This is a genomic window from Proteus columbae (assembly GCF_009914335.1).
GTDB lineage: Bacteria > Pseudomonadota > Gammaproteobacteria > Enterobacterales > Enterobacteriaceae > Proteus.
Genome location: NZ_CP043925.1, coordinates 115,343 through 230,685 on the forward strand (window position 1 = coordinate 115,343; position 115,343 = coordinate 230,685).

Genomic DNA, 115,343 nt, shown 5'->3' on the forward strand with positions numbered 1-115,343 from the left:
AAAGCGTTAGTCACAGTTGGCGTATTGTCGCAAGATGAACAAGCTCAACTTGAGCAAGCTTTAAATGAATTATCAGAAGAAGTAACAGCAAACCCGCAGTCTATTTTGCAGAGTGATGCAGAAGATATTCATAGCTGGGTTGAAAGTAAGCTTATTGCCAAAGTGGGTGATTTAGGTAAAAAATTACACACAGGTCGTAGCCGTAATGATCAGGTCGCAACAGACTTAAAATTATGGTGTAAAGAAGAAGTTATTCATCTACGCCAAGCCATTGTTGAGCTACAAAAAGCCTTAGTTATCACCGCAGAACAAAATCAAAATGCGGTGATGCCAGGTTACACCCATTTACAGCGTGCTCAGCCTGTGACTTTTGCACATTGGTGTTTAGCATACAATGAAATGCTAGCCAGAGATGAAAGCCGTTTAGCTGATGCGTTGAAGCGTTTAGATATCAGCCCATTAGGATGTGGCGCGCTGGCAGGTACGGCTTATGATATCGATCGTGAACAATTAGCTGGATGGCTGGGTTTTGCGAGTGCAACCAACAATAGTTTAGACAGTGTCTCCGATCGTGATCATGTCTTAGAGCTATTATCTTCTGCGGCCATTGGTATGGTGCATTTATCGCGTTTTGCAGAAGATCTTATTTTCTTTAATAGTGGTGAAGCGGGTTTTATTGAATTATCAGACAAGGTAACTTCTGGCTCATCATTAATGCCACAAAAGAAAAACCCAGATGCACTTGAGCTTATCCGCGGAAAATGTGGACGAGTGCAAGGTGCATTAACGGGCATGATGATGACCTTAAAAGGTCTGCCTCTCGCTTACAATAAAGATATGCAAGAAGATAAAGAAGGGCTGTTTGACGCTATCGATACATGGTCTGATTGTTTGCACATGGCAACGCTTGTTCTTGATGGGATCCAAATCCGTCGCCCTCGTTGTGAAGAAGCCGCGAAGCAAGGTTATGCTAATGCCACTGAATTGGCCGATTATCTTGTTGCGAAAGGTGTGCCATTTCGTGAAGCTCACCATATTGTAGGTGAAGTGGTGGTTTGCGCCATTGAGCAAGGTAAAGCAATTGAAGAACTCCCTCTTTCTGAATTACAGATGTTTAATAGTAAAATTATGATTGATGTGTACGATATTTTATCGCTTCAATCTTGTTTAGATAAACGTCTTGCAAAAGGAGGCGTTTCTCAAAAACAGGTCGCTTATGCGATAGTAAAAGCCAAAGAAGTCTTAAATATGGATAAATAAGCAAAGCGTTTATCTAAGACAACTTACTGTTATTCAAAAAGAACAGGGTGGATTTCACTCTGTTCTTTTATTTTAAATTGCCGATAATATCTATACTCATCTTGAATGCTTTAGAGGATGAAGGAATACGTTTTGTTTAAGTCGTTTATTTAGAAAATATCGAAAAAGAGAGACAGAATAACATTCGACTGATAGAAAAATTTATCAGTTACTATATTATCTATAGACATTAACTATCAGCAATAAATGTGGGATCTGCAATGAATATCCGTGACTTGGAATATCTGGTGGCTCTAGCTGAGCATAAACATTTTCGTCGTGCGGCAGATTCTTGCCATGTGAGTCAGCCAACATTAAGTGGTCAAATTCGTAAACTTGAAGATGAACTCGGTGTAATGTTGCTTGAAAGAACTAGCCGTAAAGTTCTGTTTACGCAACAAGGTTTGTTGCTGGTGGATCAAGCGAAAACCGTTTTACGTGAAGTCAAAGTGCTACAAGAAATGGCTTCATTGCAAGGCGAAAGTATGGCGGGACCTTTACATATTGGGCTGATCCCTACTGTTGGTCCTTATTTATTGCCCCATATCATTCCCGAATTACATAAAAACTACCCTAAGTTAGAGATGTATCTTCATGAAGCACAAACTCATAGCTTATTAGCTCAATTAGATAGCGGAAAACTCGATTGTGCTATTTTAGCAATGGTAAAAGAGAGTGCACCGTTTATTGAAGTTCCTCTATTTGAAGAGCCAATGAAGTTAGCAATTTATGAAGGGCACCCATGGAATGAACGTGGATCTGTGCCGATGGGCGACTTAGCGGGTCAGCGTTTATTGATGTTAGAAGATGGGCACTGTTTACGCGATCAAGCGTTAGGGTTCTGCTTCCAAGCTGGTGCAAAAGAAGATACTCATTTTAGAGCAACGAGTTTAGAGACATTGCGTAATATGGTCGCTGCCGGTAGTGGAATAACCTTATTACCTGATTTATCGGTACCTCAAGAACAAAAACGTGATGGGGTTTGTTATCTAGAATGTACTGATCCCAATCCATCACGTTCTATTATTTTAGTTTATCGTCCCGGATCGCCTTTGCGTAATCGTTATGAACAGTTAGCAGAGACAATCCGTGAACATATGACCGCATTTTATGCAGAAAAACAGAGTGCATTAAAATAAGCGGTTTAAACCATTAAGTGCGGCAACACGATAGGCTTCTGCCATTGTTGGATAGTTGAAGGTAGTATTAACGAAATACTCGATAGTATTGCCTTCACCTTTTTGCTCCATAATCGCTTGACCGATATGAATAATTTCAGCGGCACGCTCACCGAAGCAGTGAATACCTAAAATTTGCTTGGTTTCACGGTGGAAGAGAATTTTCAAACTCCCTACATTCATACCTGCAATTTGTGCTCTTGCCAGATGTTTAAATTGAGAACGTCCCACCTCATAAGGAATTTTCATTGCAGTGAGTTGTTGCTCTGTTTTACCAACAGAACTAATTTCAGGAATGGTATAGATCCCAGTTGGAATATCTTCGATTAAATGTGTTTCTGATTTTCCAGTGGTAATTGCCAAAGCCGCAATTCGACCTTGATCATAGGCGGCAGAAGCTAGACTTGGATAACCAATTACATCACCGACCGCATAAATGTGTTCACAACTGGTTTGGTAATGAGCATTAACAGAAACTTGTCCACGACTATCTGTTTTAATACCCACGTTTTCTAAGCCCAGTGTGTCAGTATTTCCTGTTCGACCATTCGCATAAAGTAGGCAATCTGCTTTGACTTTTTTACCTGATTTTAGATGAACAATAACACCATCATCGACACCTTCAATGCTTTCATATTCTTCATTATGACGAATAACAATACCGTTATTCCAGAAGTGATAAGAAAGTGCATCAGACATCTCTTGATCAAGGAAAGACAATAGGTGATCACGAGTATTAATTAAGTCTACTTTTACTCTTAATCCTCTGAAAATAGAGGCATATTCACAACCAATGACACCAGCACCATAAATAATGACATGGTGAGGCTCATGCTCTAAATCGAGAATAGTGTCACTGTTATAAATACGAGAATGAGAGAAATCGACATCTGGCGGGCAATAAGGACGTGAGCCTGTTGCAATAATAAAACTATCAGCTGAAAGAATATCGCAAGTACCATCAGGATAACGCACGCTGATCCTGTGCTCGTCAATAAATGCAGCTTCACCCGAATACATCGTACAATTATTACGCTCGTAAAAGCCTTGACGCATTTTAGTCTGCTGACTAATTACGGTACTGGCTTGACGAAGTATTTGAGAGAAAGAGGAGTTAATAAGGCGAGATTGGTCACTGTAAAGCGGGTTTTGATTAAATTCTATGATACGACTTACTGCGTGGCGTAGGGCTTTTGAAGGAATGGTTCCCCAGTGAGTACAGCCCCCACCGACTTTGTTATAACGTTCTATAACTGCGACGCGCTTTCCTTGTTTAACAAGCCCCATGGCCGCGCCTTCACCACCAGGACCTGAACCGATCACAATAGCATCGAAATGAGAATGTTGCATAGGAAAAGACCTGTTTTATACAAACCGACAACGCTATATTAACATTAGAATGAATAATAGCCCAACTGACATTAAGGGCATTAGTCACACTTTGTTGAGTTTTTATGAGAATGTGTCTTGAGAGATGATTGTACACACTGCTTTTTTAACAAAGTTTGATATATTGGGTATAAACCAAATTAGGATTATCAGGATTTCTGTGAGTAATAATATTGGCATCAGAGCTAAACAAAAAGAAAAAACCCGTCGCTCTTTAATTGAAGCTGCTTTTAGCCAACTCAGTGCCGAGCGTAGCTTTACAAGTCTAAGTTTACGAGAAGTGGCTAGAGAAGCTGGTATTGCACCCACCTCATTTTATCGTCATTTTAAAGATGTGGATGAACTTGGGCTAACCATGGTTGATGAAAGTGGATTGATGTTACGTCAATTAATGCGCCAAGCACGTCAACGCATTGCGAAAGGTGGCAGTGTTATTAGAACATCAGTAGCAACTTTTATGGAATTCATTGGTAATAATCCTAATGCGTTTCGATTATTACTTCGTGAACGTTCTGGGACTTCAGCTGAGTTTCGTGCGGCTGTCGCACGAGAGATCCAACATTTTATTGCAGAACTGGCAGACTATCTTGAGCAAGAAAGCCATATGCCACGTTATTTTACAGAAATGCAATCTGAAGCAATGGTCACTATTGTATTTAGTGCAGGCGCAGAAGCACTGGATATCGATATTGAAAAGCGTCAACAATTAGAAGAAAGATTAGTTATACAACTGCGAATGATTGCTAAAGGTGCCTATTATTGGTATCGACGTGAGCAAGAAACGCAAATACCTCTACAAGATAACCCAGAGATAAAGAAAAAAACGCATCAGAAAGGAGACAAATGATGGAACAAAATCGCTGTGAAAAAAGCACGCTATTACTTGCCACAGTCATTGGTGTCGCTTTACATGGTACTTATTCAAGCCTTTTTAACCCGTTTATTGAGACGTGGTCAGTTTTCCCACTCGTTAGTTTAATTTTGGCAGTTTACTGTTTATATCAGCGCTACTTAAATCAACCCATGACCGATGGTATGCCTAAGCTGATTTTTTCATTCTTTTTATTAGGTTTATTCGGTTATAACGCTTACACCAGAACCGTTAACCCTGAATGGGGTTCAAATTTCTTCTCTTCAGTTTGTATCGTTATCGTTGCATTGTGGATTTATCGTCAATTCAAACAGCGTCAACGCTTACGTATACAGGCAGAAGAAGCTGAAAAAGCATCACGAGCAGAACAGTACTAGCCTGTACACCTCTCTTTGTTGTAAACACAGCGAAATTTTGACACCAGCAAGTTATCTTGCTGGTGTTTTTGTTTTTATTGGCGTTATTGAAAGATTTTCTATTCTAACGTGAGAAATAAGTTGTTATCTTTTTTCTAATAATACGCCACATTCCATATGGTGGGTGTAGGGGAATTGATCAAATAATGCTAACTTAATGATTTTATGTGTTTTAATTAGAGTTTCTAGATTTTCGCACAGTGTTTCTGGATTACAAGAAATGTATAAAATGCTAGGGTAAGTTTTAACCAATTCTACAGTTTTCTCATCTAAACCACTGCGAGGAGGGTCAACAAAAATGGTTTCACATTGGTAATCTTTTAAATTAATCCCTTCTAAGCGTTTAAATTCTCTTACACCATTCATTGCTTGCGTAAAATCTTCTGCGGACATGCGAATAATTTTCACATTATCAATGTGATTCATTGCAATATTGTATTGGGCTGCATGAACAGACGGTTTTGCAATTTCTGTTGCCAGTACTCGCTCAAAATTACGCGCAAGCGCTAATGAAAAGTTACCGTTGCCACAATACAGTTCAAGCAGATCGCCTTTTGCATTTTCTGTTGCCTTTAATGCCCATTCCAACATCTTAATATTGACCTGTGCATTAGGTTGCGTGAAGCTATTTTCAACTTGGCGATAAATCATCTCTTTACCTGCCACTGGTAACACTTCATCAATAAAATCATTATCGAGCATAATTTTTGTTTTATAAGCTCGACCAATTAATTGAACATCAAAGCCTTGAGCAATTAATGATTGGCGTAATGCTATTGCTTCTTGCTGCCAAGTTTCATCAATTTTCTTGTGATAAAGCAGGGAAACAATAATTTTATTACTCAACGTAGAAAGATAATCAATCTGAAACAGTTTCTTTCTGAGTGTTGGTTTATCTTTTATTTCTGCCAACAAGGCAACCATCATTTTATTAATAAGCTGGCTGGCAACTGGAAATTGGTCAACACGAATACGCTGCTTAGTCTCTTGGTCAAACATAATATGATAGAGAGAATCTTCTTCATGCCAGATACGGAATTCCGCACGCATACGATAATGCTGTTCTGGTGATGAAAAAACCTCTGCTTCAGGCGCATTAAAAGGAGCCATCATTGTTTGTAGACGTTGTGTTTTTTCATTCAGTTGAGACTGATATGTTTGCGTTGGTAATGAATTCTGCATGGTATCTCGCCTTTTTTTGGCAGTAATAAAGTTAAGCGAGCGAAATTGTAGAGATCCTCATGAAGATGTCCAGTATTCTTCATGTTCAATTTCTGGACTCAGTGGATTTGAAATCGTAGCATAGTTATTCGGTCTCCTAATAGGAGTTAAAAGGGAATCTGGTGCAAAGCCAGAACTGACGCGCAGCGGTAATAGGATCAAGGATAATAAAAGACACTGCAAAGCACTTATATAAGTGCAGTGGGAAGTCATTATCTTAAAGACATAAATTTGTTTCTTTAACCTAAAGTCCGAAGACCTGCCGAAGACCTGTCGCATCTTAAATTAAATACGCGTTTTATTTAATTTTGGCGGCATCCTGCTACTTATTCTGTTGGATGCAGATTTTCATGAATAATAAAAAAGTTTTTTTCATTTCTAGTGTGGCTTTGAGTGTTATGGCGGGCAGTTTTGGTGCGTTTGCAAATAACAGTGATACGTTAAGCGTGACAGCAAACCGCTTTCAAGAGCCTAACTCTTCTATTTTAGCGCCGATAACAGTTGTTGAACGTGAACAAATCGAACGTTGGCAGAGTAATAGTGTTATTGATGTATTACGCAGAATGCCTGGGATTGATGTGGGGCAAAACGGCGGAATAGGGCAGATGAGCTCTATTTATGTACGTGGAGCTGAATCTCGTCATGTTCTTATTTTAGTGGATGGTGTGCGTTTAAATCAGGCGAATGTGTCTGGTAGTTCTGATATCAGCCAAATTCCTCTTTCTCTTGTTCAACGTATTGAATATATAAGAGGGCCTCGTTCTTCTGTTTATGGTTCTGATGCGATTGGTGGCGTGATTAATATCCTCACAGAAAGAAAAACGGAAGGAGGAACACTTAATGCCACAATGGGTTCTCATGGTTATCAAGAATATGATGGCTCGATAAAACAAAAAGTCGGTGATAAAACCACATTAACAGCTGCTGGCAGTTATCTCTATACCAAAGGTTATGATGTCGAAGCGAATGGAAATACTGGTGGACATCCACAACCTGATCGTGATGGTTTTATGAACAAGTCATTATGGCTAGGGGTTAATCACGATATTAACGATGATGTTTCTTTATATGCACGCGCTTATGGTTTTGATAATCGCACGGCTTATGATGCTTATTATGACAGTTATAACGATATGTTAACGGATACAAGAGCATTATTTAGTCGTACTTATGATGGTGGTGTGAAATTTAATCGTGATAACTACTCTTCTTCTTTAAATACCAGCTATAACTACACCAAAGATTATGACTATGATCCTCGTTATGGTCGCTATGGTAAAGGAAGCCGTTTTACTAACTCTGAACAATATAATGTGCAGTGGGGAAATCACCTTTTATTAGGGAATGGCAGTATCGGTGGTGGTGTCGATTGGCAACGTCAATCTATTAAAGCTGGTTCTAGTGGATTTCCTAATAAAGAACACTTCGACAATACAGGTTTGTACCTAACTGGACAGCAAAAGTTAGGCGATATTATTGCTGAAGCATCAGTACGCTCGGACAAACACTCTGAATATGGCTGGCATACGACTTGGCAAACTAACCTAGGTTGGGAATTTGTTGAGGGTTATCGTGTGATTGGTGGTTATGGTACGGCATTTAAAGCACCGACACTGATGCAACTTTATAGTGAGTGGGGAAGTAATCCAGACTTACAACCTGAAAAGAGTAAACAGTGGGAAGGGGGTTTTGAAGGATTAACGGGGCCTTTAGCGTGGCGATTAACTGCGTATCGTAATGATGTAAATTCTTTGATCCAAGGCGAATCGAGTTATCCATACCGTAACTACAATGTTGGTAAGGCCTTAATTAAAGGTGTGGAATTTACGGGTGAAATGGATACGTGGATTTTTCATCACACCTTTAATCTTCAATATATAGATGCAAGAAATAAAGAAACGCATCAACGTCTTGATCGTCGCGCTCGTCAACAACTGAAATATCAGCTTGATTGGCAAGTCGAGAAACTCGATATGGGGGTGACTTACCAATATATCGGTCAACGGACAGATAAAGATTATGGGACTTATGAGAATGTTTCTTTAGGTGGTGTGAGTATTTGGGATTTAACTGCTTCATATCCTATTACATCACATCTCTCAATTCGTGGTAGAATAGCCAACCTGTTTGATAAAGATTATGAGACAGCTTATGGCTATCGCACGCCAGGACGTGAATACTTCCTCACAGGAAGCTACAACTTCTGATGCACAACTTACCGCTAACCCTACTGTATTGGTTTTTGATTCAGGGGTTGGCGGTTTATCTGTTTATCGTGAGATCCGTGAAAAATTACCGGATGCTCACTATATCTATGTTTTCGATAATGAAGCTTTCCCTTATGGTGAGAAATCACAAGACTTCATTATTGACCGTGTTGTTCGAATAGTTAGCGCGGTTGCTGAAAAACATGATCTCGCGACCATTGTTATTGCTTGTAATACAGCAAGCACAGTGAGCCTCCCTGCTTTACGTGCCAAGTTTACTGATATTCCTATTGTGGGCGTTGTACCTGCTATTAAACCGGCAGCTAAATTAACATGTAATGGCGTGGTTGGATTATTAGCAACAAGAGCAACAGTTAAACGTCCTTATACCCATGAACTTATTGAACGCTTTGCGACTGATTGCAAAGTTCACTCTTTAGGTTCGGCTGAGCTGGTGGAATTGGCTGAGAGAAAACTTCATGGTGAAGCCGTTTCTTTAGACGAGCTACGTAAAATCCTTACACCTTGGCTAAAAATGAAAGAGCCACCGGATACTGTGGTATTAGGTTGTACTCATTTCCCTTTATTAGCTGATGAACTTCTTTCTGTTTTACCTGATGGTACCCGAATTATCGATTCTGGCGCTGCAATTGCACGAAGAACTGCGTGGTTGGTCGTAAATCAAGCGAAAATAAAGGGCTCAAATGAAATTAACTTCGCTTATTGCTTAAAAGAAGATGAGAATAGTGAATTATTAAAACCTGTTTTAGCGGGTTTTGGCTTTGAATCGCTCAGAAAACTGGCGCTTTAAGTGCAATTTGATTGAAAATTCAACGGTCAGTAAAAAAACTCAAAAAAAGTGTTGCCAGCTTCACAAAACTCCCTATAATGCGCCCTCGTTGTCACGGCAAACCACGCTAAGTGAGTTAGCCGAGAGAACGAAGAAAAAAGTGAAAAGCCTTGAAAATAAACGCTTGACACTGAATGAGGAAGATGTAGAATGCACCTCCTCGCAACAGCGCAGAAGACCGGAAACGGCAGCGAATGTTGCACTGCTCTTTAACAAATTATCAGACAATCTGTGTGGGCACTCGCAGAGACGATATCTTCTAAAATATTAGATGTATCAAGTCTTGAAGAGTGAACAACAAAAGTAAATTCATTTATGAATAGCTAAGTTTTCGATTTCTTTGAGCATCAAACACTTTTAATTGAAGAGTTTGATCATGGCTCAGATTGAACGCTGGCGGCAGGCCTAACACATGCAAGTCGAGCGGTAACAGGAGAAAGCTTGCTTTCTTGCTGACGAGCGGCGGACGGGTGAGTAATGTATGGGGATCTGCCCGATAGAGGGGGATAACTACTGGAAACGGTAGCTAATACCGCATGACGTCTACGGACCAAAGCAGGGGCTCTTCGGACCTTGCGCTATCGGATGAACCCATATGGGATTAGCTAGTAGGTGAGGTAATGGCTCACCTAGGCGACGATCTCTAGCTGGTCTGAGAGGATGATCAGCCACACTGGGACTGAGACACGGCCCAGACTCCTACGGGAGGCAGCAGTGGGGAATATTGCACAATGGGCGCAAGCCTGATGCAGCCATGCCGCGTGTATGAAGAAGGCCTTAGGGTTGTAAAGTACTTTCAGTTGGGAGGAAGGCGTTGATGCTAATATCATCAGCGATTGACGTTACCAACAGAAGAAGCACCGGCTAACTCCGTGCCAGCAGCCGCGGTAATACGGAGGGTGCAAGCGTTAATCGGAATTACTGGGCGTAAAGCGCACGCAGGCGGTTGATTAAGTTAGATGTGAAATCCCCGGGCTTAACCTGGGAATGGCATCTAAGACTGGTCAGCTAGAGTCTTGTAGAGGGGGGTAGAATTCCATGTGTAGCGGTGAAATGCGTAGAGATGTGGAGGAATACCGGTGGCGAAGGCGGCCCCCTGGACAAAGACTGACGCTCAGGTGCGAAAGCGTGGGGAGCAAACAGGATTAGATACCCTGGTAGTCCACGCTGTAAACGATGTCGATTTGGAGGTTGTTCCCTTGAGGAGTGGCTTCCGGAGCTAACGCGTTAAATCGACCGCCTGGGGAGTACGGCCGCAAGGTTAAAACTCAAATGAATTGACGGGGGCCCGCACAAGCGGTGGAGCATGTGGTTTAATTCGATGCAACGCGAAGAACCTTACCTACTCTTGACATCCAGCGAATCCTTTAGAGATAGAGGAGTGCCTTCGGGAACGCTGAGACAGGTGCTGCATGGCTGTCGTCAGCTCGTGTTGTGAAATGTTGGGTTAAGTCCCGCAACGAGCGCAACCCTTATCCTTTGTTGCCAGCGCGTGATGGCGGGAACTCAAAGGAGACTGCCGGTGATAAACCGGAGGAAGGTGGGGATGACGTCAAGTCATCATGGCCCTTACGAGTAGGGCTACACACGTGCTACAATGGCAGATACAAAGAGAAGCGACCTCGCGAGAGCAAGCGGAACTCATAAAGTCTGTCGTAGTCCGGATTGGAGTCTGCAACTCGACTCCATGAAGTCGGAATCGCTAGTAATCGTAGATCAGAATGCTACGGTGAATACGTTCCCGGGCCTTGTACACACCGCCCGTCACACCATGGGAGTGGGTTGCAAAAGAAGTAGGTAGCTTAACCTTCGGGAGGGCGCTTACCACTTTGTGATTCATGACTGGGGTGAAGTCGTAACAAGGTAACCGTAGGGGAACCTGCGGTTGGATCACCTCCTTACCTAAGAGATACGTGTTATGTGCAGTGCTCACACAGATTGTCTGATGAAGAACGAGCAAAAGCGCGTCTGCGAAGCTGACTGAAGTCCCCTTCGTCTAGAGGCCTAGGACACCGCCCTTTCACGGCGGTAACAGGGGTTCGAATCCCCTAGGGGACGCCAATTGCGCGGTATGAGTGAAAGGCGTACCACACTATAGTCTGATGAGAATCAGAGAATAGTTAAGATAATTCGCATGAGTTATTTTACCTATTATGCTCTTTAACAATCTGGAACAAGCTGAAAAATTGAAAACAAATCAATATATCACCGAGGTATATTGATGAGTCTCTCAAAATCTCAGACCTTGAATGTGTGATACTCCAAGGCGAGTGTCATGAGCGAGCAACAGCAATTCTAGGCGGACAGCGCGCAGTAAGCGCAGCATACATAAGTATGTGAGCATTACGAGCACTGCCCAACAACGAATTGATGCTTGTGTAGCCATGACCTTTAAAGTCGTCTTCGAGAGAAACACCTTCGGGTTGTGAGGTTAAGCGAATAAGCGTACACGGTGGATGCCTAGGCAATCAGAGGCGATGAAGGACGTGCTAATCTGCGATAAGCGTCGGTAAGGTGATATGAACCGTTATACCCGACGATTTCCGAATGGGGAAACCCAATATCCAATGGATATTATCATTAACTGAATACATAGGTTAATGAAGCGAACCGGGAGAACTGAAACATCTCAGTACCCCGAGGAAAAGAAATCAACCGAGATTCCCCTAGTAGCGGCGAGCGAACGGGGAACAGCCCAGAGTCTTAATCAATAGCAGCATCAGGAGAACGGTCTGGAAAGTCCGGCAGTAAAGGGTGATAGCCCCGTATCTGAAGATGCTGTTATTGTGAACTCGACGAGTAGGGCGGGACACGTGTTATCCTGTCTGAATATGGGGGGACCATCCTCCAAGGCTAAATACTCCTGATTGACCGATAGTGAACCAGTACCGTGAGGGAAAGGCGAAAAGAACCCCGGCGAGGGGAGTGAAAAAGAACCTGAAACCGTGTACGTACAAGCAGTAGGAGCCTCTTCGTGAGGTGACTGCGTACCTTTTGTATAATGGGTCAGCGACTTATATTCTGTAGCAAGGTTAACCGAATAGGGGAGCCGTAGGGAAACCGAGTCTTAACTGGGCGAATGAGTTGCAGGGTATAGACCCGAAACCCGGTGATCTATCCATGGGCAGGTTGAAGGTTGGGTAACACTAACTGGAGGACCGAACCGACTAATGTTGAAAAATTAGCGGATGACTTGTGGATGGGGGTGAAAGGCCAATCAAACCGGGAGATAGCTGGTTCTCCCCGAAAGCTATTTAGGTAGCGCCTCGTGAACTCATCTTCGGGGGTAGAGCACTGTTTCGACTAGGGGGTCATCCCGACTTACCAACTCGATGCAAACTACGAATACCGAAGAATGTTATCACGGGAGACACACGGCGGGTGCTAACGTTCGTCGTGAAGAGGGAAACAACCCAGACCGCCAGCTAAGGTCCCAAAGTCATAGTTAAGTGGGAAACGAAGTGGGAAGGCTCAGACAGCCAGGATGTTGGCTTAGAAGCAGCCATCATTTAAAGAAAGCGTAATAGCTCACTGGTCGAGTCGGCCTGCGCGGAAGATGTAACGGGGCTAAACTATGCACCGAAGCTGCGGCAGCGATATGTAAATATTGTTGGGTAGGGGAGCGTTCTGTAAGCCTGTGAAGGTGTGCTGTGAGGCATGCTGGAGGTATCAGAAGTGCGAATGCTGACATAAGTAACGATAATGCGGGTGAAAAACCCGCACGCCGGAAGACCAAGGGTTCCTGTCCAACGTTAATCGGGGCAGGGTGAGTCGACCCCTAAGGCGAGGCTGAAAAGCGTAGTCGATGGGAAACGGGTTAATATTCCCGTACTGGTGGTAACTGCGATGGGGGAACGGAGAAGGCTAGGTTGTCCGGGCGACGGTCGTCCCGGTTCAAGCATGTAGGCAGAGTGATTAGGCAAATCCGGTCACTTAATGCTGAGGTGTGATGACGAGCCACTAAGGTGGTGAAGCAATTGATGCCCTGCTTCCAGGAAAAGCCTCTAAGCTTCAGGTTACCAACAATCGTACCCCAAACCGACACAGGTGGTCAGGTAGAGAATACTCAGGCGCTTGAGAGAACTCGGGTGAAGGAACTAGGCAAAATGGTGCCGTAACTTCGGGAGAAGGCACGCTGGCGGTAAGTGAAGTCCCTTGCGGACGGAGCCGAAGCCAGTCGAAGATACCAGCTGGCTGCAACTGTTTATTAAAAACACAGCACTGTGCAAACACGAAAGTGGACGTATACGGTGTGACGCCTGCCCGGTGCTGGAAGGTTAATTGATGGGGTTATCCGTAAGGAGAAGCTCTTGATCGAAGCCCCAGTAAACGGCGGCCGTAACTATAACGGTCCTAAGGTAGCGAAATTCCTTGTCGGGTAAGTTCCGACCTGCACGAATGGCGTAATGATGGCCAGGCTGTCTCCACCCGAGACTCAGTGAAATTGAACTCGCTGTGAAGATGCAGTGTACCCGCGGCAAGACGGAAAGACCCCGTGAACCTTTACTATAGCTTGACACTGAACATTGAGCCTTGATGTGTAGGATAGGTGGGAGACTTAGAAGTGTGGACGCCAGTCTGCATGGAGTCAACCTTGAAATACCACCCTTTAACGTTTGATGTTCTAACCTAGGCCCATAATCTGGGTCGGGGACCGTGTCTGGTGGGTAGTTTGACTGGGGCGGTCTCCTCCTAAAGAGTAACGGAGGAGCACGAAGGTTGGCTAAGCATGGTCGGACATCATGCGGTTAGTGCAAAGGCATAAGCCAGCTTGACTGTGAGAGTGACGGCTCGAGCAGGTACGAAAGTAGGTCTTAGTGATCCGGTGGTTCTGAATGGAAGGGCCATCGCTCAACGGATAAAAGGTACTCCGGGGATAACAGGCTGATACCGCCCAAGAGTTCATATCGACGGCGGTGTTTGGCACCTCGATGTCGGCTCATCACATCCTGGGGCTGAAGTAGGTCCCAAGGGTATGGCTGTTCGCCATTTAAAGTGGTACGCGAGCTGGGTTTAGAACGTCGTGAGACAGTTCGGTCCCTATCTGCCGTGGGCGTTGGAAGATTGAGAGGGGTTGCTCCTAGTACGAGAGGACCGGAGTGAACGCACCACTGGTGTTCGGGTTGTCATGCCAATGGCATTGCCCGGTAGCTAAGTGCGGAAGAGATAACCGCTGAAAGCATCTAAGCGGGAAACTTGCCTCGAGATGAGTCTTCCCTGTCACCTAGAGTGACCTAAAGGAACGTTTAAGACTAAGACGTTGATAGGCTGGGTGTGTAAGCGTAGCGATACGTTGAGCTAACCAGTACTAATGAACCGTGAGGCTTAACCTGACAACACCGAAGGTGTTTTGTCTGAGAGACGAACATCGATGAAGTAAGCTTGTTTAAGATTGAGATTGCTGGTTACTGAGAAAGAAACAACAGTAACGGGTAATGATACCGAATTTGCTTGGCGGCCATAGCGCAGCGGACCCACCTGAATCCATGCCGAACTCAGAAGTGAAACGTTGTAGCGCCGATGGTAGTGTGGGGTCTCCCCATGTGAGAGTAGGGAACTGCCAGGCATCAAATTTAGGCTGTGTCAGCCGGTGACAATAAGCCACTAGTGCTGATATGGCTCAGTTGGTAGAGCACACCCTTGGTAAGGGTGAGGTCCCCAGTTCGAATCTGGGTATCAGCACCATAAAAAATTATTATAACTGCATAAACAGACGGTTATAAATACAGAATTTGCTTGGCGGCCATAGCGCAACGGTCCCACCTGATCCCATGCCGAACTCAGAAGTGAAACGTTGTAGCGCCGATGGTAGTGTGGGGTCTCCCCATGTGAGAGTAGGGAACTGCCAGGCATTAAATAAGACGAGAAAGCCAACCCAATGGGTTGGCTTTTTTGCATTCTAAGACATCTGAAATGCAGATGTAATATCTCCAAACTAATCACCTATCACTTTGCTATCCTCGACGATGCTTGGCTGTTAAACTAAGTCATCAGCTAAATGAGGTAGACTTTCATGAAAGAATCGGTTTCATTGCAAGCATTTAATACATTTGGTTTGAGAGCAAAAGCTCACCAAATAAAAACTGCAAATAATAAAGATGAGCTTTGTACATATTGGCAAAATGCCCATGAGCAGAAATTACCAACTCTTATTTTAGGTGGCGGTAGCAACGTATTATTTACAGAAGATTTTAATGGTATTGTTATTCGCAACTGTATTGCTGGTATTGAAATTACTGAGGATGAACAATATTGGTCTGTTTATGTTGGTGCAGGCGAAAACTGGCATGCACTTATTGAATACCTGTTAGAAAAGAATATCTATGGACTGGAAAATTTAGCGCTGATCCCAGGAAATGTGGGCTCAGCACCAATACAAAATATCGGCGCTTATGGCAAAGAATTAAAAGATGTTTGTGCTTATGTGGATATTATTGAATTAAGTACTGGGCATGTTAGTCGATTGACAAATGAAGCGTGCCAATTTGGTTATCGTGATAGTATTTTTAAACATCATTACCAGCAAGGCTTTGCGATTATTGCTGTTGGCTTACAGCTTAGTAAAAAATGGGAGCCTATCCTTACCTATGGTGATCTATCAAAATTATCATTAGAAACGGTAACGCCAAAAGATGTGTTTGGATCTGTGTGCTCTATGAGAACGAGTAAACTACCCGATCCTACCCTTACAGGTAATGCAGGCAGCTTTTTCAAGAATCCAATTGTTGATATTCGTATTGCACAACATTTAAAAGCAGAATATCCCTTCTGTCCTCAATATGTTCAACAAGATGGTGTAAAACTTGCTGCGGGTTGGCTAATTGATCAATGTGGCCTTAAAGGCCATCAGATTGGTGGTGCGGCTGTTCATATGAAACAAGCACTTGTTCTCATCAACAAAGACGGGTTAGCTACAGGCAAAGACATTGTTAATTTAGCGGCATATATACGCCAAAAAGTCTTCGAGCGCTTCGGCGTACAATTAGAGCCAGAAGTTCGCTTTATTGGTCAACATGGCGAAATCAATGCAGTGGATGCTATTTCATGAAAGAAACACCTACTCCTTTATTATTAATTGAGCTCCTTGCTGACGGAAATATCCATTCAGGGGAGCAACTAGGCGAAAGCTTAGGAATGACACGCGCAGGCATTAATAAACATATTCAGACATTACGCAGTTGGGGTATTGATGTTCAAACTGTCGCAGGAAAAGGCTATCAACTAGATGCCCCTATGAATTTGTTAAATGTGGATAGTGTAAACAAGAACATCAAAGGTGAACCTGCAAGCGTTATTCCTGTTATAGATTCTACAAACCAATACTTAATCCAACGTATTAGCGAATTAAAATCGGGTGATGTCTGTATTGCGGAATATCAGTCTGCTGGACGAGGTAGAAGAGGGCGTCAATGGATCTCGCCTTTTGGTCGAAATTTATACTTGAGTATGTATTGGAAACTCGATCAAGGACCTGCTGCTGCAATAGGATTGAGTTTAGTTGTCGGTGTTATTATGGCTGAAGTATTACAAAAACTTGGCGCAGATGGCGTTAAAGTTAAATGGCCTAACGATCTCTATTTAAATGATAAAAAGCTTTCAGGCATTCTTGTTGAGCTAACAGGAAAAACAGGTGATGTTGCTCATATTGTCACAGGTATTGGTATCAATATCGCGATGAGTAAAAATCAAAATGAAGCCATTAACCAACAATGGATTAATTTAGAGCAAGTTGGTATTAAAATTGACAGAAATGAACTTGCTTGTGAAATTACAAATGCATTAAGAGATGCATTTGTTCAATTTGAAAAACAAGGGTTATCTGTGTTTATCGAGCGTTGGAAACGTTTAGATAATTTTATGGATCGCCGAGTGAAGCTTATTATTGGTGAAAAAGAGATCTTTGGTATTGCCAAAGGTATCAATGATCAAGGTGCTCTACTTTTAGAACAAGATGGGAAAATCATACCTTATATAGGTGGTGAGATTTCACTGAGAAGTGCGTCGTAATACCTTAAATTGCATCGAACATCTAAAACTAAAAAAGCTTTCCTAAACTGGAAAGCTTTTTATTTATCAATACTATTTTTTAATAACTAAAGCATAATAATACGTAGATAAAACACTGATAATTGTTTAGATTTATTTACGTAATCTAACATTAGTGATCGTATGATTTTGGCCTTTGGTTAGAATAAGACTCGCTCTTTCTTTCGTAGGCAGAATGTTTTGTTTCAAATTCAAACCATTAATTTCTTGCCAAATTGAAGACGCTATTTCAATAGACTCTTCTCTGCTTAATTTAGAGTAATTATTAAAATACGATTCAGGATCAGTAAACGCACCTTCTCTAAATTTTAAAAAGCGACTGATATACCAGTGTTTTAGTAATTCTTCTTCAGCATCAACATAAATGGAGAAATCTACATAATCTGATACGAAAACATTATGTGGGTCATGAGGATAATCTTGATTGCTCTGTAATACATTCAATCCTTCAAGGATCAAAATATCAGGTTGTTCAATAACCTGTTTTTTATCTGGAATGATGTCATACACTAAATGAGAATAGACAGGGGCTGTTACTTGTTTCTTGCCTGATTTTATATCAGAAACGAAGGAGACAAGGTTATGCATATCATAGGATTCAGGAAATCCTTTTTTTTTCATTATTCCGCGTTTCTTTAACTCTGCATTAGGTAAAAGAAAGCCGTCAGTAGTAATTAAATCAACTTTACGATGTTCTGGCCAACGGGTTAAAAGTGCTTGTAGCAAACGAGCTGTGGTACTTTTGCCAACAGCAACGCTACCCGCTATACCAATAATGTAGGGGATTTTGGCGCTTCTTGTTCCAAGAAACTGCTCTAAGACGGCTTGACGACGTAAGTTAGAACTTATGTAAAAATTGAGCAATCTTGAAAGAGGAAGATAAATCTCAATTACATCATCAATAGAAATTTCTTCGTTAATCCCTTTTAAATCAGCAATCTCTTTTTCGGTTAACGTTAAAGGAACGGAATCTCTTAACGTTGCCCAGTGCTTTCTGTCAAATTCTAAATAAGGGGTTATAAAGCGTTCTTTGTTATTCATAAGCCAACATCTGCCTAATATTCGCAGGTTGGACAGGCTGTTTAAAACACCCGTATCCGATAAAAAATAAACAGCATCATAACGAGTGATGACTCTTAGGCGTAGATATTTTTTAAATTTTTTCTACTTTTTTTGACACGAACTGAATAAATCTGTAAAAAAAGTATAAAAAATAGTCATGAAAATAATTTTTTAGCGTAGACTAATAAGGGTGTAATCAATCTTTTTTCTAAAAATTTATTGATGATTAATAATTTGGGGACTGGATCGATAAATTAGCTTGCTAATCTATCATGAATTTTTGTTGGCATTTTGGTCGTTTTTTTCCTAAAAAATCAACAATTCAATCAAAAATGAACAAAATCTAAGCAAAAGAACAAATATCGCAATTTTTTTGTTGCATCATGATGAAAGTCCTCCTAGAATGCGCACCACTTAGCCGGCATAGCTCAGTTGGTAGAGCAACTGACTTGTAATCAGTAGGTCCCGAGTTCGACTCTTGGTGCCGGCACCATTAAAAATTAGGTTTGGTGGGATACCCAAGCGGCCAAAGGGAGCAGACTGTAAATCTGCCGTCACAGACTTCGAAGGTTCGAATCCTTCTCCCACCACCATTAATTCCTAACTTAAGTGTTTTCAAATAGTAAACACTTAAGTAGAATACAAAGCTGATTTTAAGTCAGGTAGCCGAGTTCTGCGGGCATCGTATAATGGCTATTACCTCAGCCTTCCAAGCTGATGATGCGGGTTCGATTCCCGCTGCCCGCTCCAGATGTGCTGATATAGCTCAGTTGGTAGAGCGCACCCTTGGTAAGGGTGAGGTCGGCAGTTCGAATCTGCCTATCAGCACCACTCCTTCATGTTCTTGCCTCCCTGATTAAAATCTTAACAAGCACTAGCAAATCGCTAATTTACTTACTGCTTGGTTGATGTGGTGTAACCACCGATTCCGTGTCTTAGAGGGACAATTTAAATGTCTAAAGAAAAATTTGAACGTTCAAAACCGCACGTTAACGTTGGTACTATCGGCCACGTTGACCACGGTAAAACAACTCTGACTGCTGCAATCACTACAGTTTTAGCTAAAACTTACGGTGGTTCTGCTCGTGCATTCGATCAAATCGATAACGCACCAGAAGAAAAAGCTCGTGGTATCACCATCTCTACTTCACACGTAGAATATGACACTCCAAGCCGTCACTACGCACACGTAGACTGCCCAGGTCACGCCGACTATGTTAAAAACATGATCACAGGTGCTGCGCAAATGGACGGAGCTATCCTGGTTGTTGCTGCGACTGATGGCCCAATGCCACAAACTCGTGAGCACATCCTGTTAGGTCGTCAGGTTGGTGTTCCTTACATCATCGTATTCCTGAACAAATGTGACATGGTAGATGATGAAGAGTTACTGGAATTAGTAGAAATGGAAGTTCGTGAACTTCTGTCTCAGTACGATTTCCCAGGTGACGACACTCCAGTAATCCGTGGTTCAGCGCTGAAAGCACTGGAAGGCGAAGCTGAGTGGGAAGCGAAAATTGTTGAATTAGCAGAAGCACTGGATTCATACATCCCAGAACCAGAGCGTGCAATTGACAAACCATTCCTGTTACCAATCGAAGACGTATTCTCAATCTCAGGCCGTGGTACAGTAGTAACAGGTCGTGTTGAGCGTGGTGTTATCAAAGTTGGTGAAGAAGTTGAAATCGTTGGTATCAAACCAACAACTAAAACAACTTGTACTGGCGTTGAAATGTTCCGTAAATTACTTGACGAAGGTCGTGCAGGTGAGAACGTTGGTGTTCTTCTGCGTGGTACTAAACGTGAAGAAATCGAACGTGGACAAGTTCTGGCTAAACCAGGTTCAATCAAGCCACACACTAAATTCGAATCAGAAGTTTATATTCTGAGCAAAGATGAAGGTGGTCGTCACACTCCATTCTTCAAAGGCTACCGTCCACAGTTCTACTTCCGTACAACTGACGTAACTGGTACTATCGAATTACCAGAAGGCGTAGAAATGGTAATGCCAGGTGACAACATCAACATGATCGTTGAACTGATTCACCCAATCGCGATGGACGACGGTTTACGTTTCGCTATCCGTGAAGGTGGCCGTACAGTAGGTGCGGGCGTTGTTGCTAAAGTATTAGGTTAATACCTGATAGATTTATGCATGAAGAGGGCATCATTAGATGCCCTTTTTTGTATCTGTTATTTAGTGAATTTAAATTAAGTCAAACAATTCACGTTCTGTTGCTATATCGCTTTAGGTTTATATAAACCAAGTAAATACACTTAAGCCAAATAAATAGAAATTGAAATCATAATAATTATCATTTACTATTCACTGCGTGAGTCGTTAATGAGGTTGTTATTATGTATGTCTGTCTTTGCCATGGTGTGAGTGATAAAAAAATTATCTCTACTGTCCATAAACATCAAATCCACACTATTAATGAATTACGTCAGATCCTGCCTGTTGGTAGCTGCTGTGGTAAATGTGTACGCCAAGCTCGTCAACTGATCGAAAATGAACAGTCTGCTCTTTACCCTCAAATTTCTGAAGTTGCATAACAAATTTTAAATTTCCTTTCTCTCCTCTTTGTATAAAAGGTCTACACTGAAAAGACTGGAAGCAAAGGAGCATAAAAATGAAAGGTGATAAAAAAATGATAGCCCACCTTAATAAGTTATTAGGTGGAGAGCTAGTTGCAATTAATCAGTATTTCCTGCATGCCCGAATGTTCAAAAACTGGGGACTTACTCGCCTCAATGAAATGGAATATCATGAATCCATAGACGAAATGAAACACGCAGATAAATATATTGAGCGTATTTTGTTTCTTGAAGGAATTCCAAATTTACAAGACTTAGGCAAACTGAATATCGGTGAAGATGTTGAGGAAATGCTACGTTCTGATCTTGAATTAGAATTAGGTGGTGCCAAAGATTTACGTGAAGCAATTGCTTACGCAGATTCTATTCATGACTATGTCAGTCGTGATCTTATGCTAGAAATCTTAACTGATGAAGAAGGGCATATTGATTGGCTTGAAACCCAGCTCGAACTTATCGAACGCTTGGGGCTTCAAAATTATTTACAAGCCCAAATTATCGAAGAGTAACTCACTCACAATAAAAGAATGATTTACTTTCTTCTATAAATTATTGAATGCTTTTTGAAGCAAAGGTAATGAAGGTTGCCTTTGCTTTTTTTATTTTAAAAAGGTAAAACGAATTTTTATCGCTGATTTTTTATTCTTGGCTTGATTTCATCACTCAGGCAAGTATAATGCGCAGGCTCACTGATTTAGTGGGGCTGATTAATCAGCTAATGCAGATTTTATATTGCATTAATATAATACTCCCAATTGGGGAGTTATATGCAGAACGATTACACTCTCTCATCAATCGAAATGGGTACGAGTAGTGATCATTTACGTTTATAAAAAATAGTTGGAGCTCTGGTCTCATGCAGAACCAAAGAATCCGTATCCGCCTGAAAGCTTTTGATCATCGTCTGATTGATCAATCAACTGCGGAAATCGTAGAGACTGCTAAGCGCACTGGTGCGCAAGTTCGTGGTCCAATCCCACTGCCGACTCGCAAAGAGCGTTTCACAGTGTTGATTTCTCCGCACGTTAATAAAGATGCGCGTGATCAGTATGAAATTCGCACTCACAAACGTCTGGTTGACATCGTTGAGCCAACCGAGAAAACCGTTGATGCTCTGATGCGTCTGGATCTGGCTGCCGGCGTAGACGTGCAGATCAGCCTAGGTTAATCAGGTCATCAAGCGATTGAGAGGTTGAAACAATGATTGGTTTAGTCGGTAAGAAAGTAGGAATGACTCGTATCTTCACTGAAGATGGCGTTTCAATCCCTGTAACCGTTATCGAAATTGAAAACAACCGTGTTACTCAGATCAGAGATCTTGAGAAAGACGGTTATCGTGCCGTTCAGGTGACTACTGGTAGCAAAAAAGCTAACCGTGTACTGAAGCCTGAAGCAGGTCATTTTGCTAAAGCTGGTGTTGAAGCTGGCCGCTTACTACGTGAATTCCGTCTGAATGAAGGCGAAGAATACACTGTAGGTCAAAGCATTAGCGTAGAAATTTTCGCTGACGTTAAAAAAGTCGACGTTACTGGAACATCTAAAGGTAAAGGTTTTGCTGGTACTGTAAAGCGCTGGAACTTCCGTACTCAAGATGCTACCCACGGTAACTCCTTGTCTCACCGTGTTCCGGGTTCTATCGGTCAGAACCAGACTCCGGGTAAGGTGTTCAAAGGCAAGAAAATGGCAGGTCAACTGGGTAACGAACAAGTTACCGTTCAGAGCCTGGAAGTAGTACGTGTTGACGCTGAGCGCAACCTGCTGCTGGTCAAAGGTGCTGTTCCAGGTGCAACTGGCAGTGACCTGATCGTTAAACCAGCTGTCAAGGCGTAACGTCGAGGAGATAGGAATGGAATTGGTAATGAAAGACGCGCAAGGCGCGCTGACTGTTTCCGAAACTACCTTCGGGCGTGACTTTAACGAAGCGCTTGTGCATCAAGTAGTCGTTGCATACGCTGCTGGTGCTCGTCAAGGTACTCGTGCTCAGAAAACCCGTGCTGAAGTTTCTGGTTCAGGCAAAAAGCCTTGGAGACAGAAAGGTACAGGTCGTGCACGTTCAGGTTCAATCAAGAGCCCAATTTGGCGCTCTGGTGGTGTTAGCTTCGCAGCTAAACCACAGGACCACAGTCAAAAAGTAAACAAAAAGATGTACCGTGGTGCTCTGAAGAGCATTCTGTCTGAACTGGTACGTCAAGATCGTCTGATCGTCGTAGAGAAGTTCTCTGTTGAAGCTCCTAAAACTAAGCTTTTAGCACAGAAACTGAAAGATATGGCTCTGGAAGATGTTCTGATCATCACTGCTGATGTAGATGAGAATCTGTATTTAGCAGCACGCAACTTATATAAAGTTGACGTACGTGATGCAGCAACAATCGACCCTGTTAGCTTAATCGCCTTCGACAAAGTCGTCATGACTGCTGACGCTGTGAAGCAAGTTGAGGAGATGCTGGCATGATCCGTGAAGAACGTCTGCTGAAAGTACTGCGCGCGCCGCATGTATCTGAAAAAGCTTCTATCGCGATGGAAAAATCAAACACCATCGTTCTCAAAGTTGCTAAAGACGCGACCAAAGCAGAGATTAAAGCAGCTGTACAAAAACTGTTTGAAGTCGAAGTTGAAAGTGTTAACACTCTGCTGATGAAAGGCAAAGTGAAACGTCACGGTCAGCGTATTGGTCGTCGTAGCGACTGGAAAAAAGCTTACGTCACCCTGAAGGAAGGCCAGAATCTGGACTTCGTCGGCGGCGCTGAGTAAGTCGGAGGAGTAAAGAACAATGGCAATTGTTAAATGTAAACCTACGTCTCCGGGCCGTCGCCACGTAGTTAAAGTGGTAAACCCTGAGCTGCATAAAGGGAAACCTTATGCGCCATTGCTGGAAAAGAACAGCAAGTCCGGTGGTCGTAACAACAATGGTCGTATCACTACCCGTCATATCGGTGGTGGTCACAAACAGGCTTACCGTATTGTTGACTTTAAACGCAACAAAGATGGTATCCCTGCGACAGTAGAACGTCTGGAATATGATCCAAACCGTTCAGCTAACATCGCTTTAGTGCTGTATGCTGATGGTGAACGTCGCTACATTCTGGCTCCAAAAGGCCTGAAAGCGGGTGATAAAGTTCAGTCTGGCGTTGATGCTGCTATCAAAGCGGGTAACACCTTACCAATGCGTAATATCCCGGTTGGTTCTACAGTTCATAACGTAGAAATGAAACCAGGTAAAGGTGGTCAGTTAGCTCGTTCAGCTGGTACTTACGTTCAGATCGTTGCTCGTGATGGTGCTTATGTCACTATTCGTCTGCGTTCTGGTGAAATGCGTAAAGTTCCTTCTGATTGCCGTGCAACTATCGGTGAAGTTGGCAACTCTGAGCACATGTTACGCGTTCTGGGTAAAGCTGGTGCAAGTCGCTGGCGTGGTATTCGTCCTACCGTTCGCGGTACTGCGATGAACCCAGTCGATCACCCACATGGTGGTGGTGAAGGTCGTAACTTTGGTAAACACCCAGTAACACCTTGGGGCGTTCAAACCAAAGGTAAGAAGACTCGTAAAAACAAACGCACTGAACATTTCATCGTTCATCGTCGTACTAAGAAATAATTAGAGGATAAGCCATGCCACGTTCTCTCAAGAAAGGTCCTTTCATTGACCTGCACTTGCTGAAGAAGGTAGAGAAAGCGGTGGAAAGCGGTGACAAAAAGCCTGTTAAGACTTGGTCCCGTCGTTCAACGATCTTTCCTAACATGATCGGTTTGACCATCGCTGTCCATAATGGTCGTCAGCATGTTCCAGTTTACGTTTCCGACGAAATGGTTGGTCACAAACTGGGTGAATTCGCGCCGACCCGTACTTATCGCGGTCATGCAGCCGATAAAAAGGCTAAGAAAAAATAAGGTAGGAGGAAGAGATGGAAACTATCGCTATGCATCGCCACGCTCGTTCTTCTGCTCAGAAGGTTCGCTTAGTAGCTGACCTGATTCGCGGTAAGAAAGTGTCGCAAGCTCTGGAAATTTTAACCTTTACCAACAAGAAAGCTGCTGGTTTAGTGAAGAAAGTACTGGAGTCTGCTATTGCTAATGCAGAACACAACGATGGCGCTGACATTGATGATCTGAAAGTAGCTAAGATCTTTGTTGACGAAGGTCCTTCTATGAAGCGCATTATGCCTCGTGCAAAAGGCCGTGCAGATCGTATTCTGAAGCGCACCAGCCACATCACTGTGGTTGTGTCTGATCGCTGAGACTCTGGAGACTAGCAATGGGTCAAAAAGTACATCCTAATGGTATCCGCCTTGGCATTGTCAAGCCTTGGAATTCCACATGGTATGCGGGTACCAATGAATTCGCTGACAACCTAGACAGCGACTTTAAAGTACGTCAGTACTTAACTAAAGAACTGGCTAAAGCATCTGTATCTCGTATCGTTATCGAACGTCCTGCGAAAAGCATCCGTGTGACTATTCACACTGCTCGCCCAGGCATCGTTATCGGTAAAAAAGGTGAAGATGTTGAAAAACTGCGCAAAAACGTAGCGGATATCGCTGGCGTTCCTGCGCAAATTAATATCGCCGAAGTACGTAAACCTGAACTGGACGCAAAATTAGTTGCTGACAGCATCACTTCACAGCTGGAACGTCGTGTTATGTTCCGTCGTGCTATGAAGCGTGCGGTACAGAACGCTATGCGTTTAGGCGCTAAAGGTATTAAAGTGGAAGTAAGTGGTCGTTTAGGCGGCGCTGAAATCGCTCGTACTGAATGGTATCGTGAAGGTCGTGTACCTCTGCACACTCTGCGTGCAGATATCGACTACAATACCTCAGAAGCACAAACCACTTATGGTGTGCTCGGCGTTAAGGTATGGATCTTCAAAGGTGAGATCCTGGGTGGTATGGCTGCAGTTGAACAGGCGGAAAAACCGGCTGCTCAACCTAAAAAGCAGCAGCGTAAAGGCCGCAAGTAAGGAGAGTCGCTGATGTTACAACCAAAGCGTACAAAATTCCGTAAAGTGCACAAAGGCCGCAACCGTGGCTTAGCTGCTGGTGCGGATGTAAGCTTCGGGACTTACGGTCTTAAAGCTGTGGGCCGTGGTCGTCTGACTGCACGTCAGATCGAAGCGGCACGTCGTGCAATGACCCGTGCAGTTAAGCGTCAGGGTAAAATCTGGATCCGTGTGTTCCCAGACAAACCAATCACTGAAAAGCCGCTCGAAGTCCGTATGGGTAAAGGTAAAGGTAACGTTGAGTATTGGGTTGCCTTAATCCAGCCAGGTAAAGTCCTGTATGAAATGGATGGTGTGCCTGAAGAACTGGCCCGTGAAGCATTCAAGCTGGCGGCAGCAAAACTGCCTATCAAAACCACCTTTGTAACTAAGACGGTGATGTAATGAAAGCAAAAGAGCTGCGCGAAAAGAGCGTTGAAGAGCTGAACACAGAACTGCTGAATTTACTGCGCGAGCAGTTTAACCTGCGTATGCAGGCAGCAAGTGGTCAGTTACAACAGTCTCATCTGTTGAAACAAGTGCGTCGTAATATCGCACGCGTTAAGACTTTACTGACTGAGAAGGCGGGTGCGTAATGACCGATAAAATCCGTACTCTGCAAGGTCGTGTAGTTAGTGACAAAATGGAGAAATCTATTGTCGTTGCTATCGATCGTATGGTTAAACACCCATTATATGGTAAGTTTATCCGTCGTACGACCAAACTGCATGTACATGACGAGAACAACGAATGTGGAATTGGTGACGTAGTAGAAATTCGTCAAACACGTCCACTGTCTAAGACTAAGTCTTGGGCGTTAGTTCGCGTTGTAGAAAAAGCTGTTCTGTAATAAAATAGCCTTTTCGTACGAAATAAACGGCTCAAAACTGAACGAGCCGTTTATTTTTTCTGTCCATATCGAGAATGTGGTGTTATAATGCCGCTCCCTCGTATTATGGGATATTGAACGGCCTCTTCTAATGTGGAAGTGGCTCAGTAGTAGTTGACATTTAGCGGAGCACTAAAATGATCCAAGAACAGACTATGCTGAACGTGGCCGACAACTCCGGTGCACGTCGCGTAATGTGTATCAAGGTTCTAGGTGGCTCGCACCGTCGCTACGCAGATGTAGGTGACATCATCAAAATTACCATTAAGGAAGCAATTCCACGTGGTAAAGTTAAGAAAGGTGATGTACTGAAAGCGGTAGTGGTGCGCACCAAGAAGGGTGTTCGTCGCCCTGACGGTTCTGTCATTCGCTTCGATAGCAACGCTTGTGTATTGTTAAACAACAACAGCGAGCAAGTTATTGGTACGCGTATTTTTGGGCCGGTTACTCGTGAACTTCGTAACGAGAAGTTTATGAAAATAATCTCTCTGGCACCTGAAGTACTCTAAGGAGCAGGCAATGGCAGCGAAAATCCGTCGTGAAGACGAAGTTATCGTGCTGACTGGTAAAGATAAAGGTAAGCGCGGTAAAGTAAAACAGGTTCTTTCTTCTGGTAAAGTTATCGTTGAAGGTATCAATCTGGTTAAAAAACATCAGAAGCCAGTTCCGGCTCTGAACCAACCAGGTGGCATCGTTGAAAAAGAAGCTTCTATCCAAGTTTCTAACGTTGCAATCTTCAATGCGGCAACCGGCAAGGCTGACCGTGTAGGTTTTAGATTCGAAGACGGCAAAAAAGTTCGTTTCTTCAAGTCTAATAAAGAAACTATCAAGTAATTTGGAGTATACGATGGCGAAACTGCATGATTACTACAAAGACGAGGTAGTCCAAAAACTGATGTCTCAGTTTGGTTACCATTCTGTCATGCAAGTCCCTCGGGTCGAGAAGATCACCCTGAATATGGGTGTTGGTGAAGCGATTGTTGATAAAAAACTGCTGGACAATGCAGCAGCTGATTTAGCAGCAATCTCAGGTCAAAAACCTTTGATCACCAAAGCACGCAAATCTGTTGCAGGCTTCAAAATCCGCCAGGGCTATCCGATCGGCTGTAAAGTGACCCTGCGTGGCGAACGCATGTGGGAGTTCTTTGAACGCCTGATCTCTATTGCTGTACCACGTATCCGTGACTTCCGTGGTTTGTCCGCTAAATCATTTGATGGACGTGGTAACTACAGCATGGGCGTACGTGAGCAAATCATCTTCCCTGAAATCGATTACGATAAAGTGGATCGTGTTCGTGGTTTGGATATTACCATTACTACGACTGCGAAATCAGATGATGAAGGTCGCGCACTGTTAGCAGCGTTTAACTTCCCGTTCCGCAAGTAAGGCAGGGCATTCATGGCTAAGAAATCTATGAAAGCACGTGATGTAAAACGTGCGAATTTAGCTGAGAAATTCTTCGCAAAACGCGCAGAACTGAAAGCTATCGTTTCAGATGTGAACGTGTCTGACGAAGATCGTTGGAATGCTGTTCTGAAACTGCAAACTATGCCACGTGATTCAAGTCCTTCACGTCAGCGTAACCGCTGCCGTCAAACTGGACGTCCGCACGGTTTCCTGCGGAAATTTGGCCTCAGCCGTATTAAAGTCCGTGAAGCCGCTATGCGCGGTGAAATCCCGGGCCTTAGAAAGGCTAGCTGGTAATTACCATAATTGAATCACGGGAGTAAAGACAGATGAGCATGCAAGATCCCATCGCGGATATGCTGACCCGTATCCGTAACGGTCAGGCCGCGAACAAAGTTGCGGTCACAATGCCTTCCTCCAAGCTGAAAGTGGCGATTGCCAACGTGCTTAAGGAAGAAGGTTATATTGAAGATTTTAAAATTGAAGGCGACACTAAGCCAGAACTGGAAATCACTTTAAAATATTTCCAAGGTAAGGCTGTAGTAGAAAGCATTCAGCGCGTAAGCCGTCCAAGTCTGCGCATCTATAAAAGAAAAGATGAGCTGCCAAATGTTATGGCAGGACTGGGCATCGCTGTTGTTTCTACCTCAAAAGGTGTTATGACTGATCGTGCAGCTCGCCAAGCAGGTCTTGGTGGCGAGATTATCTGCTACGTAGCTTAATTCGGGAGGAAAGAATGTCTCGTGTGGCAAAAGCACCCGTCGTCATTCCTGCCGGCGTAGAGGTTAAACTCAACGGTCAGGTAATTACGATTAAGGGTAAAAACGGCGAGCTAACTCGTACTATCCATAATGCAGTTGAAATTCAACATGCTGACAACCACTTAACTTTCGCACCTCGCGATGGTTTTGCTGATGCATGGGCACAGGCGGGTACTACTCGTTCTCTGTTAAATGCAATGGTTGTAGGTGTTACCGAAGGCTTCACTAAGAAACTGCAACTGGTAGGTGTAGGTTATCGTGCGTCTATTAAAGGCAATGCGGTTAACTTATCAGTAGGTTTTTCACATCCAGTGGAACACCAACTGCCAGCAGGCATCACTGCTGAATGTCCAACACAAACTGAAATCGTACTGAAAGGTGCGGATAAGCAAGTGATTGGTCAAGTAGCAGCTGAACTGCGTGCTTACCGTCGCCCTGAACCTTATAAAGGTAAAGGTATTCGTTACGCCGACGAAGTTGTGCGTATCAAAGAGGCTAAGAAGAAGTAAGGTAACACTATGGATAAGAAAGCAGCTCGTATCCGTCGTGCGACCCGCGCACGCCGTAAGCTCCAGGAATTGGGTGCGACTCGCCTGGTGGTACACCGTACCCCTCGCCATATTTATGCGCAGGTTATTGCACCAAACGGTTCTGAAACTTTGGTGGCCGCTTCTACTACAGAAAAAGCTATCATTGAGCAACTGAAAAACACTGGAAACAAAGAAGCAGCAGCAGTAGTTGGTAAAATTGTTGCTGAACGCGCTCTGGAAAAAGGTATCAAAGTAGTATCATTTGACCGTTCCGGTTTCCAATATCATGGTCGAGTCCAGGCACTGGCAGATGCTGCCCGTGAAGCTGGCCTTCAGTTCTAAGGTAGGAGTGTAAGATGGCTCACATCGAGAAACAAGCTGGCGAACTGCAGGAAAAGCTGATCGCGGTAAACCGCGTATCTAAAACCGTTAAAGGTGGTCGTATCTTTAGCTTCACCGCTCTTACAGTAGTTGGTGATGGTAATGGCCGCGTTGGTTTTGGATATGGCAAAGCTCGCGAAGTTCCGGCAGCAATCCAGAAAGCGATGGAAAAAGCCCGTCGCAATATGAAAACCGTCGCTTTAAACAACGGTACTCTGTTCCACCCTGTTAAAGGTACTCACACAGGCTCACGCGTATTTATGCAGCCTGCTCATGAAGGTACCGGTATCATCGCAGGTGGTGCAATGCGTGCAGTTCTAGAAGTGGCTGGCGTTCGTAACGTACTGGCTAAAACCTATGGTTCCACTAACCCGATTAACGTGGTTCGTGCAACACTGGACGCTTTAGATAGCATGAAGTCTCCAGATATGGTCGCAGCTAAGCGTGGTAAATCCGTTGAAGAAATTCTGGGGTAATGACCATGGCTAAGACTATTAAAATTACTCAAACACGCAGCTTAATCGGCCGTCTGCCTAAACATAAGGCAACTATGACTGGTTTAGGCCTGCGTCGCATCGGTCACACTGTAGAACGCGAAGATACACCAGCAGTTCGCGGTATGATCAACTTGGTTTCCTATATGGTTAAAGTTGAGGAGTAAGAGATGCGTTTAAATACTCTGTCTCCGGCTGAAGGTGCCAAGCATGCGCCTAAACGTGTAGGTCGTGGTATCGGTTCTGGCTTAGGTAAAACTGGCGGCCGTGGTCACAAAGGTCAGAAATCTCGTTCTGGCGGTGGCGTACGTCGTGGTTTTGAAGGTGGCCAGATGCCTTTATATCGTCGTTTACCAAAATTTGGTTTTACTTCACGTAAATCATTCGTGACTGCGGAAATCCGTCTGTCTGATTTAGCTTACGTTGAAGGCGATGTAATCGATCTGAATGCACTGAAAGCCGCAAACGTTGTTGGCCCACAGATTGAATTTGCAAAATTAATTCTGTCTGGCGAGGTTAACCGTGCAGTGACTATTCGTGGTCTGCGTGTTACCAAAGGTGCCCGTGCAGCAATCGAATCAGCTGGCGGTAAAATTGAGGAATAAGTGACAGATGGCTAAACAACCAGGTTTAGATTTTCAGAGTGCTAAAGGTGGTGTTGGTGAACTAAAACGCAGACTTTTGTTTGTTCTTGGTGCACTTATTGTCTTTAGGATTGGCTCTTTTATTCCTATCCCTGGTATTGATGCCACTGTGCTTGCCAAATTGCTCGATCAGCAAAAAGGCACCATCATTGAAATGTTTAACATGTTCTCTGGTGGTGCTCTTAGCCGTGCTTCTATCTTTGCGCTGGGTATCATGCCTTATATTTCGGCATCGATTATTATCCAACTCTTATCAGTGGTTAACCCTCGGTTAGCAGAGATTAAGAAGGAAGGGGAGGCCGGTCGTCGTAAGATCAGCCAATATACCCGTTATGGTACTTTGGTGCTGGCGATATTCCAATCAATTGGTATCGCAACAGGCTTACCGAATATGCCAGGAATGCAAGGTCTGGTAATTAATCCAGGCTTACCATTCTATATTACGGCTGTTGTGAGCTTAGTCACTGGGACAATGTTCCTAATGTGGTTAGGTGAGCAAATCACTGAACGTGGTATTGGTAACGGTATCTCAATCATTATCTTTGCAGGTATCGTTGCAGGTCTTCCGCCTGCCATTGGTCAAACCATCGAGCAGGCGCGGCAAGGCGAACTGCACTTCCTCCTGTTATTGTTGGTTGCAGTATTAGTGTTCGCAGTTACTTTCTTTGTTGTTTTTGTAGAAAGAGGACAACGTCGTATCGTTGTTAACTATGCAAAACGTCAACAAGGGCGTAGAATATACGCGGCACAAAGTACACATCTACCACTTAAAGTAAATATGGCGGGTGTTATACCAGCAATTTTTGCTTCAAGTATTATCCTGTTTCCTGGTACAATAACCTCTTGGTTTGGCGATGGTACAGGGTGGGGTTGGCTGACGACGATTTCTTTAAATCTACAGCCTGGTCAACCTATTTATGTGTTACTATACGCTGCTGCAATCATATTCTTCTGTTTCTTCTATACGGCGTTGGTTTTCAACCCAAGAGAAACGGCAGATAACCTGAAGAAGTCCGGTGCATTTGTACCAGGAATTCGCCCGGGAGAGCAGACGGCTAAATATATAGATAAAGTAATGACACGTTTAACCTTAATCGGTGCCTTGTATATTACCTTTATCTGTCTCATCCCGGAGTTCATGCGTGACGCAATGAAAGTACCTTTCTATTTTGGTGGTACTTCCCTCTTAATCGTGGTTGTGGTCATCATGGATTTTATGGCTCAAGTGCAAACTCTCCTGATGTCAAGTCAGTATGAGTCTGCATTGAAAAAAGCAAATCTTAAAGGTTAATTACTGATAAGCGATTTGTTTTAGAAGTTACGGAGAGTAAAAATGAAAGTTCGTGCTTCCGTCAAGAAAATGTGCCGTAACTGCAAAATTGTTAGACGTCACGGTCACGTGCGTGTAATTTGCAGCGTCGAGCCTAAGCATAAACAGCGTCAAGGCTAATTTATTGCATTTTTTTCTTGCAAAGTTCGGTTGAGCTGGCTAAATTAGCCAGCCCAATCTTTTATAATATATACAGTATTGTTTGAGTATCCTGAAAACGGGCTTTTCAGAATGGTACTGTATAACTGCTAATTTAGGAGTGCATAGTGGCCCGTATAGCAGGCATTAACATTCCTGATCATAAACATACTGTAATCGCATTAACTTCGATTTACGGTATCGGTAAGACCCGCTCACAGGCTATCTGTGTAGCTGCTGGTATTGCTGAAAATGTTAAGATCAGTGAGCTGTCTGAAGAGCAAATCGACAAGCTGCGTGACGAAGTTGCCAAATACGTTGTAGAAGGTGATCTGCGTCGTGAAGTTACCCTGAGCATCAAACGTCTGATGGATCTTGGTACTTACCGTGGTTTACGTCATCGTCGTGGTCTACCAGTTCGCGGTCAGCGTACTAAGACTAACGCACGTACCCGTAAGGGTCCGCGTAAGCCGATCAAGAAATAATCGGGGTATTTGAACAATGGCAAAAGCACCTATTCGTGCACGTAAGCGTGTAAGAAAACAAGTCTCTGACGGTGTGGCTCATATCCATGCTTCTTTCAACAACACAATCGTTACTATTACCGATCGTCAAGGTAACGCATTGGGTTGGGCTACTGCCGGTGGTTCCGGTTTCCGTGGTTCTCGTAAATCTACTCCGTTCGCGGCTCAGGTTGCAGCAGAACGTTGCGCTGAAGCTGTTAAAGAGTACGGAATTAAGAACTTGGAAGTTATGGTTAAAGGACCTGGTCCTGGTCGTGAGTCAACTATCCGTGCATTAAACGCGGCTGGTTTCCGCATCACTAATATTACTGATGTGACTCCGATTCCTCATAACGGTTGTCGTCCACCGAAAAAACGTCGCGTTTAATAACGTTTTCGTTTTTAGGAAAGTTGGAGAAAGAAAATGGCAAGATATTTGGGTCCTAAGCTCAAGCTGAGCCGCCGTGAAGGTACAGATTTATTTCTAAAATCTGGCGTTCGGGCGATTGACACCAAGTGTAAACTGGAACAAGCACCAGGTCAGCACGGCGCACGTAAACCGCGTCTTTCTGATTACGGTGTTCAGTTACGTGAAAAACAAAAAGTACGTCGTATTTACGGTGTTCTAGAACGTCAATTCCGTAACTACTACAAAGAAGCAACTCGTCTGAAAGGCAACACAGGTGAAAACCTGCTGACTCTGCTGGAAGGTCGTCTGGATAACGTTGTTTATCGTATGGGCTTTGGCGCAACTCGCGCAGAAGCACGTCAGATGGTTAGCCATAAAGCAATCATGGTAAATGGTCGCGTGGTTAACATTGCTTCTTATCAGGTTTCCCCGAATGACGTAGTCAGCGTTCGTGAAAAATCGAAAAAACAGTCTCGTATTAAGGCTGCTTTAGAGCTGGCTGAACAGCGTGAAAAGCCAACATGGCTGGAAGTTGATGCTGCTAAGATGGAAGGTGTGTTCAAACGTATTCCTGAACGTACTGACTTGTCTGCTGACATTAACGAGCACCTGATCGTCGAGCTTTACTCCAAGTAAGGCTTAGCACCAAAGAGAGGACACAATGCAGGGTTCTGTGACAGAGTTTCTAAAACCGCGCCTGGTTGATATCGAGCAAGTCAGTTCGACGCACGCCAAGGTGACCCTTGAACCATTAGAGCGAGGCTTCGGCCATACTCTTGGTAACGCACTGCGCCGTATTCTGCTTTCGTCTATGCCGGGTTGTGCGGTAACAGAGGTTGAGATTGATGGTGTACTGCATGAGTACAGCACCAAAGAAGGTGTTCAGGAAGATATCCTAGAAATACTGCTCAACCTTAAAGGGTTGGCGGTAAAAGTTCATGGTAAAGATGAAGTTATTCTTACTTTGAGCAAATCTGGCATTGGCCCTGTTATTGCAGCCGATATCATCCATGACGGTGATGTCGAAATCGTCAAGCCGCAGCACGTTATCTGCCACCTTACAGACGAGAACGCATCTATTAATATGCGTATCAAAGTTCAGCGTGGTCGTGGTTATGTGCCGGCTTCTGCCCGAATTCATTCGGAAGAAGATGAGCGCCCTATCGGTCGCCTTTTAGTAGACGCGTGCTATAGCCCAGTTGAGCGTATTGCTTATAATGTGGAAGCAGCTCGTGTTGAACAGCGTACCGACTTGGATAAGCTGGTTATCGAGATGGAAACTAACGGTACTATCGATCCAGAAGAATCGATTCGCCGTGCAGCGACTATCCTGGCTGAACAGCTTGAAGCTTTTGTTGACTTACGTGATGTTCGTCAACCAGAAGTTAAAGAAGAGAAGCCAGAATTCGATCCTATCTTACTGCGCCCAGTAGACGATCTTGAATTGACTGTCCGCTCTGCTAACTGTCTGAAGGCAGAAGCAATCCACTACATCGGTGATCTGGTACAGCGTACTGAAGTTGAATTACTTAAGACGCCTAACCTTGGTAAGAAATCTCTTACTGAGATTAAAGACGTACTGGCGTCGCGTGGTCTATCTCTGGGTATGCGCCTTGAGAATTGGCCACCTGCAAGTATCGCTGATGAATAAGATCACAGGTTAAGGTTTTACTGAGAAGGATAAGGTCATGCGCCATCGTAAGAGTGGTCGTCAATTGAACCGCAACAGCAGCCATCGTCAGGCTATGTTTCGTAACATGGCAGGTTCTTTAGTTCGTCATGAGATCATCAAGACAACTTTGCCTAAAGCGAAAGAACTGCGTCGCGTCGTTGAGCCGCTGATTACTCTTGCCAAGACCGACAGCGTAGCTAATCGTCGTCTGGCATTCGCCCGTACTCGTGATAACGAAGTCGTGGCAAAACTGTTTACAGTATTAGGTCCGCGTTTTGCGAGCCGTGCAGGTGGTTACACTCGTATTCTGAAGTGTGGCTTCCGTGCTGGTGACAACGCTCCAATGGCTTACATTGAGCTTGTTGACCGTGCTGATTCTGAAACAGAAGCAGCAGCTGAATAATTTAATTATTATTTAGTGAAGCGAATAAAAAGACCGGATTTTTAATCCGGTTTTTTTATATCTATTGAAAATGATAGCTACTGAAACTAGTTTTATAAAAATAACTTATCAAGCCATACTCTAACCTTTCTATTTGTTATTCCATACTTTTTTACTTACTTTTGTGTTGCATCATATTTATTTTTTGTGATTTCAGCATACTGTTATTTGGGTAAGATAAGCTTCGCACTATATTTCAATTCTATTATTTTGATTATTTGCTATGCTTATTCATCATTTAGAGTGAGGGAATGATCCATGTATCGTATTGGGCAGGTTGCAAAATTAGCGAATGTGACAACAGATACAATCCGTTTTTATGAAAAACAAGGGTTGATGGATCATGACAGGCGAACAGAAGGTGGTTATCGCTTATATACAGAGCAAGATCTCCAACGTTTGCGTTTTATTCGTTATGCAAAAGAGTTGGGTTTTACATTAGATGCGATTACTGAGCTACTTTCTATTCGCGTTGATCCTGCTCATCACACTTGTGTTGAATCAAAACATATTGTTGATGCAAGGCTTGCTGAAGTTGAAATTCGCTTGAAAGAAATGGAAAGAATGCGAGATTCATTGAAGATGTTAAGTAATGCATGTTGTGGTAGTGCTCATGAAAGTACTTATTGCTCTATTCTTGAAATACTTGAATCTGGCGCCACAAAGCAATAATATCTGTACAGTATTACGTTTTATGTTCTTTAACAATTTAAGAGGTTTTTATGTCTAGCAAATATCAGCACCAGAAAGGGGCTATTAAAGATAATGCTTTAGCAGCACTTGTTCATGATCCATTATTTAGACAACGCGTGGAAAAGAATAAGAAAGGAAAAGGAAGTTATATGAGAAAAGCAAAACATGACAAAAAGGGTAACTGGGAGGCCAGTGATAACAAAAGATTTTTTCAATTGTTATCACTGGCCTTTTAGTTTTTATTTTTGCTGATTTTTTAATAAATCACGAATTTCTGTTAATAGAGTTTCTTCTGCGGAAGGAGCCGGTGGTGCTTTAGGTGCTTCTTCTGCTTGACGACGTGTCTTATTGATTAATTTGATTGCGCAGAATATAGCAAATGCAACAATGGCAAAGTCAAAAACAGTTTGAATGAACATACCATAATTTAGGACAACTGCAGGCACATCTCCAGTTGCATCTCTTAATACAAGGCTAAATTGTTTAAAATCAATACCACCGATTAATAATCCTAATGGTGGCATGATAATATCAGCAACTAGAGATGAAACAATCTTACCGAAAGCTGCACCGATGATGACACCGACTGCCATATCAACAACGTTGCCTTTCATGGCAAATTCACGAAACTCTTTGAAAAAAGACATAACCACCCCTTATTTATCTCAATATAGATTTATTATGTAAAAATATAGTATCTAACATGATAATAATAGACCATTATAAGTAACAATCACTATTATTCTTATTTCTACATAATCTTTATAAGAAAAATGGACTTGGCTGGAAAAGTTTTTCAACTTCAGGAACATATTTTTTATCAGTGATAAACATAATCACATGATCACCCTGTTCTATGGAGTGACTTGCGTTTGCAATAATAACATCTTGCTCTCTAACAATTGCACCTATGATGGTTCCCGGTGGTAGCTTTATATCTTGTATACGGCGGCCAACAACTTTTGATGTATTTTCATCACCATGTGCAACGGCTTCAATTGCCTCTGCAACTCCTCGTCGTAATGATGAAACGCTAACAATATCAGCTTTACGAACATGACCTAAAAGTGCAGAAATAGTTGCTTGTTGTGGTGATATTGCAATATCAATAACCCCACCTTGGACTAAATCAACATAAGCGCTACGCTGAATAAGTACCATTGCTTTTTTAGCACCCATTCTTTTTGCCAGCATCGCTGACATAATATTAGCTTCATCATCATTAGTCAGTGCGATAAAGACATCAATTTGTTCAATATGTTCTTCAGCAAGAAGTTCTTGATCTGATGCATCACCATAAAAAACGATAGTGTCATGGAGTAATTCAGCCAGTTCTGTGGCGCGTTGCTGATTATGTTCAATAAGTTTGACGCTATAATCTTTTTCTAATCTAGCAGCTAAACCTGCACCGACATTACCACCACCAACAATCATAATGCGTTTATAAGGTTTTTCTAATCGTTGTAACTCGCTCATTACTGCACGAATATGCTGAGATGCGACGACAAAGAAAACTTCATCTCCAGCTTCAATAATTGTGGAGCCTTGAGGTCTTATAGGTCTGTCTTGACGAAAAATTGCAGCAACTCGTGTATCGATATGTGGCATATGATCACGTAATGTTGATAACGCATTCCCAACGAGAGAACCACCGTAATACGCTTTTACTGCTACAATACTGACTTGACCATCGGCAAAGTTAACAACTTGTAAGGCACCTGGGTATTGGATCAATTTATAAATATAATCGATAACCAAATGCTCTGGTGAGATTAAATAATCAATGGGAATAGCTTCTGGGAGAAAGAGTTTATCTGCTTCACGAACAAATTCAGAGGCACGTATCCGAGCAACTTTATTAGGTGTATTGAACAGAGTGTAAGCAACTTGGCACGCTATCATATTGGTTTCGTCAGAGTTGGTGACGGCAACCAGCATATCTGCATCTTCAGCACCGGCTTCTCTTAAGATCCTTGGGTGAGATCCATGTCCATTGACTACTCGTAAATCGAATTTATCTTGAAGTTGGCGTAAGCGATCTGCATTAGTGTCAACGACAGTAATATCATTATTCTCCCCGACAAGATTTTCAGCGAGAGTACCACCTACTTGACCAGCGCCTAAGATAATAATTTTCATCGTAATTTCTCAGAGTATTCGATTAACAAATAGAAAAGAAACGCAAGATCTGGATGATCTTGCGTTGAAATAGTAGCGTTTTTTAGATCTGATATCATCTTTTATCACAAGATCATATTTTCTTGATCAATGCATAAAAGAAACCATCGCCACCTTCTGCTTCTGGTAAGCATTGGTGCTGATAATCGCATTGTGCATCTTTCGTTGATGCTAAAAATGCTTCAACTTGTTGTTTATTTTCTTCAGGTAAAATAGAGCAGGTTGCATATACCAACGTGCCACCAGATTTTAGGTATGGCCAAATAGCATGAAGGATCTCTTTTTGAATTTGAGCCAATTGCTCAATATCGTCATTACGACGAAGCCATTTTATATCTGGGTGACGACGGATAACACCTGTTGCTGAGCATGGTGCATCAAGAAGAACTCGGTCAAACTGCATGCCTGAACACCATTGTTCAGGATAACGACCATCACCACTTTTGACGACTGCATTAAGTTTTAAACGCGTAAGGTTCTCTTGTACACGTTTTAAACGTTGCTCATCTATGTCGATAGCTAATACGTGAGCCTGCGGAGCTATTTCTAAAATATGTGTTGTTTTACCACCAGGTGCTGCACATAAATCAAGGATCTGCTCTTTATTTTCTGGTGCTAATAATTCAGCACAACGTTGAGCAGAACGATCTTGAACTGTTACCCAACCATCAGCAAATCCAGGAAGAAGATTCACGTTGCATGGATTCTCTAAACGGATCGCGAAAGGGTGGCTATCATCAGCAATAGCGGGAATTTCTTCATTTCCAAGTAATGTTAAATATTCTTCTCGAGAATGATGACGTTGATTTACACGTAACCACATTGGTGGCTTCTGGTTATTGCCTTCAACAATACTCATCCACTGCTCAGGGTAAGCCTGTTTAATACGAGTAAGTAGCCATGATGGATGGAGAAAACGATTTTCGCTATTTTGAAAGCGTTCGTTCAGGATATCTTGTTGGCGTTGAAACTGACGTAACACACCGTTAATCAATCCTTTTAGCTGTGGTTTTTTTAGTGCAACAGCACCATTTACCGTCTCTGCTAGAGCTGCGTGAGCAGGAATACGTGTATAAAGCAGCTGATATAAACCAACCATAATGAGGTAGTGTAAAATACGCTGTTTGCCTTTTAATGGTTTATCCATGAGTTGCTGAATAATCCATTCTAATTGTGGCAATGTGCGTAATACGCCAAAGCAGATTTCTTGCAATAAGGCTTTATCTTTGTCTGAAATATTTTTCTGAAGTTCTGGTATGACAGTGCTTAGAGACAAGCCTTGATCTAATACTTGATTGATTGCTTTTGCTGCAATGCTACGTAAGTTGTATGACGTTTTCATAATGAGTTAACGTTTAATATTGAGCGCCAGAGATGTATTACATTGGCGTGAAATAAGGAAAACCCTGATAATAATGTTAGATATCAGGGCTTAGAATTATTATTGAATGATTTTTCCAGGAGTGAACCAATCTCGCTTGGAGTTTAAGAAATCAGCAGAAGCCATAGGTTTCTTACCTGATGGTTGTAATTCAGTGATATTTAGAATGCCGTTACCTGTCGCAATATAAATACCCGTTTTATCTGCTTTTAATAAGGTTCCTGCAGGTTTATCTGTATTATCCGCTATAGCTTGTGCTTTCCATACTTTTACAGGTTGCTCGTCTAACATGAAAAAGCTCATTGGCCATGGATTGAATGCTCTAATGCAACGTTCAATCTGCTCTGCTGATAATGACCAATCAATTTTTGCTTCTTCTTTAGATAATTTTTGTGCGTAATTCGCTAAATTGTCGTCTTGTTTCTCAGCTTTTATTTTACCTGAGGTAATGAGATCTAACGTAGTTGTTAGAGCCTTAGGTCCAAGTTCTGCAAGTTTTTCATAAAGTGATGCGCTGGTATCTTCATTTGTAATTGGACATGATGCTTTATACAGCATATCGCCTGTATCTAAACCAACATCCATTTGCATAATTGTGACGCCTGTTTCTTTATCTCCCGCCCACAAAGAGCGTTGAATTGGTGCAGCACCACGCCATTTAGGAAGGAGAGAACCATGCACATTAAGGCAACCTAAACGCGGTATTTCAAGAACGGCTTTAGGTAAAATCATGCCATAAGCAACAACAATCATAATATCTGCTCGTTGTGCTGCTATCCACTCATGGTTCTCTTCTGGTTTTAAAGAGGCTGGTTGATAAACAGGAATATCATGAGTTAATGCCAGTTCCTTAACAGGGCTAATAGTCAGTTTCTTACCTCTTCCTGCGGGTTTATCTGGAGGAGTAAGTACTCCCACCACACGATGTTGAGTTGATAACAATGTAGCTAAATGCCGAGCCGCAAAATCGGGTGTTCCCGCAAAAATAATACGTAATGAATCAGACACGTTTTCTTCCTGTTTCAATTTAACTGTTACTGTCCTATTTTAGCTCTTTTTTTATCTAGCTTATCGAGTTTTTCAACTTTTTGGCGGATGCGTTGGCGCTTTAATGGAGATAAATAATCTACAAATAGCTTGCCAACTAAATGATCCATTTCATGTTGAATGCAGATAGCTAATAAATCATCAGCTTCTAACTCAAAAGGTTGACCATTGTAATCAAGGGCTTTCACCTTTACGTGCTCTGCACGAGGAATAAAAGCACGCTGTTCTGGGATAGATAAACAGCCTTCTTCTATGCCTGTATCACCGTCGGCATCAAGAAGTTCTGGATTTATTAATACCAGTCTTTGATCTCTTGTTTCAGAGACATCAATGACGATAATGCGCTGGTGAATATTCACCTGTGTCGCGGCTAAACCGATACCTTCTTCCAAATACATCGTTTCAAACATATCATCGACAATTTTTTGAATTTCGGCATCAACTTTTTCGACTGGCTTTGCAATCGTGCGAAGGCGCTCGTCTGGATAATGTAATACGTGTAACACTGCCATAATTTATTCGGACTGTTTCTAAAATGTGAATAGGATTTAATGTCTATTCTAGACATTTATTGTCTAGATTGACAGTATTTGGTGTGTTTAGCGCTCACCCTGTTTGCTAAAAACAATATTAGGATAATGCATGGATGCTAGAGAAATATGGATAAGACTTAATGCTGTTTCAAGACTACCTATTAATAAAGCGATTCAAATTGCAAGGTATCTACAATCTTTGACTCAGTTAAATCAAAGACTATTAATAGGTTGTGGTCTGTCAGAACAGCAAAGTCATCAATTCTTAAGACTTCATGCAAATGCTGTCAACGATACATTAAAGTGGTTAGATAAAAACGAATCATCATTATTAACGATTATAGATTCAGATTACCCATCTTTATTAAAGCAAATTTCATCACCGCCACTTTTGCTTTTTGTTGCAGGAAATAGGCAGCATTTAAAAAGCACACAAATTGCATTAATTGGTAGCCGAGTTGCTACACCCTATGGTTCCAAATGGGCAACTTATTTTGCACAGGAATTAGTAAAGAAAGAACTCACTATTACAAGTGGGTTAGCTCAAGGTATCGATGGTATAGGGCATCGAAGTGCATTAAAGAATAATGGTATTACTATTGCTGTACTAGGAAGTGGCTTAGAGCAGATTTATCCGTCATTTCATCGCACTCTTGCAACACAAATAAAAGAGTCTGGTCTTATTATTTCTGAACATTTACCTATGACACCACCTTTAGCGCGCCATTTTCCTCAACGTAACCGGATTATTAGTGGGCTAAGTGCGGCACTGCTTATTGTTGAAGCAGGAATTAAAAGCGGTTCTTTAATAACAGCAAATTATGCTTTGCAACAAGGTAAAGAGTTGTTTGTGTTACCTGGATTATTAGGAGATGCTCATTTTGAAGGTAATCACCAGCTTATTAAGCAAGGTGCAAATTTAGCATCTTCACCTGAAGATATTCTGGAATATTTAAATAGCTCTTTGCAGTGGCTTACTTGTGATAATGAGTATCAACAAAAAATAATAACAGATGAATATACAACGTTTACCAATAATGAAAAACGAGAGGCGAAAACAGAGCAACTTACACCAGAACAACAACACGCAATGGATGTGATATTGCCTTTTCTACGTTTTAATAAAACAGTACCTATTGATATCATTGCTCAGGATAGTGGATTATCAACTTCTGAATTAGCTCCTCTTTTATTAGAACTTGAGCTTATTGAAAAAGTCGCTATTGTGGCTGGTGGCTATACTCGATTGGAATAAGTGTAATGAGGTAAAACAATGGCAAAGAATATGCCGTTTACACAGCAACCTGAACAGGGAAAATGCCCTGAATGTGGTAGCGCATTAGTGATGAAAAATGGAGGACATGGCCCTTTTTTAGGATGCTCTGCTTATCCTGATTGCCACTATATTAAAACACTGAAACCACAAGGTGATGGGCAAATTATCAAAGTCCTAGAAGGACAACCTTGTAAGTGCTGTGGTGCTGATTTAGTTTTACGTCAGGGTAAATTTGGGATGTTTATTGGTTGTAGCAATTATCCTGAGTGTGAACATATAGAGCAAATTGATAAACCTGATGAAACTGTTATACCTTGCCCTCAATGTGAAAAAGGGAGGCTATTACAACGTAAGTCTAGGTTTGGTAAGACATTTTATGCTTGTAACCAATATCCAGAATGCCAATTTGTATTAAATAACAAACCTGTTAATGGTGAATGCGAATATTGCCACTATCCATTATTGATGGAAAAAAGGTCTTCTCAAGGAGTAAGATTGGTGTGCGCCAGCAAATTATGTGGAAAGCAACAAACAAAAAGAGAAGAACATGAATAACGAAGCATCACCTGTAAGCAATACTATTATAGAAGCATTAAAAAATAATAAAGTTATCGCATATCCAACAGAAGCTGTATTTGGGGTAGGTTGTGATCCTGATAGCGAGCATGCTGTTATGGCACTATTAATGTTAAAACAACGTTCAATTGAAAAAGGGCTAATTTTAATTGCTGATAATTATGAGCAATTGAAACCTTATATTGATGATAGTGCATTAACACAAACTCAACGAGACAGAATGTTTGCATCTTGGCCAGGACCAATTACATGGGTTATTCCTGCTAAATCAACGACGCCAAAGTGGTTAACTGGAAAATTTGCTTCTTTAGCCGTGAGAGTAACAGACCACTCAGTTGTTAAAGAGTTATGTTTAGCTTATGGAAAACCTTTAGTTTCAACGAGTGCTAACTTAAGTGGATTGCCACCATGTCGTACAGTTGAAGAAGTAAGAAAACAATTTGAGGATACAATTCCGATCGTTGAAGGGAATGTTGGAGGTAGACAGAATCCTTCTGAAATCCGAGATGCCTTAACAGGTGAATTGTACCGACAAGGGTGATTGTGATGGAAAAATATTTAGTGATGGGAAACCCTATCGAGCATAGTCAGTCTCCTTTCATTCACCAATTTTTTTCAAAACAAACAGGAATAGAGTATGGCTATGGACGCTTACTTGTTCCTTTAGGTGAATTTAATAAAACCGCCTCACATTTTTTTTCTAATGGGGGGCGAGGTGCTAATGTTACTGTTCCTTTTAAAGAAGATGCATTCCGCTTTGTGGATAAATTAACAGATAGAGCAAAAGCATGTGGCGCAGTTAACTCTATAGTTAAATTAGACGATGGATCACTTCTTGGTGATAACACTGATGGGCAAGGACTTATTCTAGATTTAGCGAGGCTCGATTTTATCGTGCCTAATAAGGTTAAATCCGTCTTAGTTATTGGTGCTGGTGGCGCAACAAGAGGAATACTACTTCCACTACTTGATTATGATTGTGATATTACTTTAACCAATCGCACATTTGCTAAAGCCGAGCAATTAGTAAAAGAGTTTAGTCAATTTGGAACGATCAGAGCAATGGCTGCTGAAGATGTTGCTGATAAACATTACGATTTAATTATAAATGCATCTGCATCTAGTATGACTAATGATTTACCACCGATACCTAATGATGTTTATGGCTTTGAAACAGCGTGCTATGACCTTTATTATCAAACTGGAATGACTTCATTTCTATATAACGCGTTGAAACATGGAAGTACGCGTTTATCAGATGGATTAGGTATGTTAGTAGGGCAAGCGGCTTATGCATTTGAATTGTGGTATGAACTTGTACCAGATATTAACCCCGTCCTTAATGTATTAAGAGAAAGATTGAATAAATGAACCAATCCATTCAATTTCCAGATCGTGAAATATGGCTAGCTGAGAGTAGGAAAGTTCTTTTTCCTATAATGATCAACGGAATGCTTTTTGATTGTCAAATTACAGAGCAAGAGCTTATAGAGCGTTTTGGTAATGGTGAGGGAATTTTATTATTTAAACAAAATCGCTGGGATATTGAAGAAGAATTTGAAGAGTTGGTAACAGTGCATGAGTTATCAACTCTTCATCCGATCTATTCTTTATCAATGGCAGATTGATAAGTGGCTAGATAGTTATTTTTCCACCCAACATAATTATTCGCAGAATAGATAAAGTGCTCTATTTCTGCGGGTGAAAGTGGACGAACTTTTTTCACTGGACTTCCTAAGTAAAGAAAACCGCTTTCAAGCCGCTTTCCGGGTGGAACTAAACTACCTGCACCAATCATTACATCATCTTCAATAATTGCACCATCAAGTAAAATAGAACCCATTCCTACTAAAACACGATCTCCGATTGTGCACCCGTGTAGCATTGCTTTGTGCCCCACAGTAACGTTATCACCAATAATAAGAGGAAAACCTTCAGGATCATTGGATGAGATGTGAGTGACATGAAGAACCGAACCATCTTGAATATTTGATCTTTTCCCAATACTTACGTAATTCACATCACCACGAATAACAACCATAGGCCAAATACTGACATCTTCACTAATACGTACATCTCCAATCACAGTTGCTGTTTCATCAATAAAAACATCTTTATCAATAGAAGGTGAAAGGTGTAAGTAATTCCTGATTGTTGATTTCCCCATAATTTACCCTCGTACTTGGTTTCACTTTATAATAAGAAAAGCATAGCAGTGGATGAGGTGGGCTGGCGAGAGCAATGATTTTTATGATGCATGACTATAAAAAACGATAATAAAAGAGAAAGTAGAGCAATAGAGTGTGATTGATAGAATATACCGAATAGACAATAACAAGATAAAGCGTATATTTTTTACACACAAAAGATGTTTTCCGTATCAAAAATAGACGTAAAGTTCAAAAAGAGAACGAACAGAAAAAAAATTGAAATAAACACTTGCGCTAATCCGAGATCTCCCTATAATGCGCATCCACTGACCGGCGATGAGCAAACAACAAGCCACGCAGGACGGTGAAGAGAAAAGAAAAAAGTTTGAAAAAACTCTTGACTCTTCAGAGGAATAACGTAATATACGCCTCCTCGCAACAGCGCAGAAGACCGGAAACGGCAGCGAATGTTGCACTGCTCTTTAACAAATTATCAGACAATCTGTGTGGGCACTCGCAGAGGCGATATCTTCTAAAATATTAGATGTATCAAGTCTTGAAGAGTGAACAACAAAAGTAAATTCATTTATGAATAGCTAAGTTTTCGATTTCTTTGAGCATCAAACACTTTTAATTGAAGAGTTTGATCATGGCTCAGATTGAACGCTGGCGGCAGGCCTAACACATGCAAGTCGAGCGGTAACAGGAGAAAGCTTGCTTTCTTGCTGACGAGCGGCGGACGGGTGAGTAATGTATGGGGATCTGCCCGATAGAGGGGGATAACTACTGGAAACGGTAGCTAATACCGCATGACGTCTATGGACCAAAGCAGGGGCTCTTCGGACCTTGCGCTATCGGATGAACCCATATGGGATTAGCTAGTAGGTGAGGTAATGGCTCACCTAGGCGACGATCTCTAGCTGGTCTGAGAGGATGATCAGCCACACTGGGACTGAGACACGGCCCAGACTCCTACGGGAGGCAGCAGTGGGGAATATTGCACAATGGGCGCAAGCCTGATGCAGCCATGCCGCGTGTATGAAGAAGGCCTTAGGGTTGTAAAGTACTTTCAGTTGGGAGGAAGGCGTTGATGCTAATATCATCAGCGATTGACGTTACCAACAGAAGAAGCACCGGCTAACTCCGTGCCAGCAGCCGCGGTAATACGGAGGGTGCAAGCGTTAATCGGAATTACTGGGCGTAAAGCGCACGCAGGCGGTTGATTAAGTTAGATGTGAAATCCCCGGGCTTAACCTGGGAATGGCATCTAAGACTGGTCAGCTAGAGTCTTGTAGAGGGGGGTAGAATTCCATGTGTAGCGGTGAAATGCGTAGAGATGTGGAGGAATACCGGTGGCGAAGGCGGCCCCCTGGACAAAGACTGACGCTCAGGTGCGAAAGCGTGGGGAGCAAACAGGATTAGATACCCTGGTAGTCCACGCTGTAAACGATGTCGATTTGGAGGTTGTTCCCTTGAGGAGTGGCTTCCGGAGCTAACGCGTTAAATCGACCGCCTGGGGAGTACGGCCGCAAGGTTAAAACTCAAATGAATTGACGGGGGCCCGCACAAGCGGTGGAGCATGTGGTTTAATTCGATGCAACGCGAAGAACCTTACCTACTCTTGACATCCAGCGAATCCTTTAGAGATAGAGGAGTGCCTTCGGGAACGCTGAGACAGGTGCTGCATGGCTGTCGTCAGCTCGTGTTGTGAAATGTTGGGTTAAGTCCCGCAACGAGCGCAACCCTTATCCTTTGTTGCCAGCGCGTGATGGCGGGAACTCAAAGGAGACTGCCGGTGATAAACCGGAGGAAGGTGGGGATGACGTCAAGTCATCATGGCCCTTACGAGTAGGGCTACACACGTGCTACAATGGCAGATACAAAGAGAAGCGACCTCGCGAGAGCAAGCGGAACTCATAAAGTCTGTCGTAGTCCGGATTGGAGTCTGCAACTCGACTCCATGAAGTCGGAATCGCTAGTAATCGTAGATCAGAATGCTACGGTGAATACGTTCCCGGGCCTTGTACACACCGCCCGTCACACCATGGGAGTGGGTTGCAAAAGAAGTAGGTAGCTTAACCTTCGGGAGGGCGCTTACCACTTTGTGATTCATGACTGGGGTGAAGTCGTAACAAGGTAACCGTAGGGGAACCTGCGGTTGGATCACCTCCTTACCTAAGAGATACGTGTTATGTGCAGTGCTCACACAGATTGTCTGATGAAGAACGAGCAAAAGCGCGTCTGCGAAGCTGACTGAAGTCCCCTTCGTCTAGAGGCCTAGGACACCGCCCTTTCACGGCGGTAACAGGGGTTCGAATCCCCTAGGGGACGCCAATTGCGCGGTATGAGTGAAAGGCGTACCACACTATAGTCTGATGAGAATCAGAGAATAGTTAAGATAATTCGCATGAGTTATTTTACCTATTATGCTCTTTAACAATCTGGAACAAGCTGAAAAATTGAAAACAAATCAATATATCACCGAGGTATATTGATGAGTCTCTCAAAATCTCAGACCTTGAATGTGTGATACTCCAAGGCGAGTGTCATGAGCGAGCAACAGCAATTCTAGGCGGACAGCGCGCAGTAAGCGCAGCATACATAAGTATGTGAGCATTACGAGCACTGCCCAACAACGAATTGATGCTTGTGTAGCCATGACCTTTAAAGTCGTCTTCGAGAGAAACACCTTCGGGTTGTGAGGTTAAGCGAATAAGCGTACACGGTGGATGCCTAGGCAATCAGAGGCGATGAAGGACGTGCTAATCTGCGATAAGCGTCGGTAAGGTGATATGAACCGTTATACCCGACGATTTCCGAATGGGGAAACCCAATATCCAATGGATATTATCATTAACTGAATACATAGGTTAATGAAGCGAACCGGGAGAACTGAAACATCTCAGTACCCCGAGGAAAAGAAATCAACCGAGATTCCCCTAGTAGCGGCGAGCGAACGGGGAACAGCCCAGAGTCTTAATCAATAGCAGCATCAGGAGAACGGTCTGGAAAGTCCGGCAGTAAAGGGTGATAGCCCCGTATCTGAAGATGCTGTTATTGTGAACTCGACGAGTAGGGCGGGACACGTGTTATCCTGTCTGAATATGGGGGGACCATCCTCCAAGGCTAAATACTCCTGATTGACCGATAGTGAACCAGTACCGTGAGGGAAAGGCGAAAAGAACCCCGGCGAGGGGAGTGAAAAAGAACCTGAAACCGTGTACGTACAAGCAGTAGGAGCCTCTTCGTGAGGTGACTGCGTACCTTTTGTATAATGGGTCAGCGACTTATATTCTGTAGCAAGGTTAACCGAATAGGGGAGCCGTAGGGAAACCGAGTCTTAACTGGGCGAATGAGTTGCAGGGTATAGACCCGAAACCCGGTGATCTATCCATGGGCAGGTTGAAGGTTGGGTAACACTAACTGGAGGACCGAACCGACTAATGTTGAAAAATTAGCGGATGACTTGTGGATGGGGGTGAAAGGCCAATCAAACCGGGAGATAGCTGGTTCTCCCCGAAAGCTATTTAGGTAGCGCCTCGTGAACTCATCTTCGGGGGTAGAGCACTGTTTCGACTAGGGGGTCATCCCGACTTACCAACTCGATGCAAACTACGAATACCGAAGAATGTTATCACGGGAGACACACGGCGGGTGCTAACGTTCGTCGTGAAGAGGGAAACAACCCAGACCGCCAGCTAAGGTCCCAAAGTCATAGTTAAGTGGGAAACGAAGTGGGAAGGCTCAGACAGCCAGGATGTTGGCTTAGAAGCAGCCATCATTTAAAGAAAGCGTAATAGCTCACTGGTCGAGTCGGCCTGCGCGGAAGATGTAACGGGGCTAAACTATGCACCGAAGCTGCGGCAGCGATATGTAAATATTGTTGGGTAGGGGAGCGTTCTGTAAGCCTGTGAAGGTGTGCTGTGAGGCATGCTGGAGGTATCAGAAGTGCGAATGCTGACATAAGTAACGATAATGCGGGTGAAAAACCCGCACGCCGGAAGACCAAGGGTTCCTGTCCAACGTTAATCGGGGCAGGGTGAGTCGACCCCTAAGGCGAGGCTGAAAAGCGTAGTCGATGGGAAACGGGTTAATATTCCCGTACTGGTGGTAACTGCGATGGGGGAACGGAGAAGGCTAGGTTGTCCGGGCGACGGTCGTCCCGGTTCAAGCATGTAGGCAGAGTGATTAGGCAAATCCGGTCACTTAATGCTGAGGTGTGATGACGAGCCACTAAGGTGGTGAAGCAATTGATGCCCTGCTTCCAGGAAAAGCCTCTAAGCTTCAGGTTACCAACAATCGTACCCCAAACCGACACAGGTGGTCAGGTAGAGAATACTCAGGCGCTTGAGAGAACTCGGGTGAAGGAACTAGGCAAAATGGTGCCGTAACTTCGGGAGAAGGCACGCTGGCGGTAAGTGAAGTCCCTTGCGGACGGAGCCGAAGCCAGTCGAAGATACCAGCTGGCTGCAACTGTTTATTAAAAACACAGCACTGTGCAAACACGAAAGTGGACGTATACGGTGTGACGCCTGCCCGGTGCTGGAAGGTTAATTGATGGGGTTATCCGTAAGGAGAAGCTCTTGATCGAAGCCCCAGTAAACGGCGGCCGTAACTATAACGGTCCTAAGGTAGCGAAATTCCTTGTCGGGTAAGTTCCGACCTGCACGAATGGCGTAATGATGGCCAGGCTGTCTCCACCCGAGACTCAGTGAAATTGAACTCGCTGTGAAGATGCAGTGTACCCGCGGCAAGACGGAAAGACCCCGTGAACCTTTACTATAGCTTGACACTGAACATTGAGCCTTGATGTGTAGGATAGGTGGGAGACTTAGAAGTGTGGACGCCAGTCTGCATGGAGTCAACCTTGAAATACCACCCTTTAACGTTTGATGTTCTAACCTAGGCCCATAATCTGGGTCGGGGACCGTGTCTGGTGGGTAGTTTGACTGGGGCGGTCTCCTCCTAAAGAGTAACGGAGGAGCACGAAGGTTGGCTAAGCATGGTCGGACATCATGCGGTTAGTGCAAAGGCATAAGCCAGCTTGACTGTGAGAGTGACGGCTCGAGCAGGTACGAAAGTAGGTCTTAGTGATCCGGTGGTTCTGAATGGAAGGGCCATCGCTCAACGGATAAAAGGTACTCCGGGGATAACAGGCTGATACCGCCCAAGAGTTCATATCGACGGCGGTGTTTGGCACCTCGATGTCGGCTCATCACATCCTGGGGCTGAAGTAGGTCCCAAGGGTATGGCTGTTCGCCATTTAAAGTGGTACGCGAGCTGGGTTTAGAACGTCGTGAGACAGTTCGGTCCCTATCTGCCGTGGGCGTTGGAAGATTGAGAGGGGTTGCTCCTAGTACGAGAGGACCGGAGTGAACGCACCACTGGTGTTCGGGTTGTCATGCCAATGGCATTGCCCGGTAGCTAAGTGCGGAAGAGATAACCGCTGAAAGCATCTAAGCGGGAAACTTGCCTCGAGATGAGTCTTCCCTGTCACCTAGAGTGACCTAAAGGAACGTTTAAGACTAAGACGTTGATAGGCTGGGTGTGTAAGCGTAGCGATACGTTGAGCTAACCAGTACTAATGAACCGTGAGGCTTAACCTGACAACACCGAAGGTGTTTTGTCTGAGAGACGAACATCGATGAAGTAAGCTTGTTTAAGATTGAGATTGCTGGTTACTGAGAAAGAAACAACAGTAACGGGTAATGATACCGAATTTGCTTGGCGGCCATAGCGCAGCGGACCCACCTGAATCCATGCCGAACTCAGAAGTGAAACGTTGTAGCGCCGATGGTAGTGTGGGGTCTCCCCATGTGAGAGTAGGGAACTGCCAGGCATTAATTAAAGCGTTAGTGTTAAATAACATTAATCGCGCAAAGAATACGCGGAGCGGTAGTTCAGTTGGTTAGAATACCTGCCTGTCACGCAGGGGGTCGCGGGTTCGAGTCCCGTCCGTTCCGCCAACTATTTAGGGGCGTAGTTCAATTGGTAGAGCACCGGTCTCCAAAACCGGGTGTTGGGAGTTCGAGCCTCTCCGCCCCTGCCAGTTACCAATTAAGTAATAACAAAATTTATACTTCTTTGTAGCCCAGTTAATTAACTGGGCTTTTTGTTATCTGTATATTTTCAATATTTACTGCACTAAATTCCCACCGACTAGCCTACCAATGAGCCTCTTTTACCAATATCTATCAGTAATATTCCCTGTTATATGTAATAAAAATTCTAGAGATGAAGCTTAAACCCAAGAGTGATTCGTTAATATCATGAATAACTATAGCGTGGATTTAAGCTTTATTGATGATTTATCGGCTGTTTTAATAGCTGTTGTATCAATACTTGTTGATCACTCGTATTTAGCCAAACCGCGAATAAAGGTTTTTGAATAATTTCTGTTGAGGCAGGGGCTAGATCTGAATAGAGATCTAGCCAATGCGTAGGTAAAAATGCAACTGCTTGCGTTGTTTTCATTAACTGATAAGCGATCATTGCAGAGTTAGTGGTTAAAATAGGATCAATTTTTTGCACTGCACCATTAGAAAGAAAAGGCTGAAAATCAGCACTCCATTCAATTTTGATAAATTGTGCTATTTCTTCGTTTTTATTTGATGCTATTTTCATCAACTGAAAAGTAATATCGCCAATAATTTTACTTTCTAATTCATCCATTTTTGGTGCTTCAGTCGTAAAAAGAAGATCGAGCTCTCTTGCATGAAGTTGTTTTACAAGAGATTGCCTTGTAGAGACTCTAGATTCGATTCTGAGCTCTTCTCTTTCTAGATAAGATTCCTGCAACCAAGATGTCAGATATGCTTCCCAGAGTGATGCTGTGGCGCCAATTGATAGCTCTGAATGTTGAGAAGCATGGCTAATCTCTTTTTTAGCGAGAAGCCATGTATTCATTAACGATTCAGCATAAGGGATCAGCCTTTCACCAGCGACAGTTAGACGAATATTATTACGATGGCGAGTAAATAGATTTGTGCCTAATTGTGTTTCCAGTTGTCGTATTCTAAAACTAACCGCAGACTGAGTTAAATAAAGAGATTCAGCGGCTCGCCCAAAGTGTCTAGTCTTACTGACTTCCAAAAAGGTTTTCAGTAATTCGGTATCCACATATATCTCCAAAAAAATTTGTCGTTACGATTTAAATATTTTGTTTTACAGAACCGCATGACTATCTAATACTCCGCGCCATAAGTATGATGATAGAGAATTAGGAGTGTGTCAGATGGCAGAAAGTTTTATCACGACTAATCGTTTTTTTGACAATAAACATTATCCGCGTGGTTTTTCTCGTCATGGCGATTTCACTATCAAGGAATCCCAGATATTGGAACGTCATGGTCAAGCCTTTAACGAGCTTGATTTAGGTAAACGAGAGCCTACAACTGAAGCGGAAAAATTATTTGTTGCCATGTGTCGTGGCGAACGAGAAGCAGCAACGGTTGAAGAAAAAATTTGGAAGAAATATACGAGTCGTATAAGTCGTCCAAAACGTTTTCATACATTATCGGGTGGAAAGCCGCAGCTCGATCCATCTGATGACTATACCGACTCTGATGATTAATATCATTAGTTTTAGTCAAAAGGAGCGTTTTTTCGCTCCTTTTTATTACCCATCTAGTTGTTTTTGTAAATAGATCATTAATCTATCCATTGCACGAAAGCTTAATGCTTCAATTAAATGATTTCGCTGTATTTTCTCTTCATTTGCAAGATCTGCAATAGTCCTCGATACTCTTAAAATTTTATGCCAAGCTCGTATCGATAATCCTAATTTATTAAGTGTATCTTCAAGAAAAGTTGCATCACTGGTATTCAATGAGCAATAGCATTCGATCTCTTTTCCAGTTAAATAAGTATTCACTTTTCCACATCGTGCAAATTGTCTTTCTCTTGCCTTTAGAACACGTTCTCTAATTGTCGTACTATTTTCTGTGGTAAATGTAGGATGAATAAGCGCGCCTTGGGGAAGAAGTGGCATTTCGACAGATAAATCAAACCTATCTAAAAAAGGTCCAGAAACCTTGCTTAAATAGCGTAGGATTTGCTTTATTGGTACTCGATTGTGATTACCTTGATAATGTCCTGTTGGGCTTGGATTTAATGCACCGACCAATAATACATTGGCAGGGTAGCTTATTTTGGCTTTTGCGCGTGAAATAGTAATTTCCCTAGCATCTAGAGGTTCACGTAATGCATCGAGTACTCGGCGCTCGAATTCTGGTAATTCATCTAAAAATAAAATACCGTGATGTGCTAATGTAATTTCTCCAGGTTTAGGAAGAGAGCCTCCTCCCGTTAAAGCAACAGCAGAGGAAGTATGATGTGGAGCTCTAAATGGTCTTGTAGGCCACTTTTTTTCATCAAATGTCACTCCTCTTAAGCTACTAATGATTAATACATCAAGTGCTTCTTTAGCAGTTAAAGGCGGAAGAAGCGTACTTATTCTTTGTGCTAACATTGTTTTGCCTGTTCCTGGTGGCCCAAGAAATAAAATGTTGTGATTTCCTGCGGCTGTGATTTCCGCTGCCCTTTTTGCATTATTTTGACCAATTATATCGCTCATATCTTTATTATTTTGATTTTCAATTTCATCATTAATAATAAAACTTTCTGTTTCAATTAATGGCGTATTATTTTCTAGATGATGACAAATCTCTAAAAGATGAGAGGCTAATAAAGCCGATTTATTGGGTAATAATGAAACTTCAGTTTGATGTTCTGTTGATACAATACATATTCGATGATCTTTTGATGCACTAAGAATTGATGGAATAACTGCATTAACTCGTTGTAATTTTCCAGAAAGTGCAAGTTCTCCAATAAATTCATAACACTCTAATTTATTTGATATTAATTGTTCTGATGCAATGAGTATTGCTAGTGCAATAGGTAAATCATAACGGGCACCTTCTTTAGGTAAATCGGCAGGTGAAAGATTAATCGTTATTCTTTTTGCAGGATAAGTATATCCGCTATTAATTAATGCACTCCTTACTCTATCTTTTGCTTCTTTTACGACAGTTTCAGGTAATCCAACTAATGTTAATCCAGGTAATCCCTGACTAATATGAGCCTCGATAGTAATAAGCGGAGCTGATATTCCTAAAGAGGCACGCGTATATATTATTGCTAATGCCATTTTTTATTCTCCATTATTTTTTTCTTTTTAAATTATTTTTTCTTTTGTGTTAAATGAAGAGTTAAATAAATGCGAGATATTTCGAAAATAATATAACATTTTGAAATATAATGATTAATTTTTTAAATGATTAATTTAATAAATTAATATAAATATAATGAAAAGTATCATTGTTTTTTAACTTGGAATAATAAAATGCAATAGCAGAAAAAACAAAATAACGCGTTCTTTCTTGGTATTAATAACTGAAAAATAAATATTTTATAGATGAATGTTCTAATTGGTGTTTGTGGTATAAAAAAACATATAAAATTCATCATGTTATAATTATTTTTAAAATAAACATTGTCAATTCTAAAATATCATGATAACTCTAAAAGGACAGAGTGAAAGAAAACACAACACAACATTACAAACATACATTTTAAATAAGAAAAGAAGTTATAAAACTATGAATACTATCGTCCTAGTGATTAGCCTAATTATTGTCAGCGTGGTGGTGATTATTAACCCACCGTGCGGGGCTGCACTAGGACGAAGAAAGGCTAACTAAACTAGCCGGATCTCTTAAAAACCCCCGCACCGAAAGGCGCGGGGGTTTTTTTTGAGCCTAAGTTTGAAAAAAGATTAAATAGAAAATAAATTCAAATTAAACAAGAAGTTAAGACGGCAGGGTGAAAGAATGAATGGAGCACAGTGGTTAGTACAGGCATTACGAAAACATCAAGTCGAAACAGTCTTTGGTTATCCTGGCGGTGCTATCATGCCTGTTTACGATGCCCTTTATGATGGTGGTGTTGAACATGTTTTATGTCGCCATGAACAAGGTGCTGCAATTGCTGCTATTGGTTTTGCTCGCTCTACGGGTACGACAGGTATTTGTATCGCGACATCAGGCCCAGGCGCTACTAATGTCATCACTGGACTTGCTGATGCATTGTTAGATTCTGTGCCTGTTGTTGCTATCACTGGGCAAGTTGCTTCCAATTTAATTGGTACTGATGCATTCCAAGAAATTGACGTTTTAGGTCTTTCATTGGCGTGTACGAAACATAGCTTTTTAGTTTCGACGGTTGATGAATTACCAAGAGTGTTATCAGAGGCATTCTCTATCGCATCTCAAGGTCGCCCTGGCCCTGTTTTAATTGATATTCCTAAAGATGTTCAATTGGCGGATGCTTCCCATTTATCAAACTATGAATTACCAGAAGAGCAAGAATTTTCTTATCCAACACAAGAGTTAACTCAAGCTAAGCAGATGTTAGCGAAGGCACAAAAACCGATTTTGTATGTAGGTGGTGGTGTTGCCATGAGCAATGCAGTGGAAACGTTAAGAGCATTTGTGAAGCAAACAGAAATGCCCGTTGTTTCCACTTTAAAAGGGTTAGGCTGTGCCGATGCATTAGATGCTAACTATTTAGGCATGTTAGGTATGCATGGCACTAAAGCGGCAAATTATGCTGTTCAGCGTAGTGATTTATTAATCGCTGTTGGTGCACGTTTTGATGATCGCGTTACTGGGCGATTAAATACTTTTGCACCTAATGCCAAGGTTATCCATATCGATATCGACTATGCAGAATTAAATAAATTGAAACAAGCGCATGTGGCGTTATTAGGTGATGCGAAAGTGTTGTTACCTGCTTTGTCTCAGCCATTATCTATCGCTGCTTGGCAACAAGAAGTACAAGAATTAAAAGCCGAACACGCGTGGCGTTACGATCATCCAGGCTCCGCAATTTATGCCCCATTATTATTAAAACAATTATCAGATGCGAAACCTGAAAATACGATTGTGACAACAGATGTAGGCCAACATCAAATGTGGTCGGCACAACATATGACATTTGATGCACCTGAAAACTTTATCACCTCAAGTGGTTTAGGCACCATGGGATTTGGTATCCCAGCAGCAGTGGGCGCTCAAATTGCTAGACCTGATGCATGTGTTATCTGTGTGTCTGGTGATGGCTCTTTTATGATGAATGTGCAGGAATTGGGCACAATTAAGCGTAAGCAATTACCTATCAAATTGGTGCTATTAGATAACCAACGTCTTGGTATGGTTCGTCAATGGCAAGAGTTGTTTTTTGAACAACGTTATAGCGAAACGATTTTAACAGATAATCCAGACTTTGTTGCCTTAGCAAAAGCTTTTGATATCCCTGGGCAACGCATCACAGAAAAAGCACAGGTTGCTGATGCAATAAAATGTTTATTAGAGAGCGATGGCCCTTACTTATTACAGGTATCTATCGATGATGCAGAAAATGTCTGGCCTTTAGTCCCGCCGGGCGCAAGTAATGATGAGATGATGGAGAAATCAAAATGAACCAACACAATATCACAATTGAAGCCCGTTTTTGTCCAGAGATCTTAGAACGTATCCTGAGAGTTATTCGTCATCGTGGTTTTCATATCTGCTCAATGAATATGAATATCACTGAAAGTAATAATATCAATTTAAGCCTGACAGTGAGTAGTCAGCGACCATTAGAACTTCTGTGCAGCCAGTTAAAAAAATTAGCTGATGTTGCAGGTATTCAAGTATCACATCAACAGAAAGAAAAATTACGATTCATGAATGCACTAAGTGCCATGTAAGGATAAAAGAATGACAAAGCAAGCTGATTATATTTGGTTTAACGGTGAAATGGTTCCTTGGGCTGAGGCAAAAGTTCATGTTATGTCTCATGCATTACATTATGGAACCTCTGTGTTTGAAGGTGTGCGTTGTTATGATTCTCATAAAGGACCTGTGGTCTTTCGCCATCGTGAACACATGCAACGTTTACATGATTCAGCAAAAATTTATCGTATGCCTGTTGAGCAAAGTGTTGATGAGTTAATGGAAGCCTGTCGTGAAACCTTACGTAAAAACAAATTAGTCAGTGCTTATATTCGCCCATTAGTTTTTATTGGTGATGTCGGTATGGGTGTTAATCCGCCAGCAGGTTATAAAACAGATGTGATCATTGCCGCATTTCCATGGGGAGCTTACCTCGGTGAAGAAGCGTTAGATAAAGGTATTGATGCAATGGTTTCTTCTTGGCATCGTGCTGCACCAAATACTATTCCAACAGCAGCAAAAGCGGGTGGCAACTATTTATCTTCACTATTAGTGGGAAGCGAAGCTCGCCGTCATGGTTATCAAGAAGGGATTGCATTAGATGTGCATGGTTATTTATCAGAAGGGGCAGGTGAAAACCTATTTGAAGTAAAAGACGGTGTTATTTTTACACCCCCATTTACTTCATCAGCACTACCGGGGATCACGCGTGATGCCATTATCAAATTAGCAAAAGATCTCGGTTATGAAGTGCGTGAACAAGTCCTTTCCCGTGAATCACTTTATCTTGCAGATGAAGTCTTTATGTCAGGTACAGCCGCAGAGATAACCCCAGTACGTAGTGTTGATGGTATTCAAGTCGGTATCGGACGTTGTGGCCCTGTGACCAAAGCAATTCAAAAGGCGTTCTTTGGTCTGTTCACAGGTGAGACAGAAGATAAATACGGCTGGTTAGATCCAATCAATTCATAAACATAATCAAATAAATTTGTTTAGCGGGTAGCTCGTTCCCTACTCGCTTTCTTTATCGCAGGAGTGTGAAAAATGCCTAAATACCGTTCAGCGACAACGACACACGGTCGTAATATGGCGGGAGCCCGTGCCTTATGGCGCGCAACGGGAATGACTGATGCTGATTTTGGTAAACCCATTATCGCTGTTGTGAACTCATTTACGCAATTTGTACCGGGTCATGTGCATCTGCGGGATTTAGGAAAACTGGTTGCTGAGCAAATTGAAGCTGCTGGTGGTGTCGCTAAAGAATTTAATACTATTGCTGTTGATGACGGTATCGCAATGGGGCACGGTGGCATGCTTTATTCTTTGCCATCGCGTGAACTTATCGCAGACTCTGTTGAATATATGGTTAATGCGCACTGTGCTGATGCGATGGTGTGTATCTCAAACTGCGACAAGATCACCCCAGGAATGTTAATGGCGTCTTTACGCTTAAATATTCCTGTTATTTTTGTTTCGGGTGGCCCTATGGAAGCAGGTAAAACGAAGCTTTCAGATCAACTGATCAAATTGGATCTGGTTGATGCCATGATCCAAGGGGCGAATCCAAATGTTAGCGATGCGGATAGTGAGCAAATTGAACGATCTGCTTGTCCGACTTGCGGATCGTGTTCAGGTATGTTTACCGCAAACTCCATGAACTGTTTAACCGAAGCTCTGGGATTATCTCAACCCGGAAATGGCTCATTATTAGCAACACACGCAGATCGTGAAACGCTGTTTATCAACGCAGGTAAGCGAATTGTTGAATTAACCAAGCGTTATTATGAAAAAGATGATGAGTCCGCATTACCGCGCAATATCGCTAAAAAAGAAGCCTTTGAAAATGCGATGATATTAGATATTGCAATGGGTGGCTCGACAAATACGGTTCTGCATTTATTAGCTGCTGCACAAGAAGGTGAGGTTGACTTCACCATGGAAGATATCGACAGACTTTCTCGCCAAGTCCCTCATTTATGTAAAGTGGCACCAAGTACACAAAAATATCATATGGAAGATGTTCACCGTGCAGGTGGAGTTATGGGTATTTTAGGTGAATTAGACAGAGCCGGATTACTTAACCGTAATGTGGATAATATCTTAGGGCTAAGCTTGCCAGAAACATTAGCGCAATATGACGTGATGTTAACGCAAGATGAGCAAGTAAAATCGATGTTCCAAGCAGGTCCTGCGGGTATTCGTACCACGAAGGCATTCTCTCAAAATTGCCGTTGGCCAACCTTAGATACCGATCGTGAAAACGGGTGTATCCGCAGTAAAGAACATGCTTATAGCCAAGATGGTGGATTGGCCGTGTTATCAGGTAACTTAGCAGAAGATGGCTGTATTGTTAAAACTGCGGGTGTTGATGAAGATAACTTGATTTTTAGCGGTCCTGCAAAAGTATATGAAAGCCAAGATGATGCTGTTGAGGCCATCTTAGGTGGAAAAGTAGTGGCAGGCGATGTGGTCATTATTCGCTATGAAGGTCCTAAAGGTGGGCCAGGTATGCAAGAGATGCTGTATCCAACCTCATATTTAAAATCAATGGGATTAGGTAAAGCTTGCGCACTTATCACTGACGGACGTTTCTCTGGGGGAACATCTGGCTTATCTATCGGTCATGTTTCACCTGAAGCAGCAAGTGGTGGTGTAATTGGTTTAGTAGAAGAAGGTGATATTGTCTCTATCAATATTCCAACTCGTGAGATCTCATTAAAGGTAGATGATAAAACGTTATCTGCACGTCGTGATGCACAAAATGCTCGTGGTGATAAAGCGTGGACACCACAAGATAGACAGCGCCAAGTCTCTTTTGCTTTACGTGCTTATGCCTCTTTAGCAACCAGTGCTGATAAAGGTGCTGTGCGCGATAAATCTAAATTAGGGGGCTAAGAAATGGCTGCCTTTAGACCTTTAAATTCAGCGCCAAGTAGCGCTGAATATTTAAAAGCGACGCTGAGCGCACCTGTTTATGAAGCGGCAATTGTCACGCCACTTCAAGAGATGACAAAAATCTCTGAACGCTTAGAAAATACGATTTTAGTTAAGCGTGAAGATAGACAACCTGTTCATAGTTTTAAATTACGTGGTGCTTACACCATGATTGCAGGGTTGACTCCTGAACAAAAAGCGAAAGGCGTTGTAACTGCTTCGGCGGGTAACCACGCTCAAGGCGTTGCGTTGTCAGCGAATCGAATGGGTGTAAAGGCATTAATCGTGATGCCAGTGGCAACAGCGGATATCAAAGTCGATGCGGTTCGCCAATTTGGTGGAGAAGCATTGCTTTATGGTGCCAACTTTGATGAAGCAAAAGCGAAAGCTATCGCACTATCTGAAGAGATGGGATACACCTTTGTTCCGCCTTTTGATCACCCCGCTGTGATTGCAGGGCAGGCAACATTAGCAATGGAATTATTGCAACAAGATGTTCATCTTGATCGTATTTTCGTACCTGTAGGTGGTGGAGGTTTAATTGCTGGAGTGGCTGTATTAATCAAACAGCTTATGCCAGAAATTAAAATTATCGGCGTTGAAGCAGAAGATGCAGCATGTTTAAAAGCAGCATTAAAGGCAGGACACCCTGTTGAATTAGCTCGCGTAGGCTTATTTGCAGAAGGTGTTGCCGTTAAGCGTATTGGTGATGAAACTTTTCGTTTATGCCAGAAGTATGTCGATGATGTGATTACTGTTGATAGTGATGAAATTTGCGCTGCTGTAAAAGATTTATTTGAAGATGTGCGTGCGATTGCAGAGCCTTCGGGCGCATTGGCATTAGCAGGGCTTAAAAAATACGTAGAAGAGCACCAGATCAAAGGAGAGCGTCTAGCGCATGTACTTTCTGGTGCAAATGTGAATTTTCATGGCTTACGTTATGTTTCTGAACGCTGTGAACTAGGCGAAAAACGTGAAGCGCTATTCGCTGTGACTATTCCTGAGCAAAAAGGCAGTTTTTTACGTTTTTGCCAAATCCTAGGTCAACGTGTGGTCACTGAATTTAATTATCGTTATAGCGATGCTGATCCTGAAAATGCACGTATTTTCGTGGGCGTACGTTTAAGTCAAGGGCTGCAAGAGCGTAAAGAAATTTTACGTGAGCTGACGGTTGCAGGTTATCAAGTCGCTGATTTATCTGATGATGAAATGGCAAAACTGCATGTGCGTTATATGGTCGGTGGTCGTCCTAATAAGCCGCTTAAAGAGCGTCTATTTAGTTTCGAGTTTCCAGAATCATCGGGTGCTTTAATGAAGTTTTTAAAAACGTTAGGCACTTATTGGAATATCACACTATTCCATTATCGCAGTCATGGTACTGATTATGGTCGAGTGCTGGTGGCATTTGAATTGCCCGAAACAGAAGGGCGTTTCGAGCGACATTTAGATGCATTAGGCTATGAATATCATGATGAGACAGGAAATCCTTCTTTTCAGCTATTTCTGTCACCACAAACGACAAGCTTAGTCGTGGAGTAATCGCCAAAAAGCACTGATCACAGGCTCTTGAAGGCGTTTGTGTGATCCGCAAACGCCTAATTCGAAAGGTTCTACCATTGAAATATTATCCAATAAAGAGATGCGATTACGCACAGGCTCGGGACAATTATCAACGACGACCTGTGGAATAAGCGCGATACCACAACCTAACGCAACCATTGAGACAATCGCTTCATGCCCTGAAACAGTCGCATAAATTAAGGGATTATGGATACGATGGCGTTTAAACCATAATGCAATTCGTTGTCGAGATGGGCCATGTTCAGGAATGATAAATGGAATATTGAGCCAATCGGGTTTCTCTTGTGTTGCAAGATGACGAACATTACAAGGCAGAGCGGGCGCAATCAGTACTAATGGAATTTCGCCTATTTTTTCAAAGCAGATATTTTCAGGAAGCTTTTCAGGTTTTCCTGCAATACCTAAATCGGCCTCATCAGATTGCACTTTATCGACTGCATCAGCTGCATCTCCTGTGGTGAGTTTTATTTCAACTAATGGGTGTTCAGCACGAAAGCGATCAAGAATAGGGGGTAAATGGCTGTAAGCCGCTGTTACAGAACAAAATAGGCGTAATTCGCCAGAAAGGCTTGGGCTATTTTGATTTAATGTGTGCTTAAGTTGCTTATATTGCAATAAGGTTTGTTGAGCATAGCGTTTTAACTGCTCGCCAGCATCGGTGAGAGTCACTTGTCTGTTATCACGTAAAAACAGAGGATGACCTAAGCTTTCTTCAAGGCGTTGAATTTGACGAGAGAGCGTTGAAGGGCTGACGTGCATTGCCTGCGCTGTCTTGGTGAAGTGGCAACTTTCAGCTAAATGCAGGAAGAGTTTGAGATCACGAATATCCATTGTCAGCCACCCATTGTGATAAAAAAGTACGTTGCATTTTTTGCAACACTATCTTGTAAATATATCAATTTAAGCAATGGCTTTCATCCCATATAGTAAAGTCATGCAACACCTCACTGAGAGTGAGGATAATAACAGCAAACACATACACAACGATTTTGGAGTCTTCTATGGCAAATTATTTTAATACATTGAATCTGCGTCAGCAGTTGTCGCAATTAGGTAAATGTCGCTTTATGTCACGCGAAGAATTTGCTGATGAAGCAAATTACCTGAAAGGCAAAAAAGTCGTTATCGTTGGTTGTGGCGCTCAAGGTCTTAACCAAGGTTTAAATATGCGTGATTCAGGTTTGAATATTGCGTATGCCTTACGCCAAGAAGCGATTGATGAGAAACGTGCATCATGGCGTCGCGCGACCGAAAACGGCTTTGAAGTTGGCACCTATGAAGCGTTGATCCCTCAGGCAGATTTAGTGGTTAACTTAACGCCAGACAAACAGCACTCTGCTGTTGTTCAAGCTGTTCAACCACTGATGAAATCAGGTGCAGCATTAGGCTATTCTCATGGTTTTAATATCGTTGAAGTTGGCGAAAAAATTCGTGATGACATCACTGTTGTGATGGTTGCACCAAAATGCCCAGGTACAGAAGTTCGCGAAGAATATAAGCGTGGTTTTGGTGTTCCAACACTGATTGCTGTTCACCCTGAAAATGATGCGAAAGGCGAAGGAATGGCTATTGCTAAAGCATGGGCAGCGGCAACAGGTGGTCATCGCGCTGGTGTTTTAGAATCTTCTTTCGTTGCTGAAGTAAAATCTGACTTAATGGGTGAGCAAACCATTCTGTGCGGTATGTTACAAGCAGGCTCATTGTTATGTTATGACAAAATGGTTGCCGATGGTGTTGAACCAGGCTATGCAGGTAAGTTGATTCAGTTTGGTTGGGAAACCATTACAGAAGCACTGAAACAAGGTGGTATCACCTTAATGATGGACAGATTATCTAACCCTGCGAAAATGCGTGCATATGCATTATCCGAGCAACTGAAAGAGATCATGGCTCCACTGTTTGCGAAACATATGGATGATATCATTTCAGGTAAATTCTCTGAAACTATGATGGCAGATTGGGCAAATGATGATAAAAATTTGCTGACATGGCGTGAAGAGACTGGAGCAAGCGCATTTGAAAATTACCCTGAATATGAGGGTAAAATCAGTGAGCAAGAGTACTTTGATCACGGTGTATTAATGGTTGCAATGGTTAAAGCTGGAGTTGAATTAGCGTTTGATACCATGATTGAAGCAGGGATCTTTGCAGAGTCAGCTTATTATGAATCACTGCATGAGTTACCATTAATCGCTAATACCATCGCTCGTAAGCGTTTGTATGAAATGAATGTGGTTATCTCTGATACTGCAGAATATGGCAACTATCTGTTCTCATTTGCGGTTGTGCCGATGTTGAAAGAGTTTATGACAACATTGCAAAGTGGCGATTTAGCGAAGAAAGTTCAAGATAATGGAACAGATAATGCGCAATTGCGTGATATCAATGAAGCAATTCGTCAGCACCCAATTGAAGCCGTAGGTAAAACCTTGCGCGGGTATATGACGGATATGAAGAAGATTGCTGTCGGTAACTAATTTTCCGATTTTTCATCGCTCTTTACGTGATAATTGCGTTGGCTATGCTCGGTTACTTAAGTCACATACTTATTTTTTCGTCGCCCTTTACGCGATAAGTGCGTTGGCTACACTCGGTTACCCAAGCCACATACTAATGTGTGCTCCTTGGGATAACCTCCTTTGCCGCCTTCTTCTCTCGCAAATAGCTTAGAAAAATAAGTACTAAATATTTTTAAAAAGATAAAAACCACATATCTATCAATTTGATATGCGGTTTTTATTTAAATAAATCAGAATGTGAACCAGTTCTTTCAAAATGGACTGTATCATCTTCTATTTTATAAATAAGTAGCCAATCAGGTTCAATATGAAGATCTCGACGAGGTTTCCAATTCCCGGTTAATGGATGGTCTTTCAATTGAATTGGTAGTCGCCCTCCTTGCATTAATAGCAGCATAATATCTTTTAGTTTATTGATATCCTTCCCACGTTTTTCTGCGAGTTTTAAATCTTTTTTGAATTGCCCTGAATAGCTAATTTTTCGCATTTAGATATCCAATTTTTTGAATAAATCATTGGCATCTTTGGCATAAAAAACATCATCACCTTTATCTGTTTTTGCAAAAGTTTTTAATGTTTTTTCATTTGGTTGGGTTTGATTACTTTCCACATAAACTCGAATGAGATCTCTTAAAATTTGAGAGGCAGGTCTGTGTTTATTTCGAGCTATTGCAACAAAAGCCTCTTTGAGTTCAACATCAATTTTAGTGGCTATTAATTCGCTTTTTATACTCATAATATACCTCCTTATTTGTTTAAATATCATACAGAGTAAAACTTTATTAAACAAGGTTAAACTTCGTTTTACTTAGATAAAATGAAGTTCAAAAAACCGAACCATCTTTCTATGCACTTTCTGCTACAATTATCCCCCGTTATGTTCTTGGTTAATGAAGTTTGGAAAAAGTATGCGATTAAATCCCGGTCAGCAAAAAGCAGTAGAATATGTGTCAGGCCCTTGTTTGGTCTTGGCTGGTGCGGGATCGGGTAAGACACGGGTTATTACCAATAAAATTGCACATCTTATTCGTCAATGCCAATACCCAGCAAAGCAGATTGCGGCGGTAACTTTTACTAATAAAGCCGCACGTGAAATGAAAGAGCGTGTTGCTCAAACCTTAGGTCGCCAAGAAGCGAAAGGATTAATGATCTCAACGTTTCATACCTTGGGATTAGAAATTATTAAACGTGAATATAAAGAACTAGGTATTAAAGCTAAATTTTCATTGTTTGATGATCAAGACCAATCTGCATTACTTAAAGAATTAACGGCTGATTTATTAGAAGAAGATAAAGATTTGCTGTCTCAGTTAAAGAGCCAAATCTCTAACTGGAAAAATGACATGCTCACGCCAGAGCAAGCAATAGGAATAGCGAAATCGCAACAAGATCATACTTTTGCCGAATGTTTTCGACGTTATGAACAACATCTGCGTAGTTGTAATGTGCTCGATTTTGATGACTTAATTAGTCGACCAACTATGTTATTGCGCACGAATGAAGAAGTGAGAGAGCGCTGGCAAAGACGCATCCGTTATTTGCTGGTGGATGAATATCAAGACACCAATACCAGCCAATATGAATTAGTGAAATGGTTGGTGGGTGAACGAGCGCGTTTTACCGTTGTGGGTGATGATGACCAATCCATTTATTCATGGCGTGGGGCTCGTCCTCAAAATTTAGTGTTGTTACAAAAAGATTTCCCTCAACTTAATGTCATTAAACTCGAGCAAAATTATCGATCTTCGGGGCGTATTTTAAAATCTGCCAATATCTTGATTGAAAATAATCCCCATGTTTTCGAAAAACGCTTATTTTCAGAGTTAGGTTATGGTGATGAACTTCGTGTTTTAACGGCAAATAATGAAGAGCACGAAGCGGAGCGTGTCGCGGGTGAATTAATTGCGCATCACTTTATTAATAAAACCAATTATAAGGATTACGCGATACTTTATCGTGGTAATCACCAGTCTCGTATTTTTGAAAAATACTTGATGCAAAATCGCATTCCTTATCGTATTTCGGGTGAAACCTCCTTTTTTTCACGAGAAGAGATAAAAGATATCCTTGCCTATTTACGAGTCATTACTAATCCTGATGATGATGCGGCATTTTTACGTATTGTGAATAAGCCTCGTCGTGAAATCGGCCCTATGACAATTCAAAAATTAGGTGAGTGGGCAAAAGTTCGAGATAAAAGCTTATACAATGCCTGTTTTGATTTGGGGCTAAGCCAAACATTAACAGGTCGAGGTTTGAATTCATTACAAGCATTTTCGCAATGGATGTCGCGTATAGTACAAAAATCAGAGCGCGAACCACTGTTAGCTGTACGTGATTTATTGCATGAAATGGATTATGAAAGTTGGTTATATGAAACCTCAAGTAGCGCAAAAGCGGCTGAAATGAGGATGAAAAATATTAATCAGCTATTTTTATGGATGAGTGAAATGCTTGAAGGTGATGAATTGCATGAACCGATGACGCTTTCTCAAGTCGTTAATCGTTTTACCTTGCGCGATATGATGGAGCGAGGAGAAACAGAAGAAGAGTTAGATCAAGTTCAGTTAATGACATTACATGCCTCTAAAGGTCTTGAGTTCCCTCATGTGTTTTTAGTGGGGATGGAAGAGGGCATATTGCCACACCAAAGCAGTATTGATGAAGATAATGTAGACGAAGAAAGACGTCTTGCTTATGTGGGCATTACTCGAGCACAAAAAACCCTCACGTTTACGTTATGTAAGGAAAGGCGCCAATACGGTGAATTAATCAAACCTGAACCGAGCCGTTTTCTTTATGAATTACCTCAAGATGATTTGAATTGGGATACCAATAAAAAGAAAGTGTTAAGTGCTGAGGAAAAACAAGAGAAAGGGCAAAAAGGTGTTGCAGGATTAAGAGCTATGTTGGCAAGGCATAAACCTGAATAGCATAGAGAGTTGTCGATAAAACTAACCCCTTGGCATATTGATGTCCAAGGGGTTTTATTTTTGTATAAATAAAAAAGTTAACTTATACGAGAGCTATTTTGTTCTTCAATCATTAAAGACCAATGGACATAACTCTGAAGTTGGATCTCTTCTTGGAGATTTTCAGCACGTAACGGATGCTCATTAAGCCATTGATATGGCAGTGTAATAATGAGCTTTTCATCTTCAGTGCGTAATCGTAATGCAGGAAGCGTATCATCACGGCGACGGCTAGCAAAAATGATGGCTAATCGCAGTAAACGCACCAGTCGATTGGCTTGAGTTATCGGTAGGGCATTTTGATGATTAAGAGGTGCAAGATCGATGATCCCTGTTTGGTTTTTTAGCAAAGAAGCTAATAAACGTCGTTGCGCCGGTGTATATCCTGGTAAATCAAGATGAGAGATCAGATAGCTTGCATGTGAAGGTGCTTGGCGGAAATCAACACTTAGGCCAATTTCATGTAATGCACTAGCGCTATTAAGCAACTCACGGCAACGATTATCTAACTGCCAACTCTTGCTGACTTGGATAAAAAAGTGTTCTGCAAGTTGTTGAACTCGGTGTGCTTGCTCAATATCAATCTGAAACCGACGTTGGACATTACGAAGAGTACGTTGGCGAATGTCTTGCTCAATAGGAAGATGCAACATTCCATAGACTAAGCCTTCTCGTAATGCACCACCTGCTAAGATCATATTGTCGATATGCAGTGTTTCAAATATGGCGATTAAGATAGCAAGCCCACTCGGAAACACTAAGGCTCGTTCAAAAGTAAGCCCTTCAATTTCCAATTCTTCCAGTTTTCCACATTCAATGGCTTTGTGTTTGAGCCGCTCAAGCTTAGGTAAGGTGATTAATTCATCCATACCTTGAGCAATCATGATCTCTTGCAACGCCTGTACAGTACCAGAGGCGCCCACACACACTTGCCAGCCTTGCTCAATTAATTTATCCGCCACTGGGGCGAGTATCGCTTTGGCTGCGTCTTGTGCTTTAGCAAAATTTTCTTGAGTTAAAGAGCGATCAGTAAAATAGCGCTCTAACCAAGTTACACAGCCCATACTTAAGCTCATTAATTGTGTCGTTTTAGCGCCAGTACCTGTAACCAACTCTGTGCTGCCACCACCAATATCGACAACTAAACGTTGCTCTGCACCACCAGTGGTATGTGCAACGCCACGATAGATAAGGCGTGCTTCTTCCTCACCACTAATAACATGAACAGTATTGCCCAATATTTCAGATGCTTTTGCGACAAAAATATCTGCATTTTTAGCAATACGTAATGTGGCTGTTGCTACGACTCTGATTTGTTCAGTCGGAATATCACGTAGATATTCAGAAAAAAGTCGTAAACATTGCCAACCGCGTTCCATTGCCTGCTCTGACAATTCATTTTCACTGTTTAGGCCAGCAGCGAGTCGAACTTTACGTTTCACGCGGGAAAGAACTTGTATAGAGCCCGCGATTTCTCGAACGACTAACATATGAAAACTGTTAGAACCTAAATCAATAGCAGCATAAAGTGATGAGGATTTCAGCATAATTTATGGATGACTCGGGCGTTTATTTCGGTTGTTACGTTGAGTATTATTTCCTCTATTATTTCGCACTGGCGCATTATTGCGACGAGGCTGACCTTGGCGAGGACGGTGACGGCGTTTAGGCTCAGGAAGATCAGCTAATAACGCATCACTATTATATTTACTCACAGGAATAGCATGTTGAATATAAGTCTCAATTGCTGGTAAATTCAGTGCATATTCTTCACATGCAAGGCTGATTGAGTTACCACTATTTCCAGCACGCCCTGTTCTACCAATACGATGAACATAATCTTCACAATCATCAGGTAAATCATAGTTAAAAACATGCGTTACTGATGGAATATGAAGACCTCTAGCAGCAACGTCAGTGGCAACCAGAATATCAATATTACCTTGGGTAAAATCTTCTAAAATGCGTAGACGCTTTTTCTGAGGAACATCACCTGTTAATAAACCCACGCGGTGTCCATCTGCGGCAAGGTGTGCCCAAATGTCATCACAACGATGTTTTGTATTGGCGAAAATGATACAGCGATCTGGCCATTCTTCTTCAATTAATGTTTGAAGAAGACGCATTTTCTCTTCATTTGAAGGATAAAAGAGTTCTTCTTTTATGCTAAAACCTGTTTTTTGTTCAGGTTCAACTTCAACATATTCAGGGTTATTCATCTGCTCAAAAGCCAGTTCTCTGACGCGGTAAGAAAGCGTTGCAGAAAACAGCATATTCATACGCTCAGCCGCAACTGGCATACGACGGAAAATCCAACGAATATCTTTAATAAAGCCGAGATCGTACATTCTGTCAGCTTCATCAAGTACCACAACTTGGATTGCGCTAAGGTTAATATGGCCTTGTTTAACGTAATCAATTAAACGACCTGTTGTGCCAATAACAATATCGACACCATTACTTAATACTTTGAGTTGTTCGTCATAGCCATCGCCACCATAGGCGAGACCCATTTTAATCCCTGTATTTTGCGCAAGCTCTTTAGCATCAGAATAAATCTGCACGGCTAATTCACGTGTTGGCGCCATAATAAGTGCACGAGGTTGATTGGTTTCATGCCCTTCTTTAGCAGGGTGTGTTAAAAGATAATGAAACGTTGAGGTTAAAAACGCCAACGTTTTGCCTGTTCCTGTTTGGGCTTGCCCGGCAATGTCTTGACCTTTCACAGTGATAGGTAACGTCAATGCCTGAATTTGTGTACAATTAGAGAACCCTTTTTTCTCAAGGGCTTCTATCACTTTTGGATGCAAGGCGAAGTCGGAAAACTTCTTTTCTGTCAAATATGTTTTGCTCATAATGTAATAGAATATCAGTTATGGGTTGCATTACAAAAGTTTATCCGCTGAAATGCAGACAGACTTTTGTTATTTAATGTTACACTGGTACGGTCAATATTATTCTTTGGAGTAGAACAATGAGCGATAAAATCCTTCACTTATCTGACAGCAAATTCGATGCTGATGTATTAAATGCAACCGGCCCTGTGCTCGTTGATTTCTGGGCTGAATGGTGTGGCCCATGTAAAATGATTGCTCCTATTCTAGATGAAGTTGCAACAGAATACGCTGGTAAATTAACAGTTGCTAAGCTAAACATCGATCAAAACCCGCTGACAGCACCAAAATACGGTATTCGCGGTATTCCTACACTGATTTTATTCAAAAACGGTGCAGTTGCTGCGACTAAAGTAGGCGCATTGTCAAAAACTCAACTGAAAGAGTTTTTAGACGAAAATATCTAATTTGATTTAGATATCAAAAATAAAAGTAGGACGTTTAGACCTTGTCAGTATTTCTGTTATTGACAGCTAGACGTCCGCTTCGAAGCATGATAAGTTAGCGCCACTTACTTACATAATATATCGGATCTACTTGTCAATATGATTAGACATGATTAAATAAGTCTGAGATATTGAATATCAAGCGTGCAAAGTAATAGAATTGAATAACATGATATGATATTTAATCTAATATGATATTTAATATAAGTAATCTGAATTCATCTAACCAGTCAAGTTGCCTTAGAATAATCTATAGTATTCAGGGAATATAAATTTTTCCAAAGTATGTTCCTAACCCATAAGTTGAAAGTACACTCATACATCGCGAAAATGAATGTCACTTTTCTGGGATAAAGCAGACTGGTCTAATAGTATTAACACTCTCTAACATTATCATTTTAGTTATACCCTTATGTTAGAAAGTTATAATCTGTAATTTTACACATGACGAAACTGACAGCGATTCGCTGTTATACTATTCACGTTCATAGTTCGAGAGTTACCCCGAGTTATTAAGAACCCACCATTATGAATCTTACCGAATTAAAAAATACGCCGGTATCAGAACTGATAGCACTTGGCGAAAATATGGGGCTAGAGAATCTGGCTCGAATGAGAAAGCAAGACATTATTTTCTCTATCTTGAAGCAACACGCGAAAAGTGGAGAAGATATTTTCGGTGACGGTGTGCTGGAAATATTGCAGGATGGCTTCGGCTTCCTACGTTCCGCAGACAGTTCCTACCTTGCTGGTCCCGATGATATCTACGTTTCTCCAAGTCAAATTCGCCGTTTTAACCTTCGCACTGGTGACACCATCGCAGGGAAAATTCGTCCTCCTAAAGAAGGTGAACGCTATTTTGCCCTCCTAAAAGTTAATGAAGTTAACTTTGATAAACCAGAAAATGCCCGCAGTAAAATCCTCTTTGAAAACTTAACACCTTTACATGCTAATAATCGTTTACGCATGGAACGTGGTAATGGTTCAACAGAAGACTTAACCGCGCGTGTTCTTGACTTAGCGGCACCAATTGGCCGTGGTCAACGTGGTCTTATCGTTGCTCCACCAAAAGCAGGTAAAACCATGTTGCTGCAAAACATTGCAGCAAATATTGCTCATAACTACCCAGATTGCGTATTAATGGTACTTCTGATTGATGAACGTCCAGAAGAAGTGACAGAAATGCAACGCTTAGTAAAAGGGGAAGTTATTGCTTCAACCTTTGACGAGCCAGCTTCTCGCCACGTACAAGTTGCAGAAATGGTGATTGAAAAAGCGAAGCGTTTAGTTGAGCATAAAAAAGACGTTATCATCCTGTTAGACTCCATCACACGTTTAGCGCGTGCTTATAACACAGTTGTTCCTTCATCAGGTAAAGTGTTAACAGGTGGTGTGGATGCAAACGCATTACATCGTCCTAAACGTTTCTTCGGTGCAGCTCGTAATGTTGAAGAAGGTGGTAGCTTGACTATCATTGCAACAGCATTAGTCGATACGGGTTCTAAGATGGACGAAGTTATCTACGAAGAATTTAAGGGTACAGGTAATATGGAATTACACCTGTCTCGTAAAATTGCTGAGAAACGTGTTTTCCCTGCGATTGATTACAATCGTTCTGGTACACGTAAAGAAGAGTTACTGACGTCTCAAGATGAGCTACAAAAAATGTGGATCCTGCGTAAAATTATTCATCCAATGGGTGAAATTGACGCAATGGAATTCCTCATTAACAAGTTAGCAATGACTAAGACAAATGAAGAATTCTTCGACTTTATGAAACGTTCATAAAGGGTATTAGCAAAGTGATTGAGCTGAGAATAGGATATAAAATATTAAAATAGTGTGCTCTGTTACAGAATAAGTAATATCACCTCAATTTATATGCTGTTAAGCTCATTTACTTTGTAAGAATGACGATATGATGAAAACGCCACAATAGTTGTGGCGTTTTTTTGTTTTTTATGAATGTAATTCAATTTTAGATTGCAATATTTTAGCGAGATGTTGGTATATATATTGCATGTTTTGGTAATTGATAAAAATAGCGATGGCATCAATAAAAATAGTTAAGGAAAACTTATAATTGATGAAGGGTGGTGGGTTTTGAATGAACTCGTCGTGGTGAAGCTGGAAAAAAGAATAAAAACACATGGAAGCGTAAAATAACCAGCTATATTTATTATAGAGAACAAGTACTGTGGATATACTAAAAATGAGCACAAGCGTTTTTTATGTGTTCTTATTTTCTTTCGCTTTTTTATTTTTGGCTCGTAAAATTGCAAAGAAAATTGGACTCGTGGATAAACCGAATTATCGTAAAAAACATCATGGATTGATCCCCTTAGTTGGCGGAATATCAGTCTATTTTGGTATTGTTTTCGCATTTTATATTGCAGATATCTATATTCCTCATAAGGAATTGTATCTGGCTTGTGCGGGACTTCTTGTTTTTATTGGCGCTTTAGATGATCGCTTTGATATTAGTGTCAAAATTAGAGCTACAATTCAAGCTTTTGTTGGGATCGTGATGATGGTGGGTGCAGGGTTAAAACTCGACACACTGGGTCATGCTTTTGGTCCTTGGGAAATGCATTTAGGGCCTTTCGGCTATATTGTTACACTTTTCGCTGTTTGGGCAGCAATCAATGCCTTTAATATGGTTGATGGTATTGATGGGTTATTAGGTGGTCTTTCTTGTGTCTCTTTTGGCGCGCTTGGTATTTTATTATATCAAAGTGGCAATTCAGCTCTTGCATTCTGGTGCTTCTCATTTATCGCGGCAATTTTACCTTATATCCTTTTAAACTTAGGGTTTTGCGGTAAAAAATTCAAAGTCTTTATGGGAGATGCGGGAAGTACATTGATTGGATTTACCATTATTTGGTTATTGGTCGCATCAACACAAGCTCAACCTCGCCCTGTTAAAGCGGTAACCGCACTATGGATAATTGCTATTCCTCTTATGGATATGGTGGCAATTATGTACCGTCGTTTACGCAAAGGGATGAGCCCTTTCTCACCAGACCGTCAACATATCCACCACTTGATTATGCGTGCAGGGTTTACCTCTCGCCAAGCCTTTATTTTAATTACGTTGGCTGCAGCTTTATTAGCCGCGATTGGTATTATCGGTCAAAACCTATCATTTGTACCTGAATGGTTTATGTTGGCATTATTCTTGCTTGCATTTGTTATGTATGGTTATTGTATTAAACGCGCGTGGCGAGTCGCTCGTTTTATTAAACGACATAAGCGCCGCTTACGTAGAGCAACACAACAGCATTAATATAAGCAGAGGTTTTTTAACGTGATGAACTCGGAAAATAACGCCTCCCGACAGGGTGAACAGCCAGATAATGAACTCGATATTCGAGGTCTTTTTTGTGCACTTTGGTCAGGAAAAAGCTGGATTATAGGGTTCGCTCTGCTTTTTGCAGTGATTGCACTCGGTGCATCTTATTTGATGCAACCTAAATGGAGTGCAATTGCAATGACAGAGAAACCAACGATTAATAACTTAGGCAGTTATTATTCGCAATCTCAGTTTTTGCGCAATCTTGATACACAGATTAATCCTGCTGCACAAACCTCAGCTTTAACTATTTCAGATGAAGCTTATCAAGAGTTTATTACTCAAATCGCGGCGTTTGATACACGTCGTGAATTTTGGTTGCAAACGGATTATTTCAAACAGCGCAAAGAGAGTGATGAACAGGCTAATGCTGCGTTATTGGATGAGTTAATTAACAATATTCAATTTACGCCTGCCGATGAGAAAAAATTAGTCAATGATCAACTAAAACTTATTGCGGAAACATCAAAAGAAGCGAGCCAATTATTAAATGAGTATATTGCTTTTGCTAATAAGAGAGCAGCTACCCATCTTAATGATGAAGTGATAACAGCTTGGGCAACTAGAACTCAATCAATGAAAGCGCTAGTTAAACGTCAAGAAATGGCGGCTCAATCTGCGTATCAACGCCAAATTAACTTATTAGAGCAATCAATCAAAGTGGCTGAGAAACAAGGCATTTCTCAAAAACAAACCTCGATTGCGATTGATGAGTTACCAGATTCTAAACTGTTTTTGTTGGGTGTCCCTCTGTTGCAATCACAGCTAGAAACTTTAGTAGCAACAGGTGCTGATTTTGATAGTGATTATGATCAAAATACGGCAATGTTAGCGACCCTTGCTGTGGGCGCCAAATTACAAGATAGTTTCCAAACTTACCGTTTTCTACGTACCCCTGAAGATCCTGTGAAACGTGATAGTCCTCGCCGTGCCTTTATGATGGTACTTTGGGGCGCTATTGGTATTTTAGCGGGTGCAGGTGTTGCATTAGTAAGACGCAGTTCATTAAAAAAATAATAATTAAATTTTGTCATTGATGACAATAACGAGACATCAGGTGTTTCGGCACTTGATGTATTGAGAATAAGGGCATATTGCTTTCCCAAAAATAAGCGATATAACAATGAAAAAAAAGAGAGCCACTGTGAAAGTGTTGACTGTTTTTGGCACACGCCCTGAAGCGATAAAAATGGCACCTTTAGTGCACGCTTTAGCAAATGATGATTCGTTTGAAGCGAAGGTATGTGTTACGGCCCAACATCGAGAAATGCTTGATCAGGTATTAAATCTTTTTGAGATCAAACCAGATTACGATCTCAATATTATGAAACCAGGACAAGATTTAACGGATATTACCTGTCGTATTTTAGAAGGGTTAAAACCGGTATTAGCGTCATTTCAACCTGATGTTGTTTTGGTACATGGTGATACAACAACGACCATGGCAGCAAGTTTAGCCGCATTTTATCAACGAATTCCCGTTGGTCATGTGGAGGCTGGGCTACGTACTGGCAATCTTTACTCCCCTTGGCCTGAAGAGGCAAACCGTACTATTGCAGGTCATCTTGCAATGTATCATTTCGCACCAACAGAAACTGCAAAATTAAATTTGGTACGAGAAGCGGTTGCGGATAAAAATATTTTTGTCACAGGGAATACGGTAATTGATGCGTTGTTTTGGGTAAGTGACAGAGTGATGGGCAATCAAACACTCTTAAATGAGCTTGCTGTAAACTATCCATTTATTCAGCCTGATAAGAAAATGATCTTGGTAACAGGACATCGTCGAGAAAGCTTTGGTGGTGGTTTTGAACGTATCTGCCAAGCTTTAGCTGAAATTGCATTAGCACACCCTGATGTAGAAGTTGTTTATCCTGTTCACTTAAATCCTAATGTGAGTGAGCCTGTTCAACGGATCCTTCATGGTATTGATAATATTAAGCTGATCCAGCCACAAGATTATCTCCCATTCGTTTATTTAATGAACCATGCTTACCTTATTTTGACCGACTCTGGTGGAATTCAAGAAGAAGCTCCTTCATTAGGTAAGCCTGTTCTTGTAATGCGAGACACAACAGAACGCCCAGAAGCTGTTGAAGCGGGCTCTGTTCGTTTAGTCGGAACAGATACTAAACGTATTGTTAGCGAAGTAACCTCTTTATTGACAGACGAAAACGCGTATCACCAAATGAGTAAGGCGACAAACCCTTACGGTGATGGTCATGCCTGCCAACGTATTCTTGAAGCATTGAAAAAAAATCAGGTGACATTATGAGTTTTGAAACTATTTCTGTTATCGGCCTCGGCTACATTGGTTTACCTACAGCGGCAGCTTTTGCCTCTCGTAAAAAAAGCGTCATCGGTGTTGATGTTAATCAGCATGCAGTTGATACGATTAATAAAGGTCAAATTCACATTGTTGAGCCTGATCTTGATAAAGTCGTTAAACAAGCGGTTGAAGAAGGTCATTTAAAAGCCTATACCACGCCACAGCCAGCAGATGCTTACCTTATTGCTGTACCTACACCATTTAAAGGTGAGCATGAGCCTGATTTGGCTTATGTTGAAGCAGCTGCCCGCTCTATCGCACCTGTACTGAAGAAAGGTGATCTTATTATTCTAGAATCAACCTCACCAGTTGGTTCTACTGAAAAAATGGCAGAGTGGTTAGCAGAAGCTCGCCCAGATTTAACTTTCCCTCATCAACAAGGTGAAGATGCTGATATCGATGTTGCTTACTGCCCTGAGCGTGTATTACCGGGTCAAGTGATGATTGAACTTATCCGCAATGACCGTGTTGTCGGTGGGATGAACCGTAAATCTTCAGAACGTGCGAGTGAATTGTACAAAATTTTCCTTGAAGGTGAATGTGTTATCACCAATGCACGTACCGCAGAAATGTGTAAGCTGACTGAAAATAGCTTCCGTGATGTTAATATTGCGTTTGCTAATGAATTATCACTGATCTGCGCTGACCAAGATATTAATGTGTGGGAGCTAATTAGCTTGGCGAACCGCCATCCTCGCGTCAATATTTTACAACCAGGTCCAGGCGTTGGCGGACACTGTATCGCTGTTGACCCTTGGTTTATCGTGTCACAAAATCCAAAACAATCCCGTTTAATTCACACTGCGCGTTTAGTCAATGATGGCAAACCTGTGTGGGTTATCGACCAAGTTAAAGCCGCTGTTGCAGATTGCCTTACTGAAACAGGTAAACGTGCAAACGAAATTAAAATTGCCTGCTTTGGTTTAGCCTTTAAGCCTAATATCGATGACTTACGTGAAAGCCCAGCGATGAATATCACTAAACAAGTTGCTGATTGGCACAGTGGTACTACGTTGGCGGTTGAACCTAATATTCATGAATTACCAACAAAACTGAAAGGGATCACAGAGTTAGTATCAACAGAACAAGCTCTGAAAGACGCTGATATTGTCTTAATGTTAGTTGATCACCAACAATTTAAGGCGATCCCTGGTAGTAAAATCACTCAAAAATGGATTGTAGATACTAAAGGAGTATGGCGTTGAAACGCATTCTAGTGACAGGCGGAGCCGGTTTTATTGGCTCTGCTGTTGTTCGACATATTATTGAAAACACCAATGACAGTGTTGTTGTGGTGGATAAACTAACTTATGCCGGTAATTTAGAGTCATTAGCAACTGTAGCCGACAGTGAACGTTATGCTTTTGAGCAAGTCGATATCTGTGATAGAGCCGAGCTTGACCGCTTATTTGCTCAATATCAGCCAGATGTTGTGATGCACTTGGCGGCAGAAAGCCATGTTGACCGCTCTATTGATGGTCCTGCTGCGTTTATTGAAACCAATATTGTTGGCACTTACACCTTATTGGAAGCAGCTCGCCACTTTTGGCAAGTTTTACCACAAGAAAAGAAAACGGCATTTCGTTTCCACCATATCTCAACCGATGAAGTGTATGGCGATTTAGAAGGCACAGACGACTTCTTCACTGAAACAACGCCTTATGCACCAAGTAGCCCATATTCTGCTTCTAAGGCCTCAAGTGACCACTTAGTGCGTGCTTGGTTACGAACTTATGGCTTACCAACTGTAATTACCAATTGCTCAAATAACTATGGTCCTTACCATTTTCCTGAAAAATTAATCCCATTAATTATCTTAAATGCGATTTCAGGAAAACCATTACCTGTTTATGGTAAAGGTGAACAGATCCGTGATTGGCTCTATGTTGAAGATCATGCTCGTGCGCTCTATTTAGTCGCAACAACGGCAACACCGGGTAAAACCTACAATATTGGCGGTCATAATGAGCGTCGTAATATTGATGTTGTGAAAACAATTTGTGCATTACTTGAAGAGCTATACCCGAACAAACCCGCAGGCGTTGCTCAATATGTTGATTTAATCACGTATGTGAAAGACAGACCGGGTCATGATCTGCGCTACGCCATTGATGCAGCGAAAATTGAAGCTGAATTAGGTTGGAAACCAGAAGAGACATTTGAATCAGGCATTCGTAAAACCGTGTTGTGGTATTTAAATAACGAAACTTGGTGGAAACGTGTGCTTGATGGCTCTTATGCAGGTGAACGTCTAGGGCTTGGGAACTGATTAAGTAAAGAAGGATAAATGATGAAAGGTATTATTTTAGCGGGTGGTTCTGGTACACGACTGCATCCGATAACCAAAGGGGTATCGAAGCAGTTATTGCCTATCTATGATAAGCCCATGATCTATTATCCGCTTTCAGTTCTGATGCTTGCTGGCATTCGAGATATTTTGATCATCACAACACCAGATGATATGACCTCATTTCAGCGCTTATTGGGTGATGGTTCTGCATTTGGTGTTCGTCTTCAATATAAAATTCAGCCATCTCCTGATGGCTTGGCCCAAGCCTTTATTTTGGGCGAGGAATTTATTGGTGATGACCATTGCTGTTTAGTTTTAGGCGATAATATCTATTTTGGTCAAGGGTTTAGTCCAAAATTGAAACAAGTTGCACAACGTGAACGTGGCGCAACCGTGTTTGGTTATCAAGTGATGGATCCTGAGCGATTTGGTGTCGTTGAATTTGACGATGATTTCAAAGTGTTATCCATTGAAGAGAAGCCAGAACAACCTAAGTCTAATTGGGCGGTGACAGGGCTTTATTTCTACGATAACCGTGTGGTTGATTTTGCCAAACGAGTCAAACCTTCGATTCGTGGTGAATTAGAAATTACGTCGATTAATCAGATGTATCTTGAATGTGGTGAGCTTAACGTTGAACTACTGGGACGTGGTTTTGCGTGGTTAGATACCGGAACTCACGATAGTTTAATTGAAGCCAGTACTTTTGTTCAAACCGTTGAAAAACGTCAAGGATTTAAAGTGGCGTGTCTTGAAGAGATTGCTTGGCGCAATGGTTGGCTCAGTGATGACCAAGTAAGAGAAAGCGCAAAATCACTGTCTAAAACAGGTTATGGCCGCTATCTATTGGATTTATTACATGTCCGTCCTCGCCAATATTAATTATCTTGAGTGGGAAAGCGAGTATTTCTCCCTCAAAACAGGGCGCCTTGAGTTTGATACACAAGCGCCCGTGTTAACAGACGAACAACTTGACGCTTTTGCTGTGGTTCAAGCTAAAGTCGCATCTCATGAGCTTTCTCTCATCGATAAACTCAGCCAATTAGGTTTTCAATTTGCGGAAGGTGAAATTGATTTTAAGCTTTCAATTGGCACAGAAAATGCTTGTAAGAAAGCGACGGAATATTGTTTTAGAAAAGCCAATGAAGATGATATCGATTTATTGATGGCAACGGCTTCAGAAGCTTTTGTACAAAGTCGTTTTAGAACACCTTGGTATCAAGAAGGCGATAGCAGTCGTTTTTATGCATTATGGGTTAAAAAAGCAGTGTTAGGTACGTTCGATGATATCTGTTTACTGACTTATGATGCTGAAAATAACGTGAGTGGTTTTGTCACTTTACGTCAAATATCTGAAAGTGAAGCAAGAGTGGGATTACTCGCAGTAATGCCCAACAGAATAGGGCAAGGCATTGGTAAACAACTGATGTCGGTCGCGAAGTTTTGGTGTCAACAACAAAGTATTTCAACCTTATATGTTGCAACACAGATCAGCAATATTGCAGCTTCGCGTTTATACACACACAGTGGGGGCTTAATAGAGAGCACCACTTATTGGTTATACAGGGGATAATATGATTCCGTTTAATAAACCACCCGTTGTCGGCACAGAATTAGAATATATGAAACAGGCTATGGAAAGTGGCAAGCTCTGTGGTGATGGCAATTTCACAAAGAAATGTGAAAAGTGGTTAGAAGAACAATTTCATTGTCATAAAACGCTGTTAACGCCTTCTTGTACAGCATCGCTTGAAATGGCTGCCATCTTATTAGATATCAAGCCTGGCGATGAAGTCATCATGCCAAGTTTTACCTTTGTTTCGACCTCTAATGCGTTTGTATTACGTGGCGCAACGATTGTTTTCGTTGATATTCGTCCAGATACTATGAATATTGATGAAACAAAAATTGAAGCAGCAATCACAAATAAAACGCGCGCGATAGTGCCCGTTCATTACGCAGGTGTTGCGTGTGAAATGGATACCATTATGGCGATTGCGAAAAGACATAATCTATTCGTGATTGAAGATGCTGCACAAGGTGTCATGTCAACTTACAAGGGCAAAGCGCTTGGCACGATTGGTCATATTGGTTGTTATAGTTTCCATGAGACTAAAAACTACTCATCAGGTGGTGAGGGTGGTGCAACGTTAATTAACGATCCTGAGTTAATCAATCGCGCAGAAGTTATCCGTGAAAAAGGCACTAACCGCAGCCAATTTTTCCGTGGTCAGGTAGATAAATATACTTGGCGAGATATTGGTTCTAGCTATTTAATGTCAGACTTACAAGCAGCTTATCTGTGGGCTCAACTTGAAGAAGCTGAAAAAATTAATGAGCGTCGTTTAGCATTTTGGCAGATTTACTATGATGCATTGACACCATTAGCAGAAAAAGGCTTATTGGCGCTTCCAATCGTTCCTGAAGGGTTAGAACACAATGCACATATGTTCTATATCAAACTGAAAGATATCGAGCAACGTACCGCGTTTAATGACTACATGAAAGAGCATGGTGTCTTAACGGTATTCCACTATGTATCATTACATACCAGCCCAGCAGGTATGAAGTTTGGTCGCTTTGACGGTGAAGATATTTTCACAACGCAAGAAAGTGAGCGTTTAGTGCGTTTACCTATGTTCTACAACATGACAGAAGAAGAGCAACAGACTGTTATTGGTCATATTCGCGACTTTTTTGCTTAATTATGTCATTAGCCAAAGCATCAATTTGGACAGCCGGATCAACCCTGATAAAAATCGGGGCTGGTCTGCTTGTCGTTAAGTTACTTGCTGTCTCTTTTGGTCCAACAGGAGTCGGATTAGCGGGTAACTTTCGTCAATTAATCACCGTACTAGGCGTCTTGTCTGGTGCGGGTATTTTTAATGGTGTGACGAAATTAATCGCACAATATCAAGATGATGATATTCAACGCAAAAAAGTGTTGGGTACTTCATCATCCATGATTTTGCTGTTTTCCACACTATTAGCTATTTTATTTCTTCTTTTTTCTGCTCCCATTAGCCAAGTGTTATTTGGTGATGATTATCATCAATATCAGGATATTGTAAGAGCTGTTGCTTTTATTCAAATGGGAATTGCATATAGCAACTATTTTCTTGCCATATTAAAAGGTTATCGTGATGCGCCAGGTAATGCCTTATCAGTGATTGCAGGTAGCATTATTGGTGTTTTTGCTTATTATTTATGCTATTTATTTGCGGGTTATCACGGTGCATTAATTGGGCTAGCATTAGTGCCTGCACTTATTTTATTTCCTGCTACATTTTTAGTAGTAAAGCGTAAACGCTTCGCGTTGAGTGAGCTGAAACCTCACTGGGATAAAGCGATTGCCAGCCATCTTGGCAAATTTACTATTATGGCTATTTTGACCTCTATTACGCTCCCAGTCGCTTATATCATGATGCGTAATCTATTGGCTAAATATTATAGCTGGGATGAGGTTGGGATTTGGCAAGGCGTGAGTAGCATTTCAGATGCTTACTTACAATTTATTACGGCATCTTTCTCAGTTTATTTACTGCCAACACTCTCTCGATTAACACAAAAGAGTGATATCACTAAAGAGATAGTAAAGTCGCTGAAGTTTGTATTACCTGCGGTTGCTGTTGCCAGCTTTATGGTGTGGTTATTACGTGATTTTGCGATTTGGTTACTGTTTTCAGATAAATTTGTCGCTATGCGTGATTTATTTGCATGGCAACTTGTCGGTGATGTTTTAAAAGTAGGCGCCTATGTCTTTGGCTATCTTGTCATTGCAAAAGCGGCACTACGTTTTTATATCCTTACAGAAGTAAGCCAGTTTGCCTTATTAACGCTATTTTCGCGTTGGCTTATTCCTGAGCATGGCGCACTGGGTGCAGCTCAAGCCTATATGGCAACGTATATTATTTACTTCCTTCTCTGTAGTTCTGTTTTCGTGATTTATTGCAGGCGCAAATGACAACTTTGATTTACGTACTAGGTTCAGACATTGTGCATCATAACAACACAATGTTACGGTTTTTTAACGACCACCTCGTGACTGAGGCGGGGTTAACGTATAAACCTCGTTTTATCGTTGCCAGTAAAAATACTTCACTGCAAGAAAGCTATCCAGCTTTAGATATTGAGTGTTTAGCTGATAAAAAGCAGGTTGCACAGAGAGTGGTTACATTGGCAAAAGCCGATACTCACCAACGATTCCTTTTTTTAGGTCAGTTTAATGCGCCTATTTGGTTGGCATTATTGACTGGCAAGATTAAACGTCATCAATTTTGGTGGCATATTTGGGGTGCTGATTTATATCAGGATTCTAAACAGCTAAAATTTAGACTCTTTTATCTTCTTCGTAAACTTGCTCAAAAGCGTGTGGGGCGAGTATTTGGTACACGAGGTGATCTAAATTACTTCGCGCAATTTAACGTTAATATTCCAGCCAGTTTGCTCTATTTCCCAACAAGAATGGATCCTGCGCTGACGGTAACAGAAAAAGCGCCTATTGATGAAAAAAAAATCACCATTATTGTGGGTAATTCAGGGGATAGATCGAATCGTCATATTGAAGCTTTACAGGCGATTGCAGAGCAATATGGAACACGCGCAAAAGTGATTATTCCAATGGGATATCCTGAAAATAATCACGTTTATATTGATGAAGTAACCCAAGCAGCTAGCCAGTTGCTTCCATATAATCAGGTTGAAATATTACGTGATAAATTGGCATTTGATGATTATCTTACGTTATTGAAAACATGTGATTTAGGCTATTTTATTTTCCATCGTCAACAAGGTATCGGCACGCTTTGTCTGCTTATTCAATTTGCGATCCCTTTTGTTATTAGTCGTCAAAACCCATTTTGGCAGGATTTAACTGAGCAAAATGTTCCTGTTTTTTTCTCGGGTGATAAATTAGATGTTGCGCTAATTGAAGAGGCTAAACGTCAATTGCTGATGCTTGATCGCCAAAATATTGCCTTCTTTGCACCTAATTTTACGGACGGATGGAAAGAGCTAATTGAGATGAGTACAGGAGAGCCGCAATGACATTGGCGGAACTGGGTGGCTTAGCACTTGTTTATTTTATCTCTTTAAGTTTTATTTTATTGCTGACTTATCAAGAGTTTCGTCGAGTTCGCTTTAATTTTAATGTTTTTTTCTCAATGCTCTATCTGCTGACCTTTTATTTTGGTTTTCCACTGACTTGTATGTTGGTATTCCAATTTGATGTCGCAGTTGTATCGGTTGATTCATTATTATACGCGCTATTAGCTTCTACCTGCTTCTATGCCATTTATTATGTCACTTATAAGGTAAGGTTGAGAAAACCGGCTAGCGGCCCTTCTAGGTCGTTATTTACCATGAATAGAGTAGAAACCAACCTCACTTGGATTTTATTGGCATTAATCGCATTTGTAACCGTCGGAATTTTCTTTCTGCAAAATGGCTTTTTACTCTTTAAGCTCAAAACGTATAGCCAAATTTTTTCAAGCCAAGTGTCAGGTGTCGCGCTTAAGCGCTTTTTCTATTTCTTTATTCCCGCAATGCTGGTGGTTTATTTCTTAAAACCCACGCAACAACGCTGGATTTTCTTCCTTTGTGCGACGGTAGGTTTTGGGATCTTAACTTACATTATCGTGGGTGGAACGCGCGCGAATATCATCATCGCTTTTGCGCTGTTTTTGTTTATCGGTATTGTTCGTGGCTGGATAACCTTGTGGATGCTGGTTGCAGCAGGGGTTATGAGTATCGTTGGAATGTTCTGGTTGGCATTAAAACGCTATGGTCTTGATGTGAGTGGTGCCGAGGCATTCTATACTTTCTTGTACCTTACTCGTGATACGTTCTCTCCTTGGGAAAACTTAGCGTTGTTACTTGATAACTATGACAAGATTGAGTTCCAAGGACTTGCTCCGATAATTCGTGATTTTTATGTTTTTATTCCTTCTTGGGTTTGGCCTGAACGCCCAGATGTTGTACTGAACTCTGCAAATTACTTTACGTGGGAAGTGCTTAATTACCATGCGGGTCTTGCTATTTCGCCAACCTTAATTGGCTCGTTGGTTGTGATGGGTGGCGTTGTCTTTATCCCATTAGGTGCCATCGTAGTCGGGTTGATTATTAAATGGTTTGATTGGCTATACCAGCAAGGGTTGAGTGAGAGCAATCGCTATAAGTCCGCTATCTTACAAGCTTTTTGCTTTGGGGCGATTTTTAATATGATTGTTTTAGCACGAGAAGGGGTCGATTCGTTCGTCTCTCGTGTTGTGTTCTTCTGTTTAATTTTTGGTTTATGTTTAGTGGTTGCAAAACTGCTTTATTGGTTATTTGAAAGTGCGGGATTGGTACGCAATTACGTGACTCGTCAACTACAAAGTGAACCTCGTTTAGAGAAAAAGGAAAAGTAATGGGATCCAATTCAATTCCGAAGTATTCAATCCGTGGACATAATATCTGGGGATTTCGCGATATGGCTCATTTTCTGGATTATCTCTATGAAGGAGCACAAATAAAAAGTGGCTCTCTGATTGCCATTAACGCAGAAAAAATTCTCACAGCAGAAACAGACTCAGCACTCAATGAGCTACTCAATGAAGCTGATTATCTTTATGCAGATGGTATCAGTGTTGTGCGAGGTATTCGTCGTAAATATCCTGATGCAAATGTTTCTCGTATTGCTGGTGCGGATTTATGGGAAGCGTTAATGGAAAGAGCAGGTAAAGAGGGAACACCTGTCTTTCTTGTCGGTGGTAAACCTGAAATTCTTTCGCAAACCGAAGATAAGCTTAAAGCACAGTGGAACGTAAACATTGTGGGTAGCCAGAACGGTTACTTCACACCACAAGATAGAGAGGCGTTATTTGAGCGTATAAAGGCCTCTGGTGCGAAGATAGTGACTATAGCCATGGGATCACCTAAGCAAGAGTTGTTTATTCGTGCATGTCGTGAAATTTATCCTGATGCATTATATATGGGTGTTGGTGGGACTTATGACGTGTTTACGGGTCATGTTAAGAGAGCACCAAAAGCATGGCAAAATCTTGGATTAGAGTGGTTATATCGTTTGTTATCACAACCAAGTCGAATTAAGCGTCAATTTAAGCTGCTAAAATTCGTTGGGTATTATTATTCCAATAAATTGTAATAGTAATAGCGTCTTTTTTGTTAGGTGGGGCTGATTAAACGATTTATTCATGCTTTTATCTAGCATCTTACTTGTTTAATTATTATACTGATGGGGCGTTTAGCGTGTAAAAACGCTCCATTTATCGACGAAATGCACAAACTATCGTCAAACAAACTTTTTTTTTCAAAAAGCACTAGACAGACAGAGCGTAAATCCGTACTATCCTCTCCCGCAACGGCGTGAAGCGCCCGTAGCTCAGCTGGATAGAGCGCTGCCCTCCGGAGGCAGAGGTCTCAGGTTCGAATCCTGTCGGGCGCGCCATTAAAGCGTGCTAAGAGTTACGGTGAAGAGCGTTGTTGTAAGAAGTAATAAGATAGCTGTTATGGTGGCTATAGCTCAGTTGGTAGAGCCCTGGATTGTGATTCCAGTTGTCGTGGGTTCGAGTCCCATTAGCCACCCCATCTTATCTTAGTTATTGTTTATGCGAGGGTGGCGGAATTGGTAGACGCGCTAGCTTCAGGTGTTAGTGTTCTAACGGACGTGGGGGTTCAAGTCCCCCCCTTCGCACCAATAAACAAGATAAGAGCAGTGATGCAGACGGCGAGTAGCGCAGCCTGGTAGCGCAACTGGTTTGGGACCAGTGGGTCGGAGGTTCGAATCCTCTCTCGCCGACCAATAAGAAAAAGCCTCGATTATATCGAGGCTTTTTCGTATCTACGATTTACTTTTTAAAAACCGCTATACCATATCTACTTCTACTTCTACTTCTACTTCTACTTCTACTTCTACTTCTACTTCTACTTCTACTTCTATAAGTCGTTACTCTTATCCATATTTTTTATTTCTTGTTATGTGTTCCAGATAAGAAAACCAAAATGATGTTTTTAACGGAAATGCCATCCTTGTCACTTAAGGGTTATTAATAATTTAATTTATTACCGAATTTTAATCTTCATAAAAAGATGAGTTAAATATGTAAAATAATTGATTTTAACTATATGAAATATAAGTCTTTTGTTTTATTTGTCGGTAAATGCCAACACTCGCTATTTTTGGTGTCTCCAATAGGAGACGTTTAACGTATTGATTTTAAATAATTAAATAATCAGTGTGTTTTTCTTGTCGTGAAAAAGAGACGTATATCAGACCTTATATTTTCTTTTCTATTTAGCAATAGCATGGTGAAAGCACAAACCATAGCGTCTTTATCATTGAAAATGAGTAAAGCTAGAAAGAAAAACCAAAATTCAATAAGTTATCTTATACTTTTCAGCGATAGGGGATATTTTTAATAAAAAATGAAAAATTGGCACGCTAAATGCAATATGTATATTGTAGATGCTCATTCCACTCCTTATGACAGCATATGGCTTCATAAACCTAGGAATGATGCAGAGCCGATTATTCGGTGCCTACGTCCACGTTAACGATGAACATCATTCATCATCAACAGGACGAAACGTTGAGTGAGGCACCATCCGTCTGTAGACCTGATTGTATATTTATACGCCTGTATAGTTTTATACAGGCGTTTTTTTATATATCAACCACTCATCCATTTTGTATTCACCGCATTATCACGCTATTATCCAGCGCAAGGGTAGATTGGAGATAGCATCAATATGATAAATAAACAAAAAGCATATCTTGCACAAGAAAAACTCTTTCTTATAGAGAAGTTTGGCCCATTATTGTTTTTTTTGATCCCTCTTATCATGCTTATTATTGGTGGAAAATCATGGGCTAAATATGTGGCTTTTCTTTGTCAGGGGATCGCACTGATTTATATCGTCGTGTTTTATCAAGCGAGAAAACATTATCTGTCATTTAAGCAAGAAAATGAGAAGGGAATACCCACTCGCTTTTATCGTATTGCTTGGGTGTATGTGTTTTTGACTTTATGTGTGGAAGTGGTGTTGTTATTTCAACGTGTCTTTTAAATCACATAAAAAAACCCTCAATAATTAATATAAAGAGGGTTTTTAGATCAGGCGATTAAACGATTTATGATCACGTTCTTATCGAATAAGCTTATTTACTTTTTTTAGGCTCTTCAAAAATGACAGAATCCTTTTTCAGAGTCATTAATAAAGCATCTTTACGCACTTTCGCCGACTCTTCAGATTTTTTCTGTTTATCTAGTGCATCAGCAAGCCATGCAAAGTCATGAACATCAGGGCGTTGCTTTAACGCATTACGAAAAGCCTCTTCAGCTTGAGCCCATTTTCCTTGTTGCATCGCTATCTGACCTAATGTGCTATTGAGTAATGGCGTTGGCCCATGTTGTTTAATTAATGTATTAAGCACTTTCATAATAACATTGGCATCTGTATTTTTTAAACGAGGCAATAGTAAGATCAAGCGTTCATCATATTGGCGTTTAATACCGTCTAAGATGATCGTTTGAGCGGTATCAGGATCGTTACACTCAATAAGGTGTTCAGCCAAAACGACACGCAATGCATTATCATGATGTACTTTACGCGGTTGTGCATTCCACCAATTTTTCAGTCCATCACAGCCATTTTCGGACATCTTCTGTCCCATAATACCGATATAGGCTTTTTGGCGTAATTGCTCTAGTTCATCATCTGTGTGTAATGCAATTTTTTGCATGGAAGGAATGATATCAAGCAGTGCTTGCCAAGCTGCTGTTCGTGTATAAGCGACTTCCGCAAGACGTAACACTTCTGGGTGACGTGGCACTTGATTTAATAACTCATCAACCCCAGTACGCGCAGCGTGATTTTCGTTTTGTGCTAATAAAATACGCACTCGAGTGATATCAACAGGAAGTTGATTGGTATCGGCCAGCTCAGCTGCACGTTCAAGGTGTTGTTGAACTCGGAATTCATCACCACGTTGTTGTGCGGCTTCAGCGGCTAACAGGTAGTTTACAACAGGCTGCTCTGCATAATCTGCATTACGGCTCATTAGTTTTTCAACTTCTTTAAAATCACCTTCCGCTAATTTCATTAATGCCATGCTGGTTTGTTTGCGTGCGCGATTACGTTTACGGAAAGAAAACCAACTATATGCTTTTGAGCCTGTACCAATGAAACGGCGATAACTCCAACCAATCAGTAACAATGCTAATTGTAGTAAAACAAACATAATGACAAGGCTGGTTACACTGGTTTCAATATCCCAATCATCAGTTTGTATAAGTACATAACCTTGATGGCCTGCCAATAGTGGGCCAAAAATGATGCCCGCAATAAGCACCACAAAAAGGAGCAGTATTTTTAACATAAGCTTATTCTCCTTGTTGTGTTACTGGTGCATCAACAGTTGTACTATCAGCTGCAGCATCTTGTACGCTTTCTGATGCATTATGTTCAGCTTCTACAGCTTGGGCATCTTGGGCTTCAACAGCTTGTGCTTCAGCAACTTGTGGTTCTGCATACTCATTTTGTGCCAGTAAATTGCGAATTTGTTTTTCTACACGTTTTTCTAGCAATGTCGGGCTCTTCAATTCTGATGGTATTGCAAGCGTAATAGGTTGTTTCTCTAATTCAGAAACCGTATCTAAAAATGCAGTTGTACTTGGATCAGAGGTATCAAAATAAGCACGTACCCAAGTGGATACCGCTTCCAGTGATTGCTGATAAGTTTCAGTTTGGTGACGAGGCACGGCTTGAGAAGCAATTAATAAACGTGAACGGATATTCTCACGTAAATAGATATCTTGATTCGGTGCTAATAAAGGAACGGCTGCGGTATCACGGCGACGAATGGTAATAAAATCATCCATAAAGCTTTTCCAGCTTTTGCTTAGATTCTGTTTCCAATCAGAAAGTGAACCTGAAATGGTTTCATCGTTTTTATCCATTGGTGAGCCATTACGCTCAAGACCAGCTAAACGGAGATTATCAACCTGATTCGCTAACTGGTTTAATTGTAAGATGATGCCATCATTATCAATTTTGGTGAGAGCAGCTAAATTGCTGATATCTTCATTAATAGCACGACGGATCTCAAGTAAACTCGGATCGTTCATTTCCGCTAAGCTACTATCAGCACCTTTTAGTAAACTCACGGCTGTCACAACATCTTGATCATTCCATAACTTACGACCTGCCATTTTTACCATAAAATCAGCTTGTGCTAATAGCCAACTTTTGACGTCTGCACTCGAAATAGCGGCAAAGCGTGTTTGTAGATCTTGAATTTGGCGCTCTGTTGTTTGGCGTTCGTTTTGTAATTTATCGATAGTCTGTTTTTGTGAGTTAAACATACTATCAATATTATCAAAGCGTTGTTGATACGTATTTTGGAGTTGTTGTAATTGGGTAAGCTCAGATTTGAGTGATTGATTTTCTACACTCAGCTTTGATGCTTGTTGATTGGTGTAATAGTAAAGGCTACCACCGATTGCCAAAATAACAAGGATAGCAACAGCACTTCCAATTAGACCTGAGCGCTTGTTATTAACAGGTTTGACTTCCTGATAGCGGACATTCTCATCAGCTTTAGCTGCATCTTTTGGCAAGTCATTATCATTTGTATTTTTCTGTTCCGTCATATCGGCGTCTCATTTAGGTTCTATATTAATGCATGAAATAAAGCATCATTATTGGCACTTTCAGCAACGGTGACAGTTTCCCACCCTAATGTTTTTGCTATTGTTGCTAATCGTTCACTGACCACAAGTAAATGGCAGTTTAACAGCCATGCTTTTTTAGATTCAGCGACCAGATCAAAGAGTTGTTGTAACATTTCACCACTAGTGACAACAAGCGTATCAACCTGTGCTTTTTCCCATTGAAGCGCAAAGTCTTCAGGGGAATAATGAATAAATAGGCGTTGGTAACATTCGCATTCATCAACGATTGCGCCTCGTTGGCTCAATGTTGTTGCGAGTAAGTCACGACCACCGTTACCTCTAAGCAGTAATATTCGCTTGTTTTTCACCTGATTAAGCTCAGGAAGGTCAAGAAGATCTTCGCTGGTTTCTCCTTGCTCAGGGTAGCAAATTGGAAGACTGCTTAAATGTTGGAAATCTTTCGCTGTGTTTTGACCTATTCCATAATAGGATAGCGTATCTGGCCATGATTGTTGTAATTGATTTAGCTGCCAGTTTGCGTATGACACCGCATTTTTAGAAAGTAAAAATACACAATCACCCGCCCTTAATCCTTTTAGTTTAGCATCTAATAAAGGGAGCTCACGACCTGCGGTGATCTCTATTAAAGGTGCTTGAAAGGCTGTTTTTCCCGCATCAATTAAACGCTGGGTTAATGCCTTTCCTGCTGGGTTGGGGCGAGTAACTAAAATACTCATGCAGGTGTGCTGCCTTGATACACTGCCGTTAAAATGGCTCGTGCACCTTTATTTAAAAGCTCTTCAGCCAATGAGATACCAGCAGTTTCAGCGTCTTCTGGAGACACTAAGCGCTCACCACGCAAAATAGTTTCTCCATCAGGAGAACCGACTAAAGCACGTAACCAAATTTTGTCATTTTGCCAAATGGCATAGCTTCCAATCGGAACTTGGCAACCGCCTTCAAGACGAGTATTCATTGCACGCTCTGCTTTAACGCAAATTGCAGTGCGAGAATGGTTTAGTGCATCTAATAACTGACGCGTTTCATTATCATCTAAGCGACACTCAATTCCCACCGCACCTTGCCCAACCGCGGGTAAAGATTGCTCAGCAGATAATGGTGTGCGAATACGTTCGTTAAGACCTAGGCGCTTTAAGCCAGCAACGGCAAGAATAATGGCATCATAATCACCATTATCTAATTTCCCTAAGCGAGTACCGACATTACCCCGTAAATCACGAATAATCAGGTCAGGGCGCTGTGCTTTTAATTGGCATTGGCGGCGTAAACTGGATGTGCCTACAATACTACCCGCAGGAAGTTCTGCTAAAGAATCATAATGATTAGAGACAAAGGCATCACGAGGATCTTCGCGTTCACAGATAGTTACTAACCCTAAACCTTCAGGGAACTCAATAGGAACATCTTTCATAGAGTGAACGGCAATATCTGCGCGTGATCCAAGTAGGGCAAGTTCTAACTCTTTTACAAATAGCCCTTTGCCACCTACTTTAGCTAAAGGTGTATCTAAAATGATGTCACCTTTAGTGACCATCGGTATTAATTCGACGACTAAACCTGGATGAGCAAGTTGTAGTTGTTCTTTCACATAGAGCGCCTGCCACATAGCAAGAGGGCTTTGGCGGGTAGCAATACGGATGGTACTTTTTGACATAATAGTATTATCTCTTCCGAGCGATTAACGATATTTTTGTTTAGAAATAAGGCATTGTTTTAACACTTTAAAGCTCAATTTTCCAGTTAAGGCGCTTTGAGTCGTAATAACAATGAAAGAAATGAGGCCATCTTCGAAAAAGAAAAAAAGAAAGAGGAAATAAAAAATAAGTAAATTATTAATAGATACTATCGGGTTTGGTTATTTTTAGAATTTTATTCTTTTTATATCTATATAAAAAGTGTGGTTATTTACAAAATCAAAATATTGAGTTAATTTTGTTAACATTTGATAAGTAAGAAGTGAGGCAAATATTATGTTTAATCTGAACACATTGATAAAACAACTATTATTTTAAATTTACTTATTTTTCTTATTATTTTTCAATATATAAAAACACGATAAATTTTAACAAAATTATTATTAAATAAAAGAAAGAGAAATAATGAGAATAGAGAAAATAATTTATTCTTAAATTAAATAAATAATTAATAAAAATTAAATATTATTTAAAATATTATTATCGCAATATTAAAAATAGAATTCTTATTTTAAGTGTAAAAATAAAAAATAATCAAAAATTAAAAATAATTCATGATTATCAATTAGTTGCTTTTATTTTTACTTTTTTATCTATTTTTTACGTTTTGTCAAAATTTATTTTCAGTTTCATCATTAAGTAAACAGGGGTTTTTGTGGGGTAAAGGGAGGATTGAGATATTTTTTTATCATTTTTTCTATAAATAAAAACAATTTATCTTCATGATTATAAAGATATTTATTTGGTGGCTTTACACGATTAAGCGCTTAAATATCACTTTTAGATCTTGGTGCTATATTTTGAGTTCCTCTTTACGCCTTGCGCTCAAGGTGTTAAATTGATCACGTTTCCGAGATTTTGTTAGTAAAGTTTTATCTATTAATATTCCCTAACTCAACCTTGGTCACTTATAAACTCAGATTCTACTATCTTCTTAGTATTGTTCAGGCGAAACTCTTGTATCTTTATATTGAAACACTGAAGCAACGGCTGGATGCGATTAATCAACTCAGACTGGAACGAGCATTTGCATCGATGTGTGATGTTTTTAAACAGGTCTATGGTTTAATTCCTGTTTTATTGCATTACCACCATCCTGAGTTGCCCGGCTATATACAAGGAAATGTTCCTCACGGCACATGTTTCTTTGAACCCGATGACATGCAACGTCAGTGGGCGAATAAGCTGGTTAACGCATTATGTGATGATCCGATGGATGGATACGCCAATGGAGAGCTGCCAATTACTGGCATCTATTCAATGGGGAGTACCTCTTCTATTGGTCAAAGTCACTGCTCCGATATTGATATTTGGGTCTGCCATCAATCATGGCTGGATCAAGATGAACGTGCACTTTTACAACGCAAATGCCAATTGATTGAACAATGGGCTGGCGAACTAGGTATTGATGTTACGTTTTTCTTAATTGATGAAAATAGATTTCGTCACCATGCAAGTGGTAGCTTAGGTGGAGAAGATTGCGGCTCTACCCAACATATTCTTTTACTTGATGAATTTTATCGCACAGCAGTACGCCTAGCAGGTAAACGCTTGCTATGGGCGATGGTGCCTATTGAAGAAGAACATCATTATGATGAATATGTTAACTCCCTTTATGCTCAAGGTGTATTAACGCCAAATGAGTGGTTAGATCTAGGGGGATTAGGTGAACTTTCTGCTGAAGAGTACTTTGGCGCAAGTTTATGGCAACTCTATAAAAGTGTCGATTCACCTTATAAAGCCGTACTAAAAAGTATTTTATTAGAAGCCTATTCAGCGGACTATCCTAATGGGAAGTTGCTGGCATTAGAAATGAAACAACATCTACACCGTGGCGAAATCGTTAATTACGGTTTAGATGCTTATTGTATGATGCTTGAGCGTGTCACTCGCTATTTGGTTTCTATTAATGATTTAACTCGCCTTGATCTTATCCGTCGCTGTTTCTACCTGAAAGTGTGTGAAAAATTATCTAACGAAAAAACACAAAACGAACCTGAAGGTTGGAGACGACAAGTCTTATCGCAATTGGTCACTCAATGGCAATGGGATAATGAGCGCTTAACAGTACTCGATACACGTGATAGCTGGAAAATCGAGCGTGTGCGTGATGCACACAATGAGTTATTAGATACGATGATGCAAAGCTATCGTAATCTTATTCGTTTTGCGCGTCGTAATAATTTAAGTGTCAGTGCAAGCCCACAAGATATCGGTGTCTTAACACGTAAGCTTTACGCTGCGTTTGAAGCATTACCTGGTAAAGTCACACTGGTTAATCCACAAATATCACCTGATTTATCAGAGTCACATCTAACCTTTATTTATGTACCACAAGGTCGAGCAAATCGTAGCGGATGGTATTTATATAATCGTGCCCCTGATTTTGAAAATATCGTTGGACACCAACCATTAGAATATAACCGCTATTTAAATAAATTAGTGGCATGGTCTTATTTTAATGGGCTGTTAACAAAAGAGTCTCGAGTTTATATTCATCAAGGAGAATCTTCTTGTGATGAAATTAAACTGCATGAATTAGTTAGGGATATGTCGAGCCATTTCCCAATTCGTTTACCTGCACCAACGCCGAAAGCACTGTATAGCCCTTGTGAAATTAGGCATCTCGCGATTATTGTCAATTTAGAAACTGATCCAACAGAAAGTTTTTCTGATCAAGTGGTTCACTTTGATTTTAGAAAACTTGATGTCTTTAGTTTCGGTGAAAAAGAGCAGTGTCTTATTGGTAGCATTGATTTGTTGTACCGTAACTCTTGGAATGAAGTTAGAACCCTTCATTTCAGTGGCACACAATCTATGTTGGAATCGTTAAAAACGATATTGGGTAAAATGCACCAAGATGCGGCTCCGCCTGCCTCTGTGGAAGTATTTTGTTATAGCCAACATTTGCGTGGTTTAATCCGCACTCGTGTTCAGCAGTTAGTTTCAGAATGTATTGAATTGCGATTATCAACGAATCGTTTAGAGCCAGGTCGTTTTAAAGCTTTACGCATTGCTGGGCAAACGTGGGGATTGTTCTTTGAACGCCTCAACGTGTCGGTACAAAAATTAGAAAATGCTATCGAATTTTATGGCGCAATTTCGTATAACAAGCTTCATGGGTTGCCAGTTAAATTAGATAAGGACGCCCGCTATTTACCTGCGGTGATTGATGGTTTTGCTTGTGAAGGGATTATTCAATTCTTCTTCGAAACCACAGAAGATAGTAATGTCTTTAATATCTATATATTAGATGAAGCAAATCGCGTTGAAATCTATTCTCATTGTGAAGGAAGTAAAGAAGAGTTAGTGAAAGATGTTAGCCGTTTCTACTCTTCATCTCATGATCGATTCACATACGGATCAAGCTTTATTAATTTTAATCTGCCGCAGTTTTATCAAATTGTGAAAGTGGAAGGATCAACTCAAGTGTTACCTTTTGCAGGTGGATCCTTTGGTAAATTATCCGATCTGGGTAGTAAAGAAACGCAACCTGAAATGAATGTTGTTACCCACGGATTTACAGATTATAAAGCGGTACAGCACTCTTAATTAAGCACAAGCCAATAAACACAAATGGGAGCTTTGATAGCTCCCATTATTGTTGTTAATTGTGCTTATTAGAAAGAAAACGCTTCCCCACTTTGTTCTGTTATTGCTTGTGCCAGCATGACTAAAAATTCACCACCACTTCTATCACAAATCCATTGTTCATCTTTCCAATCAAAGTGATAGCCACCAGAGCGTGTCGCTAACCAAACTTGATGAAACGCTTCTTGGCGATTAATAATAATTTTACTATTATTTTCAAAGGTTAATGTCATTACACCGCCATTGATTTCACAATCAATATCTGCGTCACCTTCATAATTATCAATAGTTTGTTCTATTTCTGACAAGAGTTCATCAGCTAATTGGTGAAATTCACTGTCGTTCATCTTCATTTCCTATTTGCTTTTCGAGATCTAACTGCGATTATAGAGGATATTAACCAAATAAATGACAGGCAGATTTCGAATGAAAACGTATTTACGTTGCACTCTTGCTATAATAACACTGATTTCTCTTTCTGGTTGTGGCTTGAAAGGCCCTCTTTATTTCCCTCCTGAAGATACTCAGGCAAAAATGACACAGTCATCCCAGCCAACCCAGCAAGTTGAGAGCGACTCAACTCAGACCAATTAGTCAATCTTAGAAACGGTAATTTCGTTTCAGGCAGGGGCAAGATGCAATTTTCAAAAATGCATGGTCTTGGCAACGACTTTATGGTGGTCGATGCTGTGACTCAAAATGTTTATTTTTCACCAGAGCTAATATGTCGATTAGCGAATCGCCATACTGGTGTTGGGTTTGATCAATTATTGGTGGTTGAAGCACCTTATGATCCTGAACTCGATTTCCATTATCGCATTTTTAATGCTGATGGAAGTGAGGTTGCACAGTGTGGTAATGGTGCTCGTTGCTTTGCTCGATTTGTGAGATTAAAAGGACTTACAAACAAAAGAGAGATAAAAGTCAGCACGCAGTCTGGCAGAATGACCTTGCATGTTATGGACAATGACGATGTGTGCGTCAATATGGGTGAGCCTGAATTTGAACCTCAAAAAGTCCCTTTCCGTGCACAAAAGGCAGAAAAGACCTATATTATCAGGGCAATGGAACGCACTGTATTATGTGGTGTAGTTTCAATGGGAAATCCTCATTGCGTTATTCAGGTTGAAGACATTAAAACAGCAGAAGTTGAGTTGTTAGGACCGGTGTTAGAGCAACATGAACGTTTTCCTGAACGTGCTAATATTGGCTTTATGCAAATCGTAGACAGAAGTAATCTTCATTTGCGGGTATTTGAACGTGGTGCAGGTGAAACAAATGCCTGTGGTAGCGGGGCTTGTGCAGCTGTCGCAATTGGTATTTCACAAGGCTTATTAGATAAACGTGTGAAAGTCAATTTACCGGGTGGATCATTGCTAATTGAATGGAAAGGAGAGGGTAACTCTCTTTATATGACTGGGCCTGCGACACATATTTATGATGGGATCATTCAGCTATAATATTATTTTTTGAGAGGTTATCTGTATGACGGATAAAAATGAGCAGTTCTGTTGCCCTGAAACAAACGAGCTTAATGATCAACAAGTGATCCGTTACCTCAGGGAACATCCTGGTTTTTTTATCCGTAATGCAAGCTATATTGAGCAAATGCAAGTTCCTCATCCCGTCAGAGGAACCGTTTCTTTAGTCGAATGGATAATGTCACGTCAACGTAACCGCATCCATTATCTTGAAGAAGATATGCGTTTGTTGATAGAACAAGCCTCTGAAAATGAAGCACTGTTTAGCCAACTTTTATTATTAATTTCTGAACTATCCAACAGTGCCTCTCTTCACGAAATGCTAGAACGTTTAAACCTTTGGGCAAAGGGGTTAGGGCTTTATTCAGTTCAATTACGTCTATTTACCGATCGCTGGCAATTACAGCCACCTTTAGATGCACAAGATCTCCCATTATCTCGCCAAGCATTTGAACATTTTCGTATTCAACGTATGGGTGATGATAATCACTATTTAGGTACACTAAATGGGCAAGAGATAATGCTATTAATGCCTAATGTACGACGCTCTGGTTCCGTTGCACTTTCATTGTTAGGGCATTATGGGGATTTGGGCGTGATTATTTTTAATAGCCGAGATAACCAACATTTTCAGGAAGGGATGGGAACAGTCATGCTGGATAAGCTTGCCCATATTTTACCAGAATTGTTACTTCGTTGGATTGCAAGGCAATGAATCAACCAATAGATATTCCAGAAACACTCTCTACCGCTATTGAACAATTCCTGCGTTATATTCAAGTTGAACGCCGATTAAGCCCTGTCACAGTAGAAAATTATCATCGCCAACTGACTGCATTAGCGCAAATGATGGTGGCAATGAATATCTGCGAATGGAAATCACTGGAAAGTCAACATGTGCGCATGTTATTGGCGAAAAGTCACCGTAGTGGGTTACAACCCACCAGCCTTGCTTTGCGCTTTTCGGCGTTACGTAGCTTTCTTGATTGGCAAGTGGCACAAGGAATGTTAGACGTTAATCCAGCAAAAGGCATTCGCACGCCTAAATCCGGTCGTCACCTTCCTAAAAATATGGATGTCGATGAAGTTAGCCAATTAATGAATATCGACTTAAAAGATCCTCTTTCTGTTAGAGATAGAACCATGCTAGAAGTGATGTATGGTGCAGGATTACGTCTATCAGAATTGACTAACTTAAATATTAGCGATATTGACATGAATGAAGGTGAAGTTCGTGTATTAGGTAAAGGAAGTAAAGAGCGAAAAGTTCCGCTAGGAAGAAAAGCGCTAGAGTGGTTACAAAATTGGTTTCCGATGCGAGAGCTCTATGCACCTGAGGATAAAGCTGTCTTTATTTCAACCCAAAGTGGTAAGCGTTTATCGGTACGTAGCGTGCAAAAACGTTTTGAACTTTGGGGTATTAAACAAGGACTAAGTAGCCATGTGAATCCTCATAAATTACGCCACTCGTTTGCCACTCATTTATTGGAATCCAGTGGTGATTTACGTGCTGTACAAGAGTTATTAGGGCACGCTAATTTATCGACCACACAAGTTTATACCCACTTAGATTTTCAACATTTAGCGAAAGTCTATGATGCTGCTCATCCGAGAGCTAAGAGAGAAAAATCATAATGCGCTTTTATAGAACTCTGACGCAAATTGCAGCGATGACTTTTGATTTAGATGACACGCTGTATGATAATGTGCCAGTAATGGATAAAACTGAAAAAGAGACGCTGGCCTTTATTCGTCAATATGATGAGCGTTTTAACCAATTCACAGAAAAAGATGTGAATGCCTATAAAAAGCCACTTCTAGAAAACAATCCTGATATTTTTCATGATATTACACAATGGCGTTGGCTTGCGGCTAGAAATATGTTGTTAGATTATGGTTACAGTGAAGCCAAAGCACAGCAAGGTGCTGATGAAATTATGGCGCACTTTGCTTATTGGCGTAGCCACATTAATGTACCTAAAAATACTCATCAAGTTCTCACCGAATTGGCACAGAAAATTCCATTAATTGCGATCACAAATGGTAATGCAAACCCATTAAGTTGTGGTTTGGGGCAGTATTTTTCACATATTTTAAAAGCCGGTCCCGATGGTCGCTCTAAGCCTTATCCTGATATGTTTGATAAAGCCTCCTCACTGTTAAATCTTCCACATGAGAAAATCCTACATGTGGGTGATCACCTTGTAACAGATGTTGAGGGTGCCGTTAATAGTGGATTACAAGCGTGCTGGATTAACCTTGATAACCGTAGCTTGTTTGAAGAAGGTGAAACCAGAGTAATGCCACATATTGAAATTACAGATTTAAGCAAACTGATAGAATTGGTTTAATGTGATGTTCGGTAAGAATGGCACAGATAAACGAGGCTAAAAAAGGCTTTATTTTGCATAGTGCGTAAATTCCTGTTAGTTTGTTGCTTACTCTCTATTTCTGTATATATCCACAGTATTTTCTTCACTAAATGATTGGTAATTATGGACGTCTCATATCTGCTAGAAGGCCTTAACGATAAACAGCGCGAAGCTGTAGCCGCACCTCGTATTAATATGCTGGTGTTAGCTGGCGCAGGCAGTGGTAAAACACGGGTACTGGTACATCGTATCGCTTGGTTATTATCTGTTGAACAAGCTTCACCTTTTTCGATTATGGCAGTGACGTTTACCAATAAAGCCGCCGCAGAGATGCGCCATCGTATTGAAGACTTAATTGGTACAAGCCAAGGTGGCATGTGGATTGGTACTTTCCATAGCTTGGCTCATCGTTTATTGCGAGCGCATTATCTTGATGCGAATTTGCCACAAGACTTCCAAATTATTGACAGTGATGATCAATATCGCCTTATTCGTCGTATTGTTAAGTCAATGAATCTTGATGATAAACAGTGGCCTGCGCGTCAAGGTATGTGGTATATCAATGGTAAAAAAGATGAAGGTTTACGTCCTCAACATATTCAAACCTATGGCAATCCAGTTGAAACCACTTGGCTGAAAGTATACCAAGCTTATCAAGAAGCATGCGATCGCGCAGGGCTTGTGGATTTTGCAGAGCTTTTATTACGTGCTCATGAACTTTGGTTAAACAAACCGCAAATTTTGGAGCACTACCAAAACCGCTTTACCAATATTTTAGTGGATGAGTTCCAAGATACTAACCGCATTCAATATGCGTGGATAAGAATGTTGGCAGGTCAATCTGGTAAAGTCATGATTGTGGGTGATGATGACCAATCCATCTATGGTTGGCGCGGTGCGCAAGTTGAGAATATTCAAAATTTCTTAAATGAATTTCCTGGTGCAGAAACCATTCGATTAGAGCAAAACTATCGTTCGACAAGCAATATTTTAAAAGCGGCGAATGCGTTAATTGCAAATAATAGTGACAGATTAGGTAAAAATCTGTGGACTGAAGGTGCCGAAGGTGAGCCTATCTCGCTTTATTGCGCCTTTAATGATTTGGATGAAGCCCGCTATGTGGTTGGGCGGATCAAGCGTTGGCAAGAAGAAGGCGGCGCGCTAACAGATTGTGCCATTCTTTATCGTAGTAATGCGCAATCTCGTGTGATGGAAGAGGCGTTATTACAAGCCGCAATGCCATACCGTATTTATGGTGGTCAACGATTCTTTGAACGCCAAGAAATCAAAGATGCACTTTCTTATATGCGATTAACCGCTAATCGCCATGATGATGCTTCTTTTGAGCGTGTTGTGAATACACCAACGCGAGGTATTGGTGATAGAACCTTAGATATTGTTCGCCAAGTCGCAAGAGATAACCAAATTACCTTATGGGAAAGTGCATTGCAGGTTATCGAGCATAAAATGTTGGCAGGACGTGCAACCGCGGCAATTCAGCGGTTCTTAGAATTAATTGAGACGTTAGCTTCTGAAACGGCTGATATGCCACTACATGTGCAAACAGACCGAATTATTCGTGATTCAGGCTTAAAAGCGATGTATGAGCAAGAAAAAGGTGAAAAAGCTCAAGCTCGTATTGAAAACTTGGAAGAGTTGGTCACGGCAACTCGCCAATTTAGTTATCAAGATGAAGACGAAGATTTAATGCCACTGCAAGCGTTTCTTTCACATGCCGCATTAGAATCAGGCGAAAGCCAAGCTGATGCATATCAAGATGCTGTGCAGTTAATGACACTTCACTCCGCTAAAGGACTTGAATTTTCACAAGTCTTTATTGTGGGTGTAGAAGAGGGTATGTTCCCAAGTCAAATGTCGTTGGATGAAGGTGGTCGCTTGGAAGAAGAGCGTCGCTTGGCGTATGTTGGCGTTACCCGAGCAATGAAAAAGTTAACGCTCACTTACGCTGAAAACCGACGTTTATATGGAAAAGAAGTCAGTCATCGTCCTTCTCGTTTTATTGGAGAATTACCGAAAGAGTGTGTTGAAGAGGTGCGTTTACGCGCCACGGTTTCCCGCCCTGTGAATCATAGCCGTTTAGGAACTCCAATTATCAGCAATGATACGGGCTATTCGCTAGGACAACGTGTGAAACACCCCAAATTTGGTGATGGCACCATTATCAATATTGAAGGTAGCGGTGAACATTGCCGATTACAAATCGCCTTTAATGGTGAAGGTATTAAATGGCTGGTGGCAGCATTTGCCCGGCTAGAATAATCCTCGATTAGAATGAATTGGCAAAAAAAAGCCAGAAACCCTCGCCCAATGTGGGCGGGGAGCCGTCACCACTGCTTCGATATAAAAAAACACCCTTATTTATTTGATAGATAAGCTACGGTGTTTTTTTTAAGGGATGTTCAAGTTGGTTACTTAATAATCTCGTTATCTATTCTTATTAACGGGATTAATTGATGAAACTCTCTAGCATATTCTTTCATACCGACTCTTTTGTCGCATCTAGCACACGAATTTCTCCTGTTCCTTTTTCTAGTAATGAATTACTGATCGAAAATACGGAGGAAGTCTTTTGTGATACTTATCATCCCAGTGAACTTATCAATGAATTTGAAGAAGATTTTTATTGTAAGTTATTGAGACATCAGCGTGATTTTGTTCCTCGAATTAATCTCTATCCTTGGATTGTGATTAACCGTATTCAAGTGATTAATAACTCAATATCAGCACTGTCTAGGCGCTCGTGTCGGTATGTGGAAGATATAGCGAAGAATGCACATCTATTAAAGAAAAATCAGAAGAAAAAATGCTCTTCCGCTTTTACTCAAATTGGTAATTTAGCGGAAGAGTGAGTATGTACTAACTACGTCTTAAACGGCGTTGAGTATAGAGCGCATCAAGTGTAAAGAGGATCAACGCAACCCAAATAAAGCCAAAGGTCACTAATCGTTCTGCATCAATTTGTTCACCATATACCATTGTGGCAAGAATAAACATCAAGGTTGGACCAATATATTGGAAAAAGCCCAAGGTTGATAAACGCAGATGATGCGCCGCTTCTGTAAAGAGCAATAATGGTACGGTTGTAATGATACCAGCTGCGATTAACAGAGTATTTAACGACCAACTATTTTCAAGCATATTGCTCGTCGGTGAATGTGTGAAAAATAAGATATAAACTAATGCAACAGGGAATAGCCATAATGTTTCTACCAACATACCTGTTTGTGCATCGACACCCAATTTTTTGCGCAGTAAGCCATAAAGACCAAAAGTCACGGCGAGGCTTAATCCAATCACGGGGACTGAACCAAAGTGCCAGAGTTGAATAAATACACCAGTAAATGCTAACCCTACTGCGACCCATTGCATACGGCGGAAGCGCTCGCTCAAGAAAAGCATGCCAAACAGTACATTAACCAGTGGGTTAATAAAGTAACCAAGGCTGGCTTCTAGCATATAGCCGTGGTTAACCGCCCATATATAGGTAAGCCAGTTAGTTGCGATAATGACGGCAGTCAGTGCTAAAAGAAGAATTTTTTTAGGTTGACGTATTAATTGGCGCAAATAAGGCCAATGACGACTGATAGTCATTAAAATCAACATAAAAAAGAACGACCATAAAATACGGTGCGTTAAGATCTCTTCTGCGGGCACTTCTTGAATGCTTTTAAAATAGACAGGGGCAATACCCCAGATCAAATAGGCGCCTAAGGCACATAAAACGCCTTTCATCGTGTTTTTCTGGCTCATGCTATCTCTGGAATTGATGGAAAGGAAAAGTGTGACGGGGTTCATACCCAATGACATTATCTAATGTGTCATTAGGCATGTATTTTTACAAGTAATTAATATCAATCTAAGCATCATAGAGTGCAATGAATCTTAACAAAGGCTTAACCTACGATATAGGTTGCTGTCCCACTCGCAATATGAACTTGTTTTTCATTATGTAATTCAACACGAGCAACAGACACTTTATTACCACTGCGTAAAATATGGCTACTTGCAGTAAAACATTCTCCACGTCCTGGTCTTAAATAATCAACACGTAAATCAATTGTGCCCATGTTAGCAAGTTTCTGTTCGAGTTGCTCTTGGGATATTGGTGCTAAACGTGTTAATGCATTACCGACACAAACTAATCCCGCACTAACATCAAGTACAGAAGCAATAAGTCCACCATGTAAGATACGTTGAGCAATATTACCAACAAGTTTATCTTGATACCGAAATTGAATTTCAGCGTAGTCTTGTTCAAAGCGAACTAGCTCTAAGCCGATTAATTGATTAAAGGGCATCTTATAAACAAAAACATGACCAATAAGTGCTTGAGCCTCTTCTAATGTTAACTGTTTTTCCATTTTTAGAACCCCTGACATCACGTTATTAAGTTAATACTATGTTAATAATACATGACAAAATCGTAATTGCACATTTGTGCTATAAATATAATGGTATAAAAATATACGAGATTTAATGGCAATTACGTGTAAAATATGGGCGCTAAAGTGTAATAAAGCACATATATAAGAACTAATTCTAAAGTAAGTACTAACTTTTTATATTATTCAATAATGAGACAGGATAATTAACTATGCGTTACATCCGTTCTTTACTCGCGGTGGCTTTATTCTATCCAGCATGGGGATTTGCATCCAAAATACCAGCATCATCATCTCCTGCACCGCTTGTTCAGGGCAGTATTATTTCTGGTTTATTACAAGAATACGATTCACCTTTTGTTCTTTATCCTTATGAATCCAATTATATTATTTATACGAAAACCTCTGATATGAATAAAGAGGCTATTCAAAGTTATGATTGGGGGAATAAGGCTAAAAAAGATGAGGTGAAATTTCAACTCAGTCTTGCCTTCCCTTTATGGCGCGGTATTGCAGGTGAAAACTCTGTTTTAGCAGCATCTTATACCCAACGCTCTTGGTGGCAATTAAGCAATAAGAAAGAATCTGCCCCTTTCCGTGAGACAAACTATGAACCTCAACTCTTTTTAGGTTGGGCAACAGACTATAAATTTGCGGGTTGGACACTACGTGAAATAGAAACGGGTTTTAACCACGAATCGAATGGGCGCTCTGATCCCACATCTCGTAGTTGGAACCGTGCTTATGCACGTTTTATGGCACAAAAAGGCAATTTGCAGCTTGATTTAAAACCTTGGTATCGCTTTAGTGAAAGTGCTCAACGTGATGATAATCCAGAAATTAATCGCTATATGGGCTATTACCGTTTAAAAGCAGGCTATCGCTTAGGCGATAGTGTGATCACTGCGACAGGGCGTTATAACTGGAACAGTGGCTATGGGGCGGCTGAATTAGGCTGGAGCTACCCAATTACTAAGCATGTACGCTTTTATACTCAAGTATTTAGTGGCTATGGCGAATCAATGATTGATTATAATTTCCGTCAGACACGGGTCGGTGTTGGCGTGATGCTTAATGATATGCTGTAATTTTCCCCGTTCTGGGTTAGCATAGCGCTATAAATGATGATGGCACCTTCACATTGGTGCCTTTTCTTTTACTCCTCATCATAGTTTTTATCAGCAGCTTTTCAGAGGAACGGCGTGTCCACAGCAGAAGTTCTTAATTCAATGCCATCAGCACAGGCTATTTTGCGAGAAACCTTTGGTTATCAGCAATTTCGCCCTGGTCAGCAAGAAATCATCCATACCATTACAACTGGCAGAGATTGTCTAGTTGTGATGCCGACAGGGGGTGGTAAATCCCTTTGTTATCAAATTCCCGCGTTATTGCTCGATGGGCTGACTGTGGTTGTTTCGCCACTCATCTCACTGATGAAAGATCAGGTTGATCAACTTTGCCTTCATGGTATTGAAGCTGCTTATTTAAATTCAACCCAAACGCGTGAAGAGCAGTTTGATGTTCAAATACGTTGTCAAAAAGGTGAAATAAAACTGCTGTATATTGCCCCTGAACGTTTAATGATGGAGAGTTTTCTTCATCAATTAGTGCAATGGAAACCTGCATTATTAGCGGTTGATGAAGCGCATTGTATTTCACAATGGGGTCATGATTTTCGTCCTGAATATCGCGGTATAGGATTATTAAGACAATATCTTCCAGATGTGCCGATTATTGCACTGACGGCAACGGCGGATAATACAACACGTTACGATATTATTAATCAGCTAGTGTTACGTGACCCCCTGATTCATATCAGCAGTTTCGATAGACCGAATATCCGCTACACTTTAGTAGAGAAATACAAACCGCTTGATCAACTTTGGCTATTTATTCGCGGTCAGAAAGGAAAATCCGGCATTATTTATTGTAACAGTCGCAGTAAAGTCGAAGAAACCGCCGAGCGCCTGAGTAAACGAGGATTAAGCATTGCGGGTTATCATGCAGGAATGGAAATAGCACAGCGTGCTAAAGTACAAGAAGCTTTCCAGCGAGATGATTTGCAAATTGTGGTTGCCACTGTTGCATTTGGTATGGGTATCAATAAACCCAATGTACGTTTTGTGGTTCACTTTGATATTCCTCGTAATATTGAATCCTATTACCAAGAAACAGGGCGTGCAGGGCGAGATGGATTGCCTGCTGAAGCGGTATTATTTTACGATCCTGCCGATATGGCGTGGTTGCGTCGTTGTTTAGATGAAAAGCCAGAAAGTGACCAAAAAGCGATTGAAATGCATAAGCTTAATGCGATGGGTGCATTCGCAGAAGCACAAACGTGCCGACGCTTAGTGTTACTTAATTACTTCGATGAACATCGACAAAATGCCTGCGGTAACTGTGATATTTGCCTTGATCCCCCTAAACAATATGATGGTTTAGTGGATGCCCAAAAAGCCTTATCCTGTATTTATCGCACAGGTCAGCACTTTGGTATCGGTTATATTGTTGAAATATTAAGGGGGGCGAATAATCAGCGTATTCGAGATTCTGGACACGATACATTACCTGTTTATGGTATTGGTAAAGCGCAAAGCCATGAACATTGGGTGAGTGTGATCCGCCAGCTTATTCATTTAGGTATGGTGACACAAAATATTGTCCATCGCTCTGCATTACAACTGACAGAGATGGCTAGACCAATCTTACGTGGTGAAGTGCCATTACAATTAGCCGTACCTAGATTATTAAGCCCGACAAAAAGCCGTAATCAACAAACAAAAAATACCCATAGACAGTACGATAGAAAATTGTTTGCGAAACTACGTAAATTACGTAAGTCTATTGCTGATGAAGAAAACATTCCGCCATTTGTCGTTTTTAATGATGTCACATTGATAGAAATGGCAGAGCAGTGCCCCGTTTACCCTGATGAATTGTTATTAATAAACGGTGTTGGGCAACGAAAATTAGAACGATTTGGACCCGCGTTTATGACACTCATTCGTGACCATATTGAGGGCTTCGAATAACGCCAATAAGGAGAGCCAATGACAACCACCCTATTTAAATATTCGTGGTTATCTCGTGAAAAGCAGTTTTCTGCTTTTACGAACGGCGTCTTATTGGATTTTTGGAGTCAACGTGAAGAAGGTGAGTTTATTGGTGTTGATGGCGCCAAAATTCGTTATGTTCATTGGCGCTCACCATCGCACAATAAAGCACTGGTTATTGCTTCAGGTCGGAGTGAAAGCTATGTAAAGTATCCTGAAGTTGCGTTTGATTTCTTTCACTCAGGCTATGATGTTTTTCTTCTTGATCATCGAGGTCAAGGGCTTTCTGACAGACTTCTGGATGATACTCAAAAAGGGCATGTCGAAAAATTTAGTGATTATATTGATGATTTCTCAACTTTCGTTGATACGATTGTTTTGCCTTATCAATATAAACATTATTTTGCTTTAGCCCATTCAATGGGTGGCGCAATTTTAGCAGGCTATCTACTTCGGCAGCCTGATGTGTTTAAAGCGGCAGCGCTATGTGCGCCGATGTTTGGCATTAAATTACCTATACCTCGCTGGGTGGCTAATTTTTTAGTTAACCGAGCAGAACAAAGTCAATCTGAAAGAAATAACTACGCGGTATCAACAGGTAAATGGTTTCCACTGCCATTTATCCTTAATGTGTTAACACATAGCCATGAGCGATATCGCCGGTATTTACGTTATTATGCTGATTTTCCAGAACTACGATTAGGCGGACCGACTTATCATTGGATGGGAGAAAGTCTAAAAATGGGAGATTGGTTAATTGAACATGCGGGAGAGATTAATACCCCTCTATTAGTGCTCGAAGCAGAGCAAGATAAGGTGGTAGATAATCAAGAGCTAAGGGCTTTCTGTGAACGTTATAGTCAGTCCAGAACAAGAGAAGAAAAGCAAAAATTGCCACTGGTGATTGAGGGTGCGCATCATGAAATCTTGTTCGAAATAGATAAGCTACGCTCACAAGCATTAAATGAAATCTGTGAGTTTTATGATAAGCATTTATTTTAATCAGGAATGTGTATGTATTCGATAGTCGCTTCAGATCTTGATGGCACACTGTTATCACCTAATCATGTATTAACTCCCTATACGCAAGAAACCCTGCATCTACTTATTAATAAAGGCGTGCATTTTGTATTCGCAACAGGTCGTCATCATGTTGATGTTGCTCAAATTCGTGATGGATTAGGCATTAACGCTTATATGATAACCTCTAATGGCGCACGAGTGCATAACACTCATGGCGACCTTATTTTTAGCCAAGATCTTGAGCCTGAAATTGCTTATGACTTGTCTTTGTGTGTTTTTGATCACCCCGAAATTGAAACGAATATTTACGCTGGCGACTATTGGTATGTCAATAAAGAAATGCCAGGAGCTTGTGAGTTCTTCCGGGAATCGGATTTTAATTATGAACTGTTTTGTAAAACAGGGTTTCCGACCACCAATGTCTGTAAGGTCTTCTTCACCTCTGATGATCATGAACTATTGTTGACACTGGAAAGTGAAATTAATCAGCGCTGGGGTGATAAGGTCAATGTGAGTTTCTCACTGCGTAATTGCTTAGAAGTGATGGCGGGTGGTGTATCTAAAGGTGAAGCTCTCGAGAAAGTGGCTAAATTGATGCAACACACTGCCAAAGATGCAGTTGCGTTTGGTGATGGTATGAATGACAAAGAGATGCTACAGATAGCTGGTAAAGGTTGCATTATGGAAAATGCGCATCAGACATTAAAAGATTTACTCCCAAATATGGAAGTGATCGGAACTAATGCTGATGAAGCTGTGCCTCATTATTTACGTAAATTATACCAAGTGTGATCCTCCCTAAAAGAAAAGGCGAACAACGTGATATTGTTCGCCTTTTTTATATTCCAATGGAATAGATTAATTACAATCCACCGACTTCTCTTGGTGTTGCACGCATAGAGCTGCGGATTGTATTGCCCATCATATCCACTCTGGCTTGGAATGGTGGGAACGGTAATGGGATGCCGTGCTCTGCAAAGGCTAAGAGAATATTTTGGTGGATCTCGTGTCTTGCTGGCATTCTGTGCCCCATCTCTGCGGCATAAACACGTAATTCAAAAATCTGAATACCTTGCTGTAAATCGACCAGATAAACCTCTGGTGCTGGGTTTTCTAAAATCATCGTAGAGCGTTTTGAGGCTTCTAATAACACATTTGTTACTTGCTCACTGTTACAGTCTGCTGGAGCAGGGATGGTCATTACGATACGAGTGACTGAATCTGAGAGTGACCAGTTAATAAATTGCTCTGTAATAAACGCTTTGTTCGGTACGATAATTTCTTTTCTATCCCAATCGGTTAACGTGGTTGCCCGTGTGTTGATCTTAGAAATATTTCCGGTCAAATTCCGAATAGTGACGGTATCGCCAATACGGATTGGTTTTTCAAATAAGATCATCAAACCTGAAATGATGTTGGCAAAAATTTCTTGTAAGCCAAAACCTAACCCAACACCCATTGCCGCCACTAGCCACTGTAATTTTGACCACTCAATCCCTAATAAAGAGAAACCCACAATACTCCCAATTAAGGTGATGGTGTATTTGGTCATCGTGGTAATGGCGTAACCTGTACCCGGTGTTAAATCAAGATGCTGTAAAATGGCCAACTCAAGTAAAGCAGGGAGATTTCGTACTAATTGGGTTGTAATAATAATGACAAGGATTGCCACTAAAATAGAACCCATCGTAATAGGTTGCACCGTGTTAACACCATTTATCGATGAGGTGACGTCCCAAAGTCGGATATTATCAACGAAAGAGAACGCAGTATTTAATTCAGACCATAATAAGATCATCGAGACTAATGCAATCATCGTTAGAATAGAGCGAACTAAACCAATAGATTGCGCACTGATAGCATCAAGGTCTATTTCTTGAGCTTCAATTTCAAGCCCTACTGTGCTCTCACCACTGCTCCCAACAATCGTATTTTCATCTTCACCTTTTGCACGCTGAGCCAGAATTTCTGCACGCTTTTGTTTAGCTCGTTCAAAGGCTAATTTTCGGCGCTGAATAAGCATCCATCGCTGAATAATGTGGTAGATAATCAGTAGAGCAAACCAAATGGCGACAGACATTTCTAAACGACCGAGTAAGACAATCGATGTAGAAAGGTAACCTAAGACGGCGGCTAAACCTGCAATAACCGGAGCAAGCAGTAAGAACCACCATAAAATGGTATTGATAAGGTTATCGCCAGATCCATGTTTATCAAGATAAAGTGGGACGTGAGCTTTTTTAAGGCTAGAGGTAATAAAGCTTAGGGCGATACAGAGCAGTAAGAAACAGAAACGACCAACCGTCGGTGCAAATTCTCTATCACTATAATATTCAAAGGTAATTAATGACATCATCAGCGGCACGATGACAAAAATAGAAAGCTGGTAAAAGCGCATCGCTTTTTTAACACGGCTCTCTTTCCATTTAAATTGAGCAATAAATAGACCGTTATGACGTGCAAAGGTTGCACTTATCATAAATAACCATAGCACAGGTGCTGCTGCTGTGACCCCATATCCAATCGCTCCCGCCATTGGATAACGCCATTCAACACTTTGTAAGCCATAACCTACGGCAGACCATAACAGAGGTAATGGCAACGCAATTAAAATAGACCAAAAGACAGTGCGTATCGTCAGTGAAAAGTGATCCTGTGTGACTTTACCAATACGGTTGCTGACTCTTTCAAGAAAGGCGTTGTAATGTTTTCGAGTGCGCAGGCTAAAGCCCACAATTGATAAAGTGACGAATAGAAATAGGAATGTATCCTGATTTTTAAGCATGCTGACAGCAGCATGACCTAATTGTGAGAAGGTATCTAGCGAAAGCAATCGAGTGATATCTTTGACTAATAAAACCGGATAATTAAATTTGATGGGGCTGATATCAGCAACCCAGAACATATAACGGTTTGTGGCGTCTTTTGTCTCTTTTAATGCATCCGCTAATTGTGTTGTTGCCACTTTTAGTTTTGTTAACTCAAGAATTTGAGAGTCATAACCGGATAACAACGAATTCAATAATTCATGACGTGCTTGGATAAGAGAATCAAAAATATATTGCTGAGCTTCAGGCAATTTAGAGCCATCTGCGGTTTCTGGCGGCTGGATCTTACTTAAGTTTTCCAGCATATCCTCATAGCCTAAACGCTCGACACGTAACTGAATAATATCTCTATCAAGTTCTTGTGAACGAGGCATTTCAGGTAAGCGGGAAAGCTGTGTTCTTAATGCTTCGCCTAATGCTGTTGAGCCACTTAACCACTGTGCTTGTTCTCGAATAGTGGTAAGCGTTTGACGAACTTGTTGTGTCTGCTGGGTGGTAATGCGTTGTTTTTCTGATAACTCACTCATTTCCTGTGTTTGTTTATTCAGGATCTGAGAAAGTTCACGGTTAGTTTGGATCTGTTTTGTCAGAAACTCAGGGAGCTCACCACCTTTCTCCGCTAACATCTCTGTTTTTTCTAATGCCAGATCAGCCACTTCTTGGCGCTTTATATTTAATAAGCTGCGCAATTGTTGTAGTTGCACATCAAGACGCTGATAGCGTTTTTTAAATAATTCTAAGCGAAGGCGAGCAATTTCTTGGCGGTTATTAGCCGAAAGTTGTGCCATTTCAAGCTCATTAACCATCGCTTTACGTGCGGTGACTTCAGCTTGTGTTAGCTTATTTTGTGCCTCTGTTAACGGCGTTGTTGACGCACTGGCAGCTGCGAGTCTTGCTGTTGCATCGCTGAGTAAACGGCGCGCTTCAGAAAGCTGTTGGGGTAATAAGTTTAAAGATTCGCTAATTTCTCGGCTTTTATCTTGCTCTTGTTGCTGAAGCCTTGCTTGTTCCATTAATTGGCTACTGATTTGAATAATTTTCTGTTCTAAATCAGGGATGCTAATTTTTTCTGGAATAGTAGGAACAGCATGGCTTTCTTCTAGAAGCTTAGTTCTTAGCTCTTGCGTGATTTGAGGGTAATCATCAATGGTTTTTTGATAATTATCTGCATTCGTTTGCGCTTTTTCACCATCATTAATCCAATTGATAGTGCCTTGTAGCGCCTGGACTGCCTCAATATCTTGAGGATTGGTACTTCCTTCAAGTTGTTTAATATCTTGACGTAATTTCTCCACATCCGCTGATATTGCAGATGTGCTTAACGAAAGCGTCAAAAAGAGCGAGAAGAAAAGACTGATTATCAGGCGCACAAAGGTTACTCCGAATTACGTGTTATTCACTGATGGCATTATTGTCATTACCAGCGACATTGATGATGGAACCCAATTGTTCCCCCATTAATGTAACGGAGCCATTCATAAGATCTTTATTCAGTTGAACGGTATTTTCTGGGAAAAGGTTGATGACAGTTGAGCCTAACTTAAATCGGCCCATTTCTTCACCTTTTTTCAAGAATATCGCTCCTGCTTTATCCGCTTGAGGATATGTCCAACGTTTAATAATACCTTCACGAGGTGGCGTTACCATGCCACACCAAGCCGTTTCAATACTACCAACAATTGTTGCACCCACTAGAATTTGTATCATTGAACCAAATTGAGTTTCAAAGAGGCAAATAATACGTTCATTACGTGCAAATAAGTTAGGGACATTAGCCGCTGTTAATGGATTAACAGAGAAGAGATCGCCTGGAACATAAATCATCTCTTTTAATAAACCATCGCAAGGCATGTGAACGCGGTGGTAATCACGAGGTGAAAGATAAGTCGTAATAAACTGACCATTACGGAATTTATCTGCTAGCATAAAATTACCTGCAAGTAACGCTTTAAGGGTGTAATGATGTCCTTTGGCTTGCAGAATTTGATCGTCTTGAATAAGACCGAGTTGGCTTACTGTGCCGTCAGCAGGCAGTGCGAGTTTGTCATCACCTTCAACGATAGGGCGAACACCATCTTTTAAAGTACGAATAAAGAAATCGTTGAATGTTGAATAAGCTTGGAATTGGCTTTCTTTCGCTTCATTCATATCGACTTTATAGGCTTTCGCAAAAGCTTTGATAACAAACTGGGTAATTGCACCCGCTTTTTTGTTGGCAAACCAACCTGCTAATTGTGTGAGCCATAATTTAGGCAATAAATACTGTAGTTTAATTTTTAGCTTGTCCAAAATGGCAACCTCTGGGATTGAACGATAAAAAATAGACAAAAGGGGTCTATTGTACCCACCCTTAATCGGGTTGTCAGTGAATCAATTATTAAGTGTCTAAATTAATATTCTTACGAACTTTCACCTGACTCATACTTTCTAAAATACGATGGTAATTTTCAAAGCGCGTTTCTGAGATCTCACCGTTATTTACGGCTTCACTAATTAGGCAACCTGGATCGTCTAAGTGCTTACAATCGCGGAATTTACAACCACCAAGGTACGGTCTGAATTCAATAAACCCTTTTGTTACTTGCTCTGGCGTTAAGTGCCATAAACCAAATTCACGTACACCCGGAGAGTCAATGACATCTCCTCCTTGTGGGAAATGGTAAAGGCGTGATGCTGTTGTGGTATGCTGGCCTAAACCTGAGTTATCAGACACCTGATTAACTAGAATACTTTCTTCCATTGGTGGTAATAAGGTATTGAGTAAGCTTGATTTTCCGACCCCAGATTGCCCCGCAAAAATGGAGATACGACCAATCAACTCTTGTGTCAATGCATCAAGACCTTCTTTGGTGTAGCTAGAGACTTCAAGAACACGATAACCAATATCTTTATAAGTTTGCATCCATTCACTGACAGTCTTACGGCTTTTCTCGTCTAACATATCGATTTTATTGAGTACAATCAGAGGCTCAACGTTTAAAGTCTCACATGCGACAAGGTAACGGTCGATAATATTTAAAGAAAGTTCAGGCAAAATAGCCGAAACGATAATAATTTGATCAATATTAGCTGCAATAGGCTTAATGCCATCATAATAGTCAGGACGAGTAAGTACTGAAGTTCGTTCGTGTACAGCTTCTACAATACCATTTACGCGGACATTTTCTTGTGTTTGTAGCGCAGGACGCCAAACAACTTTATCACCCGTTACCAGTGATGAAATTGTGCGTCGAATATTGCATCGTGTAATAGTGCCGTCAGCAGCTTCGATATCTGCATGTTGACCAAAACGGCTGATCACTAAGCCTTCGGTCGCTTCGCCTAATTGCGTATCGTCTAATTCAACGTGGTTTTTTTTCTCTTTGCTCTGCAAACGCTTTTTATGATTTTCTTGTACTCGGCGTTGCTGGCCTTTAGATAATTTACGTTTTGTCACCGATCCTCACTTGTATTATTCGGTTAGATGTTCTTCTGTCGTGCTTATTGAGTAAACGCGCTATGATAAACGCTAAAATATCATGTCTCACACTTAGAAACAGCTAGGATATATTATGTCAAAAAGCGAGAACAATCTGATCTGGATAGATCTGGAAATGACAGGTCTTGATCCTGAATGTGACCGTATCATCGAAATTGCCACTATCGTGACAGATCCTCAACTTAATATTTTAGCCGAAGGCCCTGTAATTGCAGTACACCAATCTGATGAACAATTAAGTTTAATGGATGAATGGAATACACGTACCCATACTGGTAGTGGCTTAGTTGAGCGCGTAAAAAACAGTTCATATGATGATAATTCAGCACAAAAAGCGACAATTGAATTCCTAGAAAAATGGGTACCAAAAGGCGTATCACCTATCTGTGGTAATAGTGTGGGGCAAGATAGACGTTTTCTATACCGTTACATGCCAGAGCTAGAGCAATATTTTCACTACCGTTATCTTGATGTGAGTACATTAAAAGAATTAGCACGTCGTTGGAAACCTGAAATTTTAGAAGGTTTTGAGAAAAAAAATACTCATCAGGCATTGGATGATATTCGTGAATCTATTGCAGAGCTAGCTTATTATCGTAAAACCTTTATTAAAGAGTAAAAAGCGTGCATTCATGATTGATATTGCATCATTATGATGATTTTATCGGCATGTAATCAAAAAAACGTATTTTTTTGTTGATAAGGGCTTGCGGTTAAGCATTTTTCTCGTATAATGCGCTTCCCGTACCGATGAAGAATTTCGTTTGTACGGGTGTAAGAAAGACGCGGGAATAGCTCAGTTGGTAGAGCACAACCTTGCCAAGGTTGGGGTCGCGAGTTCGAGTCTCGTTTCCCGCTCCAATCTTTCTTAGACAGTTATTAGTAGTGTTATGCGACGCGGGAATAGCTCAGTTGGTAGAGCACAACCTTGCCAAGGTTGGGGTCGCGAGTTCGAGTCTCGTTTCCCGCTCCAAATCTTTCATTTATAATTGTCAAAACTTACCAAATGCGGGAATAGCTCAGTTGGTAGAGCACAACCTTGCCAAGGTTGGGGTCGCGAGTTCGAGTCTCGTTTCCCGCTCCAAGTTTTTCTCTTCTAGTTTTATTCTTCTAATCAAAAATCAATACGTTATCCTAATAGTCTAC

Annotated in this window: 110 protein-coding genes, 16 tRNA genes, 7 rRNA genes and 1 riboswitch (2 of these 134 running past the window's edge); of the genes, 106 read left to right on the forward strand and 27 right to left on the reverse strand. The window is 41.3% G+C overall.

Annotated elements, in window-relative coordinates; translation table 11 throughout:
- Together argH and oxyR are read left to right on the forward strand one after the other, a co-directional pair.
- Nucleotides 1-1,260 carry the 3' portion of an argininosuccinate lyase gene (argH, locus tag F1325_RS00505; protein WP_160229879.1) on the forward strand. Its footprint begins 123 nt before the window's first position, so only the last 1,260 of its 1,383 coding nucleotides appear in the window; the start codon falls outside the window, past its left edge; its stop codon occupies nt 1,258-1,260.
- Between the two features lie 260 nt (nt 1,261-1,520).
- The gene (gene oxyR, locus F1325_RS00510) at nt 1,521-2,438 is read left to right on the forward strand and encodes a DNA-binding transcriptional regulator OxyR (protein ID WP_109373434.1); all 918 of its coding nucleotides are present in this window, start codon (nt 1,521-1,523) and stop codon (nt 2,436-2,438) included.
- Here the strand turns inward: oxyR and sthA are convergent.
- Nucleotides 2,430-3,827 carry a Si-specific NAD(P)(+) transhydrogenase gene (sthA, locus tag F1325_RS00515; protein WP_109373435.1) on the reverse strand — a complete coding sequence of 466 codons (1,398 nt, stop codon included), beginning with the start codon at nt 3,825-3,827 and terminating at the stop codon, nt 2,430-2,432. The genes oxyR and sthA overlap by 9 nt on opposite strands.
- Before the next feature lie 199 nt (nt 3,828-4,026).
- On the opposite strand from sthA, the gene fabR reads away from it, so the two are divergent.
- Both fabR and F1325_RS00525 read left to right on the forward strand, forming a co-directional pair.
- The gene (gene fabR, locus F1325_RS00520; RefSeq protein ID WP_069366914.1) at nt 4,027-4,713 is read left to right on the forward strand and encodes an HTH-type transcriptional repressor FabR; all 687 of its coding nucleotides are present in this window, start codon (nt 4,027-4,029) and stop codon (nt 4,711-4,713) included.
- On the forward strand, nt 4,713-5,114 hold the full coding sequence (locus F1325_RS00525) for a YijD family membrane protein (RefSeq protein WP_109373436.1): 402 nt from the start codon (nt 4,713-4,715) through the stop codon (nt 5,112-5,114). Before fabR ends, F1325_RS00525 begins: the two co-directional genes overlap by 1 nt.
- Nucleotides 5,115-5,237: 123 nt before the next feature.
- Here F1325_RS00525 and trmA read toward each other — a convergent pair whose 3' ends face one another.
- Nucleotides 5,238-6,335, reverse strand: a complete 1,098-nt coding sequence (gene trmA / locus F1325_RS00530) for a tRNA (uridine(54)-C5)-methyltransferase TrmA (RefSeq protein ID WP_109373437.1) — start codon at nt 6,333-6,335, stop codon at nt 5,238-5,240.
- 112 nt (nt 6,336-6,447) lie between these two features.
- A riboswitch (cobalamin riboswitch) is annotated at nt 6,448-6,655 on the forward strand.
- Nucleotides 6,656-6,724: 69 nt separating this feature from the next.
- On the opposite strand from trmA, the gene btuB reads away from it, so the two are divergent.
- From btuB to birA, 10 genes are all read left to right on the forward strand, one after another.
- Entirely contained in the window at nt 6,725-8,581 is a 1,857-nt protein-coding gene (gene btuB / locus F1325_RS00535; RefSeq protein ID WP_109373438.1) for a TonB-dependent vitamin B12 receptor BtuB, read from the forward strand.
- Entirely contained in the window at nt 8,526-9,392 is an 867-nt protein-coding gene (gene murI / locus F1325_RS00540) for a glutamate racemase (protein ID WP_109373439.1), read from the forward strand. Before btuB ends, murI begins: the two co-directional genes overlap by 56 nt.
- A gap of 397 nt (nt 9,393-9,789) precedes the next feature.
- Nucleotides 9,790-11,332: ribosomal RNA gene (locus F1325_RS00545) — 16S ribosomal RNA — on the forward strand.
- A gap of 84 nt (nt 11,333-11,416) precedes the next feature.
- A tRNA-Glu gene (locus tag F1325_RS00550) sits at nt 11,417-11,492 on the forward strand.
- Between the two features lie 368 nt (nt 11,493-11,860).
- Nucleotides 11,861-14,764: ribosomal RNA gene (locus tag F1325_RS00555) — 23S ribosomal RNA — on the forward strand.
- Between the two features lie 117 nt (nt 14,765-14,881).
- Nucleotides 14,882-14,997: ribosomal RNA gene (rrf, locus tag F1325_RS00560) — 5S ribosomal RNA — on the forward strand.
- Nucleotides 14,998-15,040: 43 nt separating this feature from the next.
- Nucleotides 15,041-15,116 (forward strand) — tRNA-Thr (locus tag F1325_RS00565).
- Between the two features lie 50 nt (nt 15,117-15,166).
- Nucleotides 15,167-15,282 (forward strand): 5S ribosomal RNA (rrf, locus tag F1325_RS00570).
- Together the 16S, 23S and 5S rRNA genes with 2 tRNA genes alongside form the textbook arrangement of a ribosomal RNA operon.
- 162 nt (nt 15,283-15,444) lie before the next feature.
- Nucleotides 15,445-16,479: a UDP-N-acetylmuramate dehydrogenase gene (murB, locus tag F1325_RS00575; protein ID WP_109374404.1), complete on the forward strand. Its 1,035-nt coding sequence runs from the start codon at nt 15,445-15,447 to the stop codon at nt 16,477-16,479.
- The gene (birA, locus tag F1325_RS00580; RefSeq protein WP_109374405.1) at nt 16,476-17,438 is read left to right on the forward strand and encodes a bifunctional biotin--[acetyl-CoA-carboxylase] ligase/biotin operon repressor BirA; all 963 of its coding nucleotides are present in this window, start codon (nt 16,476-16,478) and stop codon (nt 17,436-17,438) included. Before murB ends, birA begins: the two co-directional genes overlap by 4 nt.
- Before the next feature lie 132 nt (nt 17,439-17,570).
- Here the strand turns inward: birA and coaA are convergent, their stop codons facing one another.
- Complete coding sequence (gene coaA / locus F1325_RS00585) at nt 17,571-18,518, reverse strand: type I pantothenate kinase (RefSeq protein WP_109374406.1); 948 nt, start codon at nt 18,516-18,518, stop codon at nt 17,571-17,573.
- A 438-nt stretch (nt 18,519-18,956) separates the two neighbouring features.
- On the opposite strand from coaA, the gene F1325_RS00590 reads away from it, so the two are divergent.
- The 37 genes from F1325_RS00590 to F1325_RS00770 all read left to right on the forward strand — a co-directional run bounded on the left by F1325_RS00590 (nt 18,957) and on the right by F1325_RS00770 (nt 36,639).
- Nucleotides 18,957-19,032, forward strand: a tRNA-Thr gene (locus F1325_RS00590).
- A 15-nt stretch (nt 19,033-19,047) separates the two neighbouring features.
- Nucleotides 19,048-19,132: transfer RNA gene (locus F1325_RS00595), tRNA-Tyr, on the forward strand.
- Between the two features lie 82 nt (nt 19,133-19,214).
- Nucleotides 19,215-19,289 (forward strand) — tRNA-Gly (locus tag F1325_RS00600).
- A gap of 5 nt (nt 19,290-19,294) precedes the next feature.
- Nucleotides 19,295-19,370 (forward strand) — tRNA-Thr (locus F1325_RS00605).
- A 121-nt stretch (nt 19,371-19,491) separates the two neighbouring features.
- On the forward strand, nt 19,492-20,676 hold the full coding sequence (gene tuf, locus F1325_RS00610; RefSeq protein ID WP_160229880.1) for an elongation factor Tu: 1,185 nt from the start codon (nt 19,492-19,494) through the stop codon (nt 20,674-20,676).
- Nucleotides 20,677-20,897: 221 nt separating this feature from the next.
- Nucleotides 20,898-21,095, forward strand: a complete 198-nt coding sequence (gene bfd / locus F1325_RS00615) for a bacterioferritin-associated ferredoxin (protein WP_109374371.1) — start codon at nt 20,898-20,900, stop codon at nt 21,093-21,095.
- 77 nt (nt 21,096-21,172) lie between these two features.
- Entirely contained in the window at nt 21,173-21,646 is a 474-nt protein-coding gene (bfr, locus tag F1325_RS00620) for a bacterioferritin (RefSeq protein WP_109374370.1), read from the forward strand.
- Nucleotides 21,647-21,993: 347 nt separating this feature from the next.
- Entirely contained in the window at nt 21,994-22,305 is a 312-nt protein-coding gene (rpsJ, locus tag F1325_RS00625) for a 30S ribosomal protein S10 (protein ID WP_001181005.1), read from the forward strand.
- A 32-nt stretch (nt 22,306-22,337) separates the two neighbouring features.
- Nucleotides 22,338-22,967, forward strand: a complete 630-nt coding sequence (rplC, locus tag F1325_RS00630; protein ID WP_109374369.1) for a 50S ribosomal protein L3 — start codon at nt 22,338-22,340, stop codon at nt 22,965-22,967.
- A 16-nt stretch (nt 22,968-22,983) separates the two neighbouring features.
- On the forward strand, nt 22,984-23,589 hold the full coding sequence (gene rplD / locus F1325_RS00635; RefSeq protein ID WP_023583466.1) for a 50S ribosomal protein L4: 606 nt from the start codon (nt 22,984-22,986) through the stop codon (nt 23,587-23,589).
- The gene (rplW, locus tag F1325_RS00640; protein ID WP_004246962.1) at nt 23,586-23,888 is read left to right on the forward strand and encodes a 50S ribosomal protein L23; all 303 of its coding nucleotides are present in this window, start codon (nt 23,586-23,588) and stop codon (nt 23,886-23,888) included. Before rplD ends, rplW begins: the two co-directional genes overlap by 4 nt.
- A 19-nt stretch (nt 23,889-23,907) precedes the next feature.
- The gene (gene rplB / locus F1325_RS00645; RefSeq protein WP_006535497.1) at nt 23,908-24,732 is read left to right on the forward strand and encodes a 50S ribosomal protein L2; all 825 of its coding nucleotides are present in this window, start codon (nt 23,908-23,910) and stop codon (nt 24,730-24,732) included.
- 14 nt (nt 24,733-24,746) lie between these two features.
- A complete protein-coding gene (rpsS, locus tag F1325_RS00650) occupies nt 24,747-25,025 on the forward strand; it encodes a 30S ribosomal protein S19 (RefSeq protein WP_004246960.1) in 279 nt (92 codons plus the stop codon).
- A gap of 14 nt (nt 25,026-25,039) precedes the next feature.
- A complete protein-coding gene (gene rplV / locus F1325_RS00655) occupies nt 25,040-25,372 on the forward strand; it encodes a 50S ribosomal protein L22 (RefSeq protein ID WP_006535498.1) in 333 nt (110 codons plus the stop codon).
- A 17-nt stretch (nt 25,373-25,389) separates the two neighbouring features.
- A complete protein-coding gene (gene rpsC, locus F1325_RS00660; protein WP_023583467.1) occupies nt 25,390-26,091 on the forward strand; it encodes a 30S ribosomal protein S3 in 702 nt (233 codons plus the stop codon).
- Nucleotides 26,092-26,103: 12 nt separating this feature from the next.
- Nucleotides 26,104-26,514, forward strand: a complete 411-nt coding sequence (gene rplP, locus F1325_RS00665; RefSeq protein ID WP_006535500.1) for a 50S ribosomal protein L16 — start codon at nt 26,104-26,106, stop codon at nt 26,512-26,514.
- Entirely contained in the window at nt 26,514-26,705 is a 192-nt protein-coding gene (gene rpmC / locus F1325_RS00670) for a 50S ribosomal protein L29 (RefSeq protein WP_004238624.1), read from the forward strand. Before rplP ends, rpmC begins: the two co-directional genes overlap by 1 nt.
- Nucleotides 26,705-26,959, forward strand: coding sequence for a 30S ribosomal protein S17 (gene rpsQ / locus F1325_RS00675; RefSeq protein ID WP_023583468.1), 255 nt, complete (start codon nt 26,705-26,707; stop codon nt 26,957-26,959). The genes rpmC and rpsQ overlap by 1 nt, the downstream gene beginning before the upstream one ends.
- 176 nt (nt 26,960-27,135) lie before the next feature.
- Nucleotides 27,136-27,507: a 50S ribosomal protein L14 gene (gene rplN, locus F1325_RS00680; protein WP_004246955.1), complete on the forward strand. Its 372-nt coding sequence runs from the start codon at nt 27,136-27,138 to the stop codon at nt 27,505-27,507.
- A gap of 10 nt (nt 27,508-27,517) precedes the next feature.
- Nucleotides 27,518-27,832 (forward strand): 50S ribosomal protein L24, encoded by a 315-nt coding sequence (gene rplX / locus F1325_RS00685; protein ID WP_006535502.1) that lies wholly within the window; start codon nt 27,518-27,520, stop codon nt 27,830-27,832.
- 13 nt (nt 27,833-27,845) lie between these two features.
- On the forward strand, nt 27,846-28,385 hold the full coding sequence (gene rplE, locus F1325_RS00690) for a 50S ribosomal protein L5 (RefSeq protein WP_036933223.1): 540 nt from the start codon (nt 27,846-27,848) through the stop codon (nt 28,383-28,385).
- A 12-nt stretch (nt 28,386-28,397) separates the two neighbouring features.
- Nucleotides 28,398-28,703 carry a 30S ribosomal protein S14 gene (rpsN, locus tag F1325_RS00695; protein WP_006535503.1) on the forward strand — a complete coding sequence of 102 codons (306 nt, stop codon included), beginning with the start codon at nt 28,398-28,400 and terminating at the stop codon, nt 28,701-28,703.
- A gap of 32 nt (nt 28,704-28,735) precedes the next feature.
- Nucleotides 28,736-29,128, forward strand: a complete 393-nt coding sequence (rpsH, locus tag F1325_RS00700; RefSeq protein ID WP_100158931.1) for a 30S ribosomal protein S8 — start codon at nt 28,736-28,738, stop codon at nt 29,126-29,128.
- Nucleotides 29,129-29,142: 14 nt separating this feature from the next.
- Nucleotides 29,143-29,676 carry a 50S ribosomal protein L6 gene (rplF, locus tag F1325_RS00705; protein WP_023583470.1) on the forward strand — a complete coding sequence of 178 codons (534 nt, stop codon included), beginning with the start codon at nt 29,143-29,145 and terminating at the stop codon, nt 29,674-29,676.
- A 9-nt stretch (nt 29,677-29,685) separates the two neighbouring features.
- Entirely contained in the window at nt 29,686-30,039 is a 354-nt protein-coding gene (rplR, locus tag F1325_RS00710) for a 50S ribosomal protein L18 (protein ID WP_023583471.1), read from the forward strand.
- A 14-nt stretch (nt 30,040-30,053) separates the two neighbouring features.
- Nucleotides 30,054-30,554: a 30S ribosomal protein S5 gene (gene rpsE / locus F1325_RS00715; protein WP_023583472.1), complete on the forward strand. Its 501-nt coding sequence runs from the start codon at nt 30,054-30,056 to the stop codon at nt 30,552-30,554.
- 5 nt (nt 30,555-30,559) lie between these two features.
- Nucleotides 30,560-30,739, forward strand: coding sequence for a 50S ribosomal protein L30 (gene rpmD / locus F1325_RS00720; RefSeq protein ID WP_036914634.1), 180 nt, complete (start codon nt 30,560-30,562; stop codon nt 30,737-30,739).
- A 3-nt stretch (nt 30,740-30,742) separates the two neighbouring features.
- Nucleotides 30,743-31,177: a 50S ribosomal protein L15 gene (gene rplO / locus F1325_RS00725; RefSeq protein ID WP_004246944.1), complete on the forward strand. Its 435-nt coding sequence runs from the start codon at nt 30,743-30,745 to the stop codon at nt 31,175-31,177.
- A 7-nt stretch (nt 31,178-31,184) separates the two neighbouring features.
- Nucleotides 31,185-32,507 carry a preprotein translocase subunit SecY gene (gene secY / locus F1325_RS00730; RefSeq protein WP_006535510.1) on the forward strand — a complete coding sequence of 441 codons (1,323 nt, stop codon included), beginning with the start codon at nt 31,185-31,187 and terminating at the stop codon, nt 32,505-32,507.
- Between the two features lie 42 nt (nt 32,508-32,549).
- A complete protein-coding gene (gene rpmJ / locus F1325_RS00735; protein WP_071788572.1) occupies nt 32,550-32,666 on the forward strand; it encodes a 50S ribosomal protein L36 in 117 nt (38 codons plus the stop codon).
- 146 nt (nt 32,667-32,812) lie between these two features.
- Nucleotides 32,813-33,169, forward strand: a complete 357-nt coding sequence (gene rpsM / locus F1325_RS00740) for a 30S ribosomal protein S13 (protein WP_036914623.1) — start codon at nt 32,813-32,815, stop codon at nt 33,167-33,169.
- A gap of 16 nt (nt 33,170-33,185) precedes the next feature.
- Nucleotides 33,186-33,575, forward strand: coding sequence for a 30S ribosomal protein S11 (gene rpsK, locus F1325_RS00745; RefSeq protein WP_002919257.1), 390 nt, complete (start codon nt 33,186-33,188; stop codon nt 33,573-33,575).
- 36 nt (nt 33,576-33,611) lie between these two features.
- On the forward strand, nt 33,612-34,232 hold the full coding sequence (gene rpsD / locus F1325_RS00750) for a 30S ribosomal protein S4 (RefSeq protein WP_004246942.1): 621 nt from the start codon (nt 33,612-33,614) through the stop codon (nt 34,230-34,232).
- A 25-nt stretch (nt 34,233-34,257) separates the two neighbouring features.
- Nucleotides 34,258-35,247 (forward strand): DNA-directed RNA polymerase subunit alpha, encoded by a 990-nt coding sequence (locus tag F1325_RS00755; RefSeq protein ID WP_006535513.1) that lies wholly within the window; start codon nt 34,258-34,260, stop codon nt 35,245-35,247.
- Between the two features lie 37 nt (nt 35,248-35,284).
- Nucleotides 35,285-35,671, forward strand: coding sequence for a 50S ribosomal protein L17 (rplQ, locus tag F1325_RS00760; protein ID WP_004246940.1), 387 nt, complete (start codon nt 35,285-35,287; stop codon nt 35,669-35,671).
- Nucleotides 35,672-35,968: 297 nt separating this feature from the next.
- Nucleotides 35,969-36,382 carry a Zn(2+)-responsive transcriptional regulator gene (gene zntR, locus F1325_RS00765; protein WP_069368787.1) on the forward strand — a complete coding sequence of 138 codons (414 nt, stop codon included), beginning with the start codon at nt 35,969-35,971 and terminating at the stop codon, nt 36,380-36,382.
- A 50-nt stretch (nt 36,383-36,432) separates the two neighbouring features.
- Nucleotides 36,433-36,639: an alternative ribosome-rescue factor A gene (locus tag F1325_RS00770; RefSeq protein ID WP_109374368.1), complete on the forward strand. Its 207-nt coding sequence runs from the start codon at nt 36,433-36,435 to the stop codon at nt 36,637-36,639.
- A gap of 3 nt (nt 36,640-36,642) precedes the next feature.
- On the opposite strand, the gene mscL is transcribed toward F1325_RS00770, so the two are convergent.
- From mscL to def, 5 genes are all read right to left on the reverse strand, one after another.
- Complete coding sequence (gene mscL / locus F1325_RS00775) at nt 36,643-37,050, reverse strand: large-conductance mechanosensitive channel protein MscL (protein ID WP_109374367.1); 408 nt, start codon at nt 37,048-37,050, stop codon at nt 36,643-36,645.
- Between the two features lie 115 nt (nt 37,051-37,165).
- On the reverse strand, nt 37,166-38,542 hold the full coding sequence (trkA, locus tag F1325_RS00780; protein ID WP_109396567.1) for a Trk system potassium transporter TrkA: 1,377 nt from the start codon (nt 38,540-38,542) through the stop codon (nt 37,166-37,168).
- A 112-nt stretch (nt 38,543-38,654) separates the two neighbouring features.
- Nucleotides 38,655-39,923, reverse strand: coding sequence for a 16S rRNA (cytosine(967)-C(5))-methyltransferase RsmB (gene rsmB / locus F1325_RS00785; protein WP_109374365.1), 1,269 nt, complete (start codon nt 39,921-39,923; stop codon nt 38,655-38,657).
- Nucleotides 39,924-40,022: 99 nt separating this feature from the next.
- Entirely contained in the window at nt 40,023-40,970 is a 948-nt protein-coding gene (gene fmt, locus F1325_RS00790) for a methionyl-tRNA formyltransferase (protein WP_109374364.1), read from the reverse strand.
- Between the two features lie 26 nt (nt 40,971-40,996).
- Nucleotides 40,997-41,521 (reverse strand): peptide deformylase, encoded by a 525-nt coding sequence (gene def / locus F1325_RS00795; RefSeq protein ID WP_109374363.1) that lies wholly within the window; start codon nt 41,519-41,521, stop codon nt 40,997-40,999.
- A gap of 130 nt (nt 41,522-41,651) precedes the next feature.
- On the opposite strand from def, the gene dprA reads away from it, so the two are divergent.
- Genes dprA through F1325_RS00820 form a run of 5 tightly spaced genes read left to right on the forward strand, consistent with a single transcriptional unit; the run spans nt 41,652 to nt 45,022 of the window.
- Nucleotides 41,652-42,797 carry a DNA-processing protein DprA gene (gene dprA / locus F1325_RS00800; protein ID WP_160229881.1) on the forward strand — a complete coding sequence of 382 codons (1,146 nt, stop codon included), beginning with the start codon at nt 41,652-41,654 and terminating at the stop codon, nt 42,795-42,797.
- 18 nt (nt 42,798-42,815) lie between these two features.
- Nucleotides 42,816-43,373 carry a topoisomerase DNA-binding C4 zinc finger domain-containing protein gene (locus F1325_RS00805; RefSeq protein WP_109374361.1) on the forward strand — a complete coding sequence of 186 codons (558 nt, stop codon included), beginning with the start codon at nt 42,816-42,818 and terminating at the stop codon, nt 43,371-43,373.
- Nucleotides 43,366-43,935, forward strand: a complete 570-nt coding sequence (gene tsaC / locus F1325_RS00810; RefSeq protein ID WP_160229882.1) for an L-threonylcarbamoyladenylate synthase type 1 TsaC — start codon at nt 43,366-43,368, stop codon at nt 43,933-43,935. The genes F1325_RS00805 and tsaC overlap by 8 nt, the downstream gene beginning before the upstream one ends.
- Before the next feature lie 5 nt (nt 43,936-43,940).
- Nucleotides 43,941-44,765, forward strand: coding sequence for a shikimate dehydrogenase (aroE, locus tag F1325_RS00815; RefSeq protein WP_109374359.1), 825 nt, complete (start codon nt 43,941-43,943; stop codon nt 44,763-44,765).
- A complete protein-coding gene (locus F1325_RS00820; RefSeq protein ID WP_109374358.1) occupies nt 44,762-45,022 on the forward strand; it encodes a DUF1488 domain-containing protein in 261 nt (86 codons plus the stop codon). Before aroE ends, F1325_RS00820 begins: the two co-directional genes overlap by 4 nt.
- On the opposite strand, the gene F1325_RS00825 is transcribed toward F1325_RS00820, so the two are convergent.
- Nucleotides 44,998-45,561, reverse strand: coding sequence for a gamma carbonic anhydrase family protein (locus tag F1325_RS00825; RefSeq protein ID WP_109374357.1), 564 nt, complete (start codon nt 45,559-45,561; stop codon nt 44,998-45,000). The genes F1325_RS00820 and F1325_RS00825 overlap by 25 nt on opposite strands.
- 614 nt (nt 45,562-46,175) lie before the next feature.
- Here F1325_RS00825 and F1325_RS00830 point away from each other — a divergent pair.
- From F1325_RS00830 to F1325_RS00855, 6 genes are all read left to right on the forward strand, one after another.
- A 16S ribosomal RNA gene (locus F1325_RS00830) occupies nt 46,176-47,718 on the forward strand.
- 84 nt (nt 47,719-47,802) lie between these two features.
- Nucleotides 47,803-47,878 (forward strand) — tRNA-Glu (locus F1325_RS00835).
- Nucleotides 47,879-48,246: 368 nt separating this feature from the next.
- Nucleotides 48,247-51,150 (forward strand): 23S ribosomal RNA (locus F1325_RS00840).
- A gap of 117 nt (nt 51,151-51,267) precedes the next feature.
- Nucleotides 51,268-51,383: ribosomal RNA gene (gene rrf / locus F1325_RS00845) — 5S ribosomal RNA — on the forward strand.
- A 50-nt stretch (nt 51,384-51,433) separates the two neighbouring features.
- Nucleotides 51,434-51,510 (forward strand) — tRNA-Asp (locus F1325_RS00850).
- A 7-nt stretch (nt 51,511-51,517) separates the two neighbouring features.
- Nucleotides 51,518-51,593 (forward strand) — tRNA-Trp (locus F1325_RS00855).
- 248 nt (nt 51,594-51,841) lie between these two features.
- Here the strand turns inward: F1325_RS00855 and hdfR are convergent.
- Complete coding sequence (hdfR, locus tag F1325_RS00860; RefSeq protein WP_109372755.1) at nt 51,842-52,663, reverse strand: HTH-type transcriptional regulator HdfR; 822 nt, start codon at nt 52,661-52,663, stop codon at nt 51,842-51,844.
- 115 nt (nt 52,664-52,778) lie between these two features.
- Between hdfR and F1325_RS00865 the strand changes: the two genes are divergently transcribed.
- Complete coding sequence (locus F1325_RS00865) at nt 52,779-53,117, forward strand: DUF413 domain-containing protein (RefSeq protein ID WP_036939631.1); 339 nt, start codon at nt 52,779-52,781, stop codon at nt 53,115-53,117.
- A gap of 45 nt (nt 53,118-53,162) precedes the next feature.
- Here F1325_RS00865 and F1325_RS00870 read toward each other — a convergent pair whose 3' ends face one another.
- Nucleotides 53,163-54,695: a YifB family Mg chelatase-like AAA ATPase gene (locus F1325_RS00870; RefSeq protein ID WP_160229883.1), complete on the reverse strand. Its 1,533-nt coding sequence runs from the start codon at nt 54,693-54,695 to the stop codon at nt 53,163-53,165.
- Between the two features lie 451 nt (nt 54,696-55,146).
- Here F1325_RS00870 and ilvL point away from each other — a divergent pair, with 451 nt between their 5' ends.
- The 6 genes from ilvL to ilvA all read left to right on the forward strand — a co-directional run bounded on the left by ilvL (nt 55,147) and on the right by ilvA (nt 61,737).
- On the forward strand, nt 55,147-55,248 hold the full coding sequence (gene ilvL / locus F1325_RS00875) for an ilv operon leader peptide (RefSeq protein ID WP_071788577.1): 102 nt from the start codon (nt 55,147-55,149) through the stop codon (nt 55,246-55,248).
- 129 nt (nt 55,249-55,377) lie between these two features.
- The gene (gene ilvG, locus F1325_RS00880) at nt 55,378-57,027 is read left to right on the forward strand and encodes an acetolactate synthase 2 catalytic subunit (protein WP_109372753.1); all 1,650 of its coding nucleotides are present in this window, start codon (nt 55,378-55,380) and stop codon (nt 57,025-57,027) included.
- A complete protein-coding gene (gene ilvM, locus F1325_RS00885) occupies nt 57,024-57,299 on the forward strand; it encodes an acetolactate synthase 2 small subunit (RefSeq protein WP_109372752.1) in 276 nt (91 codons plus the stop codon). Before ilvG ends, ilvM begins: the two co-directional genes overlap by 4 nt.
- A gap of 10 nt (nt 57,300-57,309) precedes the next feature.
- Entirely contained in the window at nt 57,310-58,236 is a 927-nt protein-coding gene (gene ilvE, locus F1325_RS00890; protein WP_069369927.1) for a branched-chain-amino-acid transaminase, read from the forward strand.
- A 72-nt stretch (nt 58,237-58,308) separates the two neighbouring features.
- Nucleotides 58,309-60,159: a dihydroxy-acid dehydratase gene (gene ilvD, locus F1325_RS00895; RefSeq protein ID WP_109372751.1), complete on the forward strand. Its 1,851-nt coding sequence runs from the start codon at nt 58,309-58,311 to the stop codon at nt 60,157-60,159.
- A gap of 3 nt (nt 60,160-60,162) precedes the next feature.
- A complete protein-coding gene (gene ilvA, locus F1325_RS00900) occupies nt 60,163-61,737 on the forward strand; it encodes a threonine ammonia-lyase, biosynthetic (protein ID WP_109372750.1) in 1,575 nt (524 codons plus the stop codon).
- On the opposite strand, the gene ilvY is transcribed toward ilvA, so the two are convergent.
- On the reverse strand, nt 61,723-62,610 hold the full coding sequence (ilvY, locus tag F1325_RS00905) for an HTH-type transcriptional activator IlvY (protein ID WP_109372749.1): 888 nt from the start codon (nt 62,608-62,610) through the stop codon (nt 61,723-61,725). The two genes, ilvA and ilvY, sit on opposite strands and share 15 nt — an antisense overlap.
- Before the next feature lie 170 nt (nt 62,611-62,780).
- Here ilvY and ilvC point away from each other — a divergent pair, with 170 nt between their 5' ends.
- Complete coding sequence (ilvC, locus tag F1325_RS00910; RefSeq protein WP_109372748.1) at nt 62,781-64,256, forward strand: ketol-acid reductoisomerase; 1,476 nt, start codon at nt 62,781-62,783, stop codon at nt 64,254-64,256.
- Between the two features lie 259 nt (nt 64,257-64,515).
- Here ilvC and F1325_RS00915 read toward each other — a convergent pair whose 3' ends face one another.
- The gene (locus F1325_RS00915) at nt 64,516-64,785 is read right to left on the reverse strand and encodes a type II toxin-antitoxin system YafQ family toxin (protein ID WP_109372746.1); all 270 of its coding nucleotides are present in this window, start codon (nt 64,783-64,785) and stop codon (nt 64,516-64,518) included.
- The gene (locus F1325_RS00920; protein ID WP_036914743.1) at nt 64,786-65,034 is read right to left on the reverse strand and encodes a hypothetical protein; all 249 of its coding nucleotides are present in this window, start codon (nt 65,032-65,034) and stop codon (nt 64,786-64,788) included. It lies immediately after the preceding gene.
- A 172-nt stretch (nt 65,035-65,206) separates the two neighbouring features.
- On the opposite strand from F1325_RS00920, the gene rep reads away from it, so the two are divergent.
- On the forward strand, nt 65,207-67,231 hold the full coding sequence (gene rep / locus F1325_RS00925) for a DNA helicase Rep (RefSeq protein ID WP_160229884.1): 2,025 nt from the start codon (nt 65,207-65,209) through the stop codon (nt 67,229-67,231).
- Between the two features lie 77 nt (nt 67,232-67,308).
- Here the strand turns inward: rep and gppA are convergent, their stop codons facing one another.
- Both gppA and rhlB read right to left on the reverse strand, forming a co-directional pair.
- The gene (gppA, locus tag F1325_RS00930) at nt 67,309-68,817 is read right to left on the reverse strand and encodes a guanosine-5'-triphosphate,3'-diphosphate diphosphatase (RefSeq protein WP_109372744.1); all 1,509 of its coding nucleotides are present in this window, start codon (nt 68,815-68,817) and stop codon (nt 67,309-67,311) included.
- Nucleotides 68,818-68,820: 3 nt separating this feature from the next.
- Nucleotides 68,821-70,125 (reverse strand): ATP-dependent RNA helicase RhlB, encoded by a 1,305-nt coding sequence (gene rhlB, locus F1325_RS00935; RefSeq protein ID WP_160229885.1) that lies wholly within the window; start codon nt 70,123-70,125, stop codon nt 68,821-68,823.
- A 119-nt stretch (nt 70,126-70,244) separates the two neighbouring features.
- Here rhlB and trxA point away from each other — a divergent pair, with 119 nt between their 5' ends.
- The 19 genes from trxA (at nt 70,245) to F1325_RS01030 (ending at nt 87,647) form a co-directional block, all read left to right on the forward strand.
- Nucleotides 70,245-70,571: a thioredoxin TrxA gene (gene trxA, locus F1325_RS00940; protein ID WP_006535838.1), complete on the forward strand. Its 327-nt coding sequence runs from the start codon at nt 70,245-70,247 to the stop codon at nt 70,569-70,571.
- A 567-nt stretch (nt 70,572-71,138) separates the two neighbouring features.
- Entirely contained in the window at nt 71,139-72,398 is a 1,260-nt protein-coding gene (gene rho, locus F1325_RS00945; protein WP_023583649.1) for a transcription termination factor Rho, read from the forward strand.
- Nucleotides 72,399-72,807: 409 nt separating this feature from the next.
- On the forward strand, nt 72,808-73,896 hold the full coding sequence (gene wecA / locus F1325_RS00950) for a UDP-N-acetylglucosamine--undecaprenyl-phosphate N-acetylglucosaminephosphotransferase (protein WP_109372742.1): 1,089 nt from the start codon (nt 72,808-72,810) through the stop codon (nt 73,894-73,896).
- 24 nt (nt 73,897-73,920) lie between these two features.
- The gene (gene wzzE / locus F1325_RS00955; RefSeq protein ID WP_109372741.1) at nt 73,921-74,979 is read left to right on the forward strand and encodes an ECA polysaccharide chain length modulation protein; all 1,059 of its coding nucleotides are present in this window, start codon (nt 73,921-73,923) and stop codon (nt 74,977-74,979) included.
- Between the two features lie 127 nt (nt 74,980-75,106).
- Nucleotides 75,107-76,237, forward strand: a complete 1,131-nt coding sequence (gene wecB, locus F1325_RS00960; protein ID WP_069369918.1) for a non-hydrolyzing UDP-N-acetylglucosamine 2-epimerase — start codon at nt 75,107-75,109, stop codon at nt 76,235-76,237.
- Nucleotides 76,234-77,496 (forward strand): UDP-N-acetyl-D-mannosamine dehydrogenase, encoded by a 1,263-nt coding sequence (wecC, locus tag F1325_RS00965; protein ID WP_109372740.1) that lies wholly within the window; start codon nt 76,234-76,236, stop codon nt 77,494-77,496. Before wecB ends, wecC begins: the two co-directional genes overlap by 4 nt.
- Nucleotides 77,493-78,560 carry a dTDP-glucose 4,6-dehydratase gene (gene rffG, locus F1325_RS00970; protein ID WP_109372763.1) on the forward strand — a complete coding sequence of 356 codons (1,068 nt, stop codon included), beginning with the start codon at nt 77,493-77,495 and terminating at the stop codon, nt 78,558-78,560. The genes wecC and rffG overlap by 4 nt, the downstream gene beginning before the upstream one ends.
- A 21-nt stretch (nt 78,561-78,581) precedes the next feature.
- On the forward strand, nt 78,582-79,463 hold the full coding sequence (rfbA, locus tag F1325_RS00975; RefSeq protein WP_109372739.1) for a glucose-1-phosphate thymidylyltransferase RfbA: 882 nt from the start codon (nt 78,582-78,584) through the stop codon (nt 79,461-79,463).
- Entirely contained in the window at nt 79,441-80,154 is a 714-nt protein-coding gene (rffC, locus tag F1325_RS00980) for a dTDP-4-amino-4,6-dideoxy-D-galactose acyltransferase (protein WP_109372738.1), read from the forward strand. Before rfbA ends, rffC begins: the two co-directional genes overlap by 23 nt.
- Before the next feature lies 1 nt (nt 80,155).
- On the forward strand, nt 80,156-81,286 hold the full coding sequence (gene rffA, locus F1325_RS00985) for a dTDP-4-amino-4,6-dideoxygalactose transaminase (protein WP_109372737.1): 1,131 nt from the start codon (nt 80,156-80,158) through the stop codon (nt 81,284-81,286).
- 2 nt (nt 81,287-81,288) lie between these two features.
- Nucleotides 81,289-82,545 (forward strand): lipid III flippase WzxE, encoded by a 1,257-nt coding sequence (gene wzxE / locus F1325_RS00990; protein WP_109372736.1) that lies wholly within the window; start codon nt 81,289-81,291, stop codon nt 82,543-82,545.
- Complete coding sequence (locus tag F1325_RS00995) at nt 82,542-83,627, forward strand: TDP-N-acetylfucosamine:lipid II N-acetylfucosaminyltransferase (protein WP_109372735.1); 1,086 nt, start codon at nt 82,542-82,544, stop codon at nt 83,625-83,627. Before wzxE ends, F1325_RS00995 begins: the two co-directional genes overlap by 4 nt.
- Nucleotides 83,624-84,988 (forward strand): ECA oligosaccharide polymerase, encoded by a 1,365-nt coding sequence (wzyE, locus tag F1325_RS01000; protein ID WP_109372734.1) that lies wholly within the window; start codon nt 83,624-83,626, stop codon nt 84,986-84,988. The genes F1325_RS00995 and wzyE overlap by 4 nt, the downstream gene beginning before the upstream one ends.
- Complete coding sequence (gene wecG, locus F1325_RS01005) at nt 84,988-85,725, forward strand: lipopolysaccharide N-acetylmannosaminouronosyltransferase (protein WP_099076342.1); 738 nt, start codon at nt 84,988-84,990, stop codon at nt 85,723-85,725. The genes wzyE and wecG overlap by 1 nt, the downstream gene beginning before the upstream one ends.
- Nucleotides 85,726-85,951: 226 nt before the next feature.
- Nucleotides 85,952-86,028, forward strand: a tRNA-Arg gene (locus tag F1325_RS01010).
- Nucleotides 86,029-86,092: 64 nt separating this feature from the next.
- Nucleotides 86,093-86,168 (forward strand) — tRNA-His (locus F1325_RS01015).
- Nucleotides 86,169-86,190: 22 nt separating this feature from the next.
- Nucleotides 86,191-86,277: transfer RNA gene (locus F1325_RS01020), tRNA-Leu, on the forward strand.
- Between the two features lie 28 nt (nt 86,278-86,305).
- Nucleotides 86,306-86,382 (forward strand) — tRNA-Pro (locus F1325_RS01025).
- Between the two features lie 947 nt (nt 86,383-87,329).
- Complete coding sequence (locus F1325_RS01030; protein ID WP_109372733.1) at nt 87,330-87,647, forward strand: hypothetical protein; 318 nt, start codon at nt 87,330-87,332, stop codon at nt 87,645-87,647.
- 91 nt (nt 87,648-87,738) lie between these two features.
- On the opposite strand, the gene hemY is transcribed toward F1325_RS01030, so the two are convergent.
- The 4 genes from hemY to hemC are packed head-to-tail and all read right to left on the reverse strand — an operon-like array spanning nt 87,739 to nt 91,928.
- Entirely contained in the window at nt 87,739-88,959 is a 1,221-nt protein-coding gene (gene hemY / locus F1325_RS01035; protein ID WP_109372732.1) for a protoheme IX biogenesis protein HemY, read from the reverse strand.
- A gap of 4 nt (nt 88,960-88,963) precedes the next feature.
- Entirely contained in the window at nt 88,964-90,232 is a 1,269-nt protein-coding gene (gene hemX, locus F1325_RS01040; RefSeq protein ID WP_109372731.1) for a uroporphyrinogen-III C-methyltransferase, read from the reverse strand.
- A 20-nt stretch (nt 90,233-90,252) separates the two neighbouring features.
- Nucleotides 90,253-90,990 (reverse strand): uroporphyrinogen-III synthase, encoded by a 738-nt coding sequence (gene hemD, locus F1325_RS01045; protein ID WP_160229886.1) that lies wholly within the window; start codon nt 90,988-90,990, stop codon nt 90,253-90,255.
- Complete coding sequence (gene hemC, locus F1325_RS01050; RefSeq protein ID WP_109372729.1) at nt 90,987-91,928, reverse strand: hydroxymethylbilane synthase; 942 nt, start codon at nt 91,926-91,928, stop codon at nt 90,987-90,989. Before hemC ends, hemD begins: the two co-directional genes overlap by 4 nt.
- 997 nt (nt 91,929-92,925) lie before the next feature.
- On the opposite strand from hemC, the gene F1325_RS01055 reads away from it, so the two are divergent.
- Entirely contained in the window at nt 92,926-95,520 is a 2,595-nt protein-coding gene (locus F1325_RS01055; RefSeq protein ID WP_109372728.1) for a class I adenylate cyclase, read from the forward strand.
- A gap of 68 nt (nt 95,521-95,588) precedes the next feature.
- Here the strand turns inward: F1325_RS01055 and cyaY are convergent, their stop codons facing one another.
- Nucleotides 95,589-95,906, reverse strand: coding sequence for an iron donor protein CyaY (cyaY, locus tag F1325_RS01060; protein ID WP_109372727.1), 318 nt, complete (start codon nt 95,904-95,906; stop codon nt 95,589-95,591).
- Nucleotides 95,907-95,985: 79 nt separating this feature from the next.
- Between cyaY and lptM the strand changes: the two genes are divergently transcribed.
- The 7 genes from lptM to F1325_RS01095 all read left to right on the forward strand — a co-directional run bounded on the left by lptM (nt 95,986) and on the right by F1325_RS01095 (nt 102,282).
- The gene (gene lptM, locus F1325_RS01065; protein ID WP_151436666.1) at nt 95,986-96,153 is read left to right on the forward strand and encodes an LPS translocon maturation chaperone LptM; all 168 of its coding nucleotides are present in this window, start codon (nt 95,986-95,988) and stop codon (nt 96,151-96,153) included.
- Nucleotides 96,154-96,194: 41 nt separating this feature from the next.
- Entirely contained in the window at nt 96,195-97,019 is an 825-nt protein-coding gene (dapF, locus tag F1325_RS01070; protein WP_109372725.1) for a diaminopimelate epimerase, read from the forward strand.
- A 25-nt stretch (nt 97,020-97,044) separates the two neighbouring features.
- Nucleotides 97,045-97,755, forward strand: a complete 711-nt coding sequence (locus F1325_RS01075) for a DUF484 domain-containing protein (protein ID WP_088494022.1) — start codon at nt 97,045-97,047, stop codon at nt 97,753-97,755.
- Nucleotides 97,752-98,675: a tyrosine recombinase XerC gene (gene xerC, locus F1325_RS01080; protein WP_160229887.1), complete on the forward strand. Its 924-nt coding sequence runs from the start codon at nt 97,752-97,754 to the stop codon at nt 98,673-98,675. The genes F1325_RS01075 and xerC overlap by 4 nt, the downstream gene beginning before the upstream one ends.
- Nucleotides 98,675-99,391 carry a 5-amino-6-(5-phospho-D-ribitylamino)uracil phosphatase YigB gene (gene yigB, locus F1325_RS01085; protein ID WP_109372723.1) on the forward strand — a complete coding sequence of 239 codons (717 nt, stop codon included), beginning with the start codon at nt 98,675-98,677 and terminating at the stop codon, nt 99,389-99,391. The genes xerC and yigB overlap by 1 nt, the downstream gene beginning before the upstream one ends.
- 144 nt (nt 99,392-99,535) lie before the next feature.
- Nucleotides 99,536-101,692 carry a DNA helicase II gene (gene uvrD, locus F1325_RS01090; RefSeq protein WP_160229888.1) on the forward strand — a complete coding sequence of 719 codons (2,157 nt, stop codon included), beginning with the start codon at nt 99,536-99,538 and terminating at the stop codon, nt 101,690-101,692.
- Nucleotides 101,693-101,886: 194 nt separating this feature from the next.
- Nucleotides 101,887-102,282 carry a hypothetical protein gene (locus F1325_RS01095; RefSeq protein ID WP_109372721.1) on the forward strand — a complete coding sequence of 132 codons (396 nt, stop codon included), beginning with the start codon at nt 101,887-101,889 and terminating at the stop codon, nt 102,280-102,282.
- A 7-nt stretch (nt 102,283-102,289) separates the two neighbouring features.
- Here the strand turns inward: F1325_RS01095 and rarD are convergent, their stop codons facing one another.
- Nucleotides 102,290-103,183: an EamA family transporter RarD gene (gene rarD / locus F1325_RS01100; protein ID WP_099076355.1), complete on the reverse strand. Its 894-nt coding sequence runs from the start codon at nt 103,181-103,183 to the stop codon at nt 102,290-102,292.
- Nucleotides 103,184-103,326: 143 nt separating this feature from the next.
- Nucleotides 103,327-103,794 carry a thioesterase family protein gene (locus F1325_RS01105; protein ID WP_109372720.1) on the reverse strand — a complete coding sequence of 156 codons (468 nt, stop codon included), beginning with the start codon at nt 103,792-103,794 and terminating at the stop codon, nt 103,327-103,329.
- Between the two features lie 233 nt (nt 103,795-104,027).
- On the opposite strand from F1325_RS01105, the gene pldA reads away from it, so the two are divergent.
- The 4 genes from pldA (at nt 104,028) to yigL (ending at nt 108,683) form a co-directional block, all read left to right on the forward strand.
- Nucleotides 104,028-104,903, forward strand: a complete 876-nt coding sequence (gene pldA / locus F1325_RS01110) for a phospholipase A (protein WP_160229889.1) — start codon at nt 104,028-104,030, stop codon at nt 104,901-104,903.
- A 114-nt stretch (nt 104,904-105,017) separates the two neighbouring features.
- Entirely contained in the window at nt 105,018-106,847 is a 1,830-nt protein-coding gene (recQ, locus tag F1325_RS01115; protein WP_160229890.1) for an ATP-dependent DNA helicase RecQ, read from the forward strand.
- An 18-nt stretch (nt 106,848-106,865) separates the two neighbouring features.
- A complete protein-coding gene (gene pldB, locus F1325_RS01120) occupies nt 106,866-107,870 on the forward strand; it encodes a lysophospholipase L2 (RefSeq protein WP_109372717.1) in 1,005 nt (334 codons plus the stop codon).
- Nucleotides 107,871-107,882: 12 nt separating this feature from the next.
- Complete coding sequence (gene yigL / locus F1325_RS01125; protein ID WP_109372716.1) at nt 107,883-108,683, forward strand: sugar/pyridoxal phosphate phosphatase YigL; 801 nt, start codon at nt 107,883-107,885, stop codon at nt 108,681-108,683.
- 70 nt (nt 108,684-108,753) lie between these two features.
- Here yigL and mscM read toward each other — a convergent pair whose 3' ends face one another.
- The 3 genes from mscM to rsgA form a co-directional block, all read right to left on the reverse strand.
- On the reverse strand, nt 108,754-112,089 hold the full coding sequence (mscM, locus tag F1325_RS01130) for a miniconductance mechanosensitive channel MscM (protein ID WP_160229891.1): 3,336 nt from the start codon (nt 112,087-112,089) through the stop codon (nt 108,754-108,756).
- Nucleotides 112,090-112,111: 22 nt separating this feature from the next.
- A complete protein-coding gene (gene asd, locus F1325_RS01135; protein WP_160229892.1) occupies nt 112,112-113,008 on the reverse strand; it encodes an archaetidylserine decarboxylase in 897 nt (298 codons plus the stop codon).
- Nucleotides 113,009-113,096: 88 nt separating this feature from the next.
- Nucleotides 113,097-114,155, reverse strand: coding sequence for a small ribosomal subunit biogenesis GTPase RsgA (gene rsgA / locus F1325_RS01140; protein WP_109372713.1), 1,059 nt, complete (start codon nt 114,153-114,155; stop codon nt 113,097-113,099).
- Nucleotides 114,156-114,270: 115 nt separating this feature from the next.
- Here rsgA and orn point away from each other — a divergent pair, with 115 nt between their 5' ends.
- The 4 genes from orn to F1325_RS01160 all read left to right on the forward strand — a co-directional run bounded on the left by orn (nt 114,271) and on the right by F1325_RS01160 (nt 115,281).
- Complete coding sequence (orn, locus tag F1325_RS01145; protein WP_109372712.1) at nt 114,271-114,816, forward strand: oligoribonuclease; 546 nt, start codon at nt 114,271-114,273, stop codon at nt 114,814-114,816.
- A gap of 166 nt (nt 114,817-114,982) precedes the next feature.
- Nucleotides 114,983-115,058 (forward strand) — tRNA-Gly (locus F1325_RS01150).
- A gap of 36 nt (nt 115,059-115,094) precedes the next feature.
- Nucleotides 115,095-115,170 (forward strand) — tRNA-Gly (locus F1325_RS01155).
- 35 nt (nt 115,171-115,205) lie between these two features.
- A tRNA-Gly gene (locus F1325_RS01160) sits at nt 115,206-115,281 on the forward strand.
- 45 nt (nt 115,282-115,326) lie between these two features.
- On the opposite strand, the gene F1325_RS01165 is transcribed toward F1325_RS01160, so the two are convergent.
- On the reverse strand, nt 115,327-115,343 hold the final stretch of the coding sequence (locus tag F1325_RS01165) for a type II toxin-antitoxin system RelE/ParE family toxin (protein WP_109372711.1). The gene runs 310 nt beyond the window's last position; only the last 17 of its 327 coding nucleotides appear in the window; the start codon falls outside the window, past its right edge; the stop codon is at nt 115,327-115,329.

Bases quoted from the DNA above. Each gene is read 5' to 3' on its own strand.
- rplC (WP_109374369.1), top strand. From the start codon at position 22,338: ATGATTGGTTTAGTCGGTAAGAAAGTAGGAATGACTCGTATCTTCACT.
- trmA (WP_109373437.1), bottom strand. From the start codon at position 6,335: ATGCAGAATTCATTACCAACGCAAACATATCAGTCTCAACTGAATGAA.
- F1325_RS00770 (WP_109374368.1), top strand. From the start codon at position 36,433: ATGTCTAGCAAATATCAGCACCAGAAAGGGGCTATTAAAGATAATGCT.
- ilvD (WP_109372751.1), top strand. From the start codon at position 58,309: ATGCCTAAATACCGTTCAGCGACAACGACACACGGTCGTAATATGGCG.
- rpsC (WP_023583467.1), top strand. From the start codon at position 25,390: ATGGGTCAAAAAGTACATCCTAATGGTATCCGCCTTGGCATTGTCAAG.
- rplD (WP_023583466.1), top strand. From the start codon at position 22,984: ATGGAATTGGTAATGAAAGACGCGCAAGGCGCGCTGACTGTTTCCGAA.
- orn (WP_109372712.1), top strand. From the start codon at position 114,271: ATGTCAAAAAGCGAGAACAATCTGATCTGGATAGATCTGGAAATGACA.
- rplV (WP_006535498.1), top strand. From the start codon at position 25,040: ATGGAAACTATCGCTATGCATCGCCACGCTCGTTCTTCTGCTCAGAAG.
- rpmJ (WP_071788572.1), top strand. From the start codon at position 32,550: ATGAAAGTTCGTGCTTCCGTCAAGAAAATGTGCCGTAACTGCAAAATT.
- sthA (WP_109373435.1), bottom strand. From the start codon at position 3,827: ATGCAACATTCTCATTTCGATGCTATTGTGATCGGTTCAGGTCCTGGT.
- hemX (WP_109372731.1), bottom strand. From the start codon at position 90,232: ATGACGGAACAGAAAAATACAAATGATAATGACTTGCCAAAAGATGCA.
- ilvM (WP_109372752.1), top strand. From the start codon at position 57,024: ATGAACCAACACAATATCACAATTGAAGCCCGTTTTTGTCCAGAGATC.
- tuf (WP_160229880.1), top strand. From the start codon at position 19,492: ATGTCTAAAGAAAAATTTGAACGTTCAAAACCGCACGTTAACGTTGGT.
- xerC (WP_160229887.1), top strand. From the start codon at position 97,752: ATGAATCAACCAATAGATATTCCAGAAACACTCTCTACCGCTATTGAA.
- rplB (WP_006535497.1), top strand. From the start codon at position 23,908: ATGGCAATTGTTAAATGTAAACCTACGTCTCCGGGCCGTCGCCACGTA.
- rep (WP_160229884.1), top strand. From the start codon at position 65,207: ATGCGATTAAATCCCGGTCAGCAAAAAGCAGTAGAATATGTGTCAGGC.
- wzyE (WP_109372734.1), top strand. From the start codon at position 83,624: ATGACATTGGCGGAACTGGGTGGCTTAGCACTTGTTTATTTTATCTCT.
- aroE (WP_109374359.1), top strand. From the start codon at position 43,941: ATGGAAAAATATTTAGTGATGGGAAACCCTATCGAGCATAGTCAGTCT.
- hemC (WP_109372729.1), bottom strand. From the start codon at position 91,928: ATGTCAAAAAGTACCATCCGTATTGCTACCCGCCAAAGCCCTCTTGCT.
- zntR (WP_069368787.1), top strand. From the start codon at position 35,969: ATGTATCGTATTGGGCAGGTTGCAAAATTAGCGAATGTGACAACAGAT.
- ilvL (WP_071788577.1), top strand. From the start codon at position 55,147: ATGAATACTATCGTCCTAGTGATTAGCCTAATTATTGTCAGCGTGGTG.
- F1325_RS00820 (WP_109374358.1), top strand. From the start codon at position 44,762: ATGAACCAATCCATTCAATTTCCAGATCGTGAAATATGGCTAGCTGAG.
- uvrD (WP_160229888.1), top strand. From the start codon at position 99,536: ATGGACGTCTCATATCTGCTAGAAGGCCTTAACGATAAACAGCGCGAA.
- F1325_RS00995 (WP_109372735.1), top strand. From the start codon at position 82,542: ATGACAACTTTGATTTACGTACTAGGTTCAGACATTGTGCATCATAAC.
- wecC (WP_109372740.1), top strand. From the start codon at position 76,234: ATGAGTTTTGAAACTATTTCTGTTATCGGCCTCGGCTACATTGGTTTA.
- ilvY (WP_109372749.1), bottom strand. From the start codon at position 62,610: ATGGATATTCGTGATCTCAAACTCTTCCTGCATTTAGCTGAAAGTTGC.
- rplX (WP_006535502.1), top strand. From the start codon at position 27,518: ATGGCAGCGAAAATCCGTCGTGAAGACGAAGTTATCGTGCTGACTGGT.
- hemD (WP_160229886.1), bottom strand. From the start codon at position 90,990: ATGAGTATTTTAGTTACTCGCCCCAACCCAGCAGGAAAGGCATTAACC.
- F1325_RS00920 (WP_036914743.1), bottom strand. From the start codon at position 65,034: ATGAGTATAAAAAGCGAATTAATAGCCACTAAAATTGATGTTGAACTC.
- rplP (WP_006535500.1), top strand. From the start codon at position 26,104: ATGTTACAACCAAAGCGTACAAAATTCCGTAAAGTGCACAAAGGCCGC.
- bfr (WP_109374370.1), top strand. From the start codon at position 21,173: ATGAAAGGTGATAAAAAAATGATAGCCCACCTTAATAAGTTATTAGGT.
- hemY (WP_109372732.1), bottom strand. From the start codon at position 88,959: ATGTTAAAAATACTGCTCCTTTTTGTGGTGCTTATTGCGGGCATCATT.
- F1325_RS00915 (WP_109372746.1), bottom strand. From the start codon at position 64,785: ATGCGAAAAATTAGCTATTCAGGGCAATTCAAAAAAGATTTAAAACTC.
- rpsQ (WP_023583468.1), top strand. From the start codon at position 26,705: ATGACCGATAAAATCCGTACTCTGCAAGGTCGTGTAGTTAGTGACAAA.
- wecG (WP_099076342.1), top strand. From the start codon at position 84,988: ATGGGATCCAATTCAATTCCGAAGTATTCAATCCGTGGACATAATATC.
- mscL (WP_109374367.1), bottom strand. From the start codon at position 37,050: ATGTCTTTTTTCAAAGAGTTTCGTGAATTTGCCATGAAAGGCAACGTT.
- rpsK (WP_002919257.1), top strand. From the start codon at position 33,186: ATGGCAAAAGCACCTATTCGTGCACGTAAGCGTGTAAGAAAACAAGTC.
- rffA (WP_109372737.1), top strand. From the start codon at position 80,156: ATGATTCCGTTTAATAAACCACCCGTTGTCGGCACAGAATTAGAATAT.
- rpsD (WP_004246942.1), top strand. From the start codon at position 33,612: ATGGCAAGATATTTGGGTCCTAAGCTCAAGCTGAGCCGCCGTGAAGGT.
- pldA (WP_160229889.1), top strand. From the start codon at position 104,028: ATGCGTTACATCCGTTCTTTACTCGCGGTGGCTTTATTCTATCCAGCA.
- F1325_RS01105 (WP_109372720.1), bottom strand. From the start codon at position 103,794: ATGGAAAAACAGTTAACATTAGAAGAGGCTCAAGCACTTATTGGTCAT.
- F1325_RS00870 (WP_160229883.1), bottom strand. From the start codon at position 54,695: ATGGCATTAGCAATAATATATACGCGTGCCTCTTTAGGAATATCAGCT.
- ilvA (WP_109372750.1), top strand. From the start codon at position 60,163: ATGGCTGCCTTTAGACCTTTAAATTCAGCGCCAAGTAGCGCTGAATAT.
- dprA (WP_160229881.1), top strand. From the start codon at position 41,652: ATGGATGCTAGAGAAATATGGATAAGACTTAATGCTGTTTCAAGACTA.
- bfd (WP_109374371.1), top strand. From the start codon at position 20,898: ATGTATGTCTGTCTTTGCCATGGTGTGAGTGATAAAAAAATTATCTCT.
- rplO (WP_004246944.1), top strand. From the start codon at position 30,743: ATGCGTTTAAATACTCTGTCTCCGGCTGAAGGTGCCAAGCATGCGCCT.
- rplW (WP_004246962.1), top strand. From the start codon at position 23,586: ATGATCCGTGAAGAACGTCTGCTGAAAGTACTGCGCGCGCCGCATGTA.
- F1325_RS01030 (WP_109372733.1), top strand. From the start codon at position 87,330: ATGATAAATAAACAAAAAGCATATCTTGCACAAGAAAAACTCTTTCTT.
- rfbA (WP_109372739.1), top strand. From the start codon at position 78,582: ATGAAAGGTATTATTTTAGCGGGTGGTTCTGGTACACGACTGCATCCG.
- wzxE (WP_109372736.1), top strand. From the start codon at position 81,289: ATGTCATTAGCCAAAGCATCAATTTGGACAGCCGGATCAACCCTGATA.
- oxyR (WP_109373434.1), top strand. From the start codon at position 1,521: ATGAATATCCGTGACTTGGAATATCTGGTGGCTCTAGCTGAGCATAAA.
- btuB (WP_109373438.1), top strand. From the start codon at position 6,725: ATGAATAATAAAAAAGTTTTTTTCATTTCTAGTGTGGCTTTGAGTGTT.
- F1325_RS00525 (WP_109373436.1), top strand. From the start codon at position 4,713: ATGGAACAAAATCGCTGTGAAAAAAGCACGCTATTACTTGCCACAGTC.
- rarD (WP_099076355.1), bottom strand. From the start codon at position 103,183: ATGAGCCAGAAAAACACGATGAAAGGCGTTTTATGTGCCTTAGGCGCC.
- ilvG (WP_109372753.1), top strand. From the start codon at position 55,378: ATGAATGGAGCACAGTGGTTAGTACAGGCATTACGAAAACATCAAGTC.
- yigB (WP_109372723.1), top strand. From the start codon at position 98,675: ATGCGCTTTTATAGAACTCTGACGCAAATTGCAGCGATGACTTTTGAT.
- def (WP_109374363.1), bottom strand. From the start codon at position 41,521: ATGGCAGTGTTACACGTATTACATTATCCAGACGAGCGCCTTCGCACG.
- cyaY (WP_109372727.1), bottom strand. From the start codon at position 95,906: ATGAACGACAGTGAATTTCACCAATTAGCTGATGAACTCTTGTCAGAA.
- F1325_RS00865 (WP_036939631.1), top strand. From the start codon at position 52,779: ATGGCAGAAAGTTTTATCACGACTAATCGTTTTTTTGACAATAAACAT.
- murB (WP_109374404.1), top strand. From the start codon at position 15,445: ATGAAAGAATCGGTTTCATTGCAAGCATTTAATACATTTGGTTTGAGA.
- yigL (WP_109372716.1), top strand. From the start codon at position 107,883: ATGTATTCGATAGTCGCTTCAGATCTTGATGGCACACTGTTATCACCT.
- rpsS (WP_004246960.1), top strand. From the start codon at position 24,747: ATGCCACGTTCTCTCAAGAAAGGTCCTTTCATTGACCTGCACTTGCTG.
- murI (WP_109373439.1), top strand. From the start codon at position 8,526: ATGGCTATCGCACGCCAGGACGTGAATACTTCCTCACAGGAAGCTACA.
- trxA (WP_006535838.1), top strand. From the start codon at position 70,245: ATGAGCGATAAAATCCTTCACTTATCTGACAGCAAATTCGATGCTGAT.
- rpsN (WP_006535503.1), top strand. From the start codon at position 28,398: ATGGCTAAGAAATCTATGAAAGCACGTGATGTAAAACGTGCGAATTTA.
- coaA (WP_109374406.1), bottom strand. From the start codon at position 18,518: ATGAATAACAAAGAACGCTTTATAACCCCTTATTTAGAATTTGACAGA.
- pldB (WP_109372717.1), top strand. From the start codon at position 106,866: ATGACAACCACCCTATTTAAATATTCGTGGTTATCTCGTGAAAAGCAG.
- rhlB (WP_160229885.1), bottom strand. From the start codon at position 70,125: ATGAGCAAAACATATTTGACAGAAAAGAAGTTTTCCGACTTCGCCTTG.
- rho (WP_023583649.1), top strand. From the start codon at position 71,139: ATGAATCTTACCGAATTAAAAAATACGCCGGTATCAGAACTGATAGCA.
- F1325_RS00825 (WP_109374357.1), bottom strand. From the start codon at position 45,561: ATGGGGAAATCAACAATCAGGAATTACTTACACCTTTCACCTTCTATT.
- rpsJ (WP_001181005.1), top strand. From the start codon at position 21,994: ATGCAGAACCAAAGAATCCGTATCCGCCTGAAAGCTTTTGATCATCGT.
- rplE (WP_036933223.1), top strand. From the start codon at position 27,846: ATGGCGAAACTGCATGATTACTACAAAGACGAGGTAGTCCAAAAACTG.
- rpmD (WP_036914634.1), top strand. From the start codon at position 30,560: ATGGCTAAGACTATTAAAATTACTCAAACACGCAGCTTAATCGGCCGT.
- F1325_RS00755 (WP_006535513.1), top strand. From the start codon at position 34,258: ATGCAGGGTTCTGTGACAGAGTTTCTAAAACCGCGCCTGGTTGATATC.
- rpmC (WP_004238624.1), top strand. From the start codon at position 26,514: ATGAAAGCAAAAGAGCTGCGCGAAAAGAGCGTTGAAGAGCTGAACACA.
- ilvC (WP_109372748.1), top strand. From the start codon at position 62,781: ATGGCAAATTATTTTAATACATTGAATCTGCGTCAGCAGTTGTCGCAA.
- trkA (WP_109396567.1), bottom strand. From the start codon at position 38,542: ATGAAAATTATTATCTTAGGCGCTGGTCAAGTAGGTGGTACTCTCGCT.
- F1325_RS01095 (WP_109372721.1), top strand. From the start codon at position 101,887: ATGAAACTCTCTAGCATATTCTTTCATACCGACTCTTTTGTCGCATCT.
- rpsH (WP_100158931.1), top strand. From the start codon at position 28,736: ATGAGCATGCAAGATCCCATCGCGGATATGCTGACCCGTATCCGTAAC.
- rplF (WP_023583470.1), top strand. From the start codon at position 29,143: ATGTCTCGTGTGGCAAAAGCACCCGTCGTCATTCCTGCCGGCGTAGAG.
- dapF (WP_109372725.1), top strand. From the start codon at position 96,195: ATGCAATTTTCAAAAATGCATGGTCTTGGCAACGACTTTATGGTGGTC.
- rplN (WP_004246955.1), top strand. From the start codon at position 27,136: ATGATCCAAGAACAGACTATGCTGAACGTGGCCGACAACTCCGGTGCA.
- secY (WP_006535510.1), top strand. From the start codon at position 31,185: ATGGCTAAACAACCAGGTTTAGATTTTCAGAGTGCTAAAGGTGGTGTT.
- gppA (WP_109372744.1), bottom strand. From the start codon at position 68,817: ATGCTGAAATCCTCATCACTTTATGCTGCTATTGATTTAGGTTCTAAC.
- birA (WP_109374405.1), top strand. From the start codon at position 16,476: ATGAAAGAAACACCTACTCCTTTATTATTAATTGAGCTCCTTGCTGAC.
- F1325_RS01075 (WP_088494022.1), top strand. From the start codon at position 97,045: ATGACGGATAAAAATGAGCAGTTCTGTTGCCCTGAAACAAACGAGCTT.
- rffC (WP_109372738.1), top strand. From the start codon at position 79,441: ATGTCCGTCCTCGCCAATATTAATTATCTTGAGTGGGAAAGCGAGTAT.
- tsaC (WP_160229882.1), top strand. From the start codon at position 43,366: ATGAATAACGAAGCATCACCTGTAAGCAATACTATTATAGAAGCATTA.
- rpsE (WP_023583472.1), top strand. From the start codon at position 30,054: ATGGCTCACATCGAGAAACAAGCTGGCGAACTGCAGGAAAAGCTGATC.
- ilvE (WP_069369927.1), top strand. From the start codon at position 57,310: ATGACAAAGCAAGCTGATTATATTTGGTTTAACGGTGAAATGGTTCCT.
- lptM (WP_151436666.1), top strand. From the start codon at position 95,986: ATGAAAACGTATTTACGTTGCACTCTTGCTATAATAACACTGATTTCT.
- rsmB (WP_109374365.1), bottom strand. From the start codon at position 39,923: ATGAAAACGTCATACAACTTACGTAGCATTGCAGCAAAAGCAATCAAT.
- F1325_RS00805 (WP_109374361.1), top strand. From the start codon at position 42,816: ATGGCAAAGAATATGCCGTTTACACAGCAACCTGAACAGGGAAAATGC.
- rplR (WP_023583471.1), top strand. From the start codon at position 29,686: ATGGATAAGAAAGCAGCTCGTATCCGTCGTGCGACCCGCGCACGCCGT.
- wzzE (WP_109372741.1), top strand. From the start codon at position 73,921: ATGAACTCGGAAAATAACGCCTCCCGACAGGGTGAACAGCCAGATAAT.
- rplQ (WP_004246940.1), top strand. From the start codon at position 35,285: ATGCGCCATCGTAAGAGTGGTCGTCAATTGAACCGCAACAGCAGCCAT.